This window comes from Pseudarthrobacter sp. NBSH8 (genome assembly GCF_014217545.1).
Classification (GTDB): Bacteria; Actinomycetota; Actinomycetes; order Actinomycetales; family Micrococcaceae; genus Arthrobacter.
Map to the genome: position 1 here is coordinate 3,877,835 of NZ_CP043178.1, position 110,294 is coordinate 3,988,128.

At 65.8% G+C, this 110,294-nt stretch carries 113 protein-coding genes and 1 pseudogene (2 of these 114 running past the window's edge); 57 read left to right on the forward strand and 57 right to left on the reverse strand.

The features are described 5' to 3' along the window. The 3 genes in view from FYJ92_RS17925 to FYJ92_RS17935 are tightly spaced (at most 2 nt apart) and all read right to left on the reverse strand, a layout consistent with a single transcriptional unit that may run on beyond the window. Positions 1–202: the beginning of an ATP-binding protein gene (locus FYJ92_RS17925; RefSeq protein ID WP_185261899.1), read on the reverse strand. Its footprint begins 3,278 nt before the window's first position; only the first 202 of its 3,480 coding nucleotides appear in the window; it begins with the start codon at positions 200–202; its stop codon lies beyond the left edge, outside the window. Continuing rightward, the gene (locus FYJ92_RS17930) at positions 199–1,017 is read right to left on the reverse strand and encodes a DUF4194 domain-containing protein (RefSeq protein WP_185261900.1); all 819 of its coding nucleotides are present in this window, start codon (positions 1,015–1,017) and stop codon (positions 199–201) included. The genes FYJ92_RS17925 and FYJ92_RS17930 overlap by 4 nt, the downstream gene beginning before the upstream one ends. A 2-nt stretch (positions 1,018–1,019) precedes the next feature. Beyond that, positions 1,020–2,480, reverse strand: a complete 1,461-nt coding sequence (locus FYJ92_RS17935) for a DUF3375 family protein (RefSeq protein WP_185261901.1) — start codon at positions 2,478–2,480, stop codon at positions 1,020–1,022. 152 nt (positions 2,481–2,632) lie between these two features. Between FYJ92_RS17935 and FYJ92_RS17940 the strand changes: the two genes are divergently transcribed. From FYJ92_RS17940 to FYJ92_RS17955, 4 genes are all read left to right on the forward strand, one after another. Then, a complete protein-coding gene (locus tag FYJ92_RS17940; protein ID WP_185261902.1) occupies positions 2,633–3,037 on the forward strand; it encodes a PepSY domain-containing protein in 405 nt (134 codons plus the stop codon). Between the two features lie 172 nt (positions 3,038–3,209). Then, positions 3,210–3,512: a hypothetical protein gene (locus tag FYJ92_RS17945; protein WP_185261903.1), complete on the forward strand. Its 303-nt coding sequence runs from the start codon at positions 3,210–3,212 to the stop codon at positions 3,510–3,512. A gap of 63 nt (positions 3,513–3,575) precedes the next feature. Next, on the forward strand, positions 3,576–5,606 hold the full coding sequence (locus tag FYJ92_RS17950; protein WP_185261904.1) for an acyl-CoA dehydrogenase family protein: 2,031 nt from the start codon (positions 3,576–3,578) through the stop codon (positions 5,604–5,606). A gap of 51 nt (positions 5,607–5,657) precedes the next feature. After that, positions 5,658–6,461: a hypothetical protein gene (locus FYJ92_RS17955; protein ID WP_185261905.1), complete on the forward strand. Its 804-nt coding sequence runs from the start codon at positions 5,658–5,660 to the stop codon at positions 6,459–6,461. A 72-nt stretch (positions 6,462–6,533) separates the two neighbouring features. On the opposite strand, the gene FYJ92_RS17960 is transcribed toward FYJ92_RS17955, so the two are convergent. Next, complete coding sequence (locus FYJ92_RS17960; RefSeq protein ID WP_185261906.1) at positions 6,534–6,935, reverse strand: YchJ family protein; 402 nt, start codon at positions 6,933–6,935, stop codon at positions 6,534–6,536. A gap of 230 nt (positions 6,936–7,165) precedes the next feature. Here FYJ92_RS17960 and FYJ92_RS17965 point away from each other — a divergent pair, with 230 nt between their 5' ends. From FYJ92_RS17965 to FYJ92_RS18000, 8 genes are all read left to right on the forward strand, one after another. Further along, on the forward strand, positions 7,166–7,930 hold the full coding sequence (locus FYJ92_RS17965) for a hypothetical protein (protein ID WP_185261907.1): 765 nt from the start codon (positions 7,166–7,168) through the stop codon (positions 7,928–7,930). Between the two features lie 326 nt (positions 7,931–8,256). After that, a complete protein-coding gene (locus tag FYJ92_RS17970; protein WP_185261908.1) occupies positions 8,257–9,261 on the forward strand; it encodes an aldo/keto reductase family protein in 1,005 nt (334 codons plus the stop codon). 303 nt (positions 9,262–9,564) lie between these two features. Beyond that, a complete protein-coding gene (locus FYJ92_RS17975) occupies positions 9,565–10,341 on the forward strand; it encodes a phosphatase PAP2 family protein (protein WP_185261909.1) in 777 nt (258 codons plus the stop codon). Between the two features lie 10 nt (positions 10,342–10,351). Beyond that, complete coding sequence (locus tag FYJ92_RS17980) at positions 10,352–11,083, forward strand: DedA family protein (protein ID WP_185261910.1); 732 nt, start codon at positions 10,352–10,354, stop codon at positions 11,081–11,083. 4 nt (positions 11,084–11,087) lie between these two features. Continuing rightward, positions 11,088–11,762 carry a response regulator transcription factor gene (locus tag FYJ92_RS17985; protein ID WP_185261911.1) on the forward strand — a complete coding sequence of 225 codons (675 nt, stop codon included), beginning with the start codon at positions 11,088–11,090 and terminating at the stop codon, positions 11,760–11,762. Next, complete coding sequence (locus tag FYJ92_RS17990) at positions 11,755–12,753, forward strand: HAMP domain-containing sensor histidine kinase (protein ID WP_185261912.1); 999 nt, start codon at positions 11,755–11,757, stop codon at positions 12,751–12,753. The genes FYJ92_RS17985 and FYJ92_RS17990 overlap by 8 nt, the downstream gene beginning before the upstream one ends. A 29-nt stretch (positions 12,754–12,782) precedes the next feature. Continuing rightward, on the forward strand, positions 12,783–13,169 hold the full coding sequence (locus tag FYJ92_RS17995) for an RNA-binding S4 domain-containing protein (protein ID WP_185261913.1): 387 nt from the start codon (positions 12,783–12,785) through the stop codon (positions 13,167–13,169). A gap of 34 nt (positions 13,170–13,203) precedes the next feature. Beyond that, positions 13,204–14,667, forward strand: coding sequence for an amidohydrolase (locus FYJ92_RS18000; RefSeq protein ID WP_185261914.1), 1,464 nt, complete (start codon positions 13,204–13,206; stop codon positions 14,665–14,667). On the opposite strand, the gene FYJ92_RS18005 is transcribed toward FYJ92_RS18000, so the two are convergent. Continuing rightward, a complete protein-coding gene (locus FYJ92_RS18005) occupies positions 14,664–15,164 on the reverse strand; it encodes a hypothetical protein (RefSeq protein WP_370526060.1) in 501 nt (166 codons plus the stop codon). The genes FYJ92_RS18000 and FYJ92_RS18005 overlap by 4 nt on opposite strands. A gap of 124 nt (positions 15,165–15,288) precedes the next feature. On the opposite strand from FYJ92_RS18005, the gene FYJ92_RS18010 reads away from it, so the two are divergent. Next, positions 15,289–15,906, forward strand: coding sequence for a uracil-DNA glycosylase (locus tag FYJ92_RS18010; protein ID WP_185261915.1), 618 nt, complete (start codon positions 15,289–15,291; stop codon positions 15,904–15,906). Between the two features lie 32 nt (positions 15,907–15,938). Here FYJ92_RS18010 and FYJ92_RS18015 read toward each other — a convergent pair whose 3' ends face one another. Both FYJ92_RS18015 and FYJ92_RS18020 read right to left on the reverse strand, forming a co-directional pair. Next, entirely contained in the window at positions 15,939–17,183 is a 1,245-nt protein-coding gene (locus tag FYJ92_RS18015; protein ID WP_185261916.1) for a type II toxin-antitoxin system HipA family toxin, read from the reverse strand. Beyond that, positions 17,180–17,446, reverse strand: a complete 267-nt coding sequence (locus FYJ92_RS18020) for a type II toxin-antitoxin system Y4mF family antitoxin (RefSeq protein WP_185261917.1) — start codon at positions 17,444–17,446, stop codon at positions 17,180–17,182. The genes FYJ92_RS18015 and FYJ92_RS18020 overlap by 4 nt, the downstream gene beginning before the upstream one ends. Positions 17,447–17,751: 305 nt before the next feature. On the opposite strand from FYJ92_RS18020, the gene FYJ92_RS18025 reads away from it, so the two are divergent. The 6 genes from FYJ92_RS18025 to FYJ92_RS18050 all read left to right on the forward strand — a co-directional run bounded on the left by FYJ92_RS18025 (position 17,752) and on the right by FYJ92_RS18050 (position 25,813). After that, complete coding sequence (locus FYJ92_RS18025; RefSeq protein ID WP_255482196.1) at positions 17,752–19,293, forward strand: sodium:alanine symporter family protein; 1,542 nt, start codon at positions 17,752–17,754, stop codon at positions 19,291–19,293. A 164-nt stretch (positions 19,294–19,457) separates the two neighbouring features. Further along, a complete protein-coding gene (locus tag FYJ92_RS18030) occupies positions 19,458–20,192 on the forward strand; it encodes a FadR/GntR family transcriptional regulator (RefSeq protein ID WP_185261919.1) in 735 nt (244 codons plus the stop codon). 29 nt (positions 20,193–20,221) lie between these two features. Then, positions 20,222–21,280, forward strand: coding sequence for an asparaginase (locus FYJ92_RS18035; protein WP_185261920.1), 1,059 nt, complete (start codon positions 20,222–20,224; stop codon positions 21,278–21,280). Between the two features lie 8 nt (positions 21,281–21,288). Then, positions 21,289–22,725 carry an aspartate ammonia-lyase gene (locus FYJ92_RS18040; protein ID WP_185261921.1) on the forward strand — a complete coding sequence of 479 codons (1,437 nt, stop codon included), beginning with the start codon at positions 21,289–21,291 and terminating at the stop codon, positions 22,723–22,725. 47 nt (positions 22,726–22,772) lie between these two features. Next, a complete protein-coding gene (locus tag FYJ92_RS18045; protein WP_219729669.1) occupies positions 22,773–24,344 on the forward strand; it encodes an amino acid permease in 1,572 nt (523 codons plus the stop codon). A gap of 152 nt (positions 24,345–24,496) precedes the next feature. Further along, positions 24,497–25,813 carry an ATP-binding protein gene (locus FYJ92_RS18050; protein ID WP_185261922.1) on the forward strand — a complete coding sequence of 439 codons (1,317 nt, stop codon included), beginning with the start codon at positions 24,497–24,499 and terminating at the stop codon, positions 25,811–25,813. A 69-nt stretch (positions 25,814–25,882) separates the two neighbouring features. On the opposite strand, the gene FYJ92_RS18055 is transcribed toward FYJ92_RS18050, so the two are convergent. Together FYJ92_RS18055 and gluQRS are read right to left on the reverse strand one after the other, a co-directional pair. Further along, the gene (locus FYJ92_RS18055; protein WP_185261923.1) at positions 25,883–26,494 is read right to left on the reverse strand and encodes a bifunctional (p)ppGpp synthetase/guanosine-3',5'-bis(diphosphate) 3'-pyrophosphohydrolase; all 612 of its coding nucleotides are present in this window, start codon (positions 26,492–26,494) and stop codon (positions 25,883–25,885) included. A 43-nt stretch (positions 26,495–26,537) separates the two neighbouring features. After that, a complete protein-coding gene (gene gluQRS / locus FYJ92_RS18060) occupies positions 26,538–27,422 on the reverse strand; it encodes a tRNA glutamyl-Q(34) synthetase GluQRS (RefSeq protein WP_185261924.1) in 885 nt (294 codons plus the stop codon). A 325-nt stretch (positions 27,423–27,747) separates the two neighbouring features. Between gluQRS and FYJ92_RS18065 the strand changes: the two genes are divergently transcribed. The 3 genes and pseudogenes from FYJ92_RS18065 to FYJ92_RS18075 all read left to right on the forward strand — a co-directional run. Further along, positions 27,748–28,206, forward strand: coding sequence for an Lrp/AsnC family transcriptional regulator (locus tag FYJ92_RS18065; protein ID WP_185261925.1), 459 nt, complete (start codon positions 27,748–27,750; stop codon positions 28,204–28,206). A gap of 106 nt (positions 28,207–28,312) precedes the next feature. Further along, positions 28,313–28,669 (forward strand): hypothetical protein, encoded by a 357-nt coding sequence (locus FYJ92_RS18070; RefSeq protein ID WP_185261926.1) that lies wholly within the window; start codon positions 28,313–28,315, stop codon positions 28,667–28,669. Positions 28,670–28,710: 41 nt separating this feature from the next. Beyond that, positions 28,711–28,938, forward strand: a pseudogene (locus FYJ92_RS18075) (hypothetical protein); the annotation flags it as partial. Between the two features lie 40 nt (positions 28,939–28,978). On the opposite strand, the gene FYJ92_RS18080 reads toward FYJ92_RS18075, so the two are convergent. After that, entirely contained in the window at positions 28,979–29,434 is a 456-nt protein-coding gene (locus FYJ92_RS18080; protein ID WP_185261927.1) for an Lrp/AsnC family transcriptional regulator, read from the reverse strand. A gap of 105 nt (positions 29,435–29,539) precedes the next feature. On the opposite strand from FYJ92_RS18080, the gene FYJ92_RS18085 reads away from it, so the two are divergent. Next, positions 29,540–30,193 carry a LysE family translocator gene (locus FYJ92_RS18085; protein WP_185261928.1) on the forward strand — a complete coding sequence of 218 codons (654 nt, stop codon included), beginning with the start codon at positions 29,540–29,542 and terminating at the stop codon, positions 30,191–30,193. A 3-nt stretch (positions 30,194–30,196) separates the two neighbouring features. Here FYJ92_RS18085 and FYJ92_RS18090 read toward each other — a convergent pair whose 3' ends face one another. The 5 genes from FYJ92_RS18090 to FYJ92_RS18110 form a co-directional block, all read right to left on the reverse strand. Continuing rightward, positions 30,197–31,162: a hypothetical protein gene (locus FYJ92_RS18090; protein ID WP_185261929.1), complete on the reverse strand. Its 966-nt coding sequence runs from the start codon at positions 31,160–31,162 to the stop codon at positions 30,197–30,199. Positions 31,163–31,197: 35 nt separating this feature from the next. Then, complete coding sequence (locus FYJ92_RS18095; protein ID WP_185261930.1) at positions 31,198–31,698, reverse strand: DUF456 domain-containing protein; 501 nt, start codon at positions 31,696–31,698, stop codon at positions 31,198–31,200. 120 nt (positions 31,699–31,818) lie between these two features. After that, positions 31,819–33,018 carry an NADP-dependent malic enzyme gene (locus tag FYJ92_RS18100; RefSeq protein WP_185261931.1) on the reverse strand — a complete coding sequence of 400 codons (1,200 nt, stop codon included), beginning with the start codon at positions 33,016–33,018 and terminating at the stop codon, positions 31,819–31,821. Between the two features lie 290 nt (positions 33,019–33,308). Next, on the reverse strand, positions 33,309–33,917 hold the full coding sequence (locus tag FYJ92_RS18105; RefSeq protein WP_185261932.1) for a TetR/AcrR family transcriptional regulator: 609 nt from the start codon (positions 33,915–33,917) through the stop codon (positions 33,309–33,311). A gap of 102 nt (positions 33,918–34,019) precedes the next feature. Continuing rightward, a complete protein-coding gene (locus FYJ92_RS18110; RefSeq protein ID WP_185261933.1) occupies positions 34,020–35,324 on the reverse strand; it encodes an MFS transporter in 1,305 nt (434 codons plus the stop codon). A gap of 140 nt (positions 35,325–35,464) precedes the next feature. Between FYJ92_RS18110 and rraA the strand changes: the two genes are divergently transcribed. From rraA to FYJ92_RS18125, 3 genes are all read left to right on the forward strand, one after another. Continuing rightward, on the forward strand, positions 35,465–35,962 hold the full coding sequence (gene rraA / locus FYJ92_RS18115; RefSeq protein WP_185261934.1) for a ribonuclease E activity regulator RraA: 498 nt from the start codon (positions 35,465–35,467) through the stop codon (positions 35,960–35,962). Between the two features lie 129 nt (positions 35,963–36,091). Then, on the forward strand, positions 36,092–37,741 hold the full coding sequence (locus FYJ92_RS18120) for an MDR family MFS transporter (protein ID WP_185261935.1): 1,650 nt from the start codon (positions 36,092–36,094) through the stop codon (positions 37,739–37,741). Positions 37,742–37,944: 203 nt separating this feature from the next. Further along, a complete protein-coding gene (locus FYJ92_RS18125; protein ID WP_185261936.1) occupies positions 37,945–39,384 on the forward strand; it encodes a sugar porter family MFS transporter in 1,440 nt (479 codons plus the stop codon). A 10-nt stretch (positions 39,385–39,394) separates the two neighbouring features. Here the strand turns inward: FYJ92_RS18125 and FYJ92_RS18130 are convergent, their stop codons facing one another. After that, the gene (locus tag FYJ92_RS18130) at positions 39,395–39,916 is read right to left on the reverse strand and encodes a GNAT family N-acetyltransferase (protein ID WP_185261937.1); all 522 of its coding nucleotides are present in this window, start codon (positions 39,914–39,916) and stop codon (positions 39,395–39,397) included. Between the two features lie 95 nt (positions 39,917–40,011). Between FYJ92_RS18130 and FYJ92_RS18135 the strand changes: the two genes are divergently transcribed. Then, positions 40,012–40,290, forward strand: coding sequence for a hypothetical protein (locus FYJ92_RS18135; RefSeq protein ID WP_185261938.1), 279 nt, complete (start codon positions 40,012–40,014; stop codon positions 40,288–40,290). A 109-nt stretch (positions 40,291–40,399) separates the two neighbouring features. On the opposite strand, the gene FYJ92_RS18140 is transcribed toward FYJ92_RS18135, so the two are convergent. Genes FYJ92_RS18140 through FYJ92_RS18150 form a run of 3 tightly spaced genes read right to left on the reverse strand, consistent with a single transcriptional unit; the run spans position 40,400 to position 44,380 of the window. Continuing rightward, positions 40,400–41,563 carry a mannitol-1-phosphate 5-dehydrogenase gene (locus FYJ92_RS18140; RefSeq protein ID WP_185261939.1) on the reverse strand — a complete coding sequence of 388 codons (1,164 nt, stop codon included), beginning with the start codon at positions 41,561–41,563 and terminating at the stop codon, positions 40,400–40,402. After that, positions 41,563–43,602, reverse strand: coding sequence for a PTS mannitol transporter subunit IICBA (locus tag FYJ92_RS18145; protein ID WP_185261940.1), 2,040 nt, complete (start codon positions 43,600–43,602; stop codon positions 41,563–41,565). Before FYJ92_RS18145 ends, FYJ92_RS18140 begins: the two co-directional genes overlap by 1 nt. Before the next feature lie 49 nt (positions 43,603–43,651). Further along, positions 43,652–44,380 (reverse strand): TetR/AcrR family transcriptional regulator, encoded by a 729-nt coding sequence (locus FYJ92_RS18150; protein WP_185261941.1) that lies wholly within the window; start codon positions 44,378–44,380, stop codon positions 43,652–43,654. A 160-nt stretch (positions 44,381–44,540) separates the two neighbouring features. Between FYJ92_RS18150 and ptsP the strand changes: the two genes are divergently transcribed. After that, on the forward strand, positions 44,541–46,226 hold the full coding sequence (ptsP, locus tag FYJ92_RS18155; protein WP_185261942.1) for a phosphoenolpyruvate--protein phosphotransferase: 1,686 nt from the start codon (positions 44,541–44,543) through the stop codon (positions 46,224–46,226). A gap of 53 nt (positions 46,227–46,279) precedes the next feature. Next, the gene (locus FYJ92_RS18160; RefSeq protein ID WP_185261943.1) at positions 46,280–46,558 is read left to right on the forward strand and encodes an HPr family phosphocarrier protein; all 279 of its coding nucleotides are present in this window, start codon (positions 46,280–46,282) and stop codon (positions 46,556–46,558) included. On the opposite strand, the gene FYJ92_RS18165 is transcribed toward FYJ92_RS18160, so the two are convergent. After that, the gene (locus tag FYJ92_RS18165; RefSeq protein ID WP_255482198.1) at positions 46,524–47,309 is read right to left on the reverse strand and encodes an alpha/beta fold hydrolase; all 786 of its coding nucleotides are present in this window, start codon (positions 47,307–47,309) and stop codon (positions 46,524–46,526) included. The two genes, FYJ92_RS18160 and FYJ92_RS18165, sit on opposite strands and share 35 nt — an antisense overlap. A gap of 50 nt (positions 47,310–47,359) precedes the next feature. On the opposite strand from FYJ92_RS18165, the gene FYJ92_RS18170 reads away from it, so the two are divergent. Next, positions 47,360–47,755, forward strand: a complete 396-nt coding sequence (locus FYJ92_RS18170; protein WP_185261944.1) for a helix-turn-helix domain-containing protein — start codon at positions 47,360–47,362, stop codon at positions 47,753–47,755. Positions 47,756–47,806: 51 nt separating this feature from the next. On the opposite strand, the gene FYJ92_RS18175 is transcribed toward FYJ92_RS18170, so the two are convergent. Beyond that, positions 47,807–49,024 (reverse strand): CdaR family transcriptional regulator, encoded by a 1,218-nt coding sequence (locus tag FYJ92_RS18175; RefSeq protein WP_185261945.1) that lies wholly within the window; start codon positions 49,022–49,024, stop codon positions 47,807–47,809. Between the two features lie 233 nt (positions 49,025–49,257). On the opposite strand from FYJ92_RS18175, the gene ald reads away from it, so the two are divergent. Beyond that, positions 49,258–50,376: an alanine dehydrogenase gene (gene ald, locus FYJ92_RS18180; protein ID WP_185261946.1), complete on the forward strand. Its 1,119-nt coding sequence runs from the start codon at positions 49,258–49,260 to the stop codon at positions 50,374–50,376. Positions 50,377–50,401: 25 nt separating this feature from the next. On the opposite strand, the gene FYJ92_RS18185 is transcribed toward ald, so the two are convergent. The 6 genes from FYJ92_RS18185 to FYJ92_RS18210 form a co-directional block, all read right to left on the reverse strand. Beyond that, entirely contained in the window at positions 50,402–51,472 is a 1,071-nt protein-coding gene (locus FYJ92_RS18185; RefSeq protein WP_185261947.1) for a Gfo/Idh/MocA family oxidoreductase, read from the reverse strand. Positions 51,473–51,586: 114 nt separating this feature from the next. Then, positions 51,587–53,305 carry an ABC transporter family substrate-binding protein gene (locus tag FYJ92_RS18190; protein WP_185261948.1) on the reverse strand — a complete coding sequence of 573 codons (1,719 nt, stop codon included), beginning with the start codon at positions 53,303–53,305 and terminating at the stop codon, positions 51,587–51,589. 49 nt (positions 53,306–53,354) lie between these two features. Next, positions 53,355–55,586 (reverse strand): ABC transporter ATP-binding protein, encoded by a 2,232-nt coding sequence (locus FYJ92_RS18195; protein ID WP_185261949.1) that lies wholly within the window; start codon positions 55,584–55,586, stop codon positions 53,355–53,357. Then, entirely contained in the window at positions 55,583–56,557 is a 975-nt protein-coding gene (locus FYJ92_RS18200) for an ABC transporter permease (RefSeq protein WP_185261950.1), read from the reverse strand. The genes FYJ92_RS18195 and FYJ92_RS18200 overlap by 4 nt, the downstream gene beginning before the upstream one ends. A 2-nt stretch (positions 56,558–56,559) precedes the next feature. After that, positions 56,560–57,543 (reverse strand): ABC transporter permease, encoded by a 984-nt coding sequence (locus FYJ92_RS18205; RefSeq protein ID WP_185261951.1) that lies wholly within the window; start codon positions 57,541–57,543, stop codon positions 56,560–56,562. 360 nt (positions 57,544–57,903) lie between these two features. Then, complete coding sequence (locus tag FYJ92_RS18210) at positions 57,904–58,512, reverse strand: TetR/AcrR family transcriptional regulator (RefSeq protein ID WP_255482199.1); 609 nt, start codon at positions 58,510–58,512, stop codon at positions 57,904–57,906. 123 nt (positions 58,513–58,635) lie between these two features. Here FYJ92_RS18210 and FYJ92_RS18215 point away from each other — a divergent pair, with 123 nt between their 5' ends. The 5 genes from FYJ92_RS18215 to FYJ92_RS18235 all read left to right on the forward strand — a co-directional run bounded on the left by FYJ92_RS18215 (position 58,636) and on the right by FYJ92_RS18235 (position 62,612). Next, complete coding sequence (locus FYJ92_RS18215; protein WP_185261953.1) at positions 58,636–59,193, forward strand: NAD(P)H-dependent oxidoreductase; 558 nt, start codon at positions 58,636–58,638, stop codon at positions 59,191–59,193. A gap of 216 nt (positions 59,194–59,409) precedes the next feature. After that, positions 59,410–60,264 carry a hypothetical protein gene (locus tag FYJ92_RS19235; RefSeq protein WP_255482200.1) on the forward strand — a complete coding sequence of 285 codons (855 nt, stop codon included), beginning with the start codon at positions 59,410–59,412 and terminating at the stop codon, positions 60,262–60,264. Between the two features lie 56 nt (positions 60,265–60,320). Continuing rightward, positions 60,321–61,625 carry a PLP-dependent aminotransferase family protein gene (locus tag FYJ92_RS18225; RefSeq protein ID WP_185261954.1) on the forward strand — a complete coding sequence of 435 codons (1,305 nt, stop codon included), beginning with the start codon at positions 60,321–60,323 and terminating at the stop codon, positions 61,623–61,625. A gap of 53 nt (positions 61,626–61,678) precedes the next feature. Continuing rightward, the gene (locus tag FYJ92_RS18230; RefSeq protein WP_185261955.1) at positions 61,679–62,107 is read left to right on the forward strand and encodes a universal stress protein; all 429 of its coding nucleotides are present in this window, start codon (positions 61,679–61,681) and stop codon (positions 62,105–62,107) included. Between the two features lie 157 nt (positions 62,108–62,264). Next, complete coding sequence (locus FYJ92_RS18235) at positions 62,265–62,612, forward strand: hypothetical protein (protein WP_185261956.1); 348 nt, start codon at positions 62,265–62,267, stop codon at positions 62,610–62,612. A 12-nt stretch (positions 62,613–62,624) separates the two neighbouring features. Here the strand turns inward: FYJ92_RS18235 and FYJ92_RS18240 are convergent, their stop codons facing one another. The 5 genes from FYJ92_RS18240 to FYJ92_RS18260 all read right to left on the reverse strand — a co-directional run bounded on the left by FYJ92_RS18240 (position 62,625) and on the right by FYJ92_RS18260 (position 68,340). Continuing rightward, positions 62,625–63,233: a phosphatase PAP2 family protein gene (locus tag FYJ92_RS18240; protein ID WP_185261957.1), complete on the reverse strand. Its 609-nt coding sequence runs from the start codon at positions 63,231–63,233 to the stop codon at positions 62,625–62,627. Positions 63,234–63,261: 28 nt separating this feature from the next. After that, positions 63,262–64,752 (reverse strand): dihydrolipoamide acetyltransferase family protein, encoded by a 1,491-nt coding sequence (locus FYJ92_RS18245; RefSeq protein ID WP_185261958.1) that lies wholly within the window; start codon positions 64,750–64,752, stop codon positions 63,262–63,264. A 59-nt stretch (positions 64,753–64,811) separates the two neighbouring features. Further along, positions 64,812–65,792: an alpha-ketoacid dehydrogenase subunit beta gene (locus FYJ92_RS18250; protein WP_185261959.1), complete on the reverse strand. Its 981-nt coding sequence runs from the start codon at positions 65,790–65,792 to the stop codon at positions 64,812–64,814. Next, positions 65,792–67,072: a thiamine pyrophosphate-dependent dehydrogenase E1 component subunit alpha gene (locus FYJ92_RS18255; protein WP_185261960.1), complete on the reverse strand. Its 1,281-nt coding sequence runs from the start codon at positions 67,070–67,072 to the stop codon at positions 65,792–65,794. Before FYJ92_RS18255 ends, FYJ92_RS18250 begins: the two co-directional genes overlap by 1 nt. Before the next feature lie 149 nt (positions 67,073–67,221). Then, positions 67,222–68,340, reverse strand: a complete 1,119-nt coding sequence (locus tag FYJ92_RS18260) for a histidinol-phosphate transaminase (protein WP_185261961.1) — start codon at positions 68,338–68,340, stop codon at positions 67,222–67,224. Positions 68,341–68,423: 83 nt separating this feature from the next. On the opposite strand from FYJ92_RS18260, the gene FYJ92_RS18265 reads away from it, so the two are divergent. After that, positions 68,424–68,852, forward strand: a complete 429-nt coding sequence (locus FYJ92_RS18265; RefSeq protein ID WP_185261962.1) for a phage holin family protein — start codon at positions 68,424–68,426, stop codon at positions 68,850–68,852. Positions 68,853–68,861: 9 nt separating this feature from the next. Here the strand turns inward: FYJ92_RS18265 and FYJ92_RS18270 are convergent, their stop codons facing one another. Together FYJ92_RS18270 and FYJ92_RS18275 are read right to left on the reverse strand one after the other, a co-directional pair. Further along, a complete protein-coding gene (locus tag FYJ92_RS18270; protein WP_185261963.1) occupies positions 68,862–70,301 on the reverse strand; it encodes a hypothetical protein in 1,440 nt (479 codons plus the stop codon). Continuing rightward, the gene (locus FYJ92_RS18275; protein WP_185261964.1) at positions 70,301–70,603 is read right to left on the reverse strand and encodes a hypothetical protein; all 303 of its coding nucleotides are present in this window, start codon (positions 70,601–70,603) and stop codon (positions 70,301–70,303) included. Before FYJ92_RS18275 ends, FYJ92_RS18270 begins: the two co-directional genes overlap by 1 nt. A gap of 188 nt (positions 70,604–70,791) precedes the next feature. Here FYJ92_RS18275 and purB point away from each other — a divergent pair, with 188 nt between their 5' ends. The 5 genes from purB (at position 70,792) to FYJ92_RS18300 (ending at position 75,154) form a co-directional block, all read left to right on the forward strand. Then, complete coding sequence (gene purB, locus FYJ92_RS18280) at positions 70,792–72,234, forward strand: adenylosuccinate lyase (RefSeq protein ID WP_185261965.1); 1,443 nt, start codon at positions 70,792–70,794, stop codon at positions 72,232–72,234. 262 nt (positions 72,235–72,496) lie between these two features. Then, complete coding sequence (locus FYJ92_RS18285; RefSeq protein WP_185261966.1) at positions 72,497–73,168, forward strand: histidine phosphatase family protein; 672 nt, start codon at positions 72,497–72,499, stop codon at positions 73,166–73,168. A gap of 239 nt (positions 73,169–73,407) precedes the next feature. Next, positions 73,408–73,911, forward strand: coding sequence for a GNAT family N-acetyltransferase (locus FYJ92_RS18290; RefSeq protein WP_185261967.1), 504 nt, complete (start codon positions 73,408–73,410; stop codon positions 73,909–73,911). Between the two features lie 76 nt (positions 73,912–73,987). Then, positions 73,988–74,422 carry an acyl-CoA thioesterase gene (locus FYJ92_RS18295; RefSeq protein ID WP_082575848.1) on the forward strand — a complete coding sequence of 145 codons (435 nt, stop codon included), beginning with the start codon at positions 73,988–73,990 and terminating at the stop codon, positions 74,420–74,422. Positions 74,423–74,527: 105 nt separating this feature from the next. Continuing rightward, positions 74,528–75,154, forward strand: coding sequence for a thymidine kinase (locus tag FYJ92_RS18300; RefSeq protein WP_185261968.1), 627 nt, complete (start codon positions 74,528–74,530; stop codon positions 75,152–75,154). Positions 75,155–75,216: 62 nt separating this feature from the next. Here the strand turns inward: FYJ92_RS18300 and FYJ92_RS18305 are convergent, their stop codons facing one another. After that, positions 75,217–76,299, reverse strand: a complete 1,083-nt coding sequence (locus FYJ92_RS18305; RefSeq protein ID WP_185261969.1) for an FUSC family protein — start codon at positions 76,297–76,299, stop codon at positions 75,217–75,219. A gap of 148 nt (positions 76,300–76,447) precedes the next feature. On the opposite strand from FYJ92_RS18305, the gene FYJ92_RS18310 reads away from it, so the two are divergent. The 6 genes from FYJ92_RS18310 to FYJ92_RS18335 all read left to right on the forward strand — a co-directional run bounded on the left by FYJ92_RS18310 (position 76,448) and on the right by FYJ92_RS18335 (position 82,784). Next, positions 76,448–77,302, forward strand: coding sequence for an ACT domain-containing protein (locus tag FYJ92_RS18310; RefSeq protein WP_185261970.1), 855 nt, complete (start codon positions 76,448–76,450; stop codon positions 77,300–77,302). 326 nt (positions 77,303–77,628) lie between these two features. Further along, the gene (locus FYJ92_RS18315) at positions 77,629–78,987 is read left to right on the forward strand and encodes an MFS transporter (protein WP_185261971.1); all 1,359 of its coding nucleotides are present in this window, start codon (positions 77,629–77,631) and stop codon (positions 78,985–78,987) included. Positions 78,988–79,095: 108 nt separating this feature from the next. Continuing rightward, the gene (locus FYJ92_RS18320) at positions 79,096–79,779 is read left to right on the forward strand and encodes a GntR family transcriptional regulator (protein ID WP_185261972.1); all 684 of its coding nucleotides are present in this window, start codon (positions 79,096–79,098) and stop codon (positions 79,777–79,779) included. Beyond that, positions 79,776–80,591: an aspartate/glutamate racemase family protein gene (locus FYJ92_RS18325; RefSeq protein ID WP_185261973.1), complete on the forward strand. Its 816-nt coding sequence runs from the start codon at positions 79,776–79,778 to the stop codon at positions 80,589–80,591. The genes FYJ92_RS18320 and FYJ92_RS18325 overlap by 4 nt, the downstream gene beginning before the upstream one ends. Positions 80,592–80,601: 10 nt before the next feature. Continuing rightward, positions 80,602–82,047, forward strand: coding sequence for an amidohydrolase family protein (locus FYJ92_RS18330; RefSeq protein ID WP_185261974.1), 1,446 nt, complete (start codon positions 80,602–80,604; stop codon positions 82,045–82,047). Between the two features lie 8 nt (positions 82,048–82,055). Continuing rightward, positions 82,056–82,784, forward strand: a complete 729-nt coding sequence (locus FYJ92_RS18335; protein WP_185261975.1) for an aspartate/glutamate racemase family protein — start codon at positions 82,056–82,058, stop codon at positions 82,782–82,784. Between the two features lie 135 nt (positions 82,785–82,919). On the opposite strand, the gene FYJ92_RS18340 is transcribed toward FYJ92_RS18335, so the two are convergent. The 16 genes from FYJ92_RS18340 to FYJ92_RS18415 form a co-directional block, all read right to left on the reverse strand. Then, positions 82,920–83,837 carry a diacylglycerol kinase family protein gene (locus FYJ92_RS18340; protein WP_185261976.1) on the reverse strand — a complete coding sequence of 306 codons (918 nt, stop codon included), beginning with the start codon at positions 83,835–83,837 and terminating at the stop codon, positions 82,920–82,922. 49 nt (positions 83,838–83,886) lie between these two features. Beyond that, positions 83,887–85,260 (reverse strand): NAD(P)(+) transhydrogenase (Re/Si-specific) subunit beta, encoded by a 1,374-nt coding sequence (locus tag FYJ92_RS18345; protein WP_185261977.1) that lies wholly within the window; start codon positions 85,258–85,260, stop codon positions 83,887–83,889. After that, a complete protein-coding gene (locus FYJ92_RS18350) occupies positions 85,257–85,607 on the reverse strand; it encodes an NAD(P) transhydrogenase subunit alpha (RefSeq protein ID WP_255482203.1) in 351 nt (116 codons plus the stop codon). The genes FYJ92_RS18345 and FYJ92_RS18350 overlap by 4 nt, the downstream gene beginning before the upstream one ends. Then, positions 85,607–86,815: a Re/Si-specific NAD(P)(+) transhydrogenase subunit alpha gene (locus FYJ92_RS18355; RefSeq protein WP_185261978.1), complete on the reverse strand. Its 1,209-nt coding sequence runs from the start codon at positions 86,813–86,815 to the stop codon at positions 85,607–85,609. The genes FYJ92_RS18350 and FYJ92_RS18355 overlap by 1 nt, the downstream gene beginning before the upstream one ends. Positions 86,816–86,955: 140 nt before the next feature. Continuing rightward, positions 86,956–87,768: an IclR family transcriptional regulator C-terminal domain-containing protein gene (locus FYJ92_RS18360; protein ID WP_185261979.1), complete on the reverse strand. Its 813-nt coding sequence runs from the start codon at positions 87,766–87,768 to the stop codon at positions 86,956–86,958. Between the two features lie 31 nt (positions 87,769–87,799). After that, positions 87,800–88,492 (reverse strand): 3-oxoacid CoA-transferase subunit B, encoded by a 693-nt coding sequence (locus FYJ92_RS18365; RefSeq protein WP_185261980.1) that lies wholly within the window; start codon positions 88,490–88,492, stop codon positions 87,800–87,802. Positions 88,493–88,494: 2 nt separating this feature from the next. Beyond that, positions 88,495–89,154, reverse strand: a complete 660-nt coding sequence (locus FYJ92_RS18370; protein ID WP_185261981.1) for a 3-oxoacid CoA-transferase subunit A — start codon at positions 89,152–89,154, stop codon at positions 88,495–88,497. Positions 89,155–89,157: 3 nt separating this feature from the next. Continuing rightward, complete coding sequence (locus FYJ92_RS18375; protein WP_185261982.1) at positions 89,158–90,372, reverse strand: thiolase family protein; 1,215 nt, start codon at positions 90,370–90,372, stop codon at positions 89,158–89,160. Then, the gene (gene pcaC, locus FYJ92_RS18380) at positions 90,369–90,845 is read right to left on the reverse strand and encodes a 4-carboxymuconolactone decarboxylase (RefSeq protein ID WP_185261983.1); all 477 of its coding nucleotides are present in this window, start codon (positions 90,843–90,845) and stop codon (positions 90,369–90,371) included. The genes FYJ92_RS18375 and pcaC overlap by 4 nt, the downstream gene beginning before the upstream one ends. Beyond that, positions 90,842–91,660 (reverse strand): alpha/beta fold hydrolase, encoded by an 819-nt coding sequence (locus FYJ92_RS18385; RefSeq protein ID WP_185261984.1) that lies wholly within the window; start codon positions 91,658–91,660, stop codon positions 90,842–90,844. Before FYJ92_RS18385 ends, pcaC begins: the two co-directional genes overlap by 4 nt. Beyond that, positions 91,653–93,152, reverse strand: coding sequence for a lyase family protein (locus FYJ92_RS18390; RefSeq protein ID WP_185263874.1), 1,500 nt, complete (start codon positions 93,150–93,152; stop codon positions 91,653–91,655). Before FYJ92_RS18390 ends, FYJ92_RS18385 begins: the two co-directional genes overlap by 8 nt. Before the next feature lie 14 nt (positions 93,153–93,166). Further along, a complete protein-coding gene (pcaG, locus tag FYJ92_RS18395) occupies positions 93,167–93,748 on the reverse strand; it encodes a protocatechuate 3,4-dioxygenase subunit alpha (protein ID WP_185261985.1) in 582 nt (193 codons plus the stop codon). Between the two features lie 4 nt (positions 93,749–93,752). Then, positions 93,753–94,535 carry a protocatechuate 3,4-dioxygenase subunit beta gene (gene pcaH, locus FYJ92_RS18400; RefSeq protein ID WP_185261986.1) on the reverse strand — a complete coding sequence of 261 codons (783 nt, stop codon included), beginning with the start codon at positions 94,533–94,535 and terminating at the stop codon, positions 93,753–93,755. 69 nt (positions 94,536–94,604) lie between these two features. Continuing rightward, positions 94,605–96,521: a bifunctional sugar phosphate isomerase/epimerase/4-hydroxyphenylpyruvate dioxygenase family protein gene (locus tag FYJ92_RS18405; RefSeq protein ID WP_185261987.1), complete on the reverse strand. Its 1,917-nt coding sequence runs from the start codon at positions 96,519–96,521 to the stop codon at positions 94,605–94,607. Then, the gene (locus FYJ92_RS18410; RefSeq protein ID WP_185261988.1) at positions 96,521–97,402 is read right to left on the reverse strand and encodes a shikimate dehydrogenase; all 882 of its coding nucleotides are present in this window, start codon (positions 97,400–97,402) and stop codon (positions 96,521–96,523) included. Before FYJ92_RS18410 ends, FYJ92_RS18405 begins: the two co-directional genes overlap by 1 nt. Before the next feature lie 138 nt (positions 97,403–97,540). Next, entirely contained in the window at positions 97,541–98,356 is an 816-nt protein-coding gene (locus FYJ92_RS18415) for an IclR family transcriptional regulator (RefSeq protein ID WP_185261989.1), read from the reverse strand. A 231-nt stretch (positions 98,357–98,587) separates the two neighbouring features. On the opposite strand from FYJ92_RS18415, the gene FYJ92_RS18420 reads away from it, so the two are divergent. Beyond that, entirely contained in the window at positions 98,588–99,907 is a 1,320-nt protein-coding gene (locus tag FYJ92_RS18420; RefSeq protein ID WP_185261990.1) for an MFS transporter, read from the forward strand. Between the two features lie 156 nt (positions 99,908–100,063). Here FYJ92_RS18420 and FYJ92_RS18425 read toward each other — a convergent pair whose 3' ends face one another. After that, positions 100,064–101,140: an ATP-dependent DNA ligase gene (locus tag FYJ92_RS18425; protein WP_185261991.1), complete on the reverse strand. Its 1,077-nt coding sequence runs from the start codon at positions 101,138–101,140 to the stop codon at positions 100,064–100,066. 239 nt (positions 101,141–101,379) lie between these two features. On the opposite strand from FYJ92_RS18425, the gene FYJ92_RS18430 reads away from it, so the two are divergent. Then, the gene (locus FYJ92_RS18430; RefSeq protein ID WP_185261992.1) at positions 101,380–101,616 is read left to right on the forward strand and encodes a hypothetical protein; all 237 of its coding nucleotides are present in this window, start codon (positions 101,380–101,382) and stop codon (positions 101,614–101,616) included. Between the two features lie 86 nt (positions 101,617–101,702). Here FYJ92_RS18430 and FYJ92_RS18435 read toward each other — a convergent pair whose 3' ends face one another. From FYJ92_RS18435 to FYJ92_RS18445, 3 genes are all read right to left on the reverse strand, one after another. Further along, complete coding sequence (locus FYJ92_RS18435; RefSeq protein WP_185261993.1) at positions 101,703–101,990, reverse strand: MoaD/ThiS family protein; 288 nt, start codon at positions 101,988–101,990, stop codon at positions 101,703–101,705. Further along, complete coding sequence (locus FYJ92_RS18440) at positions 101,983–103,128, reverse strand: sialidase family protein (protein ID WP_185261994.1); 1,146 nt, start codon at positions 103,126–103,128, stop codon at positions 101,983–101,985. The genes FYJ92_RS18435 and FYJ92_RS18440 overlap by 8 nt, the downstream gene beginning before the upstream one ends. A 108-nt stretch (positions 103,129–103,236) precedes the next feature. Further along, positions 103,237–103,437 carry a hypothetical protein gene (locus FYJ92_RS18445; RefSeq protein ID WP_185263875.1) on the reverse strand — a complete coding sequence of 67 codons (201 nt, stop codon included), beginning with the start codon at positions 103,435–103,437 and terminating at the stop codon, positions 103,237–103,239. 272 nt (positions 103,438–103,709) lie between these two features. Here FYJ92_RS18445 and FYJ92_RS18450 point away from each other — a divergent pair, with 272 nt between their 5' ends. The 6 genes from FYJ92_RS18450 (at position 103,710) to FYJ92_RS18475 (ending at position 109,318) form a co-directional block, all read left to right on the forward strand. Then, positions 103,710–104,411, forward strand: coding sequence for a hypothetical protein (locus tag FYJ92_RS18450; RefSeq protein ID WP_255482204.1), 702 nt, complete (start codon positions 103,710–103,712; stop codon positions 104,409–104,411). Positions 104,412–104,513: 102 nt separating this feature from the next. Further along, positions 104,514–105,248 carry a class F sortase gene (locus FYJ92_RS18455; RefSeq protein WP_185261995.1) on the forward strand — a complete coding sequence of 245 codons (735 nt, stop codon included), beginning with the start codon at positions 104,514–104,516 and terminating at the stop codon, positions 105,246–105,248. Between the two features lie 70 nt (positions 105,249–105,318). Then, a complete protein-coding gene (locus FYJ92_RS18460; protein ID WP_185261996.1) occupies positions 105,319–105,837 on the forward strand; it encodes a universal stress protein in 519 nt (172 codons plus the stop codon). A gap of 334 nt (positions 105,838–106,171) precedes the next feature. Beyond that, positions 106,172–106,519, forward strand: a complete 348-nt coding sequence (locus FYJ92_RS18465) for a metal-sensitive transcriptional regulator (protein ID WP_185261997.1) — start codon at positions 106,172–106,174, stop codon at positions 106,517–106,519. Between the two features lie 63 nt (positions 106,520–106,582). Then, a complete protein-coding gene (locus FYJ92_RS18470; protein ID WP_185261998.1) occupies positions 106,583–106,813 on the forward strand; it encodes a heavy-metal-associated domain-containing protein in 231 nt (76 codons plus the stop codon). 24 nt (positions 106,814–106,837) lie between these two features. Continuing rightward, positions 106,838–109,318: a cation-translocating P-type ATPase gene (locus FYJ92_RS18475; protein WP_185261999.1), complete on the forward strand. Its 2,481-nt coding sequence runs from the start codon at positions 106,838–106,840 to the stop codon at positions 109,316–109,318. Positions 109,319–109,338: 20 nt separating this feature from the next. Here FYJ92_RS18475 and FYJ92_RS18480 read toward each other — a convergent pair whose 3' ends face one another. Beyond that, positions 109,339–109,611: a DUF2277 domain-containing protein gene (locus FYJ92_RS18480; RefSeq protein WP_185262000.1), complete on the reverse strand. Its 273-nt coding sequence runs from the start codon at positions 109,609–109,611 to the stop codon at positions 109,339–109,341. A gap of 156 nt (positions 109,612–109,767) precedes the next feature. Here FYJ92_RS18480 and FYJ92_RS18485 point away from each other — a divergent pair, with 156 nt between their 5' ends. Further along, positions 109,768–110,106 carry a WXG100 family type VII secretion target gene (locus FYJ92_RS18485; protein WP_370526064.1) on the forward strand — a complete coding sequence of 113 codons (339 nt, stop codon included), beginning with the start codon at positions 109,768–109,770 and terminating at the stop codon, positions 110,104–110,106. Positions 110,107–110,185: 79 nt separating this feature from the next. Here FYJ92_RS18485 and FYJ92_RS18490 read toward each other — a convergent pair whose 3' ends face one another. Next, a protein-coding gene (locus FYJ92_RS18490; protein WP_185262001.1) for a DMT family transporter crosses the window boundary here: on the reverse strand, positions 110,186–110,294 show its 3' portion. It continues 896 nt past the right edge of the window; 109 of the gene's 1,005 nt are visible here — the last part of the coding sequence; the start codon falls outside the window, past its right edge; its stop codon occupies positions 110,186–110,188.

Sequence of the window (110,294 nt, forward strand, 5' to 3'; positions counted from 1 at the left end):
GGGCGTCAAACACCCGCAGCATGGCGTCAAACAGCGTGGACTTGCCCACGCCCGAGTTGCCCGTCAGCAGGGTTCCGTTGCGGTCCACATGCATCGTGTGCGCCCCGTGGAAGGTGCCCCAGTTGACCACCTGCACCAACGCCAGGCGCATCTGGCCGGGGTTCGTGAGGTCGCCCATCGGCAGCATGGTTGCGATGCTCACTTGGCTTCCTCCCCTTCGGGGGTCGAGGCAGTCGCGGCATCGTCGTCCTCGGCACCCGGGTCGCCGTCGAGCTCTATCAGTGCTTCTGTGCCTGTGGGGTCTGTGGTGGCTGCAACCAGGGCTTCGATTTGGGCGGGGATGTCGCCGATGTTTTCGAAGGGGAGGGCAAGCGGGAGGGCGTTGGAGATGGTGTAGACGTCGTCCAGGCCGGTGGTGAGGAGCAGTTGGCGGGCCAGGAGCTTGGTGATGGCGCGGGTGACCACGTCCGAATCCCGCAGCGCGTCCTGCTGTCCGGCGGGCTGATAGTGGGCCACAAGGTCAGCGATTTCCTCGCGGGTGATGGTGGCGTCGGTCTGGGCCGTGACGTGGCGGTCCAACAGCATCCGCAGGCGGAGCAGCACGATGGTCTCCACGCGGCTCAGGGCACGCTGTTGGCGCAGGATGCTGGAGCGGCTGCTGCCGCCGATGGCCTCGGGATCCACCGGGCGCAGGACGGCGATCTTGCGTTCGTGGTCCAGCTGCAGGCTCAGGAACAGCTCGGACAGGCGGCTGCGCAGGATGATCTGGTTGTCCAGCAGCGTGGTCCACAGCTTCTCGTCGCGGCCGCCGTCAACGTACGGACCCTTGAGCAGCTTGACCAGCGCCTGGCGCACCTTCATCGAGAGAACGCCGGTATCGCCGGCAAACAGTGCCGCGCCGTCCACAAACGTGTCCCGGGGCGTGACGCTGAAGGGTGATGTAGCGTGCGCCGGTGCCTCGGCGAGGGGTGCAGCCTCCTCAACGGGGGGTGCCGCCGTCGTAATTTCTTCAGTCATCGTCAATCCTTCTTGAGGGTGACCACCGGCAGGTACGCCGTGCGGGTGGTGCCGTCGATCTGTTCGTAGTCGAGGCCATCCCAGCCGTCGCGGTCAAAGGCCGCGCCTTCCTGGAGGGCGTGCGAGAGGAGTGCCCGGATGGAGTTGATGTGCTGTTCCTCCGGCGGGAGCTGTCCCCAGGCCTCGGCCAGGGTGGACGCGCCGGCCACGGCGGCCCGGATGGCCTCGGGACGGGCCTTGCCTGTTCTCGGCGAGCGCACGCGGTCGGAGTCGCTGAAGGCGATGGGGTCGGCCAGCCTGGGCGGGACGGCGAACTCGTCCGGGTCGTACAGCTTGACCATGGCCAGCGATTCGAACCCGGCGTTGAACAGCACCGGACCGCGGACCAGGCCCGGCCGTTCGCGTTCATACGGCAGGGACCTGATGGCCTGCTCGGCCTCGCGCAGCACCTTGCGGAGACGGACGGACTGGCGGAAGTCGTCACTCTGGACATAGGTGTTCAGGCTTTCGCTGAGCTTGCCGTAGATCCGCTGGATCTGGCTGTGCTGGTGGCGGAGCTCGGCCACCAGGTTCTTCAGCGTCTCGCGGTCCTCCGGCGAAAGGTCGTCGGCGAACTGCCGGCTGAGGACTTCGCCGATGGCCGAACGGAACCGGACCTGCTGTTGCGGGTCTTCCAGGAACGCGGTGAAGGAGCGGAAGGTCCTGCCCTCGGGGCTCTGCCGCAGCCGCTTATCCGCGTCGAGCACCTGCGCCATGGTGGCACCCTTGCTCAGCGACTCCTCGATGATCTGGTTGCGGAGCTCGCCCACGAGTTCCTCGATGCGGTCGCGCATCTTTTTGTAGTCGGCGGGCAGGCTGGCGGCGAGGTCCAGGATGTTCCCGGCGGCTTCCACGGCGTCGTCGTCGTCCAGCAGGCCGTCAAAGTCGCCGGAGCTGATGTCCTGGATCAGCTGCTGCCGTTCCCCGATCTCGTCCTCGAGGGATTCCAGCCGGGCACTCTGGTCCGGGTTGGTCTCATTGGCCAGCTTCTCCACGTCACCCAGGAGCGTACCCAGCCGGGAACCATTCAGCGTGGAACGCTCGCTGGAGAGGCTGTCCAGGAAAGCGAGCACGCGGGCGGCCGGTTCCGTGACCTCATAAACGATCTGCCCCGACTGGTTGCGGCGGGTCAGGAAATGCTTGCGCGTCCAGTCGTCCGCATAGTTCCTGCCGGACGACGTGCCGATGGCGATACCACCCGGCCCGGGCTCCTGGCGCCGGAGCTGCTCAAGGAAGGAGTCGACGTCGGCGTGGAACTCCTCGAGCGGAAGCTGCGGACGTGTGCGGGTAAAGGATGCCTGGAGCACCGCAATCACCCAGGGCGCCGAGCGGGTCAGGGCCCAGGCGGGTCCCTTGGTAAGGAGTTCGAGGTCCCGGAGCCGGGCACTGATCGCACCAGCGGATGACCTGGCGGAGGGGGGCACGCGCTCTCCTTCAGCTGCTGGGGAATGGTTTGGGCAGCGCGGATCGCGAAAACTGCCAACTACAAGGTTAACGCAGGCCCCGCGACCGAATAATCGTTGTACCTTGCTGGCCGCGGGAGCACACTATTTAGATCACCTGAGAGGAGTTTGTCATGCGTGAAAAAGCTGTACTGATCACCGGTCTGGCGGCTGCGGCTGTCATTCTGGGTGGCGCGACAGTGGCGGTCGCCGCGAGCACCCGGACCAGCGGAGATCAGCCCTTGAGCAAGATCGGGGTCAACGTCGACCGGTCAGTGCCGGTGTCCACCGTCCCGGGGCCCGAGCGGGACGACGATTCCAATCTGGCACCACTTAACACTGCGGACCATGACCAGGCCGCGAACGCCGCATTGGCCAAGGTGGGCCAGGGCAGTGTCATCGAGGTGGAACGGGAAAATGACGGGAACGTCGCGTACGAGGTTGAAGTCAGGCTGGACAACGGTTCCCAGGTTGAAGTGGGGCTCGGCACCGACTTCGCGGTCCTGAACCAGGCCGCCCCGGAGTTCGACGACGATTAAAGGCGAGCGCGGACAGTGACTTCCGCGACCGCTCCGTGACCTACGTCCCGGTAGCATTGCGATCCCGTATCAACCGGGCCTGACGGCGGGGCAACTCTGGTTGGGGCGCCCAAGCACCCCCTACGCTCATGCTACTGATCTCAACCGAAGCAACGGCGCAGCAGGGGGAACAATGCAGTTCGACTTAAGTGCAGTGGAGACGGCCACCATGGTGTTCATTGGAACCCTGGTGTTTGGCCTGGTCCTGGTGGGCTTCGTCCTGACAGCAGGCTTCCTGGCCCTGGTCCTGGTGGGGGTGGGCAAGTTCGCCTGGTTCCTCGCCTCCACCACGCTGCTGACGGTGGTCCACGGGATCAACCATGGCTGGGACAGGCTGGTCCACCACGCCTCCACCGTGGAGGTCCCCGGGGACTTTCAGGGCCAGCCAGCCCCTAGCACTGGAAGCTACCCGCGGGTAATGTTGAGAGACAGCTGAGGGGTTCTCCAACCCGGCGGATCCATGGCTTGAACCGGCCATCCCGGGCAGAGGAGATACCCCATGAGCTCCGCCACTGACAGTCCCGCCACGAACCCGCCCGCCACCCATATTCCTGCCACCGACGCCCCGGACGACGACGTCCCCGTCGCGGCGGCCAATATCGGGTCCGAAGCCACCGCGGCGGATGCCCGCGCCCTTGCTGAAGCCTCCCGCGAGCTCGACTGGGACCGGCCCAGCTTCGCCAAGGGACTGTACCTGGGGAATTTCGACCTCAGCCTCATCCACCCCTGGCCCAAGGCAAATGCCGATGACGTGGAACGCGGCGAAGCCTTTATGGAACGCCTCACCGCATACGCCCGCACCATGTCCGGCCGCATGATTGAACGCGAGGCCAGGATCCCGGACGAGTACCTCCAGGGCCTGGCGGGCCTAGGCGTCTTTGGCATGAAGATCCCGCAGGAGTACGGCGGACTCGGCCTGTCCCTGGTCTACTACGGCAGGGCCCTGGCGTTGCTCGGCAGTGTCCACCCGAGCATCGGCGCCCTGATCTCCGCGCACCAGTCCATCGGTGTCCCCGAGCCCGTGAAGGTCTTCGGCACGCCGGAACAGAAACGCGAGTACCTGCCGCGCTGCGCCGCCGGGGCCATCACCGCATTCCTCCTGACCGAACCGGACGTTGGCAGCGATCCCGCCCGGATGGGCAGCACCGCCGTCCCCACGGACGACGGCGGGAGTTACGTCCTGGACGGCGTGAAGCTTTGGACCACCAACGGCGTGATCGCCGAGCTGGTGGTGGTGATGGCCGTGGTGCCGGCCCACACCGATGCGGACGGCACCGAACACAAGGGCGGCATCAGCGCCTTTGTGGTGGAAATGGACGCCCCCGGCATCACCGTGGAGAACCGCAACACCTTTATGGGACTGCGCGGGATCGAAAACGGCGTCACCCGGTTCCACCAGGTGCGGGTGCCCGCGGCCAACAGGCTGGGCCGCGAGGGCCAGGGCCTGAAGATCGCGCTCACCACCCTGAACACGGGCCGGCTTTCCCTGCCTGCGTTGTGCGTGGCGTCCGGCCGCTGGAGCCTGAAGATCGCCCGGGAATGGTCCAACGCCCGCACCCAGTGGGGCCAGCCTGTGGGCAAACACGAGGCCGTCGGCAAGAAGATCGCCTTCATCGCCGCTTCCGCCTTCGCCCTGGACGCCGTCTTCGAACTGTCCGCGGAACTCGCCGACGCCGGACAGAAGGACGTGCGGATCGAGGCTGCCCTGGCCAAGCTGTGGTCCTCCGAGATCAGCTACCGGATCGCCGATGAACTGGTCCAGATCCGCGGCGGCCGTGGCTTCGAGACGGCGGACTCCCTGGAAGCCCGGGGCGAACGCGCGGTTCCGGCCGAGCAGCAGCTGCGCGACCTCCGGATCAACCGGATCTTTGAGGGCTCCTCGGAGATCATGAAACTCCTCATCGCCCGGGAAGCCGTGGACGCCCACCTTGCCGCCGCCGGCGACCTTGCGTCCGTGGATGCCAGCCTCCAGGACAAAGCGAGGGCCGCCGTCGGGGCCTCAGGCTTTTATGCCCGGTGGCTGCCCAAACTCGTGGCCGGCGCCGGAATGGACCCCCGGTCCTACAGCGACTTCGGCAGGCTGGCCAAGCATCTGCGCTTTGTGGAGCGGTCCTCGCGCCGGCTGGCCCGCCAGACGTTCTACGGCATGGGTCGCTGGCAGGCGAAGCTGGAGTACAAGCAGGCATTCCTGGGCCGGGTGGTGGACATCGGCGCCGAGCTGTTCGCCATGGCCGCATGCTGTTCACGGGCCGAGATGATCCTTCGCACCACGCCGGACCATGCCGCCGCTGCCTACGAACTGGCCGAGGCATACTGCGAGCAGGCCCGAGTCCGGATTGACGAGTACTTTGACCAGCTCTGGCGGAACACCGACGACGGCGACCATATCCTTTCGCGCAAGGTCCTGGCCGGGGATTACACCTGGCTTGAGGCGGGAGTACTGGATCCGTCGGAAGGCACCGGTCCGTGGATCGCCGATGCCACGCCGGGTGCGTCAACCAAGGAAAACCTGCACCGGAAGTACCGCTAGCAACTCATAAGCATCCTTGTTATCGCTGGTCACCAGTGGTTGAGTTGACGCATGAGCAACCAAACGGACCCAGAGGACAGATTTCCGCCGACGACGCGGAACGAGAATCTACGGAATGAAACTGCTCGTGACCAAGCCTTCGCCGGTGGTGAGCCCACGCGCGCCTTCGATCAGTCGCCGGCGCCCTATGCCGAGCCGGACCCTGCCCCTGCAGCCCAAGCGCCGGTGACCGACTCTTCAGTGCTGGATCCGCGCCTGACTGACCCGCGCCTGACCGATCAGCAGACGGCCGTGGCCAGGGAAAAGGAACAGTTCGGCGGCATCAAGGTGGGCTCGGCCTTTTTTGGCTGGCTCGCAGCCACCGGCATGGCTGTCCTGCTCACAGCCTTTGTGGCCGCAGCCGGAACGGCCGTAGGACTGGCGAACAACACCGACGTGAACGACGCCGTTAACCAGGTAACGACGAACGGCGCCGTCGGGCTGGTGGGCATCATTGTCCTACTGGTGATCCTGTTCGTCTCCTATTACTCCGGCGGCTACGTTGCCGGCCGGATGGCCCGGTTTAACGGCGCCCGGCAGGGTTTTATGGTGTGGATCTGGGCACTGATTGCTGCGGTTGTGATTGCGCTGCTGGGCATCATCGCGGGCCAGCAGTTCAATGTCCTGGCCAACCTGAACAGCTTCCCGCGAATCCCCATCAACGAAGGCGAACTGACCCTCACCAGCATCATTGCCGCCGTCGTGGTGGCGCTGGTCGCGCTGGTGGGTGCCGTGCTCGGCGGTCTGGCGGGCATGCACTTCCACCGCAAGGTGGACCGGGCCGGCTTTACCCCGGACGAAACGTACAGCGGCTGAGCCTTAGGAGGCCGACCGCTCGCGGGTGGTGAGCATGGGGGGGTTCTCACCTGACGCGACGCAACAGGGCAGTCAGGCGAGCATCACGGCGTCGACGTAGTACCAGTGGCGGTTTTGCCGGACAAAACGGCTGGTTTCGTGGTGGACTCCACGTTCGCCGTCGTGCCGGTAGTGAGCCTTGAACTCCACGGTTCCCTCAGTATCCAACGGGCCGCCGCGGCTTGTGGACAGGATGTCCAGGCGGCGCCACTCCATGGCCGGGTCCAGCTCCAGATCCGAAGGCGCGGCATCCGGGTGCCAGGTTTTTCGGAGGTATTCGGTGTCCAGCAGGACGAACGCGCTGTAGCGGGAGCGCATCAGCTGCTCCGCCGTGGCCGCGTGGGCCCCGCCACCATGGAACCGCCCGCAGCAGTCCGCGTAAGACTCGCCGGACAGGCAAACGCACGGGCCGTCGTTGATCGGGTTCTCGGGCATGGCGCTCCTGTCTCGGGTGTCCGGACCGTTTTCCGGCGGCCTCGTGGATTCCTTTCGACTATAGGGCTCAGCCGGTGTTGTCATTTCCGGTAACAGCTTCGAAACAACCTCGGACGAACCCCGCCCGGAGCCCGCCGGACGGAAAAATAGTCCGTAAGGTGGTAGGGGGCTGTTGCCCGTGGTGATGAGTGCCGGGACGGACTCCGCCGCCGGCAGAGAGGAGAGATGACATGGGAGATTCAACGACGATCGCTCTCAACCTGACTTTTTTCGGCACGCTCGGCCTGGCGTTCCTGATGTTCCTGGGCCTGTTCCTGCTGGCTGTCATCACCTTGCTGCTTGCCGGCGTCGGGCGGCTGTTTGTCCTGACCGCGATGGCCTTTTTCGGGAGGCTCCCGAACAACGAAACCCTCCCCCTGATCCGGCTGACCGGCGAGCCCGGGCCGCCGTCGGACGCCCCTCTTGCAACGCACGACGGCGGCGCTGCCGTGGCCGTAGTGAGCACACCGCGCGAGTGGCGCAAGGCCCTTCGGGACGGGCGCAATTTGCTGAAACCCTCCGAATTCCGGCCCCGCTTCCACCATGCGGTGGTGCACCACCCGATGCTTACCGCGGCCCGCAAGGAGCCGCCGGTTCTTGCCGAGGACTGGGCCGCGGCGGTGGCCGAGGCGGATGCCCGGGCCATGGCGCGCGCCCGTGCGGCCGTCCCCGAAATCAAGATCTCGGTGCGTGATCTTCCCGGCCCCTCCGTTCCCGCAGCGAAGGTAGAGGCGGTGGCTCCGCTGGTGGAGTCGGCGCTGCATCAGGACAACCCTGGACCCGACAACGCCAACCGCGACAACCTCACCCGTGAGGCCGCCGTCATTGGGGCCGCCCGCTCGTTCACGAAGCCGCGCGTCCCCGCACCGCTGTCCCTGCTGGATACCGGATCGCTGGTGTCGCTGTCCGGCCACGCGAAGGTCTTCAAGGCCAAACTGCCTGCCGACCGACGCTAGGACCGCGCGGCGTCCGGGCGTCACAAACCGTCACTGCTCCGGCCCGCGTTACCCCCTGCTACTAAAAGCGAAGCACCGTGGCGCTTTCCTGCGGCGCTGCACCGAATTTGTGTAGGTCGTGTCGATCCACAACAATCCTCGCGGGAAATCGATCGTGAGGAACCGGGATGCGCCTCAACTGCGGCACCTCACCCACGCAGTTCGTGGAGTGCCGTCTCTCGAGTACGCGGAACTCCGCCGCCGCGGAGCGCGGGGGCCGCCGAACCGGCGTCGGACATTCCGGAAAGCCCTTACCCTGAGCAACTATCTCGGCTAACGTGGAAACCATGGAATTCAGATACCTCGGAAACAGCGGCTTCAAAGTCTCGGAAATCACGTTCGGCAACTGGCTGACGCACGGCTCACAGGTGGAGAATGATGTCGCCACCCAGTGCGTGCGGGCCGCGCTCGACGCCGGCATCAGCACCTTCGACACCGCGGACGTCTACGCCAACACCGCCGCGGAAACCGTCCTCGGCGAGGCGCTGAAGGGCGAGCGCCGGGAGTCCCTGGAGATCTTCACGAAGGTCTTCGGCCCCACCGGGCCCAAGGGCAAAAATGATCTGGGCCTGTCCCGTAAGCACATCATGGAGTCCATCAACGGCTCGCTCAGCAGGCTGCAGACGGACTACGTGGACCTCTACCAGGCCCACCGATACGACTTCGAGACGCCGCTGGAAGAGACCATGCAGGCGTTCGCGGACATCGTGCGGCAGGGCAAAGCGTTGTACATCGGCGTCAGCGAGTGGACGGCGGAGCAGCTCCGCGCCGGCCACGCACTGTCCAAGGAACTGGGCTTCCAGCTGATCTCCAACCAGCCGCAGTACAACATGCTGTGGCGCGTCATCGAGGCGGAGGTGGTGCCGGCATCCGAAGAGTTGGGTGTCTCCCAGATTGTCTGGTCCCCGATGGGGCAGGGCGTGCTGAGCGGCAAATACCTGCCCGGCCAGCCTGCACCGGCGGGCAGCCGTGCCACGGATGACAAGGGCGGCGCCAGGATGATCGAGCGCTGGATGCGTGACGACGTCCTGGCCGGCGTCCAGGACCTCAAGCCGATCGCCGCCGAAGCCGGGCTCTCCATGCCCCAGCTCGCGGTGGCCTGGGTGCTGCAGAACCCGAACGTTGCCTCGGCCATAGTGGGCGCTTCCCGCCCTGAGCAGATCGCTGACAGCGTTGCCGCCGCGGGTGTGGTCCTAGAGCCGGAGACGATGAAGAAGATCGACGACGTCATCGGCTCACTCGCCGAACGCGATCCGGCGCACACCAAGTCCCCCGCCGCCCGCGAAGCCTAGGAACTCCCTCCCCTGGAGTTTTTGTCCAGATAATGGCCGGAAAACACACGAACGGCCCCATTATCTGGACAAAAACTCCGGGCTGGGCGGGGTGAGCTGCGGTAACCTCGGTAGCTGCGGCTCCGCAGGCCCTCTTGCGCGCACCGGCACTACGACGTCCTCACCGCGATCGAAGCCGGCGACGCCACGCTGCACGGAAGTCATCCACTGTCCTGGGTTCTTAAGGATTCCTTAAAGGAGGCGGGGCAGAGTTGTCTGTGGGCGGCTAACTGGCCACCTGCAGATGCCTAACGGGAGTCCTTGATGCCAGACGCCGTCCATACCCGAGCGTTAGCAGCGGGTCCTCCTTCAGCGGATCACGGAAACGACAGTCTGCGGGAGCGCCAAACCCAGCTCCTGGCGCTGCCCCAAGCACCGCATTGGCTGGCGACGGCGCTGCTCCTGGCCACCGCCGTCGTCGCACTTGGCCTGACGGTGCAGCTCATTACCGGTGCCAGCACCGGCGAACTGGGCGTAGATCAGGACATCAGCCGGCACCACGTGGCCCTGCTCACCGGTGTGGCCATGGCCCTGAACCTGCTCTTCGGTCCCGCAGCCGGGGTGCTGGCGATCGGCGCCGTCGCGTTGTTCCTGTTGGTTGCCCGCCGGGCGCCCGTGAACGCAGTCGCGTTCAGTCTGATGGCGTCCTCGGGGTGGGTGGCGAGCGAACTTTTCAAGCTTCTGATCAAGAGGCAACGTCCCGATCCCACCCTGCTGTTCGACCCGTTGGCCCCGGAAATCGGTTCCGGCAGTTTCCCCAGCGGCCACGTTACTTTTGCCGTGACTCTTGCCTTTGCAGTGTATTTCCTGGCCAGGGGGACGCGCTGGTCAAAATTCGCGGCCGTTGGTGGTGTTGTGGTGACCGTGGTTGTGGCGTGGTCCAGGCTGTACATCGGCGTCCACTACCCCTCCGATGTCTTGGGTTCGCTGCTTGCCGGCAGCATGGCCGTGATCCTTACGGCGGGGCTGTGGAACAGGCTCGCACCCATCGCCTGGCGGCGGCTGCAAGGCAACGCAGCAGCCCGGCGGTTCCTGACCTAAGAAAGGCGTCATGCAGACATTTCATGCACTGGCCACAGTTGCGGGTTCGGCCGCGGCTTCCTCACCGCTCGATCCTGCGGGACTGCTCCACGGCCTCGGACCGGCCGCGCTGGCCGTCATCGCCGGGATGGTCTTCATCGAATCCGGCGTCCTGTTCCCGTTCCTGCCTGGAGACTCGCTGCTGTTCACGGCCGGCCTCCTCCACCAGCAGCTGAACGTGTCGCTTCCTGTGCTGATCGGCGTCGTCGCAGCAGCCTCGGTGGCCGGGGACCAGGTGGGGTACACGCTTGGCCGGAAGTTTGGGCGCCGGTGGTTCAAGGACGACGCCCGGATCTTCAAGTCCTCGCACCTGGCTCAAACGGAGGAGTTCTTCCGTCGCCATGGCGGCTCCGCGGTGGTGCTGGCCCGGTTTGTGCCGATCATCAGGACCTACGCCCCGCTTGCCGCCGGCATCGCGCACTACACCTACCGGAAATTCACGCTATGGAACATCCTGGGCGCCGTGGCCTGGTCTTTGTCCGTGATCCTGCTGGGGTCTTGGCTGGGGCACTTTGACATCATCGCCAACAACATCGACCTCATCGCCGTCGCCATGGTCCTGGTCTCGGTCATCCCGTGGGGCATCGAGTTCCTCAAGCGCCGACGGAACCGGGGAAGCGCCGACAGCGAACGCGCGGGCGAAAGCGCCGACAGCGAACGCGCGGGCGAAGACCCCGTGAAAGAGCTGGCCACGGAAGAATAGCCCCATGACAACAGATGCCCGGCCGTCCGTGCTCCTGGTCGAGGATGATCCGGTCCTGGGGCCGCTTATCGCCGAGCTACTGGAAGGCGACTACCGGATCAGGCTGGTTACCAACGGGAAATGCGGCCTGAGCGTAGGCCTCGGAGAACCCTGGGACGTGCTGGTGATCGACCGCGGCCTGCCGGACCTCGATGGCATTGCCCTCATTGCCGCGCTGCGGGACAAGGGAATTTCGACGCCGGTCCTGATCCTTACTGCACTCGGGGGAACGGATGAGAAAGTCCGCGGCCTCGACGCCGGCGCCAACGACTACATGACCAAACCCTTCGACGCCGGGGAGCTTGCCGCACGCCTGCGTGCCCTGACCCGGACCTACACCCCTGCGCCGCAAACGGTTGGTATCGGCGACTGGGAACTGGACGCCGTCGCCCGCTCAGTCCGATCTGTCTACGGACCGCTGGTAACGCTGACCGCGAAGGAGTGTGACCTGCTGGCCGCCCTGGCTACGGAGCCGGACCGGGTGTTCAGCCGCGACGACCTCATCCGGGCCGTTTTCCCTCCCAGCGACCAGCCAAGCGTTATCGATACATACGTCCACCACCTTCGACGCAAGATTTCAAAGAACGTGATCCGCACGGTCCACGGCGTGGGGTACCAGATCGGGGACGGCCATGAATGAGAATACTGCGGTTGCCGCGGATCCGGACCGGGCCACTCTGCGCAAGGCGTCGCTCAGGATCGCGGTGCGGATCACTCTGGCCTGTGCGGTGATGGTCCTCTGCCTCCTTGCGGGCGCCGCTGTGTACTTGATGAATCAGCTCTCCCACCCGGAGGTGGCCGGCAACCCGAACCCTGCGGCGGAATACGCTTACCTCGACTACAAAGACCTCCTCAAGGCCCTTGTCATCGTCGGGGCAGCGGGCATCGTCCTTGCCGGCGTGATCGGCTGGCTCAGTGCCCGCAGCGCCATCCGCCCCTTAGGCGAGGCAATGGCCCTGCAGCGCCGGTTCGTGCAGGACGCGAGCCACGAACTGCGCACGCCATTGGCAATACTGGACGCACGCATCCAGCTTGCACAGCGTGATGCGCCACCTGATTCGAAACCGGGCCAGGCCTTGGCACGAATCCGGGACGACACCTCAACGTTGACAGCGATCGTCAACGAGTTGCTCCTGGCCGCAACGGGCAGCGCGGCCGAGAGTCTCACAGAACCCGTGGACGTCGCCGAGGTTACGGCATCGGTTGCCGATAGCCTCCGCCAAATCGTCCACGAAGCGGGCGTCGGCCTGAAAGTCACCAGCGGGGGCCGGACGCTGGCCCGAATCGATCCGAACAGCCTCCGCCGGGCCATCCTTGCCCTGGTGGATAACGCCCTCGCACATACGCCGCCGGGAGGGACGATCGTCCTTGCTACGGCACGGACCCCACGCAGCGCCGTGATCACCGTGACCGATACCGGGAACGGGATCACCGGCGTCGAGCGGGACAGAATCTTTGAACGGTTTGTGCGGACGCCCCGCCTGGACCGGGCCCCTGGGCACAGGAGTTTCGGCATCGGACTGGCCCTGGTACGCGATGTGGTGACCCGTGCAGGTGGGACCGTTGAGATCGCCGGCACGGGCCCCCAGGGAACCACCATGAAAATCAACCTTCCGCTGACCAGCGACTGACCCGCGACGCCGTATACTCGGTGCCAGCCATGACCATCCTTCCGTCCTCCCCCGCCAGCGTCCGCATTGATGCGTGGCTGTGGGCCATCCGCGCCTACAAGACACGCTCTTCCGCCACCGCTTCGTGCCGGGCCGGGCACGTGCGGCTGAACGGAAGCCCGGCCAAAGCCTCGGCCACCCTGGTCACGGGAGACACCGTCACGGTGCGGATGTCCGGCTTCGAACGCACCCTCGAAGTCCGCCGCCTGATCGCCAAACGCGTGGGGGCAGAGGCCGCGTCGCATTGTTTTACCGACCACACGCCGCCACGGCCGGTGGCACCTGCGCTGGGCCTCCCGCAGCGGGACCGCGGTGCCGGGCGTCCCACCAAGAAGGACCGCCGCGAGATGGAACGGCTCAAGGGCTCCGCAACTTAGGCTGTTCGCCCGCCGAGCCATCAGAATTGGAACTGTGAACAACATCATCCTGGCCTCCGTCCGACAGCCCGGCGAGGATACCGTATCGGACCTGCACATCGTTGATGGTGTCGTATCCCGGATCAGTGCCGGCGGCAGGATCCCGGGCGACGCCCGCGTGGTCAGCCTGGACGGGCGCTACGTCATTCCAGGGCTCTGGGACGAACACGTCCACATGACCCAGTGGGCGCTTCACTCAAACAGACCGGACCTTTCCGCCGCCGCGTCCGCGCAAGAAGCGGCGGCCGCCGTCGGACTTCATGTTCACGACGCCGATCTTTCGGTCACCACCGTGGGGGTGGGCTTCCGCGACGCTTTGTGGCCGGACGTCCCCACTCTGGAAATGCTCGACGCCGCCACCGGCAACCAGCCCACCGCCCTGATCAGCCACGACCTCCATTGTGTCTGGCTGAACAGCGCTGCCTCCCGGCGGTACGGGGTAGGGGTTGACGCCGGCGGCCTGCTCCGGGAGGAACCTGCCTTTGCGCTGACCCGTGAGTTGGGCACGCTCCCGGACTCAGTGGTGGACAGCTGGGTCCGCGATGCCGCTCGAGCGGCTGCAGCCCGGGGCATCGTGGGCATCGTTGATTTCGAGATGACCTGGAACCGCGACGTCTGGCAGCGACGCATCGCCGGTGGATTCAACGCCCTGAGGGTGGACGCCGGCGTTTACCCCGAGGACCTGGAGCGAGCCCACCACGACGGCATGCGTACAGGAATGGAGCTCGACGGCGGCCTGGGGCGCCTGCGCGCCGGCCCGCTGAAGGTGCTCATTGACGGTTCGCTGAACACCCGGACGGCGTTCTGCGTGGACCCGTATCCCGACGGCGGCCACGGGCTGCTGACTGTCAGCTTTGACGACTTGGTGTCCCTGCTTCGGCGGGCACACGAATACGGCTTTGTCCCGGCGGTCCATGCGATTGGGGATGGCGCCAACCAGATGGCGCTGGATGCTTTCGAACACACAGGGATCGGCGGCCGGATTGAACACGCGCAGTTTGTCCGGACGGAGGATTTGGCCCGTTTTGGGCCTCTGGGCGTTACGGCCAGCGTGCAGCCGGTGCATGCACTGGATGACCGCGACGCCGCGGAGTCCAACTGGGGCGGCCGCACCCGGCGGGCGTTTCCGCTGAGATCGCTCCTCGACGCCGGAGCCACGCTGGCGCTGGGTTCGGACGCCCCGGTTGCGCCATTGGATCCGTGGGCTGCGATGTCGGCGGCCAGTACCAGGTCCCGGCAGGACGGCCGCGGGCCGTGGCATCCCCAGGAATGCATCAGTCGGGGGCAAGCACTTGCCGCTTCAGCAAGGGGCCGTCGCCGGATCGGGGTAGGGGACCGGGCGGACCTGGTGGTGCTCGACGCCGATCCGCTGGCCTCGCCGGACGCCGAATTCGCCGCCATGCCGGTTGCGGCAACACTCTTGGCTGGCCGCTTCACGCACGACGGCGGCCTGGCCTAGTTCCGCACCTTGGCCTGCACGAGATTCGCGAACGGCAGCCGGCCATGGTCCGCAACAAAAGCTGCGTGATACGCGGCCTCGGCTTGGTTGACTTCTTCGGCGGGCACCTCTTTCCACGCCATGATGAGTTCATCCGTGTGGGTCAGTTGCCAGATGAGCCGGCCGTCCCAATGGCCCGGCGGCCTGCCCCGCCCAAAATCCAGGAACTCCTTGATCTGGTTCCGGAGGCCGCGGTTGCCTTTGCTTCCCGGCCCGGCTTTGCCAACATAGAGAATGTCCGCGCCGTCCACCCATTCCGCCAGAATGGCTGCCGCAGGCAGGGTGGGATTCTTTTTCTTGAAGGTCCCGGCGGTGCTGATCTTGAGGAAGTGCGGCTCGAACTCATTCGGCCGAAGAACGGCGAACACCCCGGTGCCCTGCGGAATCCTTATGATCTCGAGGCTGTCGAAGGCCCGGAAGCCGGCAAAGCCGTCGGACTTGAGCGTTTTCCTGTTCATCATGATGACGTTACCCGGACCGGCGCCGGTCCAAGGCAAACTTGCACTGCGCACCTATACGTCCAAAAGCGTAGAGTGGGTTCAGACGCCTGTTTCTGGACGCCGTGCTGCTGAGGGAGAGATCGTGACGATTGACTGGGACGAAAAAAAGGCCCTGCTACAGGAACCAAACATCGCGGCGGTAACGCAACTCTGCGATGAACTGATGGAAAAGAAGCCAGGGTCCGTCGTCCCCTACATCGACCCCGTGCATGACGAGGACGAATGCCGGATCGTCAGCCTGCACGTCAGTCCGGGCAAGGGCACCGAATCGGGGTTCGTCTCCCATTTCAATGACGACGAAGCCGCCCGCCGGGCAACCCAGATTTACGAACTTGCCGAGCTTGATCCGCGTTACGTGATGCCGTGGAATGCGTACCCCTGGGTGCGGGATCCGGAGCTTCCGTCGGCGCTGAACGTCCAGGAGAAGACTGACGGCCTGCGGCCCTTCCGGCAGTTCCTCAAGATCAACCGCCGGGTCTCCGCAGTCATCGCACACGGCACGGACGCCTCCACGTTCCTCACCCTCTTCGAGAAGACCTACCATTCTTCCCTGAAGAACAGCGGCATCAAGATCTACAAGGCCAGCGCGCTCGGCGGGCGGGCCTTTGCTGTATCCGAAGCAAAACAGGATGATCTCCTCGCGAAGAGCGTCGACGTCTACAAGGACGCCATGCAGCGGGCGGGCATCCAGCACCTTTAGCCACGTACGACGGCGGCAGTCACCGCGGTGCCTCAGCCTTCCAGTAAGCGCCTGCGGTGCTTGAGCTCCTTCACCCACGCCCTGGTGACCATGTCAGGGAACGGTGGGCCGCCGCCGTCGTTCCACTCCGGCCCACCGAGCCTCGCGAACGCTGTGCCGGACTCCAGATCGGTGATCAACGGCCCTGACGCTTTCAAGGCGAGCTCCAGCACCTGGGCAGCCGTGCGGTCTGTGAGTCCCAAGTCCGTGGCCCAGCCCAGAAAGTGGCGTCGGGAGATCCCGCTCCGCTTCCCGTTCAGGGTCAGCGCAAGGGTCTTGTCCCCGTAGACCACCGTGGAGGGAATGTCGTAGACCGGTGCGATGGTCCACTCCCCGTGCGGCTGCTGGACCATGGAAACGTTCTTGGCGTGCAGGTCCCCGTTGCCGCTCAGCCAGGCAAACGCCCCCTGGATGGCGAGGTTCCGGAGTGCCGGGAGAGGCGCCGAGCAGTAGTCGGCGAGTGCATGGCAAACCTGCGCATAAGCCACGTTGTACTTGTCCGCCGGGTAAAGCTTCAGGACCTGGGCCCCGTCCTCCACCGCCAGCCGCCGGACGTCGTCGGGGCCGCCACCGGAGACGGGCACCCTGTCGAATCGTTCCACCAGAAGCCCGGGCCTGCCCGCGATGTCCCGGATCAGCCGGACCCTGCTCAGCGGAATCCGCAGCCTGGTCGCGTAGCGGAACATCACCAGCTCGTTCTCCACTACATGCGGGAATTCGGGGGCGTTGAGTTTAAGGATGAACCGCCTGCCGGCGCTTGCCACAGGGAGCGAGATCATGCCGGCAGACAACTTGTCCTGCACCCCGGCCAGCGCCACGGGGTCGATCAGGTCCGGGTCGCCGAGCAACTTGTCGAAGTCAACCGGCAGTTTGGGATCCAGCTGGACAGCGTGCTCGTCTGGATCCAGCACCTCGCCGTGGCCTACGATCTGGACGTCGCCCACCGGGTTCCCGCCGGCGGCGATCAGCAGGGACAGGTCGTCGTCGGCGCTGGTCTTGATGGACCGCCGCAGTGCGTTGAGCCGTCGGCCTTCCGGCAGGAGGCCGGTGAAATAGGGGGGCGCCGCCCCCGCCGCTGAATCGACGGGTGCCCCGGTGAGCGGCAGGGAACTGGCGACGGCGGGTCCCCCGGATGCGAGGTAGGCCGGAAGGTAGCTGAACCGGGTGCCGCCGTCGTGCCTTTCAAGCCGCGCGGACAGGGCGCCTGCCTTGTAGATGTCGGCGATACGGTGCGTCATCGTTGTGTTTCCTGGCCGCTGGCGTGGCCTGCCAACGCGCCGGCGGATTTACCGGTTCTGGTGGTAATCCGGAGCTCCAGGCCCAGCGTGTCCAGTACGGCCAGCAGGGAATTGAGCTGGATGCTTGGCTTGCCCTGCTCAACAAACCTGACGAAGCGTTCCGAGACACCGGCCAGTGCCGAGAGGTCCTGCTGGGAAAGGCCCAGAGCAGCGCGCCGGGCCCGGACTTCCCTGGCCAATCGGTCGGTGATCGATTCAGTCATGGCGCTCCTATAGGTACGATCGTGCCGTTCTCTTCCCGGAACTGCAGCTTACTTCGTCTTCGCCTCCCTGAACAGGCATCCACCGGCACGATCGTACCGCCCGGTTCGGGGAGTTGGGCGGGAGGAGCTTATGCGCAGGCTCGAGAGCGGGCCCGAATTCGGGAATGTGACGTACTTAACATAGATTGGTTCGCACAAGTTGTTGCTCAAACCCACGGGGACTTAGGCAGCAGAACTGCCGCAAGGGGAAACGGGCAAGAATCCAGCCCCAACCAGGAAGTCTTGAATTAATGCAAGCAGCGCCCATGACCGTTACCGATGAGGCCGGCTGGCTGGCCTCCATTGAAGAAACCACAGATGCAGTGTTCCGCCCGGCGGCTGAGGTTTTTTCCACCATCGTCTTCTTCCCGATCACCATTGGTGAGATCAGCTTTCCGGCCGTGGTGGCGTGGCTAATCGCCGCCGGCATCATCATCAGCATCTACTTAGGGCTCGTCCAGTTCCGCGGCCTGAAAGTCTCCTACGAAGTGGTCCGCGGCCGCTATTCGGCCAAGCACGATCCCGGAGAGGTGCCCCATTTCCAGGCTCTTACCTCTGCACTCTCCGGGACCGTGGGCCTCGGAAACATTGCCGGAGTGGGTGCGGCCATGGCGCTCGGCGGTCCCGGCGCTACGTTCTGGATGATCCTGGCCGGCCTGCTGGGCATGGCAACGAAATTCGCGGAGTGCACCCTCGGCGTCAAGTACCGCCAAGTGCATGAAGACGGCACCGTCACGGGCGGCCCGTTCAAATACCTCCCCGTCGCTTTCCAGAAGTTTGGCACCGTTCCCGGGAAGATCCTCACCGGAATTTTTGCGGTCTCCATCCTGATCTTCGGCATCGCCGGCGGAAACATGTTCCAGGCCAACCAGACGTTCGCCCAGATGCGAAACGTCACCGGTGGCGATGAAGGCTTCCTTGGGGGTGCCGGAGCTGCCCTAATCTTCGGAGTCATCCTCGCATCCCTCGTTGCCGCGGTGATCCTGGGTGGCATGAAGTCCATCGGGGCCACTACCAGCAAGCTGGTTCCGGCCATGGCATTTATCTACGTACTGGCCTGCCTGTTCGTCATCTTCGTTAATTTGGGCCAGGTTCCGGCGGCCTTCGGCGCCATCATAACGGGCGCCTTCAACCCCTCCGGAATGGCAGGCGGCCTGGTGGGTGTCATGATCGTCGGCTTCCAGCGCGCGGCATTCTCCAATGAAGCCGGCCTGGGATCGGCGGCGATCGCCCACTCCACCGTCAAGACGCGCCGTCCTGTGAGCGAAGGGTTCGTTGCGATGTTCGAGCCCCTGGTGGACACCGTCATCATCTGCACCATGACCGCCCTGGCCATTGTCATTGCCGGAGCACCGAGCCTCCAGGCAGGCATTGATCAGGTACAGGCCGGGGACGGCGCGCCCGACGGCGTCATCCTCACCTCCGATGCGTTCGCCACGGTCCTCCCCTGGTTCCCGCTGGTCCTGGCCGTCGCAGTGTCCTTGTTCGCGTTTTCCACGCTCATCACCTGGTCTTACTACGGGTTGAAAGCCTGGGAGTACCTCTTCGGGCGCAGCAAGGCCTCAGAAGTCATCTATAAGTGCGTCTTCCTGTTCTTCACCGTCGTTGGCACTGTACTGACCTTCACCCAGGTGCTGAACTTCGCCGATGCCGCCCTGTTCATCTGCGCGTTCATCAACCTGCTTGGCGTATACATGCTGCTGCCGGTGATCAAGCGCGAGATGAAGGCATACCTCGCGGAACGCAAGAGCGGAAACCTCCATAAGCTCGGGGTGGAGCTCGAAGACACCTCAGCGCCCCGCGGCTGAATCCGCGGCCGGGCAGCTGAGTTCAGGCGCGGGCACGAACTGAATGCACCTACACCGGAATGCCCGGCGGGCCCCGAAACTCCCTACAGAGCTTCGGGGCCTGCCGCGTTTTGTCCGACCCGGCAGGAATTGACACCCAGTGTGACCCGTGCCATATTATGAGTGTGAACCTGTCAGACAGCCCGACAGCAGGACAGCCTGCACCTCCGGCCAGCGCATCGCTCGCCGGAGCCCAGCCGCTCGCCCGGCTCAGCGCTGCCGAGGCGGTCTTTAACGCCATCCGCTCCGACATCGAGTCCGGCAATGCAGCCGTGGGCGGGAAGCTTAGCTCCGAAGCGTCCCTCGCGCAGCAGTACGGGGTCAGCCGTTCGGTGATCCGGGAAGCCCTCCGGTCCTGTACTGCCCTGGGGCTCACCGTGACAAAGACAGGCAAAGGCACCTTCGTGGTGGCCGACAAGGTCGCCAGCGACCTCACGCTCGGACAGTACTCCGCCCGTGACCTCACCGAGGCGCGCCCCCATATCGAAGTCCCCGCGGCCGGCCTCGCCGCCCAGCGCCGGACCGGTGAAGAACTGGAGACGCTCCGCCACATCGTCGCAGCCATGAGCACGGAAACGGACCCTGAATCCTGGGTTGCCCTGGACTCCAGTTTCCATGCCCTCATCGCTCGAGCCAGCGGCAACAGGGTGTTCGCCAGCGTCGTCGGAGAGATCCGCGGAGCTTTGGCCCACCAGTCCGAAACGCTCAACATGGTGGCCGACCGGCAACACGCCTCAGATGCCGAACACGAAAAGATACTGGCAGCCATCGAGGCAGGCTCCGCGGACGGCGCCAGCCAAGCCATGGCAGAGCACCTGCACGCCGTGGGTGCCGCGCTCAATTCCATCCTGAACAAGTAGCTCCGCCCAAGTAACCCGCCAAGGAACCCATGCTCTCCCCTGCGCTTTCTGACGCCCACACTGCTGCACAGCTCCCGCAACACGCCCCGCTGGTGGTGGCCACCCGTGACGGACTGGTGGAAAGCGTCCACTACGGCTCGGCCATCGCCACCGCACCTGACGGCTCGATCCTGGCGGCGGCAGGCGACCCCCTGGCCCCGTTCTACCCGCGCTCCGCGCTCAAGCCGCTGCAGGCGGTGGCCATGGTCCGTGCGGGCCTGGAGCTCCCGGCCGACCTCCTGGCCCTGACCGCGGCGAGCCACTCCGGCGGAGCCAAACACCGCGGCGGCACCCAGCGGGTTCTCGCCATGCACGGGCTTGCCGTAGGCGACCTCGAGAACAGCACTGACCTGCCCTATGGCGCCAGCGAGCGCGAGGACTGGCTGCGCAACGGATTCCTCGCCACGCGCCTGACCCAGAACTGCTCCGGCAAGCACGCTGCGATGGCCGCCACGTGCGTCATCAACGGCTGGCCGGTCAAGGGTTATCTCAACCCGGCCCACCCGCTGCAGCAGCTGATCGCTGCCACCGTCACCGAACTGACCGGCGAGACACCCTTGTCCCGCAGCACGGACGGCTGTGGGACGCCGCTTTTCGCGCTCACCCTCCGCGGCATGGCCCGCGCTTTCGGCACCATCGCGGCCGCCGCAGCGGCTGCCGCAGCCAGCACCTCCGAAAACAGCGGCACCGCCCCGCTGCTTGCGGAAGCCGCCGTCGGACTCGCCATGCGGCAACACCCTGACATGGTGGCGGGCGAGCGCCGGGACGTCACAGAGCTGATGCGCCTACTCCCGGGGGCGGTGGCGAAGGACGGCTTTGAAGGTGTGCAGCTGGTAGGCCTGCCGGATGGCCGCGCAGTTGCCGTGAAGATTTCCGACGGCGGCGACCGCGCCCGGATGCCGGCCACCGTCCACGTGCTTGAATCCCTCGGCGTGGACACCGCACCGCTCGCCGGCATCGGCACTGCCCCTGTCCTGGGTGGCGGCCACAAGGTGGGCCTGCTGCAGCCCACGGACTTCCTGTCCACGCCCGTCCACGAAGCCATGTGAGGACCTCCATGACCAACCTAACCACCAGCCTGAGCACCGTGGGCACCGTCCCGGAAAGCCGGTCCGAACACGACCTCCTAGGTGACCGGGACGTCCCGTTCGACGCGTACTGGGGCGTCCACACACTCCGCGCCGTGGAAAACTTCCCCATCACCGGACAACCGCTGTCCTCCAACATGCACCTGGTGCGGGGACTTGCCGCCGTGAAGCTTGCCGCCGCCCGCACCAACCGCGAACTGGGACTGCTGGACGCCGAACGCGGCCAGGCGATCGAGCAGGCGTGCGCTGACGTGATGAACGGCCGGCTCAGCGACCAGTTTGTGGTGGACGTCATCCAGGGCGGTGCCGGGACGTCGTCGAACATGAACACGAACGAGGTCATCGCGAACCGCGCCCTCGAAATCCTCGGCCACCCCAAAGGCGACTACGCCCGCCTGCACCCCAACGACCATGTAAACCTCAGCCAGTCCACCAACGACGTCTACCCCACCGCCGTGAAACTGGGCACCATCTTCGCCGGCCGGGAACTGCTGGACGCACTGGCCGAACTCGAAGAGGCTTTCGCCGCCAAGGCACTCGAATTCCGTACCGTGGTGAAGATGGGCCGCACGCAACTGCAGGACGCCGTCCCCATGACGCTGGGCCAGGAGTTCGGCACCTATGCCATCACCATCGGCGAGGATCGGCTGCGCCTGGCCGAGGCGGAACTGCTCATCCACGAAATCAACCTCGGCGCCACAGCAATCGGCACCGGACTGAACGCCCCTGCCGGTTACACCGAGGCCGCCTGCCGGCACCTGGCCGAGGTCACCGGGCTCCCGCTGGTCACCGCCGTCGACCTCATCGAAGCTACCCAGGATGTGGGCGCCTTTGTGCACCTGTCCGGCGTGCTCAAGCGCGTGGCCGTGAAGCTCTCGAAGATCTGCAACGACCTCCGCCTGCTCTCCTCCGGCCCGCGCGCCGGCTTTGGCGAGATCAACCTGCCGGCCGTCCAGTCCGGCTCATCCATCATGCCCGGCAAGATCAACCCGGTGATCCCGGAAGTGGTCAGCCAGGTGGCCTACGAAGTCATCGGCAACGACGTCACCATCACTATGGCCGCCGAAGCCGGGCAGCTCCAGCTCAACGCTTTCGAACCCATCATTGTCCACAGCCTCCACAAAAGCATCTCCCACCTGGAGGCAGCCTGCCGCACCCTCACGGCACGCTGCGTCCGGGGCATCACCGCAAACACCGAGCACCTGCGGCTCACCGTGGAACAGTCAATCGGCCTGGTCACCGCGCTTAACCCCCACCTTGGCTACGCCACGGCCACCGCAATCGCCCGGGAGGCACTCGCCACCGGCAAGGGCGTTGCCGAGCTCGTATTGGAACACGGGCTGCTCACCGCCGAGCAGCTCACGGACCTCCTCAGCCCGCAACGCCTGGCCAACCTCAGCAAGTAACCCCTGCTTCACCCCGCACTCTCCGAACAGGAACCCAAAGGACCCCCATGACACCGTCCCAGCAAACGTCTGCCCAAAAACCTGCCGGCAGCCAGCCAGCGGCCATCAGCGACCACACCATTCCGGCGCACGCCAAGGCCTCCGAGGCCGCACTCCATATCGAGGACGCGGGCTACCACAAAGGACTGAAACCCCGCCAGGTCCAGATGATCGCAATCGGCGGTGCTATCGGCACCGGGCTCTTTATGGGTGCCGGAGGGCGGCTGGCCGCCGCCGGACCGGCCCTCATCCTCAGCTACGCCGTCTGCGGCTTCTTCGCCTTCCTGATCCTGCGTGCGCTCGGGGAACTCGTGATGCACCGCCCGTCCTCCGGCTCCTTCGTGTCCTACGCCCGGGAGTTTTTCGGAGAGAAGGCCGCGTTCGTCACCGGCTGGCTCTACTGGCTCAACTGGGCGATGACGGCAATCGTGGACATTACCGCCGTCGCGCTCTACATGAACTTCTTCAAGAAGTACTGGGCGCCGATCGCGGAGGTGCCGCAGTGGACCTGGGCTTTGGGTGCCCTGGTCCTGGTTCTCGGCCTGAACCTGGTTTCCGTCAAGGTCTTCGGTGAGATGGAGTTCTGGTTTGCGCTCATCAAGGTGGTGGCACTGGTGACCTTCCTGGTCGTGGGCATCTACTTCGTTATCTTCGGCACCCCGGTGGACGGCCAGGAGGTCGGTTTTACCCTGATCGCCGACAACGGCGGCATGTTCCCCAACGGCCTGCTGCCCGCGGTCGTGGTGATGCAGGGCGTGGTGTTCGCCTACGCCTCCATCGAGCTCATCGGCACCGCCGCCGGCGAAACCGAAAACCCGGAAAAGATCATGCCGAAGGCCATCAACACGGTCATCGTCCGCATCGCGGTGTTCTACGTCGGATCCCTGATCCTGCTGTCCCTCCTGCTGCCCTTCACGTCCTACAAGGCCGGCGAAAGTCCGTTTGTCACCTTCTTCGGCTCCATCGGGGTGGACGGCGTGGACGCCATCATGAACCTTGTGGTCCTCACCGCAGCCTTGTCCTCGCTCAACGCCGGCCTCTACTCCACCGGCCGCATCATGCGCTCCATGTCCTTGTCAGGCTCCGCTCCGAAGTTCGCCGGTCTCATGAACAAAGCCGGCGTCCCTTACGGCGGCATTGCCATGACTGCCGCCGTGGCTGTCCTCGGCGTGATCCTCAACGCGCTGGTTCCGGCCGAAGCGTTCGAGATCGTGCTGAACATCGCCTCGCTCGGCATCATCAGCAGCTGGGCCATGATTGTGCTCTGCCAGATGAAGCTGGCCCAGCTGGCAGCCCGCGGCGAACTGCTCCGCCCGGCCTTCCGGATGCCCGGTTCCCCGGTCACCGGCTGGGTCACGCTCGCATTCCTGCTGGCGGTCCTGATCCTGATGGCCTTCGACTCTCCCGTCGGCACCTGGACCATCGCTTCCCTGGTAATTGTCATCCCTGCCCTGATGCTCGGCTGGCGCCTGTGCCGGGAGCGCGTCCTGGAGATCGCCGCCATCCGCGACGGCTACACCGGCCCGTTCCCGCGGGTGGCCAACCGTCCGTCACCGGGCGCCCCGGCAGACCGGGACTGAGGTCCCGCAGGGTCCGCGGGGCGGGTTGCGGGTTGCGGGGGCGTAACGCAACGTCCCCGCAACCCCTGGCCGCGGTGGTTCGCATATGCTCGAGCAGACAAGCTTATCTTGGCTCAATCTGGCTCAACGACGAACCACCCGGGAGACATGGCATGACCAACTGGCGCATCAGGGATTTCCATTCAGCAGACCTGGACGGGATCCTGCACCTCTGGGAGTCGCTCAAGGACTCAAATGTGGAACCCGTCTACGCCCTCTCCGAGGTGCTGGCATCCTGCGAGAAGGACCACGCGGTGGTGGCGGTGCAGGGTGATCAGGTGGTGGGCGCCGCCGTCGGCCGCGCCGCGCATGACCAGGGCTGGATCGTCTTCCTGGCCACACTGCCGGAATACCGCGGGCGCGGGATCGGCACCTCGCTGCTCGCCGCCGTCGAAAACCGGATGGCGCCGCACGGCCTTAACAAACTCTCCGCGCTGATGCCGGAAGCGGAAACCCGTGTGGAGGCGTTCCTCAGCCGCGGTTTCGCGCTCAAGAAGAACCTGCGCTATTTCGAGCGGACCATTCCCGTCCAGCGGCAGGAGCTGGGGGCGCTGGGCCAGCTGGGCGGCCGGATCCTGGCCCGGGACCTGTGGGAAAACGTGGCCGGCATGCGCAAGGAAAAGGAACTCCTGGAGCGCCGGCTGGTCCTGCCCCTCGCGGAGGCCGACCTCGCCGATGAATACGGTGTGGTGCCGCCACGTGCCGTGGTGCTGTTTGGCCCTCCCGGCACCGGCAAGACCACGTTTGCGAAGGCCATCGCGTCCCGGCTCGAGTGGCCGTTCGTGGAGGTTTTCCCGTCCCGGCTGGCCTCCGACCCCAAGGGCCTCGCCGGGGCCCTGCGCGAAACGTTCCTCGAGATCGCGGAGCTGGAACACTGTGTGGTGTTCATCGACGAGGTGGAAGAGATCGCGTCCCAGCGTTCCGGTGAACCGCCGTCTCCCCTGCAGGGCGTCACGAACGAGCTCCTGAAGATCATCCCGGCGTTCCGCGAACAGCCCGGCCGCCTGCTGGTGTGCGCCACCAATTTCATCCGCGCACTGGACACCGCATTCCTGCGGCACGGCCGGTTCGACTACGTCATCCCCATCGGCCTCCCGGACCGCCAGGCCCGCGAAGCCATGTGGCAGCGCTTCATCCCGGCCACCGTGGTGGACGATGTGGACGTGGAGCTCCTGGTGGAACGGACCGAGGGCTTCTCCCCCGCGGACATTGAGTATGCCGCCCGCAGCGCCTCCCAGCGTGCGCTGGAAAAGGCAGTGTACGACGACGGCGGGGCGGCTTCGGGCGGTAACGTTTCAGTCCGCGAGGCGGTCCGGAAGGGGCCCTGCACCCAGGACTACCTCGACGCGATCGGCGATACCCGGACCACTGTGAGCCAGGAAGTCCAGGAACTGTTCCTTGAGGACATCGACTCGCTGGGGCGGGTCTAAGCTAGGCAAGGCGGGGTCAGGTACGGCCCATGTTTCGCCCCCGGATGGGCCGTAAGTGACCCTGCGTTGCTAGGGGGCGTCGTCGTACGTCAGGTTCTCGTAATCCGTGTCGTCTTCATCGTCGAGCCTGTCGTCCAACTCCTTCAGCAGCCAGGGATTAACCCGCGCAAGGATCTTCCGGACTTCCTCGACGTCGACGGCGGCATACAGCACCGGACGGGCATCCCGGTACTTGGTGACCGGCGGCTTGTCCGGCCACTTCGCGGCGAGAGCCCTGACGCGTTCGGGCAGGGAATTGTGGGCGTTGTCCGCGATCTTCACCAGGGCCGCGTCGTGGTCCTCGGCGATGAAGTGCATTCCGGCCTGATAATCATCGGGATTGTCGTGCAGCCGGTTGGTGACCCGCTCGATGATGTCCGCTGCCCGCTCGGAAACGCCCATATCCAACAGCGCCTGCCGCGTGATGGGAGTGTCTTCGGCAATGTCATGAAGGTAACCGGCGATCCGGATATCGTCGTCGAAATCTGCCAGGGCATCCCCTACCGCTATCACATGATCACGGTAAGGGCGCTTGAGCTTGTCCTTCTGCCGGTTGTGGGCCACCTCGGCCAGGACCTTCGCGGTCTCGACAGTGAATCCCGGTTGAGGGAGTTTGGCTTCAGTGAATTCGGGTTCCGACATGGCTTAAGCCTACGCGCCGGGCTGCGAGTGTCTGTTCGCGGGCCTACTGGGGGCCGCTCCAAACCCACGGTTCCCGTGGCAGCCCTGACGGCCTGAACGTTGCGAGGGCTTGCTCCAGCGTCCCGCCCGCAAGCCCCAGGGACTGCAGGATGAGGTTCCGCACGTCAGCGGCGGAAACGCCCGCGCGGGAGAGGTCGCCCAACGTCACGGCGCCGTCGCGCTTGGCCAGCCGGGCGCCGTCGGAATTCACCACCAACGGCACGTGCGCATATTCCGGAATAGGAATATTCAACAGCAGCGCTAGATACGCCTGCCTGGGCGTGGACGGCAACAGGTCATCGCCCCGCACCACCTGGTCGATGCCCTGCGCGGCGTCGTCCACCACGACAGCCAGGTTGTAGGCGGTAACACCGTCGTTGCGGCGGAGGACAAAATCATCCACGACGCCGGTGAACTCCCCATGCAGCAGATCCTGCACGGAGTATTCCGTTGTTCCGGCGCGAAGCCGGATGGCGGCCGGCCGCGTGGAGCGCTTGAAGTCCAGCTCAGCAGGATCGAGGTCACGGCAGGTGCCCGGATAGGCGCCCTGCGGCGCGTGCGGCGCTGACGGCGCCTCCTGGATTTCACGGCGCGTGCAGAAGCATTCATAGGTGAGCCCTGCAGCAGTCAGCCGCCCGATCGCCTCGGCGTAGATGGCAGCCCGGTCCGCCTGGCGCACGACGGCGCCGTCCCACGTCACGCCCACGGCCTCCAGATCGCGGAGCTGCACTGCCTCCGCGCCCGCCCGCGCCCGGTCAAGGTCCTCGACGCGCAGCAGGAAGTCGCGGCCAGTGGACCGGGCAAACAACCAGGCGAGCATCGCGGTGCGGAGGTTCCCCACGTGGAGTTCACCGGACGGGCTGGGGGCAAAGCGGCCGGCTGGGGTCATGTGTCAACCCTAGTCCGGACAGCACAAGAGCCTCTCAGCTACCGATGACTTCGGGGATCCGACGTCGGTGGCTCAGGGGCTCTTGCCGTGTGTGCAGAATGACCGTGGTGTGAACAAGTGTCAATCAGCGGCGTCCTCCTTGCGGGAGGCGGTGTCCAGTTGCCGGGTGGTGTGCCGGTGTTCCTGTAGCCTGCGGGATTCGGCGGTAGCCTCAGCCCTTGTTGCCATAATTTGAGCAGACGCCATACAGTTGGGGCAACCGGCATGCATTTCGTTGGTCAGTCTGACCAATAGCAGCCACACACTCCGACAGGAACTGATCAGATTGCAGCAATTGGACGCCACGGACAAGCACATCCTCGATGCCCTGGACGAGGACCCACGCGTGCCCATCATGGTGCTGGCCCAGCGACTGGGCCTGGCGCGCGGCACCGTCCAGTCGCGCCTGGAGCGGATGTCGGCGTCGGGCGCCCTTCGTCCCAACAGCAGCCGGGTGCTCCCTTCCGCCTTGGGCCGCGGTGTGGCGGCGGCCGTCAGCGCCGAACTGGACCAGAGCCACCTCAACGAAGCGATCGCGGCGCTCCGCATGATCCCCGAGGTGCTGGAATGCCATGCCCCTGCCGGCGACACCGACCTGCTGATCCGCGTAGTGGCCACCAGCCCGGACGACCTCTACCGCGTGTCCGAGGAGATCCGGCTCTGCCCCGGAATCGTCCGCACCTCCACCAGCATGTTCCTGCGCGAAGTCATCCCGTACCGGACCACCGGGCTGCTGCAGGACTGAAGTCCGTCATTCCGGGCCCGCATTCAACCCCGCACGGGGAGCTTTCCCATCGCCCGCGAGGACGCATCGCAGCTAGGCTGGCACGGGAATCCATTCAGGGAGAGACATGGCGGGGAACTTTTACGGCCGCGACGTGGCCCAGTTGCGGCAGCTCGCCAAAGAACTTGCAGGCGGCGCCAACGGGCTAAGCCTGCTCGGCCAGCAGCTCAGCAGGGCCATCAGCACCGGCGCCTGGAAAGGGCACGACGGCGAACGTCTCCGGAGTGACTGGACGTGGTCGCTCCTGTTGCTGCTGAAGTCCACAGCGGCAGGGCTGGAATCGGCCTGCAAGCCGGTGCTTGCAACGCCGACGAGCAGGAAAAGGCCAGCAACGGGGCCGGTTCCGGAAGTAGCGGAGCCGGGGGCAGCGGCAGCGGTTCGGGGGAAGATGCCGCCATGGACGCTGCCGCCGACTCCGGCCTGATCGACAAGAACTCCGAAGAAAACGCGGCTTTCCTCAACTCCTCGCCGAACGAGTATTTTGAGCTCATCCGGGACGGCGTGGAGCGGTACGGGGTCGACGCCGACTCCGCAGAACGCTGGATCGCCGGTGCCGAGCGGGACCCGGAACGAAAGAGCGACTTTTCCATAACTTCCGGCACCTCCGCGGGGCTGGAAGTGAACTACGACCTCCGCTACGACGGCACCAAGGACACCCAAGTGATCATCGTCCATGTCAGTCCTGCGGCGTAGACGGGATGGCGTGGGACAGCCGGCGCGATGAGCACGCGCGCTACACCGGCGGACCTGCATTGGACTTCAGGTTCTTCATCACCAGCGTGGATGTCAGTCGCTCAACCCCGGGCAGTGACGTGAGCTCGGCGTCGTAGAAGCGCTGGTAGCCGGGCAGGTCCTCGGCGATGACCTTCAGCAGGTAGTCCGGGGAGCCGAAGAGCCGCTGCGCCTCCACGATGTTCGGATTCTCCGCCACGCGGTTCTCAAAGATCTCCATGGTGGAGCGGTCCACCTGGCGCAAAGTGACAAACACAATGGCCTCGAAACCCAGCCCGACGGCGGCGGGGTCGATGTCCGCTTTGTAGCCGCGGATCACCCCCGACGTCTCGAGGTCCCGGAGCCTCCGGTGGCACGGCGCCACCGTGAGCCCGACCTTCGCGGCCAGTGCCGTGGCAGTCATTCGGCCATCCTCCTTGAGGTGGCGCAAAATATTCCTATCTATATGGTCAATCACGCAAATATCTTACCAATTCAGGCTCGAGTCGAGCGAAAAGGGTAAGCACTTATGGCCGAATACTTCATAGGTTTGTCCTGTACCTAAATCGGACAGGAGCCCGCCATGAATCCCCAGTTATTTTTCGCCTTCATACTGGTGGCGGTCGCCCTCGCGTGCACCCCCGGCGTGGACTGGGCGTACTCCATTACGGCCGGTCTGCGGCAGCGCAGCTTTATCCCGGCCGTAGCCGGACTTTGCGGCGGCTACGTCCTGCATACGCTGCTGATGGTGGCAGGTCTCGCGGCCCTGCTGTCCGGCCTGCCGGGCGTTCTGGGCTGGCTTACGGTGGCCGGCGCGTGCTACCTGCTGTGGCTGGGCATCAGCACCCTTCGCTCCTGGCGAGGCGCCTCCTTCAGTGCAGCAGACGCCGCCGGGAAGCCCGCCAACCAGCTCCGCACTTTCCTTCAGGGCATGGGCACCAGCGGCATCAACCCCAAGGGGCTGCTGTTCTATGTGGCGCTGGTGCCGCAGTTCGTCAGCCCGGAGGCCTCCCTCCCGATCCCTGTCCAGTCCGGCCTGCTGGGCCTGACCTTTGTCCTGCTGGCCGGAACCGTCTACACCTTTGTGGCACTGTTGGCCCGCAAACTCCTGCAGTCCCGGCCCGGTGCCGCGCGGACAGTCACTCTTGCCAGCGGTATCATCATGGTTGCGCTGGGGGTCGTGCTCCTCTCAGAGCAGCTGGTTCCGCTGGTTGCCGGGCTCACCGCTCAGGCGTAACGCCTATTTCCCGTCCAGGTTGTCCCATTCCTGCTCCCACAACCGGCGCTCGTCAACGTCCTTGCGGATGACTTCGAACGTCTCCAGCGCTGCTGGCCGGCCGCGGAGCCAGTCCCGCGGATTGAGTGACTTGCGGCCGTTGTCCAGCACCAGCAGGGCGCGGTCGGTGAGGGCGTCGTTGCGGAGCACGACGTCCGTTTTCCGGCGGCGAAGGACCTCCTTCAGGGCGTCGTGCGCTTGTGCGTGGGCGCCGAGCCGCCGCAACGCGCGCCCGCGGAGCAACAGCAGGGCCGCCGAGAGGTCGTCGGAGTTCAGCAGCCCCTCGGTCCAGATCACCACTTCCTTGTCGCGTCCCAGCGCGAACGCCAGCGCGCAGCGCGCCAGCGCTGTAGGCAACGACGGCGGCAGCCCGGCCACCGTCTGCAGCGCGGCTTCCAGCTGCCCCGTCTCCCGCAGAGAGTGCGACAGTGCCAGGAAGACCGATTCCTGGCTGAACAGCACGGGGACCTCGATGCGCTCGGCAACCTCCACCCGGGTGACCACCCGCGTGAGGTAGGTGGCCGCATACTGGTTGGCGTCGTCGTCGTTCCTGATCGACAAGCCCCGCTGGAGGAGTTCGGACGCGCGCAGGTAGCCGCCGTGCTGGTACGCCAGGAGGCCGGCCATCACGGAGCAGAGCCCGGCCCAGCCTGGATAGGCGCGGCCCACGGCGATGAGCCGCTCCGGTTCCTTACTGCTGAAGATGGCATCGTGCACGGCCTTGGCCGCTTTTCCGGGCATCAGCTTGAGTCTGGGGACCTCGCCGTCCACGGCGATCAGCGCGGCGTCCCGGCCGCCCAGCACACCGTGGATCAGCCCGCCCACGCTGCCGGCGAGCTCCCGGACGGGGGTCTGCATGTGAACATTCCCGAACGGCGTCAGGTCACGGGTGTCCCGGTAGATCGGTCCTCTGGCATCCCCCGCGGTCATCTCTCCATGCTACGTGGCAGACCTATGTGCCCGAGCTACGTGGCCGCGGCGACCCAGAGCCCGATCACCCAGGTGCTGGCCGCAAGGCACGCCAGCCCGAACTCCACCAGCATGCCCAGCCCGGTCGCTTTGAGGGCGGCCCAGCTGGTGGACATTGCCGTGCCGAGGTTCCGGGTGCGGAGGAATTCACTGAGCAGCAGGCCGGCGGCGAAGCCCACAAAGAGCCCCACCACCGGGATGATGAACATGCCGGCCACACCCGCGGCCAGGCCGACTGCCACGCTGCGGTTTGGGATGCTGTGCTGCCTGAGCTTCCGTCCGGTCAGTACGGCGCTGGCTGCCATGCCAGCCAGCACAAACACCATTCCCACCGCGAAGACCAGCCAGCCCGTGGTCCCGGCGCCGCCCCAGATGGCCCACGCCAGCAGGCTGAGCCCGATCAGGAAGCTGCCGGGCAAGACGGGGATGATGGTGCCCGCCACCCCGACCAGGATCGCCAGGCCGCACAGGATGCTCACCACGGTTTCCAAGTTCATGAGCCCCAGTTTAGGGCGGCACGGCGGTCAGCTTCGCCGTTTAACGCCCGACGGCGGTGCGTCCCCCTTGCGCGGGGAGGCACCGCCGTCGGGCGTTGCGTCAGCGTGTGACTGCGATGGTTACTCGGCGTCCACGGCAGCGGCGACGGCCGCCGTCACTGCCGGGGCAACGCGCGGATCCAGCGGGCTGGGCACGATGTAGTCCACCGAGAGGTCAGCTTCCGCGAGCTCGGCAATGGCGCGGGCTGCGGCAAGCTTCATGGCGGGCGTGATCCGGCGGGCACCGGCGTCCAGCGCACCGCGGAAGATTCCGGGGAAGGCCAGGACGTTGTTGATCTGGTTGGGGAAGTCGCTGCGGCCGGTGGCCACCACGGCAGCGTACTTGGCGGCCACCTCGGGCAGGACTTCGGGGTCCGGGTTGGAGAGGGCGAACACGATGGAATCGGCGTTCATCAGCTTCAGGTGCGCCTCGTCCAGCTTCGAGGAGGAAACCCCGATGAACACATCAGCACCGAGCAGCGCTTCGCCGGGGCCGCCCGTGACACTGCGGGGGTTGCTGCGCTCTGCCATCTGGGATTTCTTGCCCTGCGGGTCGACGGCGATGTCGGCCCGCTCCCGGTTGATGACGCCCTTGGAATCGAGCAGGACAACATCCGTGATGCCGGCGGCGAGCAGGATTTCGGCGACGGCGATGCCGGCGGCTCCGGCGCCGGAAACCACTACGCGGAGGTCTGCGAGTTCACGGCCGGTGACCTTGGCGGCGTTTGTCAGGGCGGCGAGGGCCACTACGGCGGTGCCGTGCTGGTCATCGTGCATGACCGGGCAGTCCAGGGCTTCGATGAGCTTTTCTTCGAGTTCGAAGCATCGCGGGGCCGAGATGTCCTCGAGGTTGACCGCGCCGAAGCTGGGGCGCAGACGGACCAGGGTTTCCACGATCTCGTCAACGTCCGTGGTGTTCAGGACCAGGGGAATGGAATCCAGCTCGCCGAAGGTCTTGAACAGGGCGGACTTGCCTTCCATCACGGGCAGTGAGGCGGCGGCGCCGATGTTGCCCAGGCCCAGCACCGCGGTGCCGTCGCTGACCACAACCACCAGGCGCTGCGCCCAAGTGAGAGTCTTGGCGAGTTCCGGGTTGTTGTGGATGGCTCGGCTGACCTCGGCCACACCGGGGGTGTAGGCGATAGACAGGTCGCGCTTGTTGGACAGCGGGACGGTGCTGGTCACCGAGAGTTTGCCGCCCTGGTGGGCCTCGAAGATCTCGGCCTCGGTCAGGGCAGTGGCTGCTGAATTGTCTGTAGGTGCGATTACGTCAATGGACACGTCGTTGTCTCCTGGTGCTAGCCGTGGGCGCACGGCGCGGAAGGGCTCAAGCGCAGGGAGGCTCAAGGTGGTCATGTTCGGCGCTTCGTGGACCCAATGGTGGCGGGCCCGGTGTGAAGCCCTTGCAGATGCGGGTTGCCAGCCACTCCGGTCCTGCAATAGTAAACAGCGCCCACGCCCCGGAAAGCGCATTCGGCGATGCCAAGGCATGCCAAATCGTTTAATCAGACGTTTTTGTGACCCACGTCACCGCATAAAGACGTATTTATTGGCTCTCTGGTCTAGACCAGTTACGCGGATCGGTGGGCAGCTCGGGCCCCGGCAGCCACCGGAGCAAGCAGCGTGCAGGCCTTTTTGAGGTCCTCTTCGGCCTCAAAAAGCGAAAGCCGGCGGTTGCGGACGGACTGGACCAGACCAGTGACGGTCAGCAGGAGCACCCGGGCCGCTACGGCGTCGTCTGAGGCGATGGCCACCGCCGTTTCGCTCAGCGCGTCGATTTCATGCAGGAGTGCCGTGGTGTCCTTGTCCTTGAGGTAGACGCAGCGGCTCAGGCACTGCTCGACTGCCGGCTGCATCACCCGCATATGGAAAATTTCCATGACCACGCCAGTGAGGGCCTTGCCACCGAAGCTGGCCGCTGACGTGCGGGCCCGGCCCTGAAGCTCGTCCAGCTGCTGGCGGTAGAGGGACAGCATCAGGTGGTTGGCGGTGGGGAAATACCGGTAGACGGTTCCCAGCGGCACGCCGGACTTTTCCGAAATTTCCGCGAGGTCCACGGACTCCAGCCCCTTGCGGGCAAACCCTGCGGCAGATTCCAGGACGCGCGTATAGCGCAGCCGCTGGCGCGGCGTGGAGGGCCGGGCGGCCATGGACGGATGGGCTGAAAGTGTCTCGGGCATCAGGATTCCGGGGTTGTGTTCTTATGGTGCAGCGGCAGGGAGAGTCCTCATCCCCCGGGCGTGCAGTCCGCCTCAACTATACGGCACGGGCAAATGCCGAAATCAGTCGACCCCCTTGATTTTGACCACGAATACGGCTCCCAGCAGGCCGATGACGGCCGCCGTGATAAACAGCGTGAGGTACCCTCCGAAGTACGTCACGGCAAGGAATGCGAGGACGGGCGCGAAAACCTGGGGCAGCGAGTTGGCGACGTTGATGACGCCCATATCCTTGCCACGATCGGCAGCCTGCGGCAGCACCTGCGTCAGCAGCGCAAAGTCGACGGCAAGGTAGGCGCCGAACCCCACGCCCAGGATCCCGGCTCCGATAAGGGCGCCGGTCCACACGGGGAAGAAGGCCATTGTCAGGCCCGCGACGGCAATGATGGCGGAGGACCCGATCACAAACGGTTTCCGCCGGCCCAGCCGGTCGCTCCACGGCCCCGCTATCACCGCAGTAATCATCACCATCACCGCGTAAATGCCGGTCAAGGTCAGGACCCCCAGGGCCGGGTCCTCGTGCTTGAGGACGTCCCGGAGGAAAAAGAGCAGGTAGACGATGGTCATCTGGTTGCAGACGTTGACCAGGAAGCGGGTGAGCCAGGCCCAGGCGAAGTCCGGGTAGCGGGCCGGGCTGATCCAGAAGCCGCGCAGGAAACTGCCCCACGAGAACGGCGGCCGGAGCTCCCTGGGCAGTGGCGGGTCATTCCGGTGGAACAAGTACGGCAGCACCGAGAACAGCAGGGCGGCAGCACACATGGTGTACCCCACCATGTAGTTTCCCGAGACCACCGCACCGAAGACCGCGCCGAGGAGGATGCCTACGGTCTGGCCCATCGCCGCCAGGCCGCCCACGCCACCGCGCTGCTGCACCGGCACCCGGTCCGGGACGGCGGCGGTGATGGCGGCGTACGCAGCGTTGGCGCCCAGCTGGACCAGGCACCAGAACAGGACCATCAGGGCTACAGCAGTGGCGCCGGACATCGCAAGTAGGGCGGCGGTGGCCAGGATGGCGCCCGCCAGGACCCAGGGCGCACGCCGGCCGAAGCCTGAGACCGTCCGGTCGGACAATGCACCGAACAGCGGATTGGCCACCAGCGACACGGCGGCGCCGCACCCTGTCACGAGGGACAGGATGGCTTCCTTGTTGGCTTCGTCGATGCCGATGGCCTGCTGGCCGATAAAAATGTTAATGGGACCAAAGAAGGCGGCGTTAATGCCCACGTTGACCAGCACCAGCCCGGTCACCCAGCGCGCGGTGACCTTCTGCGTCGGCTCGGCGAGCGCCGCCGTCGAGCTTTCCGGGCCGGTCCCGGGAACCGACGAAGCGCTGGGATCCGGCGCTGCGGGTGTGTCGGACAGGCTCATGCTGGTTCCCCCTGGAACGGTTGGTGATTCTGAAAATCAGACTATCGTGGGCTGCATCGCCCCGCTTGTTATACGGCGCCTGCCTTGTGCGGCTATGCACAGCGGGCAGTCCGCCACGACATTGAACACCTGGAGATCCAATGACCGCATCTGCTGCAGGCAACACCACCAGCCCCGTCAATACCGCGGACCTGTACGACGAACGCGGCGAGGAACTGGCGTCCGTATCACTCCAGTTCCAGTCCTGCGGCGGCCGTTCACACTTCAGCGGCCCGGTGCGGACCATCCGCTGCTTCCAGGACAACGCCCTGGTCAAGTCCACACTGGCCACCCCCGGCAACGGCGCCGTGCTGGTGGTGGACGGCAGCGGTTCGCTGGGCACCGCACTGATGGGGGACATGATCGCCGAGAGCGCCGTCGCGAATGGCTGGGCCGGCGTCGTGATCAACGGCGCCATTCGCGATCGCGAGGCGATCGCCCAACTGGATCTTGGCGTCAAGGCGCTGGGCAGCAACCCGCGCAAGAGCGCCAAGGCCGGCGCCGGTGAGGTTGACGTGGATGTAGTGCTCGACGGCGTGACCTTCCGTCCCGGCGTCACCGTCTGGTGCGATCCGGACGGCATCCTCGTGGAGCGCTGATTGGGGTCCCCCGGCTGCGGGGGTGGGGCGGGCTTGAAAAGAAATATCTGGCAGCGGGAATGAAGCGGGGACTTATATAGTTACTGAAAGCAACTATCAAGCGTGATCCCTTTCTTTCCTGGAGAAGCCATGTCCAAAACAACCGCTGTGCGTGCCGCCGGCGAAACCCTGACACAGCGTCAGATCGTCACCGTGATGGTGGGGCTGATGCTGGGCATGTTCCTGGCATCGCTGGACCAGACCATTGTGTCCACTTCCATCTACACCATCGCCAACGACCTCGACGGGCTGTCCCTGCAGGCGTGGGCCACCACCGCCTACCTCATCACCTCTACCGTCAGCACGCCGCTGTACGGCAAGCTGAGCGATATTTTCGGCCGCCGTCCGCTGTACCTGATCGCCATCGTCATTTTCCTGGCCGGCTCGCTCTACGCCGGTTCAGTGCATTCCATGACGGAACTGGCCATCGCCCGCGGCGTCCAGGGCCTGGGCGCCGGCGGCCTGCTGGCCCTCGCGCTGACCATCATCGGGGACATCGTGTCCCTCAAAGACCGGGCCAAATACCAGGGCTACTTCATGTCGGTGTTCGGCATCTCATCCGTGCTCGGCCCCGTAGTGGGCGGAGCGTTCGCAGGGTCCGCCAACATCCTCGGCTTTGACGGCTGGCGCTGGGTGTTCTTCATCAACCTGCCCATTGGCCTGGCAGCCCTAACAGTGGTGTTTATGTTCCTGCACCTGCCGGCCAAACACGTGAAGCAGAAGATCGACTACTTCGGTGCAGCCGCCATCACGCTCGCCATCGTCCCGCTGCTGCTGGTGGCGGAACAAGGCCGCAGCTGGGGCTTTATGTCGCTGAACGCCTTCCTCTGCTACGGCCTCGGCGCTGTGGGCATCATCTGGTTCCTGCTGGCTGAAAAGCGCGCCGGGGACTACGCCCTGATCCCCCTCCGGCTCTTCAGGAACGCTACCTTCGGCCTGTCCTCGCTGCTGAACTTCATCATCGGCATCGGCATGTTCGGCGCCATCGCCATGCTGCCCATGTACCTGCAGCTGGTCAAGGGGCTCACACCCACCGAAGCCGGCCTGATGATGATCACCTTCACCCTGGGCATCCTGACCGGTTCCATCACGGCGGGCCGCACCATTTCGGCGTCGGGCACGTACCGGATCTTCCCGATCGTGGGTACGGGCATCCTCACCGCCGCAGCCGTGACCATGGGCCTGTCCCTGGGCGTGGACACGGGATTGTGGGTTCCCGGCGTGATCGCCGTGTTCTTCGGCATGGGCCTGGGTTTCTGCATGCAGCCGCTCACCCTGGCCATGCAGGTCTCCGTCCCCCCGAAGGACATGGGCGTGGGCACGTCCTCCGCCGCGTTCTTCCGCTCCATGGGCGGTGCGGTGGGCACGGCCGTGTTCATCTCCATGCTGTTCAGCCTGGCCGCAAGCCGGATCGCCGAGACCATGAAGTCAGCCGTGGCCAGCTCCGACTACCAGGCCGTGCTGCGCGACCCGGCCGTCGCGGCGGACCCGGCCAACGCCAAGCTCTACGAGTTCTTCCAGAACGGGGCATCGAACGAATCACTCAATGACACCAGCTGGCTGCACTCGGCCAACAGCGTGCTCACGCGGCCCATTACGGAAGGCTTCGCGTACGCGATCGACACCGTGATGATCACCGCGGCCGTTCTCACCGGGATCGCGTTCCTGATCAGCTTCGCCCTGCCGAACAAGAAGCTGACGGACCCGAAGGTGGCCAAGGAGTCCGTCCCGGCGCACTGACTCCCCTGTTCCGGAACTGAAAACGACGACGGCGGGGCGGCCCGCCGTCGTCGTAGTGCCTTTCCCGTGAGGAGTCCGCCAAGTGGAACGGCGCGCGGTGACGTGTCACACTGTGTAGCGCGTGTGCGCCGGCCGCTGAGCCGGTACCGCAGCCGACGACGTCCGCACGCGCATCCACCCGACCCCCACACCCAGGGAGCAGCATGCCCACCGCCAAGGAGCAGACAACCGCCAAGATCCCGCAGCGGGTGATCTGGCTGGCCCTCGCGGGCGCGGTAGGCGGCTTCCTGTTCGGCTTCGACTCCTCCGTGGTGAACGGTGCAGTGGATGCCATCAAGGTTGAGTTCGCGCTCTCCGAGGCCGTCACCGGCTTCGCCGTGGCCATCGCCCTGCTGGGCTGCGCGGCAGGTGCGTTCCTCGCCGGCAAGGTCGCCGACCGCTACGGCCGCATTCCCGCCATGAAGCTCGGCGCGCTGCTGTTCCTGGTCAGCGCCATCGGAACCGGCTTCGCCCTCGGCGTCTGGGACCTGATTTTCTGGCGCCTGGTGGGCGGCCTGGGCATCGGCCTGGCATCGGTGATCGCACCGGCGTACATTTCCGAGATTTCCCCTCGCCAGGTCCGTGGCCGGCTGGCATCGCTGCAGCAGCTGGCCATCACCACCGGTATTTTCGCCGCGCTCCTGTCCGACGCACTCTTCGCCACCACCGCGGGCGGCGCGGACCAGCCGTTCTGGCTGGGCCTGGAAGCCTGGCGCTGGATGTTCCTCGCCGCAGCGGTTCCCGCCGTCGTCTACGGCTGGATCGCCTACACGCTCCCGGAATCCCCGCGGTTCCTCGTGTTCCAGGGCAAGGAAGACGAAGCCCGGAAGGTCTTCGACTCCATCGCCCCGTCCGAGGACACCGACAGGCACATCCGCGAAATCCAGGACGCCATCGAAGAGGACAAGCTGTCCGGTCAGAAGGGTTCGCTCCGCGGGAAGACGTTCGGCCTGCAGGCAGTGGTCTGGGTGGGCATCGTCCTCTCCGTCCTGCAGCAGTTCGTTGGCATCAACGTGATCTTCTACTACTCCACCACGCTGTGGAAGGCCGTCGGTTTCCAGGAGAAGGACTCGCTCACCATCTCGGTGGCAACCTCCATCACCAACATCCTGGTCACGCTGGTGGCCATCGCCCTGGTGGACCGGATCGGACGCCGGCCCATTCTCCTGGCCGGGTCCATAGGCATGGCCATTTCACTGGGCACCATGGCGCTGGCGTTCTCCGCCGCCGTTGGCTCAGGCTCAGAGATCTCACTGCCGGGCGTCTGGGGTCCGGTGGCCCTCGTAGCGGCCAACATCTTTGTGGTCAGCTTCGGCGCGTCCTGGGGCCCACTGGTCTGGGTCCTCCTTGGCGAGATCTTCCCGTCCCGGATCCGTGCCCGTGCCCTGGGCCTGGCCGCGGCCGCGCAGTGGGTGGCCAACTTTGCCATCACACTCAGCTTCCCGGTGATGGCCGCTGCGTCCCTGCCCCTGACCTACGCCATGTACGCGCTGTTCGCGGCGGCGTCGTTCTTCTTTGTCATGTTCAAGGTGCCGGAGACCAACGGCATGTCCCTGGAACAGGCCGAGACGCTGTTTGTGCCCAAGGGTTCAAAGAAGGCATAACGCCCGGGGGTCAGAGAGTGAGCTTCATGCCCTCATGGCTGGCATCAAAGCCAAGCCGCCCGTAGAAGCGGTGGGCGGCCGTCCGCGTCTTGTGGGTGGTCAGCTGCATCAGCGTGCAGCCGCGGCGCCTGGATTCGTCAATCGCCCACCCCACCATCAGGTTTCCCAGGCCCTGGCCACGAAGGCTGCCCGCCACGCGGACCGCCTCAATCTGCGAGCGCCAGGAGCCCTGCCGCGAGATGCCAGGCAGGAAACTCAGCTGGAAGGTGGCTACCACGGGGCCGTTCGCTGCCCCAACCGGTACGTACTCCCCCACCACGAGCAAGTGGCACGGGTCGGCGTCGATCGCTTCAAAAGCCCGCTCGTAGGGCGCCATTTCGTGGCCGCCTTCGCGGACGGCGCCCAGGGAATCGTCGGCCAGCAGTGCAACGATCCCGGGCAGGTCCGCGGATACGGCGTGCCTGAGGCGGAAGGTCCCGCCGTCGACGTCGGCAGTCAGCAAGGGGGTCAGAGCGCCGGGGTTTGTGGTCATCTCCCCAGCATTCCACAGCCACGTTCCTTGTGATCCACGCGGGCCCGTGCTTGGCTGGCCAACACGGAACAACAGTCATATGGGGAGGGTCTGGAATGGATCAGCACACGGTCTCACGCTTACCGGCGATAACTCTGCGGACAGGAATTATTGTGGGCGCCGTCGGCGCCGTCTCGATCATCCTTGCACCGCAGATCATGCAGACCCTGCTGTTCGGGCCGGCCTACTCACAGGCGCTAAGCATGGTCCTGCAAATAGTCTTCCAGCTGGTGACGCTGTTTTTCCTGCCGTTTTCCGCCGCCTTGATAGCCGCCTCACTGGTCATGCGCTATCTGGACGGTGTGCTTGCCCTGACGACGAAGACGGACTCCTGATGCGCGCGGGTCACCAAAACAGGTAATGCACGACGCCGGCACTCAGGTGAGTGCCGGCGTCGTGATTGCGAGAGGGTTTCGGAAAAACCCGCAGGAAGTGAGAGAGCGTTTAGGCGGGCGCCTTGGCCCCTTCTGCCTGGCGTTCTTCCACCAGCACGGACACTGCCGCGAACAGCGGGTGCTCCGGAGCGAGCCCCGTGATCCTGGCCGTGGCGTCTGCCGGCGATGAGGACGCCAGTATCTGCGCAAGCTCGGTGGCCTCGGCGTCGGCGGGGTCGGTGAAGCGCAGGGCCGCAGCAATGGCACCCAGGAGCGCCTCGGGCACGATCCCCCGTTCGGCGAGTTCGGCTGCGGGGCCGATGAACCGTTCATGCCGGCTGAGCTTCCGCATCGGGGCGCGCCCCACCCGGTTCACCGTGTCCGGCAGGTGCGGGTTGGAGAACCGGACCAGGATCTTCTGGACATAGGCTTCCTGCTCGTCATTGTTGAAGCCGTGCTTGGCCACGAGAAGCTGCTTGGTTTCCGCCAGGACCGCGCGGACATCTTCCGCGACGTCCTGATCGGCCATGGCATCGGAAAGTTTCTCCAGGCCTGCCTCGAACCCGAAGTACGCGGCGGAGGCGTGGCCGGTGTTCACGGTGAAGAGCTTCCGCTCGATGTAGGGCGAAAGCTCGTCCACAAACGTCGCACCCGGGATGACCGGCGCAGCATCGCCAAATGCCGTCCGGTCGATGACCCACTCGTAGAACGTCTCCACGGTGACGTCCAGGCCCTGGCCCGGCGCCTGGTTGGGCACGATCCGGTCAACCGCGGTGTTCGCAAACACCGCGGCGTCGTCCAGGGAGCCTGCGGCGTCGTCCCAGAGCGCGCCGACATCGGCCCGCAGGATGTCCGTGGCGTTGATGGCGTTCTCGCAGGCCATGACCTGCAGCGGCGCCAGCCCGGCAGCCCGCACCGCGATGCCCTTGGTGATGGCGGGCGCCACGAACTTCAGGATGTGTGGCCCCACGGCGGTGGTGACGATGTCCGCCGTGGCGATCTCCCGTACCAGCTCCGCTTCCTGCGTGCCGGAGTTGAGCGCGCGGAAGTTGTCCACCGTCCGGAGGGTTGGGTTCTCCCCCACCTCGTGGACGTTGTAACTGTCGGCGGCCGCCAGCTGGTCGATGAGCGCGTCCGCGACATCCGCGAACACCACCTCATAACCGGCCTGATGCAGCAGCAGACCCACAAAGCCGCGGCCGATGTTCCCGGCTCCGAAATGTACTGCCTTCACTATGCGTTCACCTTTCCGAACAGCTCCAGGACTTCCTCAACGGACGTGGCTGCTTCCAGCTGGGCCACCTGCGCCTTGTTGGTGAAGACCTTGGCGATGGAGGACAGGATGTGGAGGTGTTCGTTGTTGATGCCCGCCACGCCAACCACGAACTTGACCTGCTTGCCGTCCCAGTCGATGCCGTTCGGGTAGCGGATGACTGACACCGCTGACTTCAGGATGTGGTCCTTGGCGGCATTGGTGCCATGCGGGATAGCCAGGAAGCTCCCCATGTAGGTGGATACGGATTCCTCGCGTTCGTGCATGGCGGCGAGGTACCCCTCGTCCACGGCGCCTCGGGCCAGGAGGAGCTGGCCGGCTTCGTCGATGGCGGCATCGCGGGTGGTGGCGGTGCCGTTGAGGATGACGCTGTCGGCCATGAGGATGTCCGACGGCAGCGCCGTCTCCGCAGCCTCGGCGGGTTCCGCATCCAACGGGGCATTGGCGACGTGGGCGCCGTGGCCGGCAGCACCCGGGGCGCCGGCAGCAGCACCGGCGTCGGGCGTTCCGCCTTCGGTGTTGTGCTCCTTGACCAGCTCCACAATCTCGTCGTACCGCGGGCTGTTCATGAAGTTATCCACGGAGAAGTGCGCGGCACTGGAGGTGACGGGCTTGGCGCGTTCGGTCAAATCCTGGTGGGTGATCACAACGTCGTAGGTGTCGCTGAGGCTGGCGATAGCGGCGTTGGTGACCTTGACGTCCGGGAACCCGGCCGCCTTGATCTTGTTCCGCAGCACCGATGCTCCCATGGCACTGGAGCCCATACCGGCGTCGCATGCGAACACGATGTTCTTGATGGGGCCGGCCAGGACGGCCGTGCCCACACCTGAACCAGCGCCGGTCAGGGCCGAGGAGATGGAGCTCTTTTTGCCCTTCATGGCTTCCATCTTGGATGTAGCGTCGGTCAGGTCCGTCTCGTCGCTGTGCTTGGTGGTCTTCAGGATCACCGAGGCCACCAGGAAGGACGCCGCGGTAGCAAGCAGAACCGCGAGGATCACTCCGACGTAGCTGTCACGGGAGGTCTGGGCGAGCACTGCGATGATCGAGCCAGGCGCAGCCGGCGCTACCAGCCCGGAGCCGGTGACGGCCAAGGTGGCAATACCCGTCATGCCGCCGGCGATCGCGGCCAGGATCAGCAGCGGGCGCATCAGGACGTACGGGAAGTAGATTTCGTGGATGCCGCCGAAGAAGTGGATGATGGCGGCACCGGGGGCGGAGCCCTTGGCGAGGCCGCGGCCGAAGAACATGTACGCCAGCAGGATGCCGAGGCCCGGGCCGGGGTTCGCCTCGAGCAGGAAGAGGATGGACTTGCCCTGTTCAAGTGATTGCTGGATGCCCAGCGGAGTCAGCACGCCGTGGTTGATGGCGTTGTTCAGGAACAGCACCTTGGCAGGTTCAATGAAAATGCTGGTAAGCGGCAGGAGGCCGTTGTTGACCAGGAACTGGACCACGTTCCCGGCCCCGGTGCTGAAAGCCTGGACCAGCGGCGAGATGCCGTAGAAGCCCAGCATCGCCAGCAGCGCGCCCCAGATACCGGCGGAGAAGTTGTTCACGAGCATTTCGAAGCCCGGGCGGATCTTGCCCTCCCACAGGAGGTCGATCTTCTTCATCGTCCAGCCGCCGAGGGGACCCATGATCATGGCGCCGATGAACATCGGGATGCCGGCGCCCACAATGACGCCCATGGTACCGATGGCGCCCACCACGCCGCCGCGGACGTCATAGACCATTTTGCCGCCGGTGTAGCCGATCAGGAGCGGCAGCAGGTAGGTGATCATGGGACCAACCAGGCCTACATAGGGAACTCCCTCGGCATTGGTGCCGAAACCGCCAAGGGCAGGCACGGGAATCCAGCCCTTCTCAATGAAGAGGGCGGTAATAAGGCCCCAGGCGATGAACGCGCCGATGTTGGGCATGATCATTCCGGACAGGAACGTCCCGAACTTCTGGACGCCGACCCGCAGGCTGGTGCGGGGTTTTGCAACTGTCTGTGTTGCCATGTGCTTTCCTAACCGTCATTCCTGCGGCTATGCAGGATGGATCCGATACTTACGACGACGTGCTGGTGGAGATTCGGTGAAGCCATTCGAGGAAAAGTTTGAGTTCCGAGCTGGAGAGCTGGTCGGAGTGCGATGCCTGAAGCGCGGCATTCAGGGCAATCGCTGCCACCACCACAGAGGACCTTGCGGAGTCTTCCGTGGCCGCCCCTTCGGCTTGTGCCGCGGACACCGCAAAGATCATGGCGTCCCGGGTCATGGTGGACAGTTCGAGGTTACGTTCGGCGGCGGGCTCCGCAATCAGCATGAGCGTCACACCCACATTGGCGGCCAGGATAGACCTGGCCGCTTCCCGTGGCTGGACATTCAGCTGGCCCACTGCCGCAGCCTTGTTCAGCATCTCCTCCATCAGCGCCTCGGCATCGGCGACGATGGCGGGGCGGCTTTCGGGGCGGATATTGCCGAACATCACCAGGTACAGTTCCGGCTGCTTAAGTCCGAACTGAACGTGGTTGTCCCACATCCTCCGGATATCCTCCAACGGATTTCCGGACGGGGCGAAGTCTCTTTCGCCCGCGACATATTCCTCAAAACCTGCGGTGACGACGGCGTCGAAAAGACCTTCCTTGTCACCGAAGTGGTGGTACAGGGTGGGCGCCGTTACCCCTGCCAGCTGCGTGATCTGGCGGGTGGACACGGATGCTCCGGCGGATTTTGAAAGCAACTCGGCGGCTGCATGCAGCAGCCGCATTTTGGGGGGAAGCTGGCCATCCAAACTCATAGCCGCTACCCTATCACCTATAGCATTGCTATATGAACTGAATCACATATAATTTTTTCAGGCACGTTTCCGCCCTCGCACATAGTGGTCGCGGCGGCCCCGGCATGGCGCCGGGAGAACCTAGGCGGGCCTGGCTACCGGCAGAGAATGAGGACCTTCAGTGCAGAACTTCCCAGGAGTTGGCGTCAGCCCCGGCCGCATCATCGGGACCATCCGGCAGATGCCCAAACCGATCAGCGAACCCCCCGCAGGCGAGCAGCTGGCCGGCGGTACGTCCGCCGAGGAAGCCACCGCCGCGCTCAAGGCAGCCTCGCAGGCCGTCCACGACGAACTTAAGGCCCGGGCCGCGCACGCATCCGGAGACGGCAAAGCCGTCCTGGAAGCCACGGCACTGATGGCCAAGGACACCATGCTGATAAAGGGTGCGGCCAAGCTCGTTGCCCGCGGCCTCTCGAGCGAGCGCGCCATCTGGGAATCCGGTTCGTCCGTTGCTGAAATGCTTCACAACCTGGGCGGTTACATGGCCGAACGCGCCACCGACGTCCTGGATGTGCGCGCACGGATCGTCGCCGAGCTGCGCGGGGTGCCCGCGCCCGGCATCCCTACCTCCAGCACGCCATTCATCCTCGTCGCCGAAGACCTCGCACCGGCGGACACCGCCACCCTGGACCCGAACAAAGTGCTGGCACTCGTTACAGCGGGCGGCGGCCCCCAGTCCCACACCGCTATCATCGCCCGCTCCCTTGGCCTGCCAGCCGTGGTGGCAGCCATAGGCGTGGACGAACTCCCGGACGGCACGGACGTCTATGTGGACGGCGCGGCCGGCACCATTACGGCTGAACCCGACGAATCACTGCGTGCCGCAGCGGAAGCATGGGCGGCCACGGCTTCCCTGCTGGCCGAGTTCAGCGGCACGGGCACGACGGCGGACGGCCACCTGGTGCCGCTGCTCGCCAACGTTGGCGGCGGCAAGGACGCCGAGGCTGCCGCCAAGCTGGGCGCCCAGGGCGTGGGCCTTTTCCGCACCGAATTCTGCTTCCTCGAACGGGACTCCGAGCCCAGCGTTGAGGAACAGGCCGCCGCCTACAAAAGCGTTTTTGATGCGTTCCCAGGAAAGAAAGTGGTTCTGCGAACGCTCGACGCCGGCGCCGACAAGCCGCTTCCATTCCTGACCGACTCCACGGAGCCCAACCCGGCCCTGGGCGTCCGCGGCTACCGCACGGACTTCACCACACCGGGTGTGCTGGACCGCCAGCTGGAAGCGATCGCCTTGGCCGAGAAGCAGTCCGAAGCGGACGTGTGGGTCATGGCCCCAATGATCTCGACGGCGGAAGAGGCGGCCCGCTTCGCCTCAATGTGCGCCGACGCCGGCATCAAGACGCCCGGCGTGATGGTGGAAGTCCCCTCCGCCGCGCTCACCGCCGAGGCCATCCTGCGCGAGGTGGGCTTCGCAAGCCTGGGCACCAACGACCTCACCCAGTACGCCATGGCGGCCGACCGTCAGCTGGGCCCCCTGGCCAACCTCAACACGCCCTGGCAGCCGGCCGTGCTGCGTTTGGTGGGATTGACAGTGGAAGGCTCCCGGGCGGAAGGCCACAGCAAGCCCGTGGGCGTATGCGGTGAGGCGGCCGCTGACCCGGCCCTCGCCGTCGTACTTACGGGGCTGGGCGTCACCACGCTGTCCATGACCGCGCGGTCCCTGGCCGCTGTGGCCGCGGTACTGAAGACCGTCACGCTGGCAGAGGCGCAGCAGCTGGCCAAGCTGGCTCTCTCCGCGCCCAGCGCCACCGAAGCCAAGGCCTGGGTACGGGAAAAACTGCCCGTCCTCGAAGAGCTCGGCCTCTGAGCGCCTGCCGCTCCAGACAGCCAACCACCACGAAGCACCCACCAGGAGGAACAATGCCCGAACGCATCGCCACCATCGCCAGCCGCTCCGGCCTGCACGCGCGCCCCGCTGCGCTGTTTGCGGAAGCCGCCGGAAACGTGGGAGTGGAAGTCACCATCGCCATGCAGGGCGACCCTGAGGACGAGGCACTGGACGCTTCGAGCATCCTGTCGCTGATGACTCTGGGCGCCGCCAAGGGCGACGTCGTGGTGCTCCGGGCTGAAGGTGACGGCGCGGACGAGGCACTGGATTCGCTGGTCAAGCTCCTGGAAACGGACCTCGACGCCGAATAGGGACCCACCCGGTGATCGCGGCGGCGACCAGCCCCGTGGCAGTGTGTTGGAAAACGTGGCCATGGCCGGGGATCTCCGCCGCACTGCCCTGGTGGGCCTGGGCGGCCAGCCTCTCGCACCAGTCACGCCCGGCCACCGGGTCTTGGCTGCCGCGAAGCACAAGCAGCGGCTGGCTGACTCCGCGGATCCTGGCCTCAAGGGGGTACTGCATCATCACGGGCAGCTCGGTGAAGTACCAGCGCGGGCCGGCCCGGAAATAGTCCGCCAAAACGATGGCATTCGCGGACGGGCTCTCGCTGAACATGGCGTCGCGGGTCAGCGCCAGCGCCTGCCGCGCAACTGACTTTCGGCGGGGGTCCACCACCGGGCCCATCAGAACTACGCCGGCCACGAGTTCCGGCTCCTGGAGGGCGAGTTCGACGGCATGCTGGGTTCCCATGGAATGCCCGATCACTACGCAGGACGTCACCCCCGCTTCAGCAAGCGCTGCCCGCACGAAAGCCGCATACTCACCCACCGGCACCTGGCGCCGGGGCTTGGGCGCGTCGCCAAACCCTGGGAGATCGAAGGAGTAGACATCAGCTGCGAGAGCCAGCTCCCGGTGCAGCCGCGCGAAGTAGCGGTGGGAAACGCCGATCCCGTGGAGCAGGACATACGTCGGTCGCGGCACATCGCCTACTGGCGCCACGGAGCGGTACAGCCTGCCCGTCAGCCCGCCGGATTCAATGTCCTCGCCATCACTGAGCCTCACCCCGCGAGCTTACAGCCGCCGCCCGGAAGCGCGCGGGTTAGGCTTCTGGCATGGCACTGATAGCTCCGAGAATGACTGCTGCGCTTCCGCCCGAGGACGCAGGGAAACTTCAACGGGCCCTGGCGGGCGGCAACGACATCACGGTTTTTGTGGACGGAACCGTCCACCGGCTGACGCCCCAGGCGAGGGACGCCGTCGTAGACATCCTCAGCCGGTTCAGCCGCGGCGAAGCGGTGACCGTCAGCAGTGTGGAGGAAATGCTCACCACCTCCCAAGCCGCCGAACTCGCCGGGATTTCCCACACGTACCTGCGCAACATGACCGATCGCGGCGAGATTCCTGTGGAATACCGCGGCACACACCGGCGGATCAGGCTCGCGGCCATCATGGCCTGGCTGGACCGGCAGAAGAAGCTGGATCAGCAGGAGAAGCCGGCGCAGGCCTAGCTCAGGGCTGGATCCGGAGTGGGCTGCCTCCGGGGTGGCCGCCTCCGCGCGTTAGATCCGCGGGCGCGACGCCCAGCGCCGCATTTTCAGTGCCGCATGGAGTTCCAGCCGGGACATCCCCCTCAGCGGGTCCACACCCAGGAGCTGCCGGATGCGGCCCAGCCGGTTGTAGATGCTGCTGCGGTGCAGGTGGAGTTTGGTGGCCACGTCCTGGACCGAACCGTCGTTGTCATAGATGAGCTCCAGAACGGGGAGAAGCTCATCGTTGCGGTCGTGGTCCTCCAGCATCCGCACATAAACGGACCCGGAGTCAGCCCAGGCGCCGGCTCCCCCGCCCGCCGATGCCAGCAGCTGGTACACCCCGGTGGCACGGCAGTCCACCAGTTCGCCGAGCTGAGGGTCCACGGCTGCCGCCTGCGCCGCCAGCCGGGACTGCCCGTACGCCTCGGCAAGCTCCCGCGGCTTCGCGAAACCCTCGCTGATGCCAAGGATTATGCGGTGCACCGGCCGGCCTGAACGCTTGGCCAGCTCCAGCTGGTAGTGGACCAGTACCTGGGCATGGTTGGCCCGGCCCACCGACTCACGGAACAGCACCACCGAGTGCGTTTCCGTGCCGGCGCTGAACAGCGCAACGTCCACTCCAACCGTCGCCTGCAGCGCCGCCGACCGGTGGATCAGCATGGAGGCTATGGGGTCCGGGCCGCCGGCCCAGCCATCGGCATCGAGCACTGTGACCATCTGCCACGGCCCCTTGCCCTGGATTTCCTTCCACCCCGCCACGGCAGCCACCGCGTTGGCATCGCCTGAACAGGCTGCCAGGAACTCGCGTTCGCGGCCCCTCCTGAACTCGGACTCGGCCGTGTTGGACTCCAGCAGCAGGCCGGAGAGCCGCTCCACCTCCGGTGCCACGTCCGGCAACTGGGAGAGGATCGCCGTCGGATTTTCCTCTGCCGAGTCCTGCTGCACCCACAGGTAGCCGACACGGAATCCGCGCACCATCAAGGGAACACACACCCGGCCCAGCATCCCCAGCTCCTGGTTGGCGGGAATCGCTACCGGGCGGACCGCCGTGGCGATGCCGTGGGAAAGCTGCCAGGCGCTGACATCGGCCGGGACGCGCTTGCTCAACAGGAAGTTCACCCGGACCCGGTCCGCATGGGACTGGTTGGAGCTGTAAGCGAGCAGCAGTCCATCGAGGTCCTCCAGGGACAGTCCCCGCCCTAGCTTCTGCGCCACCTGCTCAACGAGTTGTTCCACGTCCTGCTGCATGGGGTAACACTACTGCTCCGGCCAGCATCCCGGCGAACGGACAGCAGGCGACACCTGACGCCCTCACGCTGTACATATGTCGAGCCGTGAAACCAAAAAATCCCGCCCTGACGCGGGGCTTGGATGCACTCCGGCTTGCTTTCCTGTCAGTTGGGTCACAACCGGATTTATTCTGGAATCACAACTTCCCCCGCAATTTCGGGCCTAACCGGTCTGAGAATATGGAGCCACAAATGATCATCGGTGTCCCCAAAGAGATCAAGAACAACGAATTCCGCGTCGCCATCACCGCTGCTGGCGTTCACGAGTTCCGCACCCACGGCCACACGGTCCTGGTGGAGCGCGGCGCAGGCCTGGGCTCAGGGATCACGGATGAGGAATACGCGATCGCAGGCGCCGAGATCGTGGCAGAGGCAGATGACGTCTGGGGCCGGGCCGACATGGTCATGAAGGTCAAGGAACCCATCAAGGCCGAGTACCACCGCTTCCGTAAGGGCCTGATCCTCTTCACGTACCTCCACCTCGCCGCCGAGCCGGAACTCACGCAGGAACTCATCAACTCCGGCGTCACCGCGATCGCCTACGAGACCGTGCAGGAAGGCCGCACGCTGCCGTTGCTGGCCCCCATGTCCGAGGTTGCCGGGCGACTGTCCGTGCAGGTGGGCGCCACCTCGCTGATGGCTCCGGCCGGCGGCAAAGGCGTCCTGCTGGGCGGCGTGCCGGGTGTCCGCCCGGCGAAGGTGGTTGTCCTTGGCGCCGGTGTGGCAGGCACCAACGCCGCCGCGATGGCCCTGGGCCTGGGCGCCGACGTCACCATCCTGGACATCAACATCAACCGCCTGCGCGAACTCGATGCCCAGTACCAGGGCCGGCTCAAGACCGTGGCCTCCAACAAGTACGAGATCGAAAAGTCAGTGGTGGACGCGGACCTGGTGATCGGCTCCGTCCTGATCCCCGGCGCCAAGGCCCCCAAGCTCGTCACCAACGAACTCGTGGCCCGGATGAAGCCCGGCTCCGTCCTGGTGGACATCGCCGTGGACCAGGGCGGCTGCTTCGAGGACACGCACCCCACCACACACCAGGAACCGACGTACAAGGTCCACAACACGATCTTCTACTGCGTTGCCAACATGCCGGGCGCCGTCCCGAACACCTCCACCTACGCGCTGACCAACGTCACCCTGCGCTACGCCGTGGCCCTGGCCAACCTGGGCGTCAAGGCCGCATTCGACCGCGACCCGTCCCTCGCCGCCGGCCTCAACATCGCCGGCGGCCACGTGGCACACCACTCCGTCTCCGAGGCACACAACCTGCCCCTCGTAGCGGACTGGCACGAACTGGTTTCGGCGTAGTCCTAGGTTCGTCCAGCGTTTGTGGTTAATTCCTGGCAGCAGCCATTTCCCTTGCCTTTTCTATTATTTTTAGGACCTCGACGGCGTCTGCCGGGTCTACCGGGAGGGGCAGGTTGGAGGAGGCACCGCCGTCGTCGATCTTGGCTGCCAGCAGCCGGTAGAACTCGGGGTAGGCGCCTCGTTCGGTGTGCAGTGGATTGAGGTGGCCGTCACGGCCAAAGAGCCCTGCCCATTCCGGTGCCTCAACCCCGTATTCGGGGTCCAGCGGGCCGCCGCCGGCAACAATGTACGGTTCCTGCGGATCGATCCCGTGCTTGGTGAACCCGCCAGCGGATCCGAGAATGCGGAACCGCGGACCCTGCTGGGCGCAGAGCATGTTCATGCTCAGGTGGCTGGTCACCCCGGACTCGTGGTTGAGCATCAGGAAGACGTCATCGTCCACCTTCTCGTGCGGACGCCGCGCCTGCAGTTCCGCGTAGGCCACGGCAGCTGGACCGAAAAGCAAAAGCGCCTGATCGATAAGGTGCGTGCCGAGATCGAACAGCACGCCGCCGCCATCGGCTGCCGTGGCGCTGGCTTTCCAGGCCTTCGAGATGTCCGGGGACCAGCGTTCAAAGCTGGATTCAAAGCGGGTCACGCTCCCCAGCGCTTCGCTGGCCAGCAACTTCTGCGCGGTCAAAAAATCGCCGTCCCAACGCCGGTTCTGGAAGACAGTGAGCACGCGGCCCAGCCGCTGCGCGACGGCGATCAGCTCCAGCCCCTCGGCACTGCTGACGGCGAAAGGCTTGTCCACCACAACATCCAGCCCAGCCTCCATCGCAGCCTTTGCCAACGGAAAGTGAGTGGCTGGCGGGGTCCCCAGCACCACAAGGTCAAGGTCACCGGCCAGCGCAAGCACCGCGTCGCCGTCGGGCACTGTTTTGACGCCCGGGTACCGCTGCGTCGCGGCAGCCTGCCTCCCGGCGTCGGACGTGGCGATAACGTCCAGCGAGTAGCGTGGATCTGCCGCGATGAGCGGCGCGTGGAAAACGCTGCCGGACAGGCCATAGCCGACGACGGCGGTGCGGATACGGCGTTCGGGTTCAGTCCAGGTCATAGAGCAAAGTTACCGCCACACCGCCGCGGATATCGCAATACGACGAAGGCCGGCAGTTCCCGTGTGCGGGTTGTGCCGGCCTCCGCCGTATGGTGCTGGTTCAGTCAGGAAATGTTACTTCTTGATCCAGCCCAGGGTGGACCAGTCCGGAACCTGGGAGAGGCTCTGGAAGAGGGACGGGCCGTAGTTGGCCAGGCCGGTGCGGACGAAGGAGATCTGCGGGCCGTTCATCACAACTCCCATGGAGAAGTACTTGGACATGTGTTCCTTTTCTACGTCCATGGCCGCCTTGTTGCGCTCGGCGTTGTCCTCGATGGAGGCGAGATCGGCGATCTTCTTGTCCAGTTCGGCATCGCCCAGGCCGTTCAGGTCGGTCTTGGAGTCGTAGTACTGCTTGACGGCGTCCGTGGCGTCCGGGCCCACCGTGTAGCCGGAAACGCTAACATCGAAATCGCGGGCGCCCATGACCTTGCCAAAGTCGGCAGAGGCGCGCTGGTCGATTCCGACGTCCATGCCGCCTGCCTGCAGCTGCTTCTGGAGTGTCTGGGTGAAGGCGAGGGTGGTGGGATCGTCGCCGAAGTTGCTGATCTTGAAGGCAGCGGGCATTCCGTCTTTCTCCATGACGCCGGCGGCGTTGGCCTTGTAGCCGGCATCGGTCAGTACCTTCTTGGCTGCATCCGGACCGGTCTCCTTTACGGGGTAGTTGTCCTGGTAGTACTCGGAGAACGGCAGCAACATCATGGAACCGGAGCTGGGCTCCTCCCAGTTCAGCCCGTTGAAGCGGACCTTGCGCAGGGCGTCGCGGTCGACGGCGGCAAACATGGCTTTCCGGACGGCAACGTCAGTGATCTTCTTGGCATTGATGTTCATGCCGCCGGCGAAGAGTCGCTGACCGCGGCGGACCTCGGAGTCCTTGGTACCCTCCAGTTGCTTGTAGAGGGAGATGGTGTTGGCTGACATGGCGTCGATCTCGCCGTTCTTAAAAGCGGCGATCTGTGCGCTGGTCTCCAGCTGGCGGAAGACGACGTTTGCCAGGACCGGCTTGGTACCCCACCACTTGTCGTTGGGAACCAGCGTTACCGTCTTGGCTGCGGTGTCGTACTGGTCCAGCTTGAACGGTCCGGCCATCCACTCGGGGTGCAATTCACCGTTGAAGCCTTCGTTGAAGAGTTCAGGCGTGTTCACAGCAGGGTGGATCAGGCCGAAGAAGAGGGCATCCAGCGGGTAGACCGGCTGGGTGGTCTTGACGATGACTTCCTTGTCGCTGCTGCCGGCCTCAACCGACTCAACGAATTCGTAGGCTCCGGAGCTCACGATGTCGTAGCCGGCATCCGGGCTCTTGAGGATGTTCCAAGTGTTCTGGAAGGCCTTGACGTCGATCGGTGTGCCGTCGTTGTACGTGGCCTTGTCATTGACCTTGATGGTGACGGTCTGCTTGCCGTCCACCACCTTGCTCTCCACGGACTCGCAGAAGTCCTTGTTCGGTGTTGCCTTGCCGACGAAGTCAACCTTCCAGCAGCCGCCAATGCCTCCGCTGTTCACAGCCGCCGGGTTCATGGGGATCTGCAGGGCGGAGTTGTCCGCGCTGTTACCGTTGTTGGAGAACCCGTTGAAGTCGGGCCCGATGTTGCCGAGGGGCAAGGTGACCTTGCCGCCGGGCTCAAGATCAGCGGCGGGCTTCTCGTTGATGCTGATGAGCTTGGAGAGGTCGCTGCCTGTCCCCTGCCCCTGAGCGGTTTCCGGTCCGGTGGGTGTTCCTCCACCGCCGCAGGCCGTCAGCGTCAAGGCTGCGGCAATGGCCGCTGCGCCGCCGATCTTGGTCAGATTCCTCATGGTTTTCCCTTCATAGGTGCGGGTGATGCTTGTGATGGGTCGAAAAAATTTAGGGTGCATGGGGTTCCACTGTTTCGTGGACCACGAGCATGTGCTCGTCCAGTTCGCCGTCCGGGAAGAAGCAGGCGAACTGCTGGTCCGGCGCGGGCACCGGACCAGCCCTCAAAACCTGCACCGCCCCCGAAGGCTGCACGGGTTCCAGGGGCGGCTCCAGAGTCAGGCACTGCTCCTGCTTCGCAGCCGGAAGCGCCGCGAAGACGGGGCAGCGCGTGGCGAAATTGCAGCCCTTCGGCGCATCCAACGGGGACGGCAGATCCCCCTGGAGGATGATCCGCTCCCGGGTGCGCTCGAACTGCGGGTCGGGGACAGGGATCGCGGACAGCAGTGCGCGGGTATACGGGTGGCGGGGGTTATCGAAGACCCGGTCAACCTCACCGATCTCGACGATCTTGCCCAGGTACATGACAGCCACCCGGTTGGAGATGTGGCGGACCACGGAGAGATCGTGGGCCACCATCAGGTAGCTGAGCCCCAGCTCGGCGCGGAGCTTGTCCAGGAGGTTGATGACGCCGGCCTGGACCGAGACGTCCAGCGCGGACACCGGCTCGTCCAGGACCACCAGTTTGGGGTTCACGGCCAGGGCCCGGGCTATGCCGACGCGCTGCCGCTGGCCGCCGGAGAACTGGTTGGGGAACCGGTTGACGTGGTCCGGCTGCAGGCCCACCAGTTTCATGAGTTCCATGATGCGTTTTTTGATGTCCGGCTTGCTGAGTCCAGCGTTCTGCAGCGGCTCGGCCAGGACTTCGTAGACGGTGAAGCGGGGGTCGAGGGCGCCGGTGGGATCCTGGAAAACCATCTGCATTTCCCTGCGCATGGCGCTTTTGGTCTTGGCGTCGGCGGCCTGCTTGTTGCTGATGCCGCCGATGATCACCTCGCCGTCCTGGTCCTTATGGAACTCCATAATTTCCAGCAGGGTGGTGGTTTTGCCCGACCCGGACTCACCCACGATGGAGAAGCATTCGCCTTCGCGGATGTCGAAGCTCAGGCCGTCCACGGCCTTCACGGTGCCGATGCGCCGCTTGAGCAGGGCGCCCTTGGTCAGCGGAAAGTGCTTGCGGACATCCTTGAGTTCCAGCACTGTTGAGCGTTCCGCGCGGGGGATGAGGTCAAAGCGGGAGGCAGGGACCGGCGGGGCGGAAAAGATGTCGTGGACATCCACGTCCTCGCCGAGGGAGCCGGATTTGATGCAGGCCGCCTGGTGGTAGCCAGCTCCCGGAACCGGGCTCAAGGAAGGCTCGCCGTGCAGGCAGGCGTCGGTCACCAGCGGGCACCGCGGCGCGAAGGAGCAGCCGGTGGGGGTGTGGAGGAGGTTCGGCGGGATGCCATCGATGGGGATCAGCGAGGATTTCTCCGCGACGTCCACGCGTGGGACCGCCCCGAGCAGGCCCATGGTGTAGGGCATCCGGGGATCGTAGTAGATGTCATCCACGCTGCCGGTTTCCACCGGCTTACCGGCGTACATCACCATGATGTCGTCGGCGATGCCCGCCACCACGCCCAGATCGTGCGTGATCATCACCACGGCGGCACCCGTTTCCTCCTGCGCCTTATGCAGCACCTCAAGCACCTGGGCCTGGATGGTGACGTCCAGGGCCGTCGTCGGCTCATCCGCGATCAGTACGCGCGGGTTGTTGGCGATGGCGATGGCGATCATCACGCGCTGGCGCATGCCACCGGAGAACTCGTGCGGAAAGGCCCGGAGCCTGTTCCGGGGGCTGGGAATGCCCACCATCGCCAGGAGTTCGACGGCGCGGGTTTCCTTCGCCGCCTTGCTCATGCCCGGATTGTGGATGGTGAGGGCCTCGGTGATCTGGGTTCCCACCGTGTACACCGGAGTGAGGGAGGACAGCGGGTCCTGGAACACCATGGCGATGTCGTTGCCGCGGTAGGCACACATGGCTTTGTCGCTCAGGCCCAGCAGTTCCTTGCCCTTGAGCCTGACCGAGCCGGAAATCTCGGCAGTGGTAGGCAGCAAGCCCATGATGGCCAGCGATGTCACCGATTTGCCGGACCCGGACTCCCCCACGATTCCCAGGGTTCTTCCGGGCATCAGGTCGAAGTTGACGCCCCGAACGGCATGCACAGCCCCGTTTTCGGAGTTGAAGCTGACGTTCAGGTCCCGGACGGACAGGACAGCGTCCGACGGCGAGTGGAGGCCGGCGATGTGGAGCCGCTCGGCGGCGGTGGGGGCCGGGTCAGCCGGCTCAAGGAAGGTGCTCATTTGCTCTTCTTCTCTGCGCTGTTCTTCTTGGCCCGGCCAACCGAGCTGGAGCTCGGGTCAAAAGCGTCACGCAGGCCATCGTTCATCATGGCCAGGGACCCCGTGAGCAGGAACATCACGGTGAGCGGGACCCAGAACATCCAGGGGAAGGTCTGGACCTGGGACGTGGCGCCGCCAATCAGCACGCCGAGGCTCACATCCGGCACCTTGATGCCGATGCCGATGAAGGAGAAAGCCACTTCGGCCAGGATGGCCCCGGTGACGCCGCGGGTTATGTCCAGGACCAGCAGCGATCCGATGTTGGGGACCAGGTGCCGCCACACGATACGCCGCGGCGGGACGCCCATGTACTGGGCCGCTTTGACGAAATCGCGCTGCATCAGCGACATGGACATCGAGCGGATAAGCCGCGCGGTCCCCATCCAGCTGAACACCAGGAGCACGATGATCAGCAGGAGCCAGCTGGGGAGGTTCTTCTTCAGGCCGTCCCCTCCGCCGCTGGTGGCCACCGCCACCACCAGCAGGGCGGGGATCATGATGAGCGCCTCCAGGACGAAGAGCATCACCTTGTCCACTTTTCCGCCGAAATAGGCCATGGTGCAGCCGTAGACCGCGGCGACCAGGACGGACACGAGGCCCACAATCAGGCCGATCAGGATGGAGATCCTGGTGCCTTCTACAGTCATGGCGTAGAGGTCGATGCCGGCCTGCGAAGTGCCCAGGAAGTGGTCAGCGGACGGCGGCATGCCGATGTTGAAGGGGTCGAGGGTCTCCTTGTCCCAAGGAGTAAAGAACCCGCCCACGAAGGAGAAGAGGGTCAGGCCCAGGAAGATAGCCAGCCCGGCGACGGCCGTCTTGTTCCGCATAAAACGGCGGAAAATGATGGTGGACTTGGCAATCACCACATCAGCGCTTTCGAGATGCGCGTCCTGCGCGACCGCCGCCGGATCAATGGCATTGAGGTTGGTCATGGCTACTGCACCCTCACTCTCGGGTCCACAAGCGTGGTGGCGAAGTCGGCGAGAATGGCGCCCACGGCGAAGATAACCGAGCCGTAGGCGAGGGTGGCTGTGGCCGCATTGACGTCCTGCAGAGAGATGGCGTCAATGCTCCAGGAGCCCACGCCGGGCCAGGCGAAGATCTTCTCCGCGAAAAAGCCGCCCGCGAAGATGGCCGGGATGGTGAACGCGATGCTTTGAGCGACCGGGATGAACGAAACCCGAAGCGCGTGCCGGGTAATGGCCTGGTTCCGCGTCAGCCCCTTGGCGCGCGCCGTGCGGACGAAGTCCGCATTGACGTTATCCAGCAGGTACTGGCGCTGCGCGATCTGGTACGAACCCCAGCCGACCAGGGTGATGGCGATCGTTGGAACCGCATAGTGGCCCACCATGTCCACAAACTGCGCCCACCCGGGCTGCATGCCCGGCGTGGAGATGCCTGTCACGAAGAAGATGCGCTCCCCGACGGTTTCGTTGATGTTGATGGCACCGAGCTGCACCAGGAAGTAGGCAATGGGGGCGGGCACGATGTACGCGAGGTAGCTGTAGGAGGTGATCACCCGGTCCTGGAACTTGTACTGCCGGGCCGCCGAGTACACCCCGAGGGCGACGCCGATGACAAGGGTCAGGACGATGGATGCCAGGAAGAGCCGGGTGGAGATCCAGACGCGGTCCCCGAATTCAGCGTTGATGAATGCGCCGTTGGGGCTGCGTCCCCAGTCCCAGCGGGTCACGATCCCGAAGAGCCACTCCACGTAGCGCTCCCACGGGCTGAGGTCCGGGTCCAGGCCTTTCAGGCGCATGGAATTGGCTACCTGCTCGGGTGTGGGACGGGGAATCCGTTCCTGTTCGAGGAGCGCCGGCTTAAGCGAACTGACCGCCAGGAAATAGCCGGCAGACGTGGTCAGGAAAATCATGAAGACGTAGGTGATGCCGCGCTTGGCGAGGTACCTGATCATTTGGCAGCTACTTCAGGATCTTTGCCACCTGGACTATGGACGAACACTCCAAGGGGTCACCTTGGGCTGGCAACGGAGTTCCTGCCTTCACTGCATCCACGTTCCAGATCCTTCCGATTTCCCCGGCCCGCGACGGGTCTCGCCGCCACCGGGTTTCCACCAGCGTGTAGCCGGTCTCCCGCGACCAGCTCAGATAAGTCCGGGTGGACTATGTTGCGGGTCACATTCCAGAGGAAACTACCACAGAGTAGCGTCCGGAATGCGGGCACCTGTGCGGAATCCGTGCCCGCCGTATCAGATTGTTATGAATAATTCAGTGGAATTGATTTGACTGGACCATTCGCCAGATCTAGGCGTATCCTACCGCCCTCGGACCACGCGAGTGACAAGGTCCCGCCAGGAATCGGTCAACCGCTCGGGCGCCAGGCCTTGGGCGCGGACCGCGCGCAGGAGCCGGTCCGGATCCAGCGTGGCGGCCAGGGACATGGCCATCAGCAACGGGTCCGCATCCATGCCTGCTTCCCGCAGGAGGTGCTCGATATGGCGCTGCCACAGTATGACTGCCGGGACTTCGTAGCGGCCGTGGTGCGAAGACTCAGCAGCCCTCGCCAGGTCCCCGTGCTCCATCACATACGCGATCCGCTCCGCACCGAAGGCGATCAGCCGCTCCAGCCCCGGAGCGCCCGGCCCCAGTGGCGGGGGGCCGAACATAAATCGGGCTTGGAAGGCGGCCTCGGAATCGCTCAGCAACGTCATCATCAGCCCGGCGCGACTGCCGAACCGGCGGAAGACGGTGCCCTTGCCCACGCCGGCCCGCTCGGCCAACCTGTCCATGGTCAGGGCATCCGGGCCGCACTCGGCAATCAGCTCCCGAGCCGCGCACAAAAGCCGCTCACGGTTCCGCGCAGCGTCACTGCGCTCAGCGGGCGGCCCGGAGAGCGAACCGGGCAGCAGTGGGATAAAGCTCACAGTCCTTATCCTAGTCCCGTGAAATAATAATCGGACTACGGTCCGTTTAGACAATGAAGGCACCAAGCCTCCACCCTTCCACCGGCCAGCGGTCCCGTCCGCAGCCTGACCCCAGGAGTCCATATGTCGAAGAGCACCGTTCTTACCCTTGTTGGCAGCCTCCGCGCCGAATCCACCAACCAGAAGCTCGCCGAAGCCATCCAGCTAAACGCTCCCGAGCAGGTTGACGTAGTCATCCACGAAAGCCTGGGCAACATCCCGTTCTACAACGAGGACATCGACGTCGAAGGCCAGGTTCCCGCCGCTGCCGCCGCCCTCCGCGCGGCCGCCAACGAAGCGGACACCCTTCTCCTGGTGACCCCGGAACACAACGGCACGGTGCCCGCATCGCTGAAGAACGCCATCGACTGGCTGTCCCGCCCCTTCGGCGCCGGCGCCCTCTCCGGCAAGCCCACCGCCGTCGTCGGTACCGCATTCGGCCAGTTCGGTGGCGTGTGGGCCCAGGACGAAGCCCGCAAGGCAGCGGGCATTGCCGGCGCCCAGGTGCTTGAGGACGTCAAGCTCGCAGTCCCCGGCTCCATGGTCCGCTTCGCCGAGCTGCACCCGAAGGACGACGCCGAGGTAGTGGAGCAGATCAAGGGCGTCTTCGAGGCACTCGCCGCCGCCCAGCCGGCAGCGTAAGGCAGCCGCACGCAGCGGCCATAAACAACCAAATGCCCCGGCCACCGAATGGTGTCCGGGGCATTTGTTATCTCGCCGTGAGCAGGAACGGGACCAGCCACCGCGCACGTGACCAAGTCTTGTTCCAACCGGTACCGCGCCGGCATTTCCAGGGCGGAGGGACCGCCGTAACGTTAAATGCACGGAAAGCATTGGGGACGGGAACGCGGTGCAGAGATGGCAGGCAGGCAGAGCGCCGGAATGCTGATGGCGACGGCGGCAGCACTTACTCTTCCGCTGTGGCTGGGAGGCTGCGCCCCCGCTTCGAACCCGCGTACGGGCAGCAGCGTCCCGGCCGGTGCAACTACGCTCGAACGCCCTGACCGCGCCCAGCAGCCCCTGGTTCCAGTTCCGCAGCCGCAGGCGCCCCCGCCGGCCACCGCTGCGCCCGCCGAAGCCACCGGCCCGTCCTCCGGCTCGCCCCCCGGGCCTTCAAGCCAAGCGTCAGGCGGGGTTACGGGAACACCGGAGCGGAGCCTGGGCACCGGTCCAGCGTCCGGACCGGCTTCGCCCGGGGCTGCCACGCCCGGCGGCGGTGCGGCACCCGGCGCACCTAAGGCGGCAAGCCCATCGCCGGCTCCGGAGCCCTCGGCGCCGCCCCCGGCCGTGCCGGCCCCTGGCCTGTCCGCCGGATTCCAGACGGTGACCGCCTACTACGTACTGCTGGACGACGGCGGGGCCGGAGGTGTGCGCTTTGGCTGCAACGACAGCCTGGCCGGCGTCCGCCGTACCGTGGCCGGATCCGCGGAACCTTTGGCCAACGCCATGCGCGCCCTGCTGGACGGAGCCGCAGAACCGACGCCAGGGCTGTACAACTCCCTGTCCGGCTCAACCCTGACGTTCCTGTCCGGCACTTTCGACGGTACGTCCGTGACGGTCTACCTGTCCGGCTCGATCCGTCCAGCGGGAGTGTGCGACATCCCGCGCATCGAGGCCCAGCTCACACAGACTGCCGTAGCGTCGGTGGGCGCAATCCGCGCCGACGTTTACGTCAACGGCGTGGGGCTCGCCGAAGCATTGCGCCTCAACTAGGCCAATTGATCAACAGATGTTGCCTGATCAGCAACTTTCGGTTGTATGCTGAGGATGTGAGCCACGAAACACTTGATGCCGGCGCAGTGCAGCTACCGGCCGAAGCCATTGATGCCATCGAGCGCGCGGCCACGTCCGCCCACCGCGCCGCCCATCCCCACGAGGCGCTGTTTTCGGAACGCGCAGCCAACATTAAGCAATCGGCGGTCCGGGACGTTTTTGACATCTCGATGCGCCCCGGGCTGGTGTCCCTTGCCGGGGGCAGCCCCTACCTGCAATCCCTTCCGCTGGAGCGGCTGGCCGCCACGGCTGCAAGCATCATCGCCGACGAGGGGCTCACCGCCCTGCAATACGGCGGCGGGCAGGGCACCGAAGAACTGCGCACCCAGGTCTGCGAGGTAATGGCGGCCGAAGGAATCCTGGATGCGCTCCCGCAGAACGTAGTGATCACCGCAGGCTCCCAGTCGGCCCAGGATGTGGCCGTCAAGGTCTTCTGCAACCCGGGGGACGTGGTACTGGTGGAGAATCCCACCTATGTGGGCGCCCTCAACACGTTTGAGGCCTACCAGGTGGAGGTGGCCACCGTGGAGATGGACGACGACGGCCTGGTGCCTGAGCTGCTGGAGGCCAGGATCGCCGCGCTCCAGACGGCAGGGAAGAACATCAAGTTCCTCTACACGATCCCCAACTTCAACAATCCCTCGGGGATTACCCTGGCGGAGAAACGCCGTCAGCGGGTTGTTGATATATGCCGGAACGCGAATATTCTGGTGCTGGAGGACAACCCCTATGGGCTCCTCCGGTACGACGGGAAACCACTGGAACCGCTCCGCGCGGCCAACCCCGGCGATGTCATCTACATGGGATCCTTCTCCAAGATCTTTGCCCCCGGCCTGCGCATCGGCTGGGCGTTAGTCCCGGAGCACCTTCAGCGGCGCTACTACCTTGCATCCGAATCCGTGACGCTGTGCCCGCCGACGCTGAACCAGATGCTGGTGTCCGCCTACCTCAGGGACTATGACTGGAAGGGCCAGATCGAGACCTACCGGGAACTGTACGCCGAGCGATGCACTGCCATGCTCGCGGCCCTGGACGAACACATGCCCGCCGGCACCAGCTGGACCAGCCCGGAAGGCGGCTTCTTCGTCTGGGTCACACTGCCGGAAGGCGTGGACACCTATCCCCTGCTGCAGAAGGCGATCGACGCCGGTGTCGTCTTTATCCCAGGGGCTGCCTTCACCCCGTCTGATGCGCCGTCCAACAAGCTGCGGCTGGCGTTCAGCGCGGTTCCGCCCGACGCCATCAAGGAAGGTGTCCGCCGTTTGGCACCGGTACTGCGGGAAGCCCTTGCAGCGCTGTAACGTTGGCCGGACTGAGTGTGGCCAAGAGTGAATCTGAACAAGGAGTACAAAGCATGAGCGGAATTATTGTTGTTGGCGTCGACGGCAGCGGCACCGCCAAGAAGGCCGCCGAATCGGCCCGGGATCTCGCCGCCGCCGTGGGTGCCTCGCTTCACGTCGTCTCAGCTTTCGACAGCGACCGTACCGAGATCTTCGGCTCTGGAAGCGACCAGTGGATCGTTTCCGACGCCGACGGTGCCGAGCATGTTGCCAAGACAGTGGCCGAGGCCCTGGCCGGTTCCATCAAGGTGACCTACTCGGCCGCCCGCGGCAAGCCTGCCGAAGCGCTCATCAAGGAATCCGAGCGCCTGGGCGCCACGATGATCGTTGTGGGCAACCGGCGGATGCGCGGCATCGGCCGGGTCCTGGGAAGCGTGGCCAACAGCGTGGCCCACAATGCCACGTGCGACGTCTACATTGCCAACACCTACGACGCCGACTAACTGACAACGGGACACGATGCACCGGCCGCACCGCGCGACGGTGCATGGTGTCCGTTCTCACCCCTTAAACGCCGGTTTCAGCACCCGGCCGGCGATAAAATGGAAGGGCCCTCAACGGAGCGGACAACCACTCTCCACTCCAGCCAAAGGGGCCCCCTTGCTAACTCTTCAGCGCCGCCAACTTGTTGGCCACGACATCCTCCTGGCCCGCCACGGCAACCACATCTGCTCCATGCGTGTGGACCGCGGCAACGGCCGCGTCATTGCACTGCTGGATGACGGCTCCCTGGACAGCGCACCCAACCTCATCTCGCCGGGACTGCGCCTGCCGGAGACCCTCGAGAGCGTGCTGCGCGGCGACTGGAAATTCTTCGCGGCCATCGCAGGCGTTGCCCTGGTGCTTGGCGGCCTGATGTTCGCCACATCCGCTGCCTTGGCTGGCGCCATGGCGGGGAATCCCGAGATGGTCGAGATGATGACGGCTTACTCCGCCTACCGCTACTGACACCGGGCTCTGCTAGGTGAGCCAGCCACGCAAAAGCCACCAAAGGCCCGCCATCACCAAGCCGCCAAAAAGCGAACCGGCCACAACCTGCGCCAGGGTATGTGCGCGGAGCACCACCCGCGACCAACCGACGGCGGGAACCAGCAGGAGCAGCGGCAGCCAGGCCGGACCTAGCATCAGGACACAAATAACTGCCGCCGACGATACCGCCGCAGCATGACCGCTGATCTTCCAGACGGGGCTCACGGCGGCCAGCACAATGATGCCGGCGATGATGGCCAGCACCATGACCATTACGCTTCGCGGGGCGTTGGCGGCCTGCAGCACCACCAGACCGGCGGCAACAAATCCAAGCGCCATCAGCAGCACGGGCGCGCGCTGTTTGCGGTCGCTGACGTGATGGTCCGTGACCTTGCCCAGCCGCACGAGCCCCAGGAGCACCAGGAGCGGCAGCACACACACAAACAGCGCGGCCAAGGCTCCATAGCCAATGGTGCCAGGGAATCCAGCCTCGACCACGGGGCTGATGAGGAGTTGTAGCGTCACCACCACCGGTGGTTGGAACACCTCAGTCAGCCACCTGGCTGCCCGGTTCCTGGACCGAACGGCAGCCTGGTTCACGGTATTGATGCTCGTGGTCCCGGCAGCCCTAGTCCAGCAGGAGCGCCGGCTCCTCAAGGATCGCGGCGACGTCGGCCATAAAGCGGGCGGACAAGTCACCGTCCACTACGCGGTGGTCAAAGGAGCCGCCGAGCGTGGTGATCCAGCGCGGAATGACTTCGCCGTCCAGGACCCAGGGCTTCTGCTTGATGGTTCCGAACGCCACAATTGCCACTTCGCCCGGGTTGATGATCGGGGTTCCCGTATCGATCCCCAGCGCACCGATGTTGGTGACAGTAAGCGTGCCGCCCTGCATTTCGGCGGGCTGGGTCTTGCCCGCCCGGGCCGTGGTGGCCAGGTTGTTCAGAGCCAATGCCAGTTCCTTGAGTGACAGGTCCTGGGCGTCCTTGATGTTGGGAACCATCAGCCCGCGCGGGGTGGCTGCGGCGATGCCAAGGTTCATGTAGTGCTTGACCTGGATCTCGGCGGCGTCGGTCCCGTCCACGTTGTCTACCCAGGTGGCGTTGACGCTGGGGTTCCGCGCGGCAGCCCAGATGACGGCCTTGGCCAGGATCAGCAGCGGGGAAACCTTGATACCCTCAAAGTCGCGCGAAGCCTTCAGGCGCTTGACGAACTCCATGGTGCGGCTGGCGTCAACATCAACAAAGATGCTCACGTGGGGTGCAGCGAAAGCCGACTCCACCATCGCCTTGGCCGTCGCCTTGCGGACGCCCTTGACCGGAATTCGTTCAATCCGCTGGTCCTGCGGCTTGCCGGCTTTGCCCCAGAAGCCCTCCGCTTGATCCAGCTCTGCATCGCGCTGGGACTGGTAGCTGACCAGGTCCTCGCGCGTGACTTCGCCGCGGGAGCCGGTGGCCACCACATCGGCCAGATCGATCCCCAGATCCCGGGCGATCTTGCGGACGGGAGGCTTGGCCAGGACACGGTTCACGAGGCCTGTAATGGTTCCACTGAGCGTGGGACGGTTATCGACCAACCCGGTGTTTGTGCTTGGCGAAATCCGGGCGGGAGGGCCGGTCCGGGCCTCGACAGGCTCGGCCACCGGGTTTTCGCCCGCACGCTCGACCACGGGGACCGGGGCTGACCCGGCCTGGGCGGCAGGTGCCGACTTCCGGGGACGGCGCTTGACGGCGTCGGCCTTGGGGCCCGATCCCACCAGCGGACCGCCGGCCAGGGCACTGCCCGCCGTGCCGCCGTCATCCGTGGGAAGCTTGCCGTACAAGGGCTGGACCGGAGTGGCGGGGGCCGGGACGTCAGCGGGCGTCGGGTCGCCGGAAACGGCGTCCGAGACGCTGATGATGGCGGTTCCGACGTCGATGGTCACGCCCTCGGGGACCAGCAGCTCGGTGACGGTGCCGGCGAAGGGGGATGGCAGCTCAACGAGCGACTTGGCGGTCTCGATCTCGCACAGGACGTCGTTGATGGCGACGGTGTCCCCCGGCTTGACCTTCCAGGAGACGATTTCCGCCTCGGTGAGGCCTTCGCCCACGTCGGGCAGGTTGAACTTGTTCAGAGTCATGGTGTCCTCTTTCGAGCCAAGCGTGAGCGGGAAGCGTGAGCGGGGGAAGGTGCCTGCGCCTAGTAGGCCAGGGAGCGGTCCAGCGCCTCGAGGATGCGGTCGATGTCGGGGAGGTAGTCTTCCTCGACCTTCGCCACCGGGTACGGCATATGGAAGCCGCCCACCCGGATCACGGGAGCCTCCAGTGAGAGGAATGCCCGTTCGCTGATCCGGGCTGCGATCTCGCCGCCGATGCCGCCGAACGTCGGCGCCTCATGCGCCACAACAAGCCGGCCGGTCTTCTTCGCGGACGCCGTGACGGTGTCGAAGTCGATCGGCGAAATGGAGCGCAGGTCGATGACCTCGATGCTGTGACCGTCCTCGGCAGCGGCGTCGGCAGCGGCAAGGGCCACCGGTACGAGCGGTCCGTAGGCCACCACTGTGGCGTCCGTGCCCTCGCGGAGCACGTGGGCTTTAAAGGGATCGGCAGATGCGCCGGGAGAATCAGTGTTGACCTCGCCCTTGAGCCAGTAGCGGCGCTTCGGTTCGAAGACGATCACGGGGTCCTGGCACTCCACTGCCTGCCGGATCATCCAGTAGGCGTCGTGGGCGTTGGACGGTGTGATGATGCGCAGGCCTGCGGTGTGGGCGAACAGCGCCTCCGGTGATTCCGAATGGTGCTCAATGGAGCCGATACCGCCGCCGTATGGGATCCGGACAACGACGGGAACGGTGAGGCTGCCGTTGCTGCGGGCGTGCATCTTGGCCAGCTGGGTGGTGATCTGGTTGAAGCCGGGGAACACAAACCCGTCGAACTGGATCTCGCAGACGGGCAGGTAGCCGCGCAGGGCGAGGCCGATGGCCGTGCCGATGATGCCGGACTCCGCGAGCGGTGTGTCCACCACGCGGTCCGCGCCGAACTCCGCGAGAAGGCCGTCGGTGACGCGGTAGACGCCGCCCAGGGCTCCGATGTCCTCGCCCATAAGCAGGGTACGCGGGTTGTTGTCCAGGGTGGCGCGCAGGCCCTCATTAATGGCCTTGGCTATGGTCATGGTGGTCATCAGCGGGCCACTCCTGTCGCTGCGTCATCCGGGTCCGGGCTGCTGGGTTCAGCGCTGTGCTCCGGCGTCTCAGCGAAGCCTGCGCTGTACTCCTCAAACCAGGCCAATTCCTCGGCCACCAGCGGGTGGGCCTCGACATAGGTATTGGCGAAGGCCGTCCGGATGTCCGGGGTCTCGAGGTCGTACGTGGTCTTGCGGACGTAGGCGGCGAGTTCGTCGCCGTCGGCCTTGACCTGGTCAAAGTAGGCGTCATCTGCCAGCCCCTGGGCCCGGAGATACTTTTCCAGGCGGTCCAGCGGATCCTTGGCCCGCCACAAGGTTTCCTCGGCGGATTCCCGGTACTTTGTGGGGTCATCAGCAGTGGTATGCGCACCGACGCGGTAGGTGAAGGCCTCGATCAGCACCGGGCCGTTGCCCTCGCGGGCATGTTCGAGCGCCCACTCGGTCACTGCGTGGACGGCGATCGCATCGTTGCCGTCCACCCGGATGCCCGGGAAACCGTAACCTTTGGCGCGGTTGGACAGCGGTATGCGGGTCTGCACCGAGCTGGGAACGGAGATGGCCCAGTGGTTGTTCTGGCAGAAGAACACCACCGGAGCGTTGTAGGAGGCGGCGAACACCATGGATTCGTGGACGTCGCCCTCGGAACTGGCACCGTCACCGAAGTAGACCATCACCGCTGCCTTGGGCTCGGCCGGCCGGTCCGCAGCCGCATCCGCGGCGACTGCAGCTGCCGCGAGCTTCTGGTCCCGCTGGATCCCCATGGCGTAGCCGACGGCGTGCGGCGTCTGCGCGGCCAGGACCAGGGTGTAGAGATGGAAGTTGGTGTCCTTCGGGTTCCAGCCGCCGTTCGAGACGCCGCGGAACTGGCGCAGGAGCTCAGCGAGGTCCACATTGCGGGTCAGTGCCACGCCGTGCTCACGGTAGGTGGGGAAGATGTAGTCCTGCGGCTGACTGGCCCGGCCGGAGCCGATCTGCGCAGCCTCCTGGCCGGTCAGCGGGACCCACAGGGCCAGCTGGCCTTGGCGCTGGAGCGCGGTTGCCTCCACATCAAAGCGGCGGATCTTGGCCATGTCAGCGTAGAAGCCACGCAGCTTTTTACCGTCCAGCCGATCTGCATAGGCCGAGAAGACCGGGTCCGTCCCCAGGGTCCCGTCAGGCGCCAGCAACTGCACCATAGGCTCGGCCGGGCTGCCCAGTTGGGCCTCGGCTTCAGCCTCGAGTTGGTCGTCTGCCGCTGTCTGATCGAACTCGGTGGAGGGCAGATGTGTGGCGCCCATACCGTCTCCTTGCTTGCCGCATGCGGATGCATTGCAATGTCGCTGGGATATATGCCACTGGAGGAATGCATTCCTTTGTTGGCATATATATTGGCTTACTGGTCCTTACTTTATCTTCAGTAGGTACCGCTCCTGATGCATGTTAAGCGCTAGGAACGTCGCGGCGCCTTTGTATAGTTTGCACAGAGCTCGAGGAACCGACTGTTGGCCTCTGCCTCGCCTATGCTGACCCGCACGCCTTCACTGCCGAAGGCCCGCACCGAAAGCGCCTGTGTGCCCGCCAGTTCGGCAAATTCCGTGCTGTTCTCACCGAGGTTCAGCCAGATGAAGTTGCCCTCCGCCTCTGGCACAAACCAGCCGAGCTCACGCAGCCCGCTGGTTACCCGGGTTCGTTCGTCCACGATGCTTTGTACCCTTTCTACAACCAGCGGGTAGTTCTGCAACGAGACGATGGCTGCTTTCTCAGCGATCTGTGACACGGAGAAGGGCGTGGCCGCGACGCGAAGGTACTGGGTCAGCCCGGGGTTCGAGATGCTGTAGCCCACGCGCAGGCCCGCCAATCCGTGTGCCTTGGAGAACGTCCGGAGCACCACAACATTCGGGTATTTTCGGTACATTGCGATGCCGTCCACGGCATCGCTGGCACGGACGAACTCTTGGTAGGCCTCATCGATAACCACCACAACGTCGGATGGGACCGCCTGGATGAACCGCTCCGCTTCGGCAGTGGTCAGGATGGGCCCCGTAGGGTTGTTTGGGGTGCAAAGCAGGATGACCCTGGTGCGGACGGTCACGGCTGCAGCCATGGCGTCAAGGTCGTGTCGTCCGTCTGCCGTCAGCGGGATGCGGACGCTTTCCGCGCCCACCAGGCCAACGCTGATGGGATACGCCTCGAAGGACCGCCACGCATACACCACTTCGTCCGCCTTACCGTCGTCGTTCCGGCCGGCGAATGTGGACAGCAACTGGTTCAGGGCACCGAGGCTTCCGGCTCCCGCGACAATGTCCTCGGCCGGTACCGCCAGGAACTCGGCGAGCGCAGCACGAAGCTTGCTGCTGAGGGGGTCGGGGTAGCGGTTGAAGTCCGTCTGGTTGGAAATCGCCTCCAGCACGGCCGGAAGAGGCGGCAAGGGGTTCTCGTTGGAGGAGAGCTTGTAGCTGGCCAGCCCGTCTACGGCGACGGGAGGCTTTCCTGCGGCGTAGCGGGGAAGCCGGCCAACCACGGGGCGCGGCCGGATTTCGCCAGGCAGCATCTCTGATGAAGTCATGCAAACTAGCCTACTTCGCCTGAACGGCACGGGTTGGGCGGGCGCACAGGCGGGGCCCAGGGGCAGTGTGACAGCATGGGCGTATGCGCTCATTTATTGTTCGAGTCCTCATAAACGGGCTGGCCCTCTGGATTGCCAGCTGGATACTGCCGGGCCTGGATATCTCTACTTCGGCGACTACCGCGGCGGTGGCCAACACGGGCGTAACGCAGGGTACCGAGACCGTCGGCATCATTCTCGCGTACCTGTTCATCGGTTTGATCTTCGGTGTGGTGAACGCGTTTGTCCGCCCCCTGGTCAGCCTCCTGTCCTTGCCCATCACCATCCTCACGCTGGGCCTGTTCACCATCGTCATCAACGCCGCCATGCTGTATCTGACGTCCTGGCTCAGCAGTTACACGCCGGTGGATTTCACCATCGACTCGTTCTTCTGGACGGCAGTCCTCGCAGCCATCATCATCACGCTCATTTCGCTGGTCGCGAGCAGGGTTCCGGGCGGCCGCCGACGCTAGCCCGGCGGATCACCGCGCCCGGCCGATCTCAGAGACCCGCGGTGGAGGGTCTGGCATGGGCCTCGGTAGAGCTTCAGGCGGCTTGGAACGGGTCAGCGCGAAGCGCGTGGCCGTCGCCGTGCCGCCGGCTCCGAGCAGGCCGCCCAGGACGGCGGTTGACGCCACGAGTGAAGGATCGTCGCTCACTGCAACCTGCCGGGCGCCTGCCTGGTAGTTGCTGAGCCGATGGCCTGGACCGATGCCGAATTCACCACCTTCGGGCGTGGTGACGGGACTGTTGAGGGTCACCGTAACCCGGTTTCTGGTGTCCGGGTTCGGTGTGCCGTCAGCTCCGGGCACCCAATCCTGCCTATGCTCCAGATGGAGTGCAGTGACGCCGACCTCCGGAACGATGCCCCCTACGGGGGACCCTGCAGTGAGAACATATTCCATGTCGTACTGGTTGAGGAACCCTTCGTCGGCCGCAAGGTTCATGGCATGGATTCCACCTTGGCTGTAGCCCACCGCCACGACCGGCGCCCCTCTTTCCGCGCCTGCATGCTGCAGGGCCCGTAAGACCGCCACGTTGATTTCTGCGGAGCTATGGCCCAGCCCTTCAACGATGCCGGCTTCATCGAACGGATTCACGCCGCCAATTTCACCTCCGGCCTGCGTTCCGGGAATGACCACCACGTAGGCCTTCCGCTCCCCGTTATCTACTTCGACGACTTCGATGTAGCCTTCACCGCGTTCATCGATGATCTGCGCCCGTGCCAACAACGCAGCCGGAGAGCCGTCGAATTCAATGGGCAGCGTCTCCTTCTTTTCCAGCGTGACCGGACGCGGCTGAAGGATTCGGTTTGAACGCCCGGACACACCGGCAAGCAAAGGAACGGCGGACGCAATATGCCTGCCCGCCGCCACGTCTGCCGCGAGCGCTACCCAAAAGCGCTCCGGGGAGACTGCCAGCAAGGCAGCCATGGCCAAAGGGCCCGCGACGAGCTCCGCGACCTCCCTGTTGGGAACGAAGCCCAACCCGAGATCCCCCGCCTGCCGACCGAGAGTTTCCGTGCTGGTCAGGCCGCCGCCCATGCCGCGCGCGAAACCCGCCCAGGCTTCAGCCGTTTCGTAATCCCGCTTGCTGGCCCGCACCTGGTTACTGATTCCCTGCAGCTCCGCGCGCACGGCCTGGACGCTCCACTGCGCCTCGCCGACGCCAATCAGGGCCGCCGTCCCGGTGGGACGCGCTTCATCCTGGTACGGACACAGGTCCTCCCAGATGCGGCGCACCTCCACTTCCACGGCAGCCAGCTCCCCTGCCGCAGCGTCAAGCTTCTCCGCGCCGCCTATGAGCTCCTCCAACTGAAAACTGATGCCGCCAACGCCGCCCCTGATTTCCATTCCGCCGTCCACGGCAGGTCCTGTCAACTGGATTGGTCCGCCGCTCCCGGACGGGGTTACCTCGGCCATCAGTACCGCCCCGCCGGGTTACCGGCGGAAGCTCCCACCGCCTGCGCGTGGCTTCGCACCGAAGACAACGCATCCTCGAGCCGCACACGTGCCCTTCCGAGCGCCGCCTCCTGTAGGGCTACCGAATTCCGGTAGGCCTGCCCCGCAGGCGACTGCCAGTCCAGGAGCTGGATCTCGCGAAAGCCGCCAAGGACCTTTTCCACCCTCCCCAAGCAAAGATCAACCCGGGCCGCCAACTGCTGAACCTCATAACCGCGGGACATGCATGCCGCCATGTCGGCTGCCGTCACGTCACTGCCCATGCCCGCTCCCCCCTTCCGGCTACCCGGACGAATATCTGATCCGTCAACGCCAAGTCCCTAACCCGACGCTACGGAAGGCCGCCCGCACGACGGAAGCATCGCCGTCGGCTATGTGGACAAGTCACGCCGTTGTGAACATCAGACGGTCGGCTTAAGCGGCAGTGAAGAGTTCATGAAAGAATCAGCACATGCCTGAAACTGCCGCCACAGCTGATACCCGCACGCCCTCCGGACGCCTGGCCCTCGCCGCGTCACCGGACCAGATCGCCCTGGGCCCGCTGGACGGCCGTTACCAGTCCGCCGTCGCGCCCCTCGTTGACTACCTGTCCGAGGCAGCACTGAACCGTGACCGTGTGGCCGTGGAAGTCGAGTGGCTCATCCACCTGACCAGCAATAACGTCCTTCCCGGCGCAGGCCAGCTCACCGTGGAGCAGCAGAAAAAGCTCCGCGCGATCGTCACCGAATTCAACTCCGCCTCAGTGTCCGAGCTCGCCGAAATCGAAGCGGTCACGGTCCATGACGTGAAGGCTGTTGAGTACTACATCGGCCGCCGTCTGCCCGGCGTCGGCATCGGGAACCTGACAGCCATGGTCCACTTCGGCTGCACGTCCGAGGACATCAACAACCTTGCTTACGCCCTGGGCGTCAAGGGTGCTGTGGAGGACGTGTGGCTGCCAGCAGCACGCGCCCTCGTGGCCCAGATCAGCAGGATGGCCGAGGAGAACCGTGCGGTTCCCATGCTGTCCCGCACACACGGCCAGCCGGCCACGCCCACCACCCTGGGCAAGGAGCTGGCAGTCATCGCGCACCGCCTGACCCGCCAACTGGACCGGATCGCCAAGACCGAATACCTGGGCAAGATCAACGGCGCCACCGGGACATACGCAGCCCATGTGGCTTCTGTCCCCGGCGCCGACTGGCAGCAGGTGGCCAAGTCCTTCGTCGAGGGCCTGGACTTGACGTGGAACCCGCTGACCACCCAGATTGAAAGCCATGACTGGCAGGCCGAGCTTTACGCCGACGTTGCCCGGTTCAACCGGATCCTGCACAACGTCTGCACGGACGTGTGGAGCTACATCTCCATCGGCTACTTCGCCCAGATCCCCGTGGCCGGCGCCACCGGATCCTCCACGATGCCGCACAAGGTCAACCCCATCCGGTTCGAGAACGCCGAGGCCAACCTGGAAATCTCCTCCGGCCTCCTGGACGTGCTCGGCTCAACACTGGTGACCTCCCGCTGGCAGCGCGACCTCACCGACTCCTCCAGCCAGCGCAACATCGGCGTGGCGTTCGGCCACTCACTCCTGGCGATCTCCAACGTGGCCAAGGGCCTGGACCGCCTCGACGTTGCCAAAGACATCCTCGCGGGCGACCTCGACACCAACTGGGAAATCCTGGGCGAGGCCATCCAGATGGTCATGCGCGCCGAGGCGATCGCCGGCGTCGAAGGCATGGAAAACCCGTACGAGCGGCTCAAAGACCTCACCCGCGGCCAGCGTGTGGATGCCGCCCGCATGCGGGAATTCGTCCAGAGCCTGGGACTCTCCCCCGAGGCCGAGGCCCGGCTGCTCGCCCTCACGCCGGGCAAGTACACCGGCATCGCGGACCAGCTGGTGGACCACCTCAATTAAGCCGACTCGTTCGGCCATAAACGTACGACGGCGGCGCCGGGTCCTTTGAGGGCCCGGTGCCTTCCTTTGGTTAAGCCTGCCGAAACCTGTTGCCGTGGCCGCGCCCGGTTCGTTCCCGCCCGGTTGCCGGCCCGGCTATAGGCGGTGCATGTGCGACACGCCGTGTCAGGCCAGCCGCAGGCACCAGCAACTGGGCAGGAACGCACCACGGCGGCACGGCCGGCCGACGCCGGAATTCGCCGCCGGATGCGAAAATGGAGTCATGAAGCTGCTCCTCATCCGCCACGGACAGACCCCCGGAAATGTTCTCGGCCAGCTGGACACCGCCCACCCCGGGCCCGGGCTGACCGAACTGGGCGAACGCCAGGCAGAGGCCATGGCACGGTCCCTGGCCAACGAGCAGATAGGCGCCCTGTACACGTCAACGCTTCTGCGGACCCAGATCACGGCCGGCCCGCTGTCCCGGCTCCACGGTCTTGAGCTTGAAATCCTGGATGGTCTGCACGAAATCGAGGCAGGGGCCCTGGAGAAACTGACCGACCACGAGTCGCATATGCGATACATGGGCACGGTGTTTGCTTGGGCAGCCGGTGACCTGGACCGCAGGATGCCTGCCGGCCCTAACGGCCACGACTTTGTCGAACGGTTCGACGCCGCCATCAACCGGATTGCCGAGCGCGCGGCCAGCAATGGGGGCACCGCCGTCGCGGCCGTCGTGAGTCATGGCGCCGCCATCCGCACCTGGACAGGTCTCCGCGCCGCCGGCGCCGACCATGAGTTCGCGGCCCGGCATGTCCTGTCCAACACCGGCATCGTGGCCCTGGAAGGGGACCCCGGCGCCGGCTGGAAGCTGATCCATTGGGACGGGAGCCCGGTGGGCGGCCTCGCCCTTACGGATCCGACCGCCGAGGACCCCACCGGCGACGCCGTATAGCCGCTGGAAAACACTGGACACACTACGAGCACGTCGCGGCGGAGGACCTTCAGGACTACAGCCCGGAGACCCTGAACCGGCGGGCCCGATCCTACGCGGAACTGGCGGCCATTCGCGCTCCCGAAACCCTGGTCCGCCGGCAGCCCGAAGTTCTCCGGACGCTTACGCCAAGGAAACACCACGGTAACCACGGGCTCTTAGGATTATCAGGCATCACCCTTCGGCGAAACGAGGCAGTCATGCAGACCAATCCGCGGCTCAACATCCGTTCGGTCACCTGGTCCAACCCCGTGGGCGCCGATCTGCGCAGGGCCCAGCAGGCGGAACTGGACGCCCGCTTCGGTACCCCTGACCACGAACCGGGGACCCCGCCGTCGGGCGCCGACTGCGCCGTGTTCCTGGTGGCGTACGACAAAGGCTCGGGACAGCCCGTGGGCTGCGGCGGACTCAGGCTCCTGGACAGCGCCACTGCCGAAATCAAGCGGCTTTATGTGCTCCCGTATACGCGGGGATCGGGCGTGGCCAGCTCCATCCTGGCGGCCCTCGAAGCAGAGGCGCACAAGCAGGGCATCACGCGCATCAAGGCCGAAGCGGGCTCGGCGCAGCCGGACGGCCGGAACTTCTACGAGAACTCCGGCTTCGACTCCGTCCCCAACTTTGGCGCTTACGTGGGAGTGGAGCACTCGTACTGCTACGCCAAGTCGATTGACTCGCACAGCGCCGCCCACACTGCCATGGCATGAGCCAAATCCGGGCGGCGGCCCGTTACACAACAACAGCTACGACGTAACGTGCGCCGCGGCACGCTAACCTCGCCATATGGAATCCACTGACATCACCTTCCGCACCCGCAAATGGATCCGGCCGGAGGACCTGAACGCCAACGGAACCCTCTTCGGCGGAAGCCTGCTGAAATGGATCGATGAGGAAGCCGCGATCTACGCCATCCTCCAGCTTGGCAACGGCCGCGCTGTCACGAAGTACATCTCGGAGATCAACTTCGTGAGCTCCGCCGTGCAGGGCGACCTGGTGGAGATGGGCCTGACGGCAACGCGCTTCGGCCGGACATCCTTGACCATGCGCGCCGAAGTCCGCAACATGATCACGCGCCAGAGCATCCTCACCATCGAAGAGATCGTCTTTGTGAACCTCAGCCCGGCTGGCAAGCCGGAGCCACACGGCTACACCGAAATCACCTATGAGCGGGACCGGATTCCCACTCATCACCTGACCGAAACGCTCATTCAGGACTGACGCAGGCGGACGCCTTACGCCGCCCGGCCCCGCGTCACGTCACCGCCATGGGTCCCTGGGTCGTACGGCATAGGATCGATAGCCGGACCCCTTGAAAGGACTCTCTTGGCCAAGCTCTACTTCCGCTACGGCGCCATGAATTCCGGCAAGTCCACCGGACTCCTGCAGGCCGCTTTCAACTACGAGGAGCGCGGACAGCGCGTCCTGCTGGCCAAGCCTGGCGTGGATACCAAAGGCGATACGGACATTGTGTCCCGGCTGGGCATGACACGGTCCGTGGACTTCCTGCTGTCCGCCACCACCCCCGTGCGCGAACTCTTCGCCGCCCATGCGGCCGGCGATGACCCGGATGCGCTGCTGGAGCACATGGACCAGAAGCCGGTGGCCTGTTTTCTGGTGGACGAGGCCCAGTTCCTGACGCCGGCCCAGGTGGATGACCTGTTCCGCATCGCCGTCCTGGACAACGTCCCGGTACTGGCTTATGGCATCAGGACCGACTTCCTGACCCATGCCTTCCCGGGATCACGCCGGCTTCTGGAGGTGGCCCACACGCTGGAAGAGCTCAAGACCATTTGCCGGTGCGGGCGCAAGGCCATCTTCAACACCCGGCGGGTTGGCAACAAGGTGGTGTTCGACGGCGATCAGGTGGCCATCGACGGCCAGGACGTCTGGTACGAATCCCTGTGCGGGTCCTGCTACCTCGAGGAATCTGGCGGCCGGCTGGGTTCCTGAGGCCTGGCGCCGCGCCCGGCAGCCCCGCCCGGCAACCCTCCCGGCTCCGGATTACATCCGTCTCAGCTCACACCCGGCGAACCCGGCACCCCCGGCACCTGCCGCACCCGCCGCCAGAGGACAGGTGCCAGCACCACGGCGATCCCGACGACGGCACCGATCACCGTCTCGACGATCCTGTCCCGGAGCAGGCTGGTGGGCGACGCCGGCGCCACCAGAAGCGTGGAGATCAGGGCCAGCGGCGTCACGAAGACCTGCGCCAGCAAGTACTGGCGGGCAATGAACAACTCAGCACCGAACTGACACAGAGCCATAACCAGCACGGTCTCCCCCGGTTCCAGGTTCAGCAACAGGATCCCGGCCAGCACCACGAGCCCAAGGACAGTACCGATGATCCTCTGCACGCCGCGGCGGACCCGATGCACAGTGGTGTGCCCCACCAGCGGCACCACCGCCGCCACCATGGCCCAGTAGTTGTGGCCAAAACCCAGGGGTTGGCCCACCAGAGTCGCCAACGAACCGGCCAGTCCGGCTGCCACGAAATAGCCGAAGCCCTCCAGCCAGGCTGCCCGCCGCTCATCCGGAGTACGGCTGAGCGGGCGCGGCCAGGCCCAGGGTGTACGGTGACTCGGCAGCACGCGCGAAGAGAAGCCGATCAGAAGGCAGAACGCGGTGGTGAGGACGACCACCAGCATCCCTTCCCAGAGCGGCGGCTGGTTGGGGATCGAGGCAATGGCCGCGAAAGCGAAGATGTGGAACAGGGACCCGGCAGGCCGCAGCCGAAGCCAGGAGATGGCCACGGAACAGCCGCCGGCCACTACGGTGGTGGCCAGGACCAGGAGCCAGGTGGTGCTGGCCCCGTCCAGGCCCCACGCCCCGCCCGCGCGTGCCGCGAGAGAGGCCAGGAGAATGACCAACAGCATCAGCAGGCCGGCGCGGAGCTGAAGGAAGAACCGCGAACCGTGCGGCTCGCCGCGGCCGTAGATCCCCGTGAATGCACCAAACGAGGCGAAGATCGCAAGGTCCAGCCGGCCAGTCAGTACCAGGGTGAGGAGCGGAATAAACACTCCCACAGCACAGCGGAGGGCCGGGTGGTGGTCCTTGTTTGCGGGAGCGATGCTGAACATCTCAGCGAGGATCTTCACGTGCTGACGGCGCCTTCCTGCAGTCCAACCGGTACATCACTGGCGGGCGGCCGCGCTGACGTCCACATCGATCCTACGCCGCAGCCTGTTCCCACGATCGGAACTGCAGGGCAACGCCGCCGAAACACCAACCTGTGATCCTTGAAGCATGAAGCCCACCGCAAGGAAGCCTGCCCCTAGGAAGCCTGCCGCGGCTGATTTGAGCTGTGAAGTCTGCGGCCTGATGCCGGAACCGACCAAGACCCGCCTGACCTTGGCCAACGTGGCCGTTATGCTCCCGATCGAACTGCTGGTCCATGCCCTCGTGGTGGAAACCCACCTGCCGTATTTTGCCAAGGTCCTGGTCCTCACGTTCACCGCCACCGTGCTGGTGATCTGGGTGGCGGAGCCCTCAGCCGCCCGGCTCCTCCGCGGCTGGCTGCACGCGCCGGCCCTCCGGCACCACAGGAAGCTGGGCAGCGCTCCGGCGTTGTGGCGGGCGCGAACGGTGCTCCAGGACCACCCGGGTTCGCTGCAGAAAATCACCCGGGCGCTGGCCCGACTGGACACCAACATCCTCAGCATCCATGTCCACCCGGTTGCCGGCGGCGTGCTGGACGAGTTTGTGCTCTCGGCACCGGGGAACCTCAGTGAACGGCACCTGCTGGAGGCACTGCACGACGGCGGCGGCTCGCGGTCGCGGGTCTGGCCCACCACCGCCTTGGCCATGGCGGACGGTCAGACTAAAGCGCTGAGCCTGGCGGCCCGGATCGCCGATGCCCCTGACGAGCTGCCGCTGGCAGTCGCCGAGCTGCTTCGTGCCCGCATCCTCACGCCTGCGGAGGCGGTCCTGGAAAAGCACGACACCGGCACCCGCCTGAAGATCCCCACCGCCTGGCACGGACCCATCACGTTCGCCCGTCCCGGCGAACCGTTCACACCCGCCGAGTCAGCCCGCGCTCACCGGCTCGCCGAGCTCGCCGAAATCTTGGCCCATCGGCCTGCCGCCAGCTGCCAGCACTAGTGCCCGGCACTGGGCCGCCGTCGACCTGACCCGGCAAGCGGAAGGCCCGAACCACACTTCTCCATGCCGCGGCGCAGGCAGTCACAATCCGTTTTTAAGGCCCGCACCGGCGCAATTGGAGAAAAGCCTTGACAGTGGCGCGGCTCACTTCTACCTTTAATTTTGGGATCCCAAAACGGGATCCCAAAATAGGCAAGTCATTTCCGGCGCTTCCCAACGCGCAATCCGGAGCCACCTTCTTCTATCGCCCGCCCACCCGCGGGCCATACGTTCCAAATCCCGGATCTTCCGTTCCCCATCCGTAACTTCCCCGTGAAGGAGAAGCTGTGTCTATTCCGAACACCAAAACAGCAAGCGCTGACGGCACCTTGAACCCCGCGACCAGCGGCCAACAGCAGAAGGACGGCGTGCAACGTCGCACCAACGTCCGCTGGAAAATGTTCCTGCTCCTGCTGGTCCTCGTGGCCGTCAATTACATCGACCGGGGGTCCATCTCGGTGGCCCTCCCGATCATCCAGAAGGAATTCAATCTCGCCCCGGAGCTCGTGGGGCTCCTGCTCTCCGCCTTCTTCTGGACCTACGCGCTGATGCAGGTCCCGGTAGGCCTGCTGATCGACAAGTTCGGTCCCCGCAAGGTCATGACGGCATCCTGCGTCGGATGGGGGGCGGCCACGGCCGCCTCCGGCTTCGCCGGCGGCTTCCTCAGCATGTTCATTGCCCGGATGGGTATCGGCGTTACGGAAGCCGGCGTTATGCCGGCCGGCGGCAAGCTGAACGCCATCTGGATGCACAAATCCGAACGTGGCCGCGGTGCCACCATCCTCGACGCCGGGGCCCCCCTCGGTGCTGGCCTGGGCGGCATCCTCATTGCCGGCCTGATCGCCTCCACCGGCAGTTGGCGCCTCGCGTTCATCATCGCCGGCGCCGCCACCGTCCTGATGGGCCTTGCCGTGTGGTGGTACGTCCGGGACAACCCGAGGCAGCACCCCGGGGTCAACGAAGCCGAGGCGGAATACCTTGAGGCCTCCCACGCCGCGGAGGATTCAGAAGCTGAGCTGGGCGGCAGCAAAGGAAAGCGCGCGCTTCTGCCCTACCTGCGATTCCGGTCTTTCTGGGCAATGTGCTTCGGCTGGCTGGGTTTCAACGGCGTTTTCTATGGCCTGCTGACGTGGGGTCCGCTGTACTTGGCCCAGGCCAAGGGTTTTGACCTCAAGACCATCGGCTGGTCCACCTTCGTGATCTTCGGGGCCGGATTCGTCGGGGAAATCCTGGGCGGCACCATCGCCGACAAATGGCGCAACTCCGGAGCTTCGGCCAACCTCGTTATGCGGACCCTCCTCGGTATCTCCAGCATCGTGGTAATCGGCGGCCTCATCGGAGTTACCATCGTTGCTGATTCGACGACCGCTGTTGTCCTCCTGTCCGTGGTCATGTTCTTCCTCCGCTGGGTGGGCCTGTTCTGGAGCATCCCCTCCATCCTGGGCGGCCGGACGAACGCCGGTGTCCTGGGCGGCGCCATGAACTTCAGCGGCAACATCGCCGGTTTCGTCACTCCGATAGCCGTGGGCCTGATCGTCGGGGCGACCGGCTCCTACACGTGGGCTCTGCTGTACTTCGTGGGATCCGCAATCATCATGGGCGCCTCTGTCCTGACGTTGAACTACACCAAGCGGCTTCCCGTCTAGGCCACCTGTTAGGACAACCGTCCACGCCGGCCCGCCCTAAGCTAGGCCACAGCACCATCTCCCGGCCGCCGGGAGCGCAACGTCACCAAAGAATCCGAATGGAGCACCATGCTTACCGCCGAAGAGACCCAGGACAAGGAACGCCCCCTCCGCGAGACTGTCCGGGACACCCTCCGCACCAGGATCTTTGAAGGGCATTACGCTCCCGGCACACGGTTGGTGGAGCGCGACCTGGCAGCCGAATTCAATGTCTCCCGGCTGCCGGTCCGCGAGGCGCTCCGGATGCTGCGCCAGGAGGGCCTCCTCAGCGACCGGGGAGCCCGCGGAGCCGAGGTCAGCTCACTCAGCCCCAAGGACGTGGAGGATCTCTTCGACGTCCGGCAGTCACTCGAGGTGCTGGCCTGCCGGCTGGCCGCCGTCCGCGCAACAACGGAAGACCTGGGCTACCTTGACGGCCTGCTGGAGGAGGCCGAACGCTGCCTCGCCAAGGGCGCCGTCATGGAAGCCCACCGGGCCAACAGCGAATTCCACGACGCCATCACCCGGATCGCGGACAACGGCTTCCTCAAATCCGCACTGGAACCACTGCAGGGCCGCATGCACTGGCTGTTCCGGCACGTCAGCGACCTGCCCGAACTGATCCAGGAACACCGGGAATTGTACGGCGCCATCGCCAGCGGCGATCCGGACCGTGCCGCGGCCCAGTCTGCGTCGCACATCGGCAAGTACCGCGAGCAGTTCCCCGACGACTTCCAGAAAACAGAACCCGCTCTTCACCGGAAGAAAAAATGAAACTCCTTGTCATCAACCCCAACATCAGCCACGACGTTACGGCCCTGATTGAATCCGAAGCCCTCCGCTCGGCCGCGCCGGACACCGAACTCGTGGTCCGCACGGCAGGGCACGGCGTCGAATACATCGAAACCCGCTTTGAGTCCCTGATCGCCGCCGGCGCGGTGGCAGAGGTCATCGCCGAATACACCGCAGAAGCTGCCAGCAGCACCATCTCTGACGGCGCCTCACACGGGCACCGCATCGACGGTGTTGTCGTGGCGGCCTTCGGCGATCCGGGCATGCCTGCCCTGAAGGAACTCACAGACGTGCCCGTCATCGGCATCACGGAAGCCGCCCTGTGCGCCGCCGCCCTGCAGGGCCACCGTTTCTCCATCATCGCCATCTCGGACCGGATCAAACCCTGGTACCTGGACTGCGTGGAACGCTTCGGCCTCGGCGGCCGGCTGGCCTCCGTCCGCTCCATCAACGAAAGCCTCAACGGCATCGGGTCCGTGCAGCACGACTTCAAGGAAACGCTGCTGGCGCTCAGCCGGCAGGCCGTCACCGAGGACGGCGCCGACGTCGTGATCCTCGCAGGGGCACCCCTTGCCGGGCTGGCCCGCGAACTTCGGGGCCAGATCCCGGTTCCGGTGGTGGACGGCATCTCAGCCGGCATCCGCATGGCGGAGGCCGTCGTCGGGCTTCAGTCCGGCCCGCACCGGGCCGGGGCCTTCGCGCCGCCGCCGCTCAAGGCCCGCAACGGCCTGTCCGAAAACCTCGACGCCGCCATGGCCGCCGCCCAGTCCGCACACGCCGCTTCACAGATTTAGGAGGACAACGATGTCCCGCCAGCCCGACCTTGTCATCGCCAACGCCACAGTCGTTAACAGCTTCGGCCGCCAGAATGCCCACATCGTGATCCAGGACGGCCTGATCACCCAACTCGTGGAAGCCTCGGAAGCCATACCCGCAGCCGAACGCACCATCGACGCCGCCGGCCGGCTGGTGATTCCCGGCGGCGTGGACGGCCACTGCCATGTGGCCCAGGTGACCGGACGCTTCCGCACCCTCGACGACTACCGCACCACTTCGACCGCGGCGCTGTGGGGCGGCACCACCACGATCATCGACTTTGGCATCCCCCGGGACGCCCAGGAAACCCCGCTGGCCGCCGTCCTGCACAAGAAGGAACTCGCCGTTGAGTCCCGCTGCGACATTGCCCTGCACGGCGCGGTGGTGAGCTGGGACGAAACAGTGCCGTGGCAGCTGGAGCAGCTCGCCGCCGAGGGCGTCCGGTCCGTCAAGATGTACACCACCAACCGCGGCAGCACCATGGCGGACGGGGACACCATCCTGAAGGTCATGCGCGAGATGGTCCGGCTCGACGGCCTCACCTACATCCACGCCGAACACGACCCCATCATCAGCGACTGCACGCAGCAGCACGCCGACGACGGCAGGATCGGTATCGAACACCTGCACCGCACGCGCCCGGAACTCGCCGAGGAAATCTCGGTCAGGGAAACCCTGGCCATGGCCGAGTACACCCAGGCCCCCGTGTACTTCGTGCACCAGTCCACGCCGGGCGCCGTGGATCTGGTCACCGAGGCACGTGCCCGCGGCCAGAAAGCCTATTCCGAGACGTGCCCGCACTACCTAGCCCTCGATGACACGGTGTACGGGTCAGCTTTCCCGGAGTGGTACGCCTGCTGCCCGCCGATGCGCAGCCCCGAAACCGTGGCCGCGCTCAAGGAACGGCTGGCCGGCGGCGCCATCCACACCGTCTCCTCGGACCACTCCTGCTACGACCTGTCCCAGAAGCGCGAGCGCACGGACGACGTCCGCGCCATGCCGCACGGCCTGCCCGGCGTGGAAACCCGGATGCCCGTCACCTTCACGGCCATGGTTTCCGCCGACAGCTCGGTGGAAGAGTTCGTGGAGGTCTTCGCCGCAGGCCCGGCCCGCATCAACGCGGTCCCCGGCAAGGGGACCATCGCCGCAGGCTTCGACGCCGACGTGGTGATCTTCGACCCCTCCGAGGAACGGACGGTCGACGGCGGAGCGCTGCACATGGGCACCGATTTCTCGCCGTTCGACGGCCTGACGCTCACGGGCTGGCCCGCCGTCGTGGTGTCCGCCGGGCGGGTGGTGCTCGACGGCGCCGGCTTCCACGATCCCGGCGCCGTGGGGCGTTTCGTGGCCCGCAATGGCTTCCGCGAACACCTTGCGTCCGCCGTGGATTCCGCCCGGGCCACCACCCCCGCAACCCTCGCCGCAGCAAAGTAGGAGCAGCCATGCCATCCGCAGCACGCAAGACCCGCATCGGCATGATCGTGCCGTCCTCAAACACCTGCCTGGAGCCGCAGAGCTACCGCATCCTGGGCGACCGGGACGACGTCACCATCCACTTCACCCGGATCCCCGTCACCAGGATCGCCCTGGATGACTCCTCGGACAGGCAGTTCGACCCCGCCGTTATGCGCACCGCCGCCGAGCTGCTGGCAACGGCAGGCGTTGACGTCATCGCCTGGAACGGCACGTCCGGCTCCTGGCTCGGCGCGGACCACGACCGGGAGCTGGCCGGCGAAATCGCGGACGCGACGGGCATCCCGGCCACCACGTCCACGCTGGCCTATCTGGCGGCCTTCGAGTCCTTCGGCACGGAGCAGATAGGGCTTTTCACGCCGTACACGGAAGACGTCAACCGCGCTGTCATGGACTCTTACCAGCGGGACGGCATCAAAACCATCGGCCACCGGGCCCTGGGGCTCAGCGACAACGAGTCGTTCGCCCGGGTCACGGACGACGAGATGCGGCCGGGGTCGCTGGAGCTGGCCGCAGCCCGTCCGGATGCCCTGGTCTACCTCTGCACCAACCTGTACGGCGCCAACCTCGCGGCTGAAGTGGAGGCCGAAACCGGCGTTCCGGTGCTGGACTCCGTGGCCGTGACGCTGTGGCACTGCCTCAAACTTGCCGGGTCCCCCTTGCTCGCACCGAGGTGGGGCAGGCTGTTGGCCGGCTAACGGCCAGGCAGCAGGTCAGCGGCCTGCAGTTCCAGCAGCCCAGGCAAGAACCGACGGCGGCCCGCCCACTGGGAGCGGGCCGCCGTCGAAGCCTTCACGTCTGTGCCCAGGCTGCCGGAGTTCCGGCGGCCGGGGCTACATCCGGATGGTCAGCGCGCCGGGCTCAATGCTCATCAGGACGTGCTTGCCGTCGCCTTCGTGGTCGCCGTCGAGCTGGTAGTCATCGTTGTGTTCGAGGGTAATCTCCACGGATTTGCCCTGGTAGTACTCCACGGACGTGTCCTTGCCCTTCCCCTTGCCGATCACGCCGGCCACCACGGAGAACCACCCGAGCTTCCCCCTCGGGGCCAGCACCGCCACGTCCAGCAGCCCGTCATCCATCTTGGCGTCCGGGAAGATCTCCAGCCCACCCTGGACCTTGCCGCAGTTCCCCACCATCACGCTGCGGACCCCGCGGTGCACCACCGTTTTGCCGTCGAGGACGATGGTTGCCTTCACCGGCTTGCCCGGCAGGTTCCGGATGCCGGCGTCCACGTAGGCCAGCCAGCCCACCTTGTCCTTGAGGTCCTCGTTGGTGTCGGCCATGATGGTCGCGTCATAGCCCACGCCCGCCATCACCAGGAAGACCTGTTCCTTGTCCGGGTCATGGCGGACGGCCCGGACGATGTCGATCTTCCGCTCGGTGCCCGCCAGCGCCCCGGCCATGGCACCGTCAAAGTCCGTGACGTCCATGCCGAGGTTGCGGGCCAGCAGGTTTCCCGTGCCGAACGGAAGCAACCCCATGGGCACGTCGCCGCCGGACAGGACCTCGGCCACACACCGCACGGTGCCGTCGCCGCCGGCGGCAATAACGACGTCGGCCCCTTGCGTGAGCGCCTCCTTCGCCTGGCCGACGCCGGGGTCCTCCTTGGTGGTCTCCAGCCAGATGGGCTCGCCCCAGCCGTTCTCCGAGCAGTGCTTCGCCGCCAGGGCACGCACGTCGATGTCCACCGGCTTGGCAGGGTTGATGATGATGGCCGGGCGCTTGAGGGGAGTGGAGCTGTTGGCTGTCATGGTGTCCTTCGCTGACATGGGAAAGTGGGTCTGGGGACAGCGTACTTCGTTACAGCGCCTTCACCGCGCCCAGCACCTTGGCGAGTGAATCCTTGGCGTCGCCGAAGAGCAGCGAGGTCTGCGGCTCGTACAGGAGCTCGTTCTCGATTCCGGCGAATCCGGGCCGCATGGAGCGTTTCAGGAAGATCACCTGGCGGGCGTCGGCCACTTCCAGGATGGGCATGCCGTAGATCGGCGAGCCGGAGGACGTCTTCGCCGCGGGGTTCACCACGTCGTTGGCGCCCACCACCAAAGCGACGTCGGCCATGCGGAATTCGGAATTGATCTCGCCCATCTCTTTGAGTGATTCGTACGGCACGTTGGCCTCGGCCAGGAGCACGTTCATGTGCCCCGGCATCCGGCCGGCCACGGGGTGTATGGCGAAGTCCACCTCGATGCCGCGGGCTTCGAGGGCCAGGGCCAGCTCTGCCGCGGTGTGCTGGCCCTGGGCCACGGCCAGGCCGTAGCCGGGGACGATGATCACCCGCTGCGCGTAGCCCAGAAGCACCGCGACGTCCTCCGGGCTGGAGGACCTGACGGGACGTTCGCTCACGGCGGTGGATCCCGCCGTCGAACCTCCCTTGAATGCACCGAACAGGATGCCGGCCACGCTGCGGCCCATCGCGGCCGCCATGGCCCGGGTGAGGATGGTACCGGAGGCGCCCACCAGCGTGCCGGCCACCACCAGCAGCACGTTGCCCAGCACCACGCCCGACGCCGCCACGGCCAGGCCGGTGAACGCGTTCAGGAGCGAGATGACGATGGGCACGTCCGCGCCGCCCACCGGCAGCACCAGCAGCGCGCCGGCCGCCAGGCCCAGCACCATCAGCAGCACCGCAAGCGCCAGGGAACCGGTCAGGACGACGGCGACGGCGGTGCCCACCGCGGCGAGGAGCACCGCGGCCATCACCACGGGGAGGCCCGGAAAAACGACGGGGCGGGTGGTCATCAGCTCCTGGAGTTTGGCGAAAGTGACCCCGGAACCTGCGAAGGAAACGGCCCCCACCAGGAGGGTGAACACGATTGCAACGCGGACCCAGGGGTCGGCCGAATGGCTGAGTTCCAGCAGTGCCACCAGGGCTGCGGCGCCGCCCCCCACCCCGTTAAACAGCGCGACGAGCTGGGGCATCTGGGTCATCTGCACCCGCCGGGCCACCGGCGCCGCCACCGCGGTCCCCACCGCAATGGCACCGATGATCCAGGGGATGTTGTCCAGCCGGGCGGAAAGGAAGACCGTAACGACGGCGAGCAGCGCACCGAATGCGCCGATGAGGTTGCCGCGGCGGGCGGTCCGGGGCGAGCTGAGCCCGCGAAGCGCCAAGATAAAGAACACCGCGGCGGCGAGGTAGAGAAGCGAGGTCCAGACCGGATCGAGGAGAGTCACTTCGCGTCCTCCTTGCCGGTGGAGTCCTTGAGCGGGGCGCCTTGGACCGGGGCGCCCTGGCGGACGACGTCCTTCCGGGCACGGAACATGTGCAGCATCCGGTCCGTCACCACAAAGCCGCCCACCAGGTTGGCCGTGGCCAGCACCACGGCGAGCAGCGCCACGGCCAGGATCCACGGGTCCGCGGCCTGCCCGGCCACAATGATTGCGCCCACCAGGATGATGCCGTGGATGGCGTTGGCGCCGGACATCAGCGGGGTGTGCAGGGTACTCGAGACCTTGGAAACCACCTCGAAGCCCACAAACACCGCCAGCACGGTGACCGTCAGCAGGCTCATGCCGTCCATCAGATTCCCCCCTCAGTCTGGACCCTGTCGTTCTGGACCCGGTGCGCATGGTCGGGCAGGGCAGGCACAAGTGCCGCCAGAGCCTCGGCCGTGGGCTGGTGCCGCACCGCGCCGTCGTGCGTCAGGCACGCTCCGGCTACCACCTCGTCCTCGAAATCGGGGGCAACGGTGCCTTCCCGGATCATCAGGGCGAGCAGGTTGGCCACATTCTTGGCGTACAGCCGCGATGCGTCCTGCGCCATCGCGGACGGCGCATCCTTCAGCCCCACCAGCGTGACGTGGCCCTGACCGTCAGCGGTGGGGATCAGGATGTCCTCGCCGGGAACGGCTCCCTCCACGTTGCCGCCGGACTCAGCGGCGAGGTCGACGACGACGGAACCGGGGCGCATGCCCTGCACCATTTGCCGGCTGACCAGCAGCGGTGCGCGCCTGCCGGGAACCGCCGCGGTCGTAATCAGGACATCGGCCATGGCCACGTGCGGGGCGAGGAGTTCACGCTGCAGGGCGCCGCGGTCGGCGCTGAGCTCGCGGGCGTAGCCGCCCGATGCCTCCGCCGTTTCCAGATCAAGTTTGATGAACGTGCCGCCCATCGATGCGACCTCGTCGGCGGAGGCGGGCCGGATGTCGTTGGCAGAGACCCTGGCCCCCAACCGCTTCGCGGTGCCGATGGCCTGCAGCCCGGCAACCCCGGCGCCGAGCACCAGCACCCGGGCCGGCGGGACGGTGCCGGCAGCGGTCATGTACAGCGGGAAGAAGCGCGGGAGCCGGATGGCGGCTTCCAGCACGCAGCGGTAGCCAGCCACCAGGGCCTGGGAGCTGAGCGCATCCATGGACTGGGCCCTGGAGATGCGGGGCACCAGTTCCAGGGCGAAGGCGGTCACGCCGGCCTCCACGAACGCCTGCACGGTGGCGAGCTCGGACGACGGCGACGCCAGGCCAACGGTGACGGTGCCCCTTTTCAGGGCTGCCGCCGTCGGGGGTTCCAGCGGGCGGACGTGGACCAGGACGTCCAGGTCACCGGAGTCCAGGTCCTGGACGATGCGGGCTCCCGCGTCGGTGTAATCGTGGTCCGAATGGCCGGCGGCGGCCCCGGCTCCCGCCTCGATCAGGACGTCCAGGCCCAGCCCCGCCAACTGCCTGACCGTTTCCGGCGTGGCGGCCACACGCCGTTCACCCTCATGACGTTCCCGCGGTATGCCCAGTCTCAAACCGCCAACTCCCTTACGGACGTAGTTGGCTCGAGTCTATGGCGCCTTGCACGAACTGGCAGCTAATTCGCTCAGATTCGCGTTTTGGGGGCATTTGCTGCCTGTTCGCGCAGACCCGCAAGAGCCAGCCGGCCGCCAGCTTACTGGCGCGCGCTGAGGTCCGCCGAGACCAGCTTCGCGGTCGCCACGATTTCGCGGGCCACGGCAGCGAGGTATGCTTCCGGGTCCGGTTGGGCCGCCACCGATTGGGCCTGGAGGGATACGTTCACCGCGGCCACCACCTTTGTTGGCCCGTCGTACACGGGAGCGGCAACGGACATCAGCCCGAGCTCAAGCTCCTGGTCAAGCAGGCACCAGCCCTGGGCGCGGACCGTATCCAGCACTGCCAGCAGCTCCGGGACAGTGCCCAGCCCGCGCGGCGTCAGCGGTTTGATGTCCGCCGCCGCCAGGTAGTCCCTGAGCCCGGCGGGCGGCAGGGCCGCGAGCAGCACCCTGCCCATGGACGTGGCATAGGCCGGGAAGCGGGTGCCCACCGTGATGCCCACGTTCATGATGCGGCGAGTGGTCACCCGGGCGATGTAGGCAATGTCCGTGCCGTCCAGCACCGCCGCCGATGTGGACTCGCCCAGCTTGAGGGACAGCTCCTCCAGGTGCGGCTGGGCAAGCTGCGGGAGGGACAGTCCGCTGAGGTAGGCGTAGCCGAGCTGCAGGACCTTGGCCGTGAGCGCAAACGTCTTACCGTCGGTCCGTACGTAGTCCAGCTCAACGAGGGTGTGGAGAAAGCGCCGGGCCGTGGCTCGGGTCAGGTCCGTCCGGGCCGCCACCTCGGTGAGGGTCATGACCGGGTGGTCGGTATCAAAGGCGCGAATCACGGCCAGCCCGCGCGCCAGCGACTGCACGTACTGGTCACTCGCCTGCGGGGCGGCCCGTGAGTCTGCGGGTGCGTTGGTCATGGTTACCAATCCTATTCGGCCCGGGATGGAGCTAGGGCGCGACGGCGGCGGCCGGCTTGAGCGGGACGGGCACCAGTTCCTGGAGTTCCTCGAAGGTGCAGCCGAACGTCTCGCGGACAATGACGCCGCCGGGCCCTGTCAGGAAGACGGCCTTGTCCGTATACACGCGGGTCACGCAGCCCACGCCCGTGAGCGGGTAGGTGCACGCTTCCACGATCTTGGAGGCGCCCTCGCGGGTCAGGAGCGTCATCATCACAAACACGTCCTTGGCGCCGGTGGCGAGGTCCATCGCGCCGCCCACGGCGGGGATGGCGTCGGGGGCGCCGGTGTGCCAGTTGGCGAGGTCGCCGGTGGCCGAGACCTGGAACGCTCCGAGCACGCAGATGTCCAGGTGGCCGCCGCGCATAATCGCGAACGAGTCCGCGTGGTGGAAGTAGGACGCCCCGGGCAGTTCGGTGACGGGGATCTTGCCGGCGTTGATGAGGTCGCCGTCGATGTCGTCGCCCTCAGCCGCGGGGCCCATACCCAGCATGCCGTTCTCCGTGTGGAGCGTGATGTTCTGCTCCGGCTTGAGGTAGTTGGAGACCAGCGTGGGCTGGCCGATGCCGAGGTTCACGAACGAGCCCGGCGCGATGTCGCGGGCCACGAGTTCGGCGAGCTGATCGCGGCCCAAGGGCTTGTGGGACGTCTGAATGCTGGCCTGGCTGTTGGTCTGTGCGCTCATGTTCAGGCCACCTTCACGATGCTGTTGACGTAGATGCCGGGAGTCACGATGTTTTCGGGATCGAGCCCGCCGGTGGGGACAATCTCGGACACCTGGACCACCGTGTGCTTCGCTGCGGCAGCCATGATGGGGCCGAAGTTCCTGGCGGTCTTGCGGTACACAAGGTTCCCCACGCCGTCGGCCTTCAGGGCCTTGATCAGCGCGACGTCGGCGTGGATGGGTGTCTCGAAGACCTGGCCGCGGCCGTCGATGATGCGGGTTTCCTTGCCCTTCGCCAGCATGGTGCCGTAGCCGGTGGGCGTGAAGAACCCGCCGATGCCGGCACCGGCAGCGCGGATACGCTCGGCCAGGTTGCCCTGCGGCACCAGCTCCAGCTCGATCTCACCGGCGTGGAACTTGGCGTCAAAGTGCCACGAATCGGACTGCCGCGGGAACGAGCAGATCATCTTCCGCACCCGGCCCTCCTTGATCAGCAGCGCCAGGCCCTGGTCTCCCTGGCCGGCGTTGTTGTTCACCACGGTCAGGTCCTTGGCGCCGCAGCCCATCAGCGCATCGATCAGTTCGAACGGCTGGCCGGCGTTGCCAAACCCACCGATCATCACGGTGGAGCCGTCCTTGATCCCGGACACGGCCTCGTCTACGGAGTCAACAAATGTCAGCATGTCCTAGGCCTTTCCTGTGCCGGTGACTGTACCGGCCGTGACGTTTTCGAGGACAACAGCGAGGCCCTGGCCCACGCCGATGCAGATCGCGGCGACGCCCCAGCGCTCACCGGAGGCCTGCAAGGACCGTGCGAGAGTGCCCAGGATCCGGGTGCCCGATGCGCCCAGCGGGTGGCCCATGGCGAGCGCGCCACCGTGGCGGTTCACGATGGTGGGGTCGATGCCCCAGGCGTTGATGCACGCGAGGGACTGTGCTGCGAACGCTTCGTTAAGTTCGACGGCGCCCACCTCGTCCCAGCCGATGCCCGCCTTCGCGAGGGCTTTGTTCGCGGCCTCCACCGGGGCGTAGCCGAAGAACTGGGGGTCGTTGCCGTGTGCGCCGCGGCCGGCGATGCGGGCCAGCGGTTCGAGCCCGAGCAGCCCGGCGGCGGCTTCGGAGCCGATCCAGGCCGCGGAGGCGCCGTCGGACAGCGGGGACGCGTTCCCGGCGGTAACGGTGCCGTTCTCGGTGCGGAAAACGGTTTTGAGCCCGGCGAGTTTCTCGGCTGAGGACCCGGCGCGGATGCCTTCATCGCGGACCAGGTCGGTGCCCGGGACCGGGACCACCAGGTTGTCGTAGAAGCCCTCGTCCCAGGCGGCGGCGGAGAGGTTGTGTGAGTTCGCGGCGAACTCGTCCTGGGCCTCCCGGGTCACACCGTACTTCTCGCGCAGCCGCTCGGTGGCCTCGCCCAGGGAGATGGTCCACTCCTTCGGCATGGCCTTGTTCACCAGGCGCCAGCCCAGCGTGGTGGAGGCCAGGGTCATGTCCCCGGCCGGGTAAGGCTTCTCCGTCTTGGGCAGGACCCAGGGGGCCCGGGACATCGATTCGGCGCCGCCCACCAGCATCAGCTCGGCGTCGCCGGCGTTGATCTGGCGCGAGGCAATGATCGCCGCGTCCAGCGAGGAGCCGCAGAGCCGGTTGACCGTGGTGCCGGGGATGGACACCGGGAGGCCGGCCAGCAGGGTGCCCATCCTGGCGATGTTGCGGTTTTCCTCGCCCGCGCCGTTGGCGTTGCCGAACACGACCTCATCGATCCGCTCGGGATCGAGCCCGGGCGCGCGCTTCACCGATTCGGTGATCACGTGCGCCGCCAGGTCATCCGGGCGGACCCCCGCGAGGCCCGAGCCGAACTTACCGAACGGCGTGCGAACTGCGTCGTACACAAAAGCCTGGTTCATAACTTCTCCTCTAAATTCTGTGCTGGGTTCCCAACCAGGTCGCCGTCCAGTTCTTGGAACACCTGCTGGGCGGTCTTGAAGGCTGTGTTGGCAGAGGGAACTCCGCAGTAGATCGCGGTCTGCAGCAGGATTTCCTTGATTTCGTCCTTGCTCAGGCCGTTGGTGATGGCCGCGCGGATGTGCATGGCCAGCTCTTCCCAGTGCCCGTGCGCCACCATGGCGGTGATGGTCACGGCCGAGCGCATCTGCCGCGAAATGCCCGGCCGGGTCCAGATGCCACCCCACGCGATCCGCGTGATCATGTCCTGGAAATCCTCGGTGAACCCGTCCTTGTTGGCGTTGGCCCGGTCCACGTGCGCGGCCCCCAGCACCTCGCGGCGGACCACCATGCCGCCGTCATAGATCTCCTGGCTGGTGGCGTCCGGCTGGACGACGCCGTTCCGTTCTGTGCCCGGAAGTTCGGTCCCGCTCATTTGGCTGCTCCCTGGGATTCGGTCCAGGAGATGAGGTTCCGGAGCAGGCCGGCCACGTGCCCGGGCGCCTCGAACGGGGCCAGATGGGCCACTCCGCCCAGCGTCACGGCGTTGGCGGTGCCCCCGCCAGCGGTGATGCCCGCCGCCACTTCTTCCGCGAACGACGGCGGCGCAACAGTATCCTCAGCACCGGCCAGCGCCTGCGTGGGGACGCTGATGCTGCCGAGGTCCCCGCGGACGTCAAAGGCTGCCAGGGCCTCGCAGCAGAAGGCATAGCTGAAGCGGTCGGCATCGCGCAGGGCGTGCAGGAGGCGGCTGCTGCGCGCGGGTTCGCGGTCCATAAAGCCCGGCGCGAACCAGCGCTGCGCGGAGCCCTGGATCATGATGGGGGTGCCCTGGCTGCGGACGGTTTCGGCCCGTTCCAGCCAACCTTCCGGCGTGCCGAGCTTGGCGCCGCTGCACTGGACCGAGAGGCTCTTGAGGCGTTGGCCATGTTTGATCCCCAGCTGCAGGCCGGTGGCGCCGCCGAGGGATACCCCGGCGTAGTGAAAGCCGGCGCCGGGCGCGATGGAGTCCACGAGGTCCACCACCGCATCCGCGAGATCGGCAACGTCAAAGCTTTCGGTGGCTGCCGGCGAGACACCGTGGCCAGGCAGGTCCCAGGCCACCACGTCGTAGTCGGTACCGAGCAGTGTTGCCGCCTCGGTCCACAGTAGGGTGGACGTGCCCAGGGACGGTCCGGCTACGAGTAGGGGCCTGTCCCCCAGCGGGCGCTGGGGCGAAAGCAGCACTGCCTTCAGGGTCGGTTTAGCCACGGTTGGCTCCGTTCGCGTCGTTGTGTGCTGAATTGGTGTCTGCAGAAGAACCTGGTGCGAAAAGCTCAAAGTCCGGAAACGCGGCCAGGATGCGGCGCGCGATTTCGGCTGCCTGGCCCAGGTAGCTGGCGGGGTCCAGGAGTTCCGCCAGCTGCCCATCGGAAAGCGTCTCTGCCGGGACGGCCTCTCGGAGCAGCCGGCGGTAGGTGTCCGCCTGTCCGGCCGCGGGTGCCTGGAGCGTACGGTCCACCACGGCCTGGAGCTGCTGCTTGCCGTTGCGGCCATCCTGTTCGGCGAGCAGCGGCGCGACGGCCGCGCCCACCCCTTCGGCCAGGAGCAGCGGTCCGGCAAGGTCCAGGTTGCGGCGCATGGCGTCCGGGAAAACCTGTAGGCCTTCGGCAAGCTCCCGGAGGTGCCCGGCCGCCCCAAGTGCCAGCCGGAGAAGCTGGCGCAGGGCCGGCCATTCCGTGTGCCAGGCGGCGTCGGGGCGTTCGTCGTTGAAGTTGGCGGCGGCCAGGTGCAGCTGGGCCACCAGCTGGGGCGCCTGGAGCGCGGCGCTGCGGATAAGTACCGACAGCACCGGGTTCTGCTTCTGCGGCATGGCCGAGGAGACGCCGCGGCCGGCGCCCCGCGGTTCGGCGAGTTCCGCCACCTCGGGACGGCTGAGGAACAGGACGTCTGCGGCGATCTTGCCGCACGCGTCCAGCACCGAGGCCAGGGCATGTCCGACCGACGTGATCGCCAGGCGGTTGGTGTGCCACGGTGCAGGCGCCGCGGCCAGGCCAAGTTGCCGGCCCAGTGCGCCGGCCAGGTCAAACGGGTTGGTGGCCGAGCCGGCGGTCAGCACGGTCCCGGCGGCGAGGGTGCCGGCGGCGCCGCCGAACTGTACCGGGAAGTGCACGTTGCCCAGCTGCTGGCCTGCGGTGGCCAGCCCATGGAACCACTGCGCCGACCGCAGCCCGAACGTATACGGCAGCGCGTGCTGGGTCAGGCTCCTGGCGACGCAGAGCGTGTCCGCATGCTTCTCTGCCAAGGCAGCGAGCGCCGCCGTCGTGCCTTTCAGATCCGCCAGCAGCGCCTCGACGGTGTTGCGCGCGAGCAGCATCAGCGCCGTGTCCAGCACGTCCTGGCTGGTCAGCGAGGTGTGGACCGCCTTCACGGCCCCGATGCGGGCGCCGTCAAGCGCCGTGACCTGCTTGCGTAGGTCGACCAGGAGCGGGATCACGGGGTTGCCACCACCCCGGGCGCGGAGCGCGATGTCTGCTGCGTCGTAGCGTCCAGCCTCGGCAGCGGAGGCCACGACGGCGGCGGAACCGGCAGGCGCCAGGCCCGCCTTCTCCAGCACAGCGGCCCAGCCGGATTCGACGGCGAGGATCGCCGCCAGCACGGCGAAGTCACCGGTCAACGCCGTCACCAGGGGCGACGCCGAGACAGGACTCAGCAGGCCGACGTCGCCGTCCGCGGCGGTTCCGAAGTGGACGGCGCCTCCCATGCTGGGGGTCTCAGTCACTGGAAGTCCAGGAAGACTGTTTCGCCCTCGCCCTGCAGGCGGATGTCCCAGGTGAGTCCGCCGTCGGCGTCGCGGCGGGCGATCAGGGTCTTCCGCCGTTCCGGGTCCAGGGAGCTGAGCAGCGGATCCTGGGCGAGGGCTTCCTCGTTCTCCGGCAGGTAGATCCGGGTGAACAGGCGGTTCGTCAGGCCGCGGGCAAAGATGGCCACGGAGATGAAGGGTGCGGCCGCTGGTTTTCCGGGGACCTGCACGGTGGGGCCGGGGTTGACCGTGGTGAACGTGAACACGCCGGAGTACCCTACGGAGCCGCGGCCCCAGCCCGTGAAGGTGTAGCCGTCGCGGACCAGCGAACCGGTCTTTTGCATAACCTTGCCGTCTGCGTCGGGCTGCCAGATCTCCAGGATGGCGTCCGGGACGGTCTCCCCGGCGCCGTCGTACACGGTGCCCTGGAGGCGGATGGAGCCCGGCGAGCCGGGGGCCACGAGTTCACTGTCTTTCTCGAACGGCAGCGCGTAGCCGTAGAACGGGCCGACGGTCTGCCCGGGTGTGGGAACAAGCTGCGTGGTCTGGTTGCTCATGTGCCTATTCCTCATCGCCTGCTGCGCCAAGCGCCTCGTTTTCGGTCCAGGTCCGCTTTGGCCCGGTCAGGACGATGTCCCAGTTGTAGCCCAGCGCCCACTCGGGCTCTGTCAGGTTGTGGTCGTACGTGGCCACCAGCCGGTCACGGGCGTCCTGGTCCACGATGGTCTGGTAGATGGGGTCCAGCGGGAAGAGCTGGTCGCCCGGGAAGTACATCTGCGTGATGATGCGCTGGGTGAACTCGGTGCCGAACATCGAGAAGTGGATATGGGCCGGGCGCCAGGCGTTGACGTGGTTCTTCCACGGGTAGGCGCCGGGTTTGATGGTGGTGAACCGGTAGGAGCCATCCGGGCCGGTGATGCAGCGTCCGATGCCGGTGAAGTTGGGGTCCAGCGGTGCCGGGTGCTGGTCACGCTTGTGGATGTAGCGGCCGGACGCGTTGGCCTGCCAGATTTCCACGAGCTGCCCGGCCACGGGGCGGCCGTCGCCGTCCAGGACTTTGCCGGCCACGATGATCCGCTCGCCCTGGGGTTCGCCGTGGTGCTGGATGGTCAGGTCCGATTCCAGCGCGTGCACGTCCTGATGGCCGAACGCCGGTGAGTAAAGCTCGATGGTCTCCGGATCCGCGTGGTGCAGGCTTTTGGTGGGGTGCCGCAGGATACTGCTGCGGTAGGGCGCGTAGTCCAGCCGGGGCTGGGTCTCGGCTGGGGCGCCGTCCTTGAGCGCCCGCGCGTAGGCATCGCCCAAGGCGTTAATCTCGGCACTGAGATCCTGCTGTGTCTCCACGGCGGACTCCTCTTCTCTCGTTGTTTGTAGCTGGTGTTGGTGTTGGTGTTGCCGGCGGGCGGTGCTGTCTTAGGGGTGCTGCAGGTGGTCGTATTGGACGGCGTGGCGCACGGGGGCGTTGGGGGCGCCGTAGCCGTCGTAGGCGCCGCGGCGTTCCACCATTTCGAAGAACACACTGCCCACGGTGGCGGTATAGAAGTGGAGGAATTCGCCGTCGGCGTCCCGGTCGTACAGCAGGTTCAGGTCCTGCAGTGTGGCCAGGAAGTCCGGTGCCAGGCCGAAACGTGCGTCCAGGTCCTCGTAGTAGTTGGCCGGGATCTGAAGGAATTCCAGGCCCCGGGCCTTGCAGTCCCTGGCGGTGGCCACCAGGTCATCCACGGCGAAGGCGATATGTTCCTGGTAGGTCTTGCGCTGCTGGTTCAGCGGCGCCAGGTTCAGCACCAGCCGCACGGCGCGGTCCCCGGTGGCCATGACCTGCGAGCGGACCAGGCCGGTGGGGCTGGGAACTTCCGCGAACGGCTGGGGCTCCAGCGCCAGGGCGCTCGTGTAGAAGAGGACGGCCTCGTCGAAGTGCTGCCACGGCTGTGCCAGGTTGACGTGGTCGATCACGGCGGTGGCTCCGGCGGACGGCTTTTCCAGCCCTTCCCCGAATTCACTGGTCCAGGCCGCGGTGCCGTCCGAGGTGCCCTGGCACAGGAAGATCTCGGTGGAGTCCGGGGCGGCAAAGCCCTGGAACACCTCCTCGTTGGCCTGGCTCTTGCGCGGGACCGCGGGGGCCTTCAGCTGTTGGGCGCGGGCGGCGGCAATCACCGGAGAGTCGACGTCGAACCCCAGTGCAGCGATAGCAGGAGCGATGGCTGGCGATGCATCCGCCGTTGAATCGTGCCCGTCTGCCGGTGCGGCCTCGTTGATGATCACCCGGGCGTGGCCCAGGCTCCAGAGCTGCACGGCCTTGGTGCGGTGCCGGCCGTTGAACTCGAAACCCAGCCGGCCCAGCACGGTTTCCAGGCCCTTGGTGTCCGCGGCCCTGACCTCGGCGAAGTTGTAACCTGCCGGTTCGGCCACCCGCGGGAGCGTGGCCAGTTCCATCGGATAACGACGGCGGCCGGGGACCGTAGGACCATCAGCAGCGGTGCCACCGGCACCACCGCCGGCGCCACCGTCAGCATCCAGCCACTTCGCGCTCTGTTCCTCCAGCCAGATGAGCGAGCGCATGGCGTCCACGGCGGTGCGCTCCACGTCCGATTGGCGGAAAACGTCGTTGAAGATCTCCAGCGACACCGGGCCGCTGTACCCCGCCCGGACCACGTGACCCATGAACTTGGCGAGCTCGAACTGTCCCTCGCCCGGGAAGACCCGGTAGTGCCGGCTCCAGGAGAGGACGTCCATGGAGAGCTTGGGGGCGTCCGCCACCTGGACGAAGAAGATCTTTCCCGGGTTGAAAGCCTCGATGGGGGCGGTGTCCCAGTTGCGGGACAGGATATGGAAGGAATCCAGGCAGGTGCCCAGGTTCGGGTGGTCCACCGCTTCCACCAGCTTGTGGGCGTGCTCGTAGTCCTTGACGTACTTGCCCCAGGCCAGGGCTTCGTAGGCAACCTTGACGCCGTGGTCCCCGGCCAGCGCAGCCAGTTCGCCGAGCTGTTCAACCCGGAGGTCGTCGCTGTCGATGCTGGCGGTGGCGACGTTGGAGCAGACCAGGATGGTGTCCATGCCCAGCCGCGCCATGAGTTCGAATTTGGCTTCGGCGCGCCGGAGGTTGGCGGCGAGGAGGTCCCCGGACACGCTGTCGAAGTCGCGGAACGGCTGGTAGAGATCCAGTGTGAGGCCAAGGTCGGCCGCCATCTTTCGGACGTTCTCAGGCGTGAGCGGCGACGTCACCAGGTCCTGTTCAAAGATTTCAATGCCGTCAAAGCCCGCGATGGCGCAGGCCTGCATCTTCTCCTTCAGGGTGCCGGAGAGGCAGACCGTGGCTATTCCGGTACGCATCAGGCGGCCACCTCTTCCTTGGCCACGAGCTCCAGGAAATGGCTGCGCATGCGGTCTGCGTCAGCTTCCAACCCGGTGAAAATTCGGAAGGAATCCGCAGCCTGCCCTACGGCCATGCGGCCACCGTCCAGGACCTCGCAGCCCTTGGCGCGGGCGCCGCGGACCAGCTCGGTGTCGATCGGTCGGTAGACGATGTCCGCCACCCAGTGCCGCATTTCCAACAGGTCCAGGTCAAGCGGGGCGCCCGGGTGGGCGGCCATGCCCACGGGCGTGCAGTGCACCAGGCCGTCGGCCAAAGGCATCAGCTGCGGCAGCTCCGCCGTCGTGCGCGCTGTGACCGTGCTGCCCGGGAAGAAGCCGGCCAGCTCCGCCGCGCGTGCCGAGCAGCGGGCGGGGTCCACGTCCACCAGGTCCAGCGCCTTTACGCCGGCGGTGAGCAGGGCGTAGGCGACGGCGGACCCGGCACCTCCCGCGCCCAGCTGGACAACGCGGCCCAGCCGCGCGCCCGGAAGGCCGGACGCAAGCGCGGCGGCGAAGCCGGAGAAGTCGGTGTTGTGGCCGATGAAGCGGCCGTCCTCGATGACCACGGTGTTGACGGCACCGAGCCTGAGGGCGTCCGGTGAGACCTCGTCCAGGTGCGCCAGCACAAGCTGCTTGCACGGATGGGTGATGTTCAGGCCGTTGAAGCCCAGGCTGCGGGCGCTCTTGAGCAGATCCCCCACGGCATCGCCGGAAAGTCCGAGCTCCAGCAGGTCGATGGGGCGGTAGAGGTAGCGCAGGCCCTGCACATCGCCCTCGCGTTCGTGCATGGGGGGAGTGAGTGACGGCATAACACCGTCGCCAACCAGTCCCACAAGGTAGGACTCAGTTCGATTGCTCATCCGGGCAGCTCCTTTGATACGGCACCCGGCGGGCGGCGGCGCTCGGGGCGTCCGCGGCGGATCGGGTGATTGGGATTACAGTACAACACTTGTTCACTTCTCGCACGCTCGTTCTACATACGAACATTTTCGAGTTGTTTATCGCTGCGGCAACCGCGCGGCCAACTCCGCCGCGGCGTCCTGCAGCAGGGGCACATGGGCCAGCAAGGATTCGATGCTGAGGCGGAAGACAGGAACGGCGGTGGCCAGGGAGGCGAAGGCGTGGCCCTGGGAGTTGAGCAGCGGCACTGCCACGGCCCGCATGCCGTTCTCGTTCTCCTCGTCCATCACGGCATATCCCTGCCGGCGAACCTTCTCGATTTCGGCACGGAAGGCTCCCCGGTCAGTGATGGTGTGCTCGGTGAGGGGTTCCAGATCAAGTTCCTCAAGCAGCGCCTCACGCTCCGCGTCCTCGGCAAAAGCCACCAGCGCTTTGCCCACGGCCGTCGCATGCAGGGCGCCAAGATGCCCGGGATCACTGGTGACGCGGAAGGTCTGCGGGCCGTCCACCTTGTTGACCGTCAGGTGGTGGTGGCCATCGCGGACGCTGAGGATGGTGGCCTCCCCGGTCTGCTCGGTCACGCGGCGAAGGACAGGCAGTGCCGTGCCGGCAAATCCGTGATGATTGGAGACCCGCTGCCCCAGCTGGAAGATGCGCAGGCCCAGGTGGTAGCGGCGGCCGTCCGGCTCGTAGTCCACAAATCCGTCCCGCGTCAGGGATCCCAGCAGGCGGTACGTGGTGCTGAAGGGAAGATCGGCGCGGCGTGAGATCTCCGCGGCGCTGGCACCGCGCGGCTCGTCACCCAAGAGGACCAGGAGGCCCAGGGCCTTGCCCACCATGTCAGTACGGTCGCCCTTGGGCGCCTTCGGCTCAGCGGAAACGTCATCGGGCACTGTGGTTTGATTCACACTCATACGTCGATGTTGCCATATCGTGGGAACTATTTCTAGATGGTGATTATTTTCTTGACAAGTGACTGCACTCACAGTCATCATTGCTGTATCGCACAAGTAGCTCCCACCATGTGGCTACTGGTTCGGGTCTTTCAACGGACTCCAGCCGCAGCGCACCAGCTCCACTCAGGCCGCTGCGGCTGCGACCCTCCAGATCCATCCGCGACAACGTCGTCACACATAAGGAACTCCATGAGCCAGACACTTCCGTCCGCCGGGCAGGGCACTGTTGCCCCGGCCGGGACGCCAAAGAAGGCAGCCCTCGCCAGCTTCCTGGGCAGCGCCGTCGAATACTACGATTTCTTCATTTTCGGTTCCGCCGCCGCCCTGATCTTCCCCACGGTGTTCTTCCCGGACGCCGGCGCCAACGCGGCCATTATGTCCTTCGCCACGTTCGGCTTCGCCTATGTGGCTCGGCCCGTGGGCGCAGTCATCCTGGGCCACTTCGGTGACCGGGTAGGCCGGCGGAAGGTTCTTATGTTCACGCTGCTGCTCATGGGCGCCTCGACGTTCCTGATCGGCTGCCTGCCCGACTTCAACACCGTGGGCTGGTGGGCTCCGGCCCTGCTGGTGCTGGCGCGGCTGTGCCAAGGTCTCTCCGCCGCCGGCGAGCAGGCCGGCGCATCGTCCATGACGCTGGAACACGCGCCGGACAACCGCCGTTCCTTCTTCACTTCCTGGACCCTCACCGGAACCCAGGGCGGCCAAATCCTCGCCGCCCTCGTCTTCATCCCCGTCCTGGCCCTCCCGGACGAGATCAAGTACGGCATCGGCTGGCGCGTTCCGTTCTGGCTCAGCGCCGTTGTTGTGATGGTTGCGTTCTTTATCCGGCGCACCCTGCACGAGCCCCCGGCGTTTGAGGAAGCCCAGAAGACGGCCCAGATCTCCAAGCTTCCCGTGGCCGATCTCCTCAAGGACCACTGGCGCGACGTGCTCCGCGTGGTTTGCTGTGCCTTCATCGCCGCCGTCTCCACCGTATTCGGCACGCTCGCCATCAGCTACGCCAAGACCGTCGCCGGCGTTGACGGGACCACCACGCTCTGGCTGGTGGTCGGCGCAAACCTGGTCGCCTTGGGAACCCAGCCACTGTTCGGCACGCTCGCGGACCGGATCGGCCGCAAGCCGGTCTTCATCTACGGAGCCGTGGCCAGCGCCATCCTGACGCCGGTGTTCCTGCTCAGCCTGGAGTCCGGCAGCATCCCGCTGATGTTCCTCGCAGCCATAGGCTTCTTCTCCTTCGGTTACGCGGCCTCCAACGCGGTCTGGCCGTCCTTCTACGCTGAGATGTTCAGCACCAAGGTCCGCTTCTCCGGCCTGGCGATCGGTACCCAGCTGGGCTTCCTGATGGCAGGTTTCGCCCCGGCGATCGTGGCAGCCATGGGCGGCATCAAGCCCGGCGGCTGGGTCCAGATCAGCATCTTCACCGCCGTCATCTGCAGCATCGCGGCCATCTCCGCCCTAACGGCCAAGGAGACGTTCAACGTCCCCACCAAGCAGCTCGGCCTGAAGTAAGGATCCTCGGCAAGCTGGCGTTCCTGCCCAGTTGCATACTGGAGAGCCCGGCGCGTCCCCAAGACACGCCGGGCTTTCCCGTGTCCTCGGGGAGGCAATCGGGCAGGAGCGTACGACGGCGGGCGGCGGCTTCGGTGCCTTCTGCGAACCGGGCGCCTACGGCCGGCCGGTGTCCAGGACCGAGGCAAGGTCGAAGCTGACCGGTTCCTCCAGCTGTTCGTAGGTGCATGATGCGGGGTCCCGGTCCGGCCGCCAGCGGTTGAACTGGGCAGTGTGGCGGAAACGCTCACCTTCCATATGGTCGTACCGAACCTCCGCCACCAGTTCGGGCCGGAGCGGCACAAAGGACAGGTCCTTGCCGGCGCTCCACCGGCTGCCTTCGGCGTTGCGTGGGGTCCGTTCGCCTTCCCCCTGCTTGGCCCACGCCCACGGGTGCCCGTCAAAGTCGGTGACCAGTTGCTGCAGTTCGGCAAAAAGCTCCTGGCGGCGCTTCATGGGGAAGGCACCGATCACGCCCACGCTGGCGAGACCGCCGTCGTCCTTGTACAGGCCCAGCAGCAGCGAGCCGATCGCGTCCGGTCCGCTCTTGTGCACGCGGTAGCCGGCCACCACACAATCAGCTGTGCGTTCGTGTTTGATCTTGAACATCACGCGCTTGTCCGGCTGGTAGCTGCCGTCCAGCGGCTTGGCCACAATCCCGTCCAGGCCCGCGCCTTCGAACTGCTGGAACCACTGTTCAGCGACAGCCTTGTCCTGGGTCGCCGCGGTGACGTGGACGGGAGCCTTGCTGCCCGCAAGCGCCTTTTCCAGCGCTGCCCGACGCTCGGCGAAGGGCCGGCCGGTGTAGTCGTCGCCGCCGAGAGCCAGCAGGTCAAAGGCTACGAACTTGGCCGGGGTCCGTTCGGCGAGAAGTTTCACGCGGCTGGCGGCGGGATGGATGCGCTGCTGCAGGGCGTCAAAATCCAGCCGGTCACCGGCTGCCCCCACCAAGACAATCTCGCCGTCCAGCACACAACGGGGCGGCAGGTTCTCCTTCAGGGCCTCCACAAGTTCAGGAAAATACCTGGTCATGGGCTTTTCGTTGCGGCTGCCGATCTCCAGCTCATCCCCGTCGCGGAAAATGATGGACCGGAACCCGTCCCACTTGGGCTCATAGCTCAAGGGCCCGTCCGGTATCCCGCTGACGGCTTTGGCGAGCATGGGCGGAACGGGAGGCATCACGGGAAGTTGCATAGTGCCCATTGTTGTCCGGGAGACCCGCCGGCGGTAGGCCTGAACTGGCACAATGTCCATCTGAAGGCCCCGGTGGGGTTTGGCGCGTGGAGTTCTCCGAATCCATTGGTGCCGGCGGAAACGAATCGATCGTGGAGAACTAACCGGCTCCTAACGTCGAGGAAACGCGGGCGCAACATAGCCCCGCCACACTGGAAGTGCCGGCAAGCGCAGGCACCAGCTCCAGCCAGGAGGCCCCCATGTTGAAGGAAGCCAAAGCCCATGTAACAAGAGTCCGCGCCCTGGACCAGCTCCACCGCGGCGATGAAATCGAGGCCCGCCTCTCTGTTGGCCCCAGCTACGACGACGTGGTCATCCGCCGCGGCCTTGTCCAGGAGACAGCACCGGGAATCGGCGTTATCTGGATCATGGACCACCACACCGGCATGCGGAAAGCAATCAATGCGGACGAATGCAGCGTCTGGCGGATTGCCTGACCGGACGCCGCCATTCCACACACCATCAGCACCACGACGCCGGGCGCAGTCAGTTCGGACTGCCCGCCGTTATGGAGCCGCCTGGCTTAACCTCCGGCCACCGACTGAATGACCAGGACCTCCTGCCCGGGCGACACCTCGGTTTCCAGGCCCTCGAGCCGGCGCACCTCGTCGCCGGCAACGTAAATATTCACGTACCGGCGAAGCGCTCCCGTTTCGTCCCGCAGCCTTCTGGCCAGCACCGGGTAACCCCCGGTCACCATATCCAGCAGGCTTCCCACAGTCACCGTCCCGTCGGCGGGCGCAGTCAGGATGGACTGCCCGCCGGCCAGCGGCTGGAGAATGCTGGGTAGTACCACGCTGATGTCAGGCACCGCGGGCCGCCGCCGTGTCCGGAACTGCCAGTCCAGCCCCGGCAACCACGGCGGCGCGGACGCACAGGACGTCGGGGAGATGGCTGATAACTTCAGCAAACCTCTCCCCTTCATCCGCGCTGGCGTACACCGTCCCGCCACGGGTTCCAAAGTAGACGCCGGCCGGCTCGGATGAATCCACGCCCGCGGCGTCACGGAGCACACTGTTGTACTCGAGCTCGGGCAGGCCCGTATCCAGGCGCTTCCAGGTGGCCCCGGCGTCGTCCGTCCGGTGCACGGCAAGCTTTCCATCCGGCGGGATCCGCTCGCCGTCGGCCTTCAGCGGCACAACCCATGCGGTGCCCTCCCGCCGGGGGTGCGTCAGCATCACAAACCCGAAGTCGGCGGGAAGGCCGTCGGCGATGGAGTCCCAGTTTTCGCCGTTGTCATCCGTGCGGTAGACACCGTGATGGTTCTGCGCGTACAGTCGCCCCTCCACCGCAGAATCCGCCGCGATCTTGTGGACGCACTGGCCGAACTCAGGATTGGGGTCCGGCATGAAGTAGGCCGAAATACCCTTGTTGCGGGGCTCCCAGGACTCACCGCCGTCGAGCGAGCGGTACACACCGCCGGTGCTCATGGCGACGTGGACGTTGTCCCCGGCCGGATTCACCACGATGGAGTGCGCGGCGGCGCCGCCATAGCCCGCACCCCAGTCGCTGCGATGAGGGTGGTCCCAGAGCCCGCGGTTGAGCTCGAAATGCTCGCCGCCGTCGGTGGATTTCCAGACCGAGATCGGTTCGGCACCTGCCCATACCACCCCTGGCCGCGACTCTGCGTCCGGGTAGATCTGCCAGATGCGCTCCACTGCCGCGCCGGCGTCCTCGGGAAACGTGATGGCACCCTGTTCGGGTTCGGTCCAGGTGGTGCCAAAGTCGTCGGAGTGGGCCACGGTGGGTCCCCAGTGCTCGGATCTGACGCCCACCATGATCCGGGTTCGGCCGTCCCGCGTGTCGATCCCGATGCTGGGGATTTCGCTCATCAGGAAATGCGGGCCGGAGAAGGACCATTGCTTCCGGTCCTGGCTGGTGGCCAGCCAGAGGCCTTTTTTGGTCCCGATCGCTAAGACAAAGTTCTCTGCGGTTGCCATGCACCCCATGCAACCACCCCGGCCGGAGGGCCGCAACGCTTTTTCTTCGCTATGTGGACCGGTCCGGGTGTGTTGGTCGGGATGGTGGTCAGGGCTGTCCGTGCCGGCGGCGGTGCGTCAGTCGACGAATTCGGACTGCGTCTCGATGAAATCCCAGTCGGCTTCGGTGAGGACAGCCACCGGGATACCCGGGCGCGGGCCCCCGGCTTCGGCAATGCCCTGCAGCACCGGTAACGGCAGTTCCGCCGCACGGAGGTTTTCCCGCAGCCATTCCTTGGTTTGCAGATTCAGATCCAGCCACCACATGTAGATTTCCATGCCGGTCACGCACCTTTCGTATGCTTCAACGTTAGGCGCCGCCCTGTCCACGTTCAAGGGTGGCACCACTCCGGTAGCAGGCTCCCGTTTGCGCGTACATGCAGGTAACGCCGCAGGTCAATGGGACAAAAAGACGAGTACACGGTACCCGCGACTGCCTCTTGGGGCCGCCCTAGCCTGAAATGACAAGCAAGCTGACCGTGCTGCTGCGGCGCTTGGGGTCACCGCTACCCGTTCATCATGATCCGCTCAAACAATCTGGGGAGTTAACAATGAACAGCACTTTTGCAACACTGGGGGTCTTGGGGCTGGGGCTAGGGCTGATCAGTCTGTCAGCACCAGCCATGGCTGCCGCTGACAAGGTCATCGTGTGCCACGACGGCGCACAAACCGGAACGGGCTGGAGCGCAATTCAATTTAGCGTGAATGGCCTGAACGGCCACGACGGGCATCCCGCCGACATCATTCCGCCGAACTCGTCCATACCAGGGGGGCTGAACTGGACGAACGCCGGAAAGATAACCTACATCGCCAACTGTGCCCCGCTGCCTCCGGGTGAGGAACCTCCGGTCTATCCGCCGGTGGACCCACCCGCCGTCGTGGTCGTTCCTCCGGTCGTGGTGGTCGACCCACCCGCCGTCGTGGTCGACCCTCCCGCCGTCGTGGTCGACCCTCCCGCCGTCGTGGTGGACCCACCCGCCGTCGTGGTGGACCCACCCGCCCTGGTTGAAACTCCTGTGGCGGAGTCGGCGGTCGTTGTCCAGACGCCGGTCACCTCGCTGACCCCCGCCTCGCAGACCCCGGCCGCCGGGGCAACGGCCGCCAGCCAGGGCACCAACCAGGGCTTCAACGCGCAGACCGCAGTGGGCGGAGCTGTGAATGCTCCTGCCTGGCTCGTGGGTCTGGGCATGATGCTCGGCGCCGGCGCACTGGTGGCCGTACGCCGCAGGTCCCTGGAGCCAAAGGCAGACTAGGCCGCAGCTCGGGCCGGGCCGAGCGGACAAGCAGGGCGCCCCGCCAACTCAAGGCGGGGCGCCCTTCCTGTAGGCACACTTTCCAATAGCTTAAGGAGCATCGTGGCAAAGCTAAGCGGACGGCACGAGGTACCGAAACGGCTCCGGGGCTGGAACCGCGGAGACATCGCCATCCTGGCCTGCGGCGTCCTGGGCTTCCTCTCCTTCACGTTCGGTGGCCCGCTGCTGGACCAGCAGGGGGCCGCAACGCCGGGAACAAGCCCTGCAGCATACTCTTCCGGAACGTCGTCGATCCAACTGCCGTTGCCCCTGGCCGCACCGGATCTTCCGGCCGCACCGGCTGCATCCGTGCCAGCTGCAGTGGCGCCCGTGGCCAACGGGCCGGTCCTCCCGAAGGCTTCGGCCCCGCAGCGGATTGTCTATCCGAAAGCTGCGATGGACACGGCCGTGCATCCGCTGGCACCGGACAGCACCGCCATCGAGAGCCAGACAATCGTGCCGCCGACCACCATGGACGGGTATTGGCTGACACCGTTCGGGACTCCCGGCAACGGGTCGGGCAACACCACATACATCATCGGGCACAGCTGGGAGGGCCGGGACGCCCCGTTCAACCACCTCAGCTCCGCTGCCGTCGTTGGCGACACGTTCGAGGTCGTCACCGCTACCGGCACTATCCCCTACCGCGTGGACAGCGTCACCACCTACCTCAAGGACAGCCTTAAGGACAGCCCCATCTGGGACATGGTCCCCAGCCGCGTGGTCCTGATCAGCTGTTACACGGAAGACCCGTGGGGGAAAAACGTTGTGGTCACGGCATCGCCCGCTGCCAGCTGACACATTCAAATTGTCGCGTCCACTCGCCGACGCCCTGTTCAAGTGGCTCCCGGCGGCACAGAATGGCCTTATGAATCCAGAACGTTTCAGTGGCCCGCCTCCACTCTTGGTCGGCCTGTTGCCCGATCAGCATCCGGAGGTTCTGAAGACCGCAACATCCCTCGCAGCCAGACTGTCGGCGCCGTTGCTGTGTGCCTATGTTGACGAGGCCAGCTACCTTGTGGAATGGGATCCAACCAGATCCGCGCACCGGCTGTCGCTCCACCCGGACAAGGACGACGACGATATCCGCACGATCACCTCCGGTCTCAGGTCGGTGGTGGAGCGAGCCGTGGCCGACGCCGCGACGTCGGGGGCCACCGTGGATTGGACCCTGCGGACCTTGGCGGGGGATCCGGCCCGCGCACTGGCGCGTCTCGCCGCGGAAAGCAACTCCCCCATGATCGTCGTGGGAACATCGGAGCGGGGCCTGACCCACCGGATCTCCGAACTGCTCAACGGGTCAGTCGGGCTCTGGCTGACGCATCATCAAAGCCGGCCTGTACTGGTGGTTCCCTATCGGATGCCGGCGCATCAGGACGATGCGTAAGCCGGGAGCCTGAACCGGCACCTGAAGCCGCTGTGCGACCCCTCCGGGGAGAACCTCGGGGGACCGAAATAATAAAGCGAAAGTAGTTATTCGAGGTGGTAGCGGACGGCAGCACTGGCACGTAAGCTGGTTCAAGCAGAGGGGTCTGGCCGCAGCGGCTGGTGAATCTGCCCAAATGCTGCTCCGGAGTGCGTATCCCCCAATAACGCACTCCGGAGCTTTTTTGTGCCCTTATATACGGCAACGCCGACCCCGGGTTCGTGTCGCGCACCTCCGACTCAGATACCCCCAGGGGGTACTTGCTATATACCCCCACCAGGTATAAGTTGGCAGCATGGAACCTTCCCAGGAAACCTTGAGCCCACCCTCCGGCACTGACCCGGCGCCTCCGCATGGTTACACCGCGAACAAAGACGCCTACCTTCGCCGGCTCAAGCGAATCGAGGGCCAGGTCCGCGGCATCGCCCGGATGGTGGATGAGGACAAGTACTGCATCGACATCCTGACCCAGGTCTCCGCGGTCACCAAGGCCCTGCACGCCGTGAGCCTGGGACTCGTGGAAGAGCACATCGGCCACTGCGTGGTGGGCGCCGCCGGGGAACCCGATCCTGCCCTTCGCGCTGAAGCCATCGACATCAAAGTCAAGGAGGCTGCAGAGGCTATCGGCCGCCTTCTCCGCTGACCACCGCCACTGACCACCCATTCACAGCCGGCCACCGCCGGTCCCCGTCAAAGGATCCCGCAAATGAGCACCACCTCCACCACCGTCAACGTGTCCGGCATGACCTGCGGCCACTGCGTTTCGTCCGTCAGCGAGGAACTTGAATCGCTCGCCGGGGTTGAAACGGTCGACGTCGAACTCAACGCCGGCGGCATTTCCACCGTCACTATCACCTCAAGCCAGCAGCTGTCGCCGTCCGAGATCGGCGAAGCGGTTGCCGAAGCCGGCTACCTGGTTGTTGCCAACAACGCGTAACGCTGACCGTTCGGGGGATCCATCATGAGCACAGACCATCTCGATCACCACCCACAAAGCCGGGTGGTTGAACTGGACATTGAGGGCATGACCTGCGCCTCCTGCGTGAACCGCGTGGAAAAGAAGCTGGGCAAACTCGACGGCGTCGAGGCCTCCGTCAACTTCCCGCTGGAATCCGCCCACGTCACCGTCCCGGCCGGCATCACGGACCAGCAAATAGTGGACACGGTCAACGCCACGGGCTACAAGGCCACGGTCCGGCCCGCTCGCTATCCACGCCAAAGTGCCAGCCCCGGCACCGACGCCGATCACGACCAGAGTCAGCACGGCGGTTCGGAAGCCGGGCACAGCGCCGGCTCCGGGGACTTGCGGCAGCATGCGTCCAAGGTGGGCCCACGGCGGCAGGGTTCCTTGGCCGAGCTTACGAAGCCAGGGGGCCGCCGGGGAGGCACGAGCGAGCACGCGGAGCATGGCGCCGAAAGCGGCGCGCAAGGTGAGCACATGTCGCACGGTCCCGCCGCCGCCAAGCTGAGGCCAAGGCTGATCCTCGCCGCGATACTGACGCTGCCAGTCCTCGCGATTTCGATGGTTCCGGCACTGCAGTTTCCCAACTGGGGCTGGGTAGCAGGGGCCCTAGCGCTTCCGGTGGTCAGCTGGGCGGCCTGGCCCTTCCACCGTGCTGCAGCCGTCAATGCGCGCCACCTGGCCTCCACCATGGACACGCTTGTCTCGATTGGCGTCGCCGCCGCGTACCTGTTCAGCGTGTGGCAGCTCGCCGCGGATCCCGCCATGACCGCCCACCCGGCCATGGATGGGATGGAGTCCGCCGGCCTCTACTTCGAAGTGGCCGCCGTGGTCACCACCTTCCTGCTCCTTGGCAGGTTCCTCGAAGCCAATGCCAAGCAGAAGGCCGGCGACGCCCTCAAGGCGTTGCTGAACCTCGGCGCCAAGGACGCCACCATCCTTCACGAGGGCTCCGAACATAAAGTCCCCGCCGATCAGCTACGTGTGGGCGACGTCGTGGTGGTGCGCCCCGGCGAAAAGATCGCCACGGACGGAGAGGTGATCGACGGCATGTCAGCTGTTGATGCGTCCCTGCTAACCGGCGAATCCGTCCCGGTGGAGGTGGAGCCAGGCAGCAAAGTCACGGGCGCCACCATCAACACTTCCGGCCGGCTGCTCGTCCGGGCCACCCGCGTGGGCTCCGAAACCACGCTGGCGCAGATGGCCCGGTTGGTCTCGCAGGCACAAACCGGCAAGGCTCCCATTGCGCGCCTCGCCGACCGGATCAGCGCCGTCTTTGTCCCCATCGTCCTTGCCCTCGCGGTGCTCACCTTTGCGCTGTGGCTCGCGTTCAGCGGACCGGTGATTGAACCTGCCGAGCTCAGGGCAGCTTTTACCGCCGCAGTCACTGTGTTGGTCATCGCTTGCCCGTGCGCGCTGGGGCTGGCCACTCCCGTGGGGCTGCTCACCGGAACCGGCCGGGGCGCCCAGTTGGGCATCCTGATCAAGGGCCCGCAGGTCCTGGAAGACACCCGCACGGTGGACACCATCCTGCTCGACAAGACCGGCACCGTCACCACCGGAAAACTCGCCGTGGCCAATACCCTCGCCTTTGACGGCCACCAGGGCAGGGACGTGCTGCGGCTCGCCGGCGCCGTCGAAGCGGCATCCGAGCACCCCATCGCACACGCCATCGCGGCCGCGGCCCTCGAGGCGCAAACCGGGCACGACGACGGCGGGCGGCTCCCCGCCGTCGAACACTTCCGTTCTGCACCCGGCGGCGGAGTGGTGGGAACCGTGGAAGGGCGCGTGATCTTGGCGGGCCGCACGGGCTGGCTCACGGAGAACGGCGTCCGCACCTCCGGCGCGCAGATGGAGGCGCTGGCCACCGCAGAAGCCACCGGCGCCACGGCCATCTGGGTGGCAGTGGACGGCACCCCGGCCGGAATCATCAGTCTCCGGGACACCGTGAAACCGGGATCCGCGGAAGCGGTGGCAAAGCTGAAGAAGCTCGGACTGCGCCCCATTCTGCTGACCGGGGACAACGCCGCGGTGGCCTCACAGGTCGCTGCCGCCGTCGGGATTTCGCTTGACGATGTTCATGCCGGCGTCCTGCCTGCCGGTAAGGTCGAGGCCGTCCGACGGCTCCAGGCGGGCGGGGCCATCGTGGCGATGGCCGGCGACGGCGTGAATGACGCCGCCGCGCTGGCGCAGGCGGACCTGGGCATCGCCATGGGATCCGGTACCGATGTGGCCATCGAGGCGGCGGACCTCACCGTCATGGGCAATGACCTGGGGCAGGTGGCACAGGCCATCGAATTGTCCCGGCGGACGCTGGCCATCATCAAGACCAACCTGTTCTGGGCGTTCTTCTATAACGCCATCGGCATTCCTGTGGCCGCCCTGGGCCTGTTGAACCCGATGCTCGCCGGTGCAGCGATGGCGGCGAGTTCAGTCCTGGTGGTGGCCAACTCGCTCCGGCTGCGCAGCTTCGGCAGGTAGGTCCTTAGGCTGATATGTCCTCAGACGGTGCCGAAGCGCACGGCCGCACGGGCCCGCGCTTTGGCGGCCTCCTCGTCCCGGCGCTTGGCAGGCGCGTGGGTGACCAGCGAATCCAGCAGGTGTTGGGTGATGTGGGCGATCTCGTGCACCGCCGTTTCGAAGGCGTCTTCGTTGGCCTTGGATGGCTTGGTGCTGCCACTGACCTTGCGCACATACTGCAGCGCGGCGGCATTCACCTCCTCAGAGGTGGCGTGCGGTTCGTAGTTGTGGAGGGTTCGTATATTCCGGCACATATGCCCATGCTAGGCTCTGGAACGCCTCGGATCGACCTCCCAGCCCTGCGGTGCTCGAGCCTGTTGAGATTGGACAGGCTCAACCACCGAGATGTTGTCCGGCATGGGCAGCGGTGCCCATCGACAGTATTTTGGAGCCGGGATAGGTTCTAGGCAATGGATCTTCCGGATCAGCCGGAGGCCACTGGGGATGCCGATCTGGATCGGATCCAACACAACGAGGAGAAACTGATGGCTATTTGGGGCGCAGATGTAGAACAGCTCAGGACTCTTGGCAGCAAGCTGCAGGCCGGTGCCGGCGAGATCGAGCAGCAGCGGTCCAACCTCTCCCGCGTGCTGGACAGCACCAACTGGGAAGGCCCGGACGCCACCCACTTCCGTGGGGAATGGTCAGGCACGCACACCGCGGCGCTGAACCAGGTCATCCAGGCGCTGAAGGATGCCGGCCAGAAGGCCACCAAGAACGCCAACGAGCAGGACCAGGCTTCACGCTAACCGCAGAAGCTCTGACCCGGGGCCCGGGCACAGCACAGTGTCCGGGCCCCGTGGCATTTAACAACCGGGCAGCGGGCACTCAGGGCACAGGTTCGACGTCGTTCGCGTGGTCCAGCGGGGCGGGCGTCCCGGCAAGAGCTGCGGCCGTTCCGGAGCGAAGCTCGTCCAGCCGGACCAGAACCACCCCG

Excerpts from the sequence above, each read along its gene's own strand:
- FYJ92_RS17930 (WP_185261900.1), bottom strand. The coding sequence starts at position 1,017 with ATGACTGAAGAAATTACGACGGCGGCACCCCCCGTTGAGGAGGCTGCA.
- FYJ92_RS17940 (WP_185261902.1), top strand. The coding sequence starts at position 2,633 with ATGCGTGAAAAAGCTGTACTGATCACCGGTCTGGCGGCTGCGGCTGTC.
- FYJ92_RS17945 (WP_185261903.1), top strand. The coding sequence starts at position 3,210 with ATGCAGTTCGACTTAAGTGCAGTGGAGACGGCCACCATGGTGTTCATT.
- FYJ92_RS17950 (WP_185261904.1), top strand. The coding sequence starts at position 3,576 with ATGAGCTCCGCCACTGACAGTCCCGCCACGAACCCGCCCGCCACCCAT.
- FYJ92_RS17955 (WP_185261905.1), top strand. The coding sequence starts at position 5,658 with ATGAGCAACCAAACGGACCCAGAGGACAGATTTCCGCCGACGACGCGG.
- FYJ92_RS17960 (WP_185261906.1), bottom strand. The coding sequence starts at position 6,935 with ATGCCCGAGAACCCGATCAACGACGGCCCGTGCGTTTGCCTGTCCGGC.
- FYJ92_RS17965 (WP_185261907.1), top strand. The coding sequence starts at position 7,166 with ATGGGAGATTCAACGACGATCGCTCTCAACCTGACTTTTTTCGGCACG.
- FYJ92_RS17970 (WP_185261908.1), top strand. The coding sequence starts at position 8,257 with ATGGAATTCAGATACCTCGGAAACAGCGGCTTCAAAGTCTCGGAAATC.
- FYJ92_RS17975 (WP_185261909.1), top strand. The coding sequence starts at position 9,565 with ATGCCAGACGCCGTCCATACCCGAGCGTTAGCAGCGGGTCCTCCTTCA.
- FYJ92_RS17980 (WP_185261910.1), top strand. The coding sequence starts at position 10,352 with ATGCAGACATTTCATGCACTGGCCACAGTTGCGGGTTCGGCCGCGGCT.
- FYJ92_RS17985 (WP_185261911.1), top strand. The coding sequence starts at position 11,088 with ATGACAACAGATGCCCGGCCGTCCGTGCTCCTGGTCGAGGATGATCCG.
- FYJ92_RS17990 (WP_185261912.1), top strand. The coding sequence starts at position 11,755 with ATGAATGAGAATACTGCGGTTGCCGCGGATCCGGACCGGGCCACTCTG.
- FYJ92_RS17995 (WP_185261913.1), top strand. The coding sequence starts at position 12,783 with ATGACCATCCTTCCGTCCTCCCCCGCCAGCGTCCGCATTGATGCGTGG.
- FYJ92_RS18005 (WP_370526060.1), bottom strand. The coding sequence starts at position 15,164 with ATGAACAGGAAAACGCTCAAGTCCGACGGCTTTGCCGGCTTCCGGGCC.
- FYJ92_RS18015 (WP_185261916.1), bottom strand. The coding sequence starts at position 17,183 with ATGACGCACCGTATCGCCGACATCTACAAGGCAGGCGCCCTGTCCGCG.
- FYJ92_RS18020 (WP_185261917.1), bottom strand. The coding sequence starts at position 17,446 with ATGACTGAATCGATCACCGACCGATTGGCCAGGGAAGTCCGGGCCCGG.
- FYJ92_RS18025 (WP_255482196.1), top strand. The coding sequence starts at position 17,752 with ATGACCGTTACCGATGAGGCCGGCTGGCTGGCCTCCATTGAAGAAACC.
- FYJ92_RS18035 (WP_185261920.1), top strand. The coding sequence starts at position 20,222 with ATGCTCTCCCCTGCGCTTTCTGACGCCCACACTGCTGCACAGCTCCCG.
- FYJ92_RS18040 (WP_185261921.1), top strand. The coding sequence starts at position 21,289 with ATGACCAACCTAACCACCAGCCTGAGCACCGTGGGCACCGTCCCGGAA.
- FYJ92_RS18045 (WP_219729669.1), top strand. The coding sequence starts at position 22,773 with ATGACACCGTCCCAGCAAACGTCTGCCCAAAAACCTGCCGGCAGCCAG.
- FYJ92_RS18050 (WP_185261922.1), top strand. The coding sequence starts at position 24,497 with ATGACCAACTGGCGCATCAGGGATTTCCATTCAGCAGACCTGGACGGG.
- FYJ92_RS18055 (WP_185261923.1), bottom strand. The coding sequence starts at position 26,494 with ATGTCGGAACCCGAATTCACTGAAGCCAAACTCCCTCAACCGGGATTC.
- gluQRS (WP_185261924.1), bottom strand. The coding sequence starts at position 27,422 with ATGACCCCAGCCGGCCGCTTTGCCCCCAGCCCGTCCGGTGAACTCCAC.
- FYJ92_RS18070 (WP_185261926.1), top strand. The coding sequence starts at position 28,313 with ATGGCGGGGAACTTTTACGGCCGCGACGTGGCCCAGTTGCGGCAGCTC.
- FYJ92_RS18085 (WP_185261928.1), top strand. The coding sequence starts at position 29,540 with ATGAATCCCCAGTTATTTTTCGCCTTCATACTGGTGGCGGTCGCCCTC.
- FYJ92_RS18090 (WP_185261929.1), bottom strand. The coding sequence starts at position 31,162 with ATGACCGCGGGGGATGCCAGAGGACCGATCTACCGGGACACCCGTGAC.
- FYJ92_RS18095 (WP_185261930.1), bottom strand. The coding sequence starts at position 31,698 with ATGAACTTGGAAACCGTGGTGAGCATCCTGTGCGGCCTGGCGATCCTG.
- FYJ92_RS18105 (WP_185261932.1), bottom strand. The coding sequence starts at position 33,917 with ATGCCCGAGACACTTTCAGCCCATCCGTCCATGGCCGCCCGGCCCTCC.
- FYJ92_RS18110 (WP_185261933.1), bottom strand. The coding sequence starts at position 35,324 with ATGAGCCTGTCCGACACACCCGCAGCGCCGGATCCCAGCGCTTCGTCG.
- rraA (WP_185261934.1), top strand. The coding sequence starts at position 35,465 with ATGACCGCATCTGCTGCAGGCAACACCACCAGCCCCGTCAATACCGCG.
- FYJ92_RS18120 (WP_185261935.1), top strand. The coding sequence starts at position 36,092 with ATGTCCAAAACAACCGCTGTGCGTGCCGCCGGCGAAACCCTGACACAG.
- FYJ92_RS18125 (WP_185261936.1), top strand. The coding sequence starts at position 37,945 with ATGCCCACCGCCAAGGAGCAGACAACCGCCAAGATCCCGCAGCGGGTG.
- FYJ92_RS18130 (WP_185261937.1), bottom strand. The coding sequence starts at position 39,916 with ATGACCACAAACCCCGGCGCTCTGACCCCCTTGCTGACTGCCGACGTC.
- FYJ92_RS18135 (WP_185261938.1), top strand. The coding sequence starts at position 40,012 with ATGGATCAGCACACGGTCTCACGCTTACCGGCGATAACTCTGCGGACA.
- FYJ92_RS18145 (WP_185261940.1), bottom strand. The coding sequence starts at position 43,602 with ATGGCAACACAGACAGTTGCAAAACCCCGCACCAGCCTGCGGGTCGGC.
- FYJ92_RS18150 (WP_185261941.1), bottom strand. The coding sequence starts at position 44,380 with ATGAGTTTGGATGGCCAGCTTCCCCCCAAAATGCGGCTGCTGCATGCA.
- FYJ92_RS18160 (WP_185261943.1), top strand. The coding sequence starts at position 46,280 with ATGCCCGAACGCATCGCCACCATCGCCAGCCGCTCCGGCCTGCACGCG.
- FYJ92_RS18170 (WP_185261944.1), top strand. The coding sequence starts at position 47,360 with ATGGCACTGATAGCTCCGAGAATGACTGCTGCGCTTCCGCCCGAGGAC.
- FYJ92_RS18175 (WP_185261945.1), bottom strand. The coding sequence starts at position 49,024 with ATGCAGCAGGACGTGGAACAACTCGTTGAGCAGGTGGCGCAGAAGCTA.
- ald (WP_185261946.1), top strand. The coding sequence starts at position 49,258 with ATGATCATCGGTGTCCCCAAAGAGATCAAGAACAACGAATTCCGCGTC.
- FYJ92_RS18185 (WP_185261947.1), bottom strand. The coding sequence starts at position 51,472 with ATGACCTGGACTGAACCCGAACGCCGTATCCGCACCGCCGTCGTCGGC.
- FYJ92_RS18190 (WP_185261948.1), bottom strand. The coding sequence starts at position 53,305 with ATGAGGAATCTGACCAAGATCGGCGGCGCAGCGGCCATTGCCGCAGCC.
- FYJ92_RS18195 (WP_185261949.1), bottom strand. The coding sequence starts at position 55,586 with ATGAGCACCTTCCTTGAGCCGGCTGACCCGGCCCCCACCGCCGCCGAG.
- FYJ92_RS18200 (WP_185261950.1), bottom strand. The coding sequence starts at position 56,557 with ATGACCAACCTCAATGCCATTGATCCGGCGGCGGTCGCGCAGGACGCG.
- FYJ92_RS18205 (WP_185261951.1), bottom strand. The coding sequence starts at position 57,543 with ATGATCAGGTACCTCGCCAAGCGCGGCATCACCTACGTCTTCATGATT.
- FYJ92_RS18215 (WP_185261953.1), top strand. The coding sequence starts at position 58,636 with ATGTCGAAGAGCACCGTTCTTACCCTTGTTGGCAGCCTCCGCGCCGAA.
- FYJ92_RS19235 (WP_255482200.1), top strand. The coding sequence starts at position 59,410 with ATGGCAGGCAGGCAGAGCGCCGGAATGCTGATGGCGACGGCGGCAGCA.
- FYJ92_RS18230 (WP_185261955.1), top strand. The coding sequence starts at position 61,679 with ATGAGCGGAATTATTGTTGTTGGCGTCGACGGCAGCGGCACCGCCAAG.
- FYJ92_RS18245 (WP_185261958.1), bottom strand. The coding sequence starts at position 64,752 with ATGACTCTGAACAAGTTCAACCTGCCCGACGTGGGCGAAGGCCTCACC.
- FYJ92_RS18250 (WP_185261959.1), bottom strand. The coding sequence starts at position 65,792 with ATGACCACCATGACCATAGCCAAGGCCATTAATGAGGGCCTGCGCGCC.
- FYJ92_RS18255 (WP_185261960.1), bottom strand. The coding sequence starts at position 67,072 with ATGGGCGCCACACATCTGCCCTCCACCGAGTTCGATCAGACAGCGGCA.
- FYJ92_RS18260 (WP_185261961.1), bottom strand. The coding sequence starts at position 68,340 with ATGACTTCATCAGAGATGCTGCCTGGCGAAATCCGGCCGCGCCCCGTG.
- FYJ92_RS18265 (WP_185261962.1), top strand. The coding sequence starts at position 68,424 with ATGCGCTCATTTATTGTTCGAGTCCTCATAAACGGGCTGGCCCTCTGG.
- FYJ92_RS18270 (WP_185261963.1), bottom strand. The coding sequence starts at position 70,301 with ATGGCCGAGGTAACCCCGTCCGGGAGCGGCGGACCAATCCAGTTGACA.
- FYJ92_RS18275 (WP_185261964.1), bottom strand. The coding sequence starts at position 70,603 with ATGGGCAGTGACGTGACGGCAGCCGACATGGCGGCATGCATGTCCCGC.
- purB (WP_185261965.1), top strand. The coding sequence starts at position 70,792 with ATGCCTGAAACTGCCGCCACAGCTGATACCCGCACGCCCTCCGGACGC.
- FYJ92_RS18285 (WP_185261966.1), top strand. The coding sequence starts at position 72,497 with ATGAAGCTGCTCCTCATCCGCCACGGACAGACCCCCGGAAATGTTCTC.
- FYJ92_RS18290 (WP_185261967.1), top strand. The coding sequence starts at position 73,408 with ATGCAGACCAATCCGCGGCTCAACATCCGTTCGGTCACCTGGTCCAAC.
- FYJ92_RS18295 (WP_082575848.1), top strand. The coding sequence starts at position 73,988 with ATGGAATCCACTGACATCACCTTCCGCACCCGCAAATGGATCCGGCCG.
- FYJ92_RS18310 (WP_185261970.1), top strand. The coding sequence starts at position 76,448 with ATGAAGCCCACCGCAAGGAAGCCTGCCCCTAGGAAGCCTGCCGCGGCT.
- FYJ92_RS18320 (WP_185261972.1), top strand. The coding sequence starts at position 79,096 with ATGCTTACCGCCGAAGAGACCCAGGACAAGGAACGCCCCCTCCGCGAG.
- FYJ92_RS18325 (WP_185261973.1), top strand. The coding sequence starts at position 79,776 with ATGAAACTCCTTGTCATCAACCCCAACATCAGCCACGACGTTACGGCC.
- FYJ92_RS18330 (WP_185261974.1), top strand. The coding sequence starts at position 80,602 with ATGTCCCGCCAGCCCGACCTTGTCATCGCCAACGCCACAGTCGTTAAC.
- FYJ92_RS18335 (WP_185261975.1), top strand. The coding sequence starts at position 82,056 with ATGCCATCCGCAGCACGCAAGACCCGCATCGGCATGATCGTGCCGTCC.
- FYJ92_RS18340 (WP_185261976.1), bottom strand. The coding sequence starts at position 83,837 with ATGACAGCCAACAGCTCCACTCCCCTCAAGCGCCCGGCCATCATCATC.
- FYJ92_RS18350 (WP_255482203.1), bottom strand. The coding sequence starts at position 85,607 with ATGGACGGCATGAGCCTGCTGACGGTCACCGTGCTGGCGGTGTTTGTG.
- FYJ92_RS18360 (WP_185261979.1), bottom strand. The coding sequence starts at position 87,768 with ATGACCAACGCACCCGCAGACTCACGGGCCGCCCCGCAGGCGAGTGAC.
- FYJ92_RS18365 (WP_185261980.1), bottom strand. The coding sequence starts at position 88,492 with ATGAGCGCACAGACCAACAGCCAGGCCAGCATTCAGACGTCCCACAAG.
- FYJ92_RS18370 (WP_185261981.1), bottom strand. The coding sequence starts at position 89,154 with ATGCTGACATTTGTTGACTCCGTAGACGAGGCCGTGTCCGGGATCAAG.
- FYJ92_RS18375 (WP_185261982.1), bottom strand. The coding sequence starts at position 90,372 with ATGAACCAGGCTTTTGTGTACGACGCAGTTCGCACGCCGTTCGGTAAG.
- pcaC (WP_185261983.1), bottom strand. The coding sequence starts at position 90,845 with ATGAGCGGGACCGAACTTCCGGGCACAGAACGGAACGGCGTCGTCCAG.
- FYJ92_RS18390 (WP_185263874.1), bottom strand. The coding sequence starts at position 93,152 with ATGGGAGGCGCCGTCCACTTCGGAACCGCCGCGGACGGCGACGTCGGC.
- pcaG (WP_185261985.1), bottom strand. The coding sequence starts at position 93,748 with ATGAGCAACCAGACCACGCAGCTTGTTCCCACACCCGGGCAGACCGTC.
- FYJ92_RS18405 (WP_185261987.1), bottom strand. The coding sequence starts at position 96,521 with ATGCGTACCGGAATAGCCACGGTCTGCCTCTCCGGCACCCTGAAGGAG.
- FYJ92_RS18410 (WP_185261988.1), bottom strand. The coding sequence starts at position 97,402 with ATGAGCAATCGAACTGAGTCCTACCTTGTGGGACTGGTTGGCGACGGT.
- FYJ92_RS18415 (WP_185261989.1), bottom strand. The coding sequence starts at position 98,356 with ATGAGTGTGAATCAAACCACAGTGCCCGATGACGTTTCCGCTGAGCCG.
- FYJ92_RS18420 (WP_185261990.1), top strand. The coding sequence starts at position 98,588 with ATGAGCCAGACACTTCCGTCCGCCGGGCAGGGCACTGTTGCCCCGGCC.
- FYJ92_RS18425 (WP_185261991.1), bottom strand. The coding sequence starts at position 101,140 with ATGCAACTTCCCGTGATGCCTCCCGTTCCGCCCATGCTCGCCAAAGCC.
- FYJ92_RS18430 (WP_185261992.1), top strand. The coding sequence starts at position 101,380 with ATGTTGAAGGAAGCCAAAGCCCATGTAACAAGAGTCCGCGCCCTGGAC.
- FYJ92_RS18440 (WP_185261994.1), bottom strand. The coding sequence starts at position 103,128 with ATGGGGTGCATGGCAACCGCAGAGAACTTTGTCTTAGCGATCGGGACC.
- FYJ92_RS18445 (WP_185263875.1), bottom strand. The coding sequence starts at position 103,437 with ATGGAAATCTACATGTGGTGGCTGGATCTGAATCTGCAAACCAAGGAA.
- FYJ92_RS18450 (WP_255482204.1), top strand. The coding sequence starts at position 103,710 with ATGAACAGCACTTTTGCAACACTGGGGGTCTTGGGGCTGGGGCTAGGG.
- FYJ92_RS18460 (WP_185261996.1), top strand. The coding sequence starts at position 105,319 with ATGAATCCAGAACGTTTCAGTGGCCCGCCTCCACTCTTGGTCGGCCTG.
- FYJ92_RS18465 (WP_185261997.1), top strand. The coding sequence starts at position 106,172 with ATGGAACCTTCCCAGGAAACCTTGAGCCCACCCTCCGGCACTGACCCG.
- FYJ92_RS18470 (WP_185261998.1), top strand. The coding sequence starts at position 106,583 with ATGAGCACCACCTCCACCACCGTCAACGTGTCCGGCATGACCTGCGGC.
- FYJ92_RS18475 (WP_185261999.1), top strand. The coding sequence starts at position 106,838 with ATGAGCACAGACCATCTCGATCACCACCCACAAAGCCGGGTGGTTGAA.
- FYJ92_RS18480 (WP_185262000.1), bottom strand. The coding sequence starts at position 109,611 with ATGTGCCGGAATATACGAACCCTCCACAACTACGAACCGCACGCCACC.
- FYJ92_RS18485 (WP_370526064.1), top strand. The coding sequence starts at position 109,768 with ATGGATCTTCCGGATCAGCCGGAGGCCACTGGGGATGCCGATCTGGAT.